This window comes from Acinetobacter sp. WU_MDCI_Abxc222 (genome assembly GCF_025514755.1).
Classification (GTDB): Bacteria; Pseudomonadota; Gammaproteobacteria; order Pseudomonadales; family Moraxellaceae; genus Acinetobacter; species Acinetobacter geminorum.
Window position 1 is genome coordinate 115344 of record NZ_JAHPVG010000002.1, and the last position, 115343, is coordinate 230686.

The 115343-nt window shown below is 38.4% G+C and carries 106 protein-coding genes, 1 tRNA gene and 1 pseudogene (2 of these 108 cut by a window edge); 63 read left to right on the forward strand and 45 right to left on the reverse strand.

Features of this window, described 5'->3' with window-relative positions:
• Positions 1 to 434, forward strand: the 3' portion of a protein-coding gene (gene carO, locus KTJ10_RS04545; RefSeq protein WP_057070314.1) for an ornithine uptake porin CarO type 3. 307 nt of this gene lie to the left of the window's left edge; only the last 434 of its 741 coding nucleotides appear in the window; its start codon lies off the left edge, out of view; its stop codon occupies positions 432 to 434.
• An 88-nt stretch (positions 435 to 522) separates the two neighbouring features.
• Here carO and KTJ10_RS04550 read toward each other — a convergent pair whose 3' ends face one another.
• The 6 genes from KTJ10_RS04550 to KTJ10_RS04575 form a co-directional block, all read right to left on the reverse strand.
• Complete coding sequence (locus KTJ10_RS04550; RefSeq protein ID WP_002118601.1) at positions 523 to 1446, reverse strand: CysB family HTH-type transcriptional regulator; 924 nt, start codon at positions 1444 to 1446, stop codon at positions 523 to 525.
• A gap of 71 nt (positions 1447 to 1517) precedes the next feature.
• Positions 1518 to 2579 (reverse strand): sulfate/molybdate ABC transporter ATP-binding protein, encoded by a 1062-nt coding sequence (locus KTJ10_RS04555; protein ID WP_002118816.1) that lies wholly within the window; start codon positions 2577 to 2579, stop codon positions 1518 to 1520.
• A gap of 11 nt (positions 2580 to 2590) precedes the next feature.
• Entirely contained in the window at positions 2591 to 3475 is an 885-nt protein-coding gene (cysW, locus tag KTJ10_RS04560) for a sulfate ABC transporter permease subunit CysW (RefSeq protein ID WP_032006997.1), read from the reverse strand.
• Positions 3472 to 4305 (reverse strand): sulfate ABC transporter permease subunit CysT, encoded by an 834-nt coding sequence (gene cysT / locus KTJ10_RS04565; protein WP_005073131.1) that lies wholly within the window; start codon positions 4303 to 4305, stop codon positions 3472 to 3474. Before cysT ends, cysW begins: the two co-directional genes overlap by 4 nt.
• Before the next feature lie 80 nt (positions 4306 to 4385).
• The gene (locus KTJ10_RS04570) at positions 4386 to 4994 is read right to left on the reverse strand and encodes an RBBP9/YdeN family alpha/beta hydrolase (protein ID WP_002118423.1); all 609 of its coding nucleotides are present in this window, start codon (positions 4992 to 4994) and stop codon (positions 4386 to 4388) included.
• 30 nt (positions 4995 to 5024) lie between these two features.
• On the reverse strand, positions 5025 to 6032 hold the full coding sequence (locus KTJ10_RS04575; protein ID WP_001212602.1) for a sulfate ABC transporter substrate-binding protein: 1008 nt from the start codon (positions 6030 to 6032) through the stop codon (positions 5025 to 5027).
• A gap of 263 nt (positions 6033 to 6295) precedes the next feature.
• Here KTJ10_RS04575 and pabC point away from each other — a divergent pair, with 263 nt between their 5' ends.
• From pabC to KTJ10_RS04595, 4 genes are all read left to right on the forward strand, one after another.
• A complete protein-coding gene (pabC, locus tag KTJ10_RS04580; RefSeq protein ID WP_262441455.1) occupies positions 6296 to 7108 on the forward strand; it encodes an aminodeoxychorismate lyase in 813 nt (270 codons plus the stop codon).
• Position 7109: 1 nt separating this feature from the next.
• Positions 7110 to 8180, forward strand: a complete 1071-nt coding sequence (gene mltG / locus KTJ10_RS04585) for an endolytic transglycosylase MltG (RefSeq protein WP_262441456.1) — start codon at positions 7110 to 7112, stop codon at positions 8178 to 8180.
• A gap of 9 nt (positions 8181 to 8189) precedes the next feature.
• Complete coding sequence (gene tmk, locus KTJ10_RS04590; RefSeq protein ID WP_262441457.1) at positions 8190 to 8789, forward strand: dTMP kinase; 600 nt, start codon at positions 8190 to 8192, stop codon at positions 8787 to 8789.
• A 139-nt stretch (positions 8790 to 8928) separates the two neighbouring features.
• Entirely contained in the window at positions 8929 to 9345 is a 417-nt protein-coding gene (locus KTJ10_RS04595) for a PaaI family thioesterase (RefSeq protein ID WP_009393656.1), read from the forward strand.
• Between the two features lie 56 nt (positions 9346 to 9401).
• On the opposite strand, the gene nadB is transcribed toward KTJ10_RS04595, so the two are convergent.
• Positions 9402 to 11045 (reverse strand): L-aspartate oxidase, encoded by a 1644-nt coding sequence (gene nadB / locus KTJ10_RS04600; protein WP_013197095.1) that lies wholly within the window; start codon positions 11043 to 11045, stop codon positions 9402 to 9404.
• Positions 11046 to 11276: 231 nt separating this feature from the next.
• Between nadB and KTJ10_RS04605 the strand changes: the two genes are divergently transcribed.
• From KTJ10_RS04605 to KTJ10_RS04660, 12 genes are all read left to right on the forward strand, one after another.
• Positions 11277 to 12653 (forward strand): Do family serine endopeptidase, encoded by a 1377-nt coding sequence (locus KTJ10_RS04605; protein WP_039759589.1) that lies wholly within the window; start codon positions 11277 to 11279, stop codon positions 12651 to 12653.
• A gap of 121 nt (positions 12654 to 12774) precedes the next feature.
• Positions 12775 to 13227 (forward strand): acyl-CoA thioesterase, encoded by a 453-nt coding sequence (locus KTJ10_RS04610; RefSeq protein WP_005067822.1) that lies wholly within the window; start codon positions 12775 to 12777, stop codon positions 13225 to 13227.
• 175 nt (positions 13228 to 13402) lie between these two features.
• Entirely contained in the window at positions 13403 to 15220 is a 1818-nt protein-coding gene (gene lepA, locus KTJ10_RS04615; protein ID WP_002118606.1) for a translation elongation factor 4, read from the forward strand.
• Positions 15221 to 15295: 75 nt separating this feature from the next.
• Positions 15296 to 16123 (forward strand): signal peptidase I, encoded by an 828-nt coding sequence (gene lepB, locus KTJ10_RS04620; protein WP_130173523.1) that lies wholly within the window; start codon positions 15296 to 15298, stop codon positions 16121 to 16123.
• A 24-nt stretch (positions 16124 to 16147) separates the two neighbouring features.
• Complete coding sequence (locus tag KTJ10_RS04625; protein WP_032055219.1) at positions 16148 to 16522, forward strand: DUF4845 domain-containing protein; 375 nt, start codon at positions 16148 to 16150, stop codon at positions 16520 to 16522.
• Positions 16494 to 17186, forward strand: a complete 693-nt coding sequence (gene rnc, locus KTJ10_RS04630; protein ID WP_005067830.1) for a ribonuclease III — start codon at positions 16494 to 16496, stop codon at positions 17184 to 17186. Before KTJ10_RS04625 ends, rnc begins: the two co-directional genes overlap by 29 nt.
• 11 nt (positions 17187 to 17197) lie before the next feature.
• On the forward strand, positions 17198 to 18220 hold the full coding sequence (gene era, locus KTJ10_RS04635) for a GTPase Era (protein WP_079381034.1): 1023 nt from the start codon (positions 17198 to 17200) through the stop codon (positions 18218 to 18220).
• Positions 18221 to 18237: 17 nt separating this feature from the next.
• A complete protein-coding gene (locus tag KTJ10_RS04640) occupies positions 18238 to 18441 on the forward strand; it encodes an NF038104 family lipoprotein (protein WP_005067833.1) in 204 nt (67 codons plus the stop codon).
• A 9-nt stretch (positions 18442 to 18450) separates the two neighbouring features.
• The gene (recO, locus tag KTJ10_RS04645) at positions 18451 to 19164 is read left to right on the forward strand and encodes a DNA repair protein RecO (protein WP_262441458.1); all 714 of its coding nucleotides are present in this window, start codon (positions 18451 to 18453) and stop codon (positions 19162 to 19164) included.
• A 13-nt stretch (positions 19165 to 19177) separates the two neighbouring features.
• Positions 19178 to 19903, forward strand: a complete 726-nt coding sequence (pdxJ, locus tag KTJ10_RS04650; RefSeq protein ID WP_199975786.1) for a pyridoxine 5'-phosphate synthase — start codon at positions 19178 to 19180, stop codon at positions 19901 to 19903.
• Between the two features lie 6 nt (positions 19904 to 19909).
• Complete coding sequence (locus KTJ10_RS04655) at positions 19910 to 20554, forward strand: tRNA-(ms[2]io[6]A)-hydroxylase (RefSeq protein ID WP_262441459.1); 645 nt, start codon at positions 19910 to 19912, stop codon at positions 20552 to 20554.
• A 273-nt stretch (positions 20555 to 20827) separates the two neighbouring features.
• Positions 20828 to 21586 (forward strand): SDR family oxidoreductase, encoded by a 759-nt coding sequence (locus KTJ10_RS04660; protein ID WP_068565495.1) that lies wholly within the window; start codon positions 20828 to 20830, stop codon positions 21584 to 21586.
• A gap of 169 nt (positions 21587 to 21755) precedes the next feature.
• Here KTJ10_RS04660 and KTJ10_RS04665 read toward each other — a convergent pair.
• Positions 21756 to 21831: transfer RNA gene (locus KTJ10_RS04665), tRNA-Asn, on the reverse strand.
• A 46-nt stretch (positions 21832 to 21877) separates the two neighbouring features.
• Between KTJ10_RS04665 and KTJ10_RS04670 the strand changes: the two are divergent.
• Together KTJ10_RS04670 and KTJ10_RS04675 are read left to right on the forward strand one after the other, a co-directional pair.
• Positions 21878 to 22024 (forward strand): annotated as a pseudogene (locus KTJ10_RS04670) (hypothetical protein).
• Positions 22025 to 22065: 41 nt separating this feature from the next.
• On the forward strand, positions 22066 to 22497 hold the full coding sequence (locus KTJ10_RS04675) for a hypothetical protein (protein ID WP_199992081.1): 432 nt from the start codon (positions 22066 to 22068) through the stop codon (positions 22495 to 22497).
• 15 nt (positions 22498 to 22512) lie between these two features.
• Here KTJ10_RS04675 and KTJ10_RS04680 read toward each other — a convergent pair whose 3' ends face one another.
• A complete protein-coding gene (locus tag KTJ10_RS04680) occupies positions 22513 to 22950 on the reverse strand; it encodes a PaaI family thioesterase (protein ID WP_262441460.1) in 438 nt (145 codons plus the stop codon).
• A gap of 187 nt (positions 22951 to 23137) precedes the next feature.
• Here KTJ10_RS04680 and KTJ10_RS04685 point away from each other — a divergent pair, with 187 nt between their 5' ends.
• Entirely contained in the window at positions 23138 to 23548 is a 411-nt protein-coding gene (locus KTJ10_RS04685; protein WP_068565490.1) for a GFA family protein, read from the forward strand.
• 53 nt (positions 23549 to 23601) lie between these two features.
• Here KTJ10_RS04685 and KTJ10_RS04690 read toward each other — a convergent pair whose 3' ends face one another.
• Positions 23602 to 24837, reverse strand: coding sequence for a pyridoxal phosphate-dependent aminotransferase (locus tag KTJ10_RS04690; protein WP_019457670.1), 1236 nt, complete (start codon positions 24835 to 24837; stop codon positions 23602 to 23604).
• A 208-nt stretch (positions 24838 to 25045) separates the two neighbouring features.
• Here KTJ10_RS04690 and KTJ10_RS04695 point away from each other — a divergent pair, with 208 nt between their 5' ends.
• The gene (locus KTJ10_RS04695; RefSeq protein ID WP_002118942.1) at positions 25046 to 25225 is read left to right on the forward strand and encodes a hypothetical protein; all 180 of its coding nucleotides are present in this window, start codon (positions 25046 to 25048) and stop codon (positions 25223 to 25225) included.
• A 30-nt stretch (positions 25226 to 25255) separates the two neighbouring features.
• Here the strand turns inward: KTJ10_RS04695 and KTJ10_RS04700 are convergent, their stop codons facing one another.
• Together KTJ10_RS04700 and KTJ10_RS04705 are read right to left on the reverse strand one after the other, a co-directional pair.
• Complete coding sequence (locus tag KTJ10_RS04700) at positions 25256 to 26695, reverse strand: diguanylate cyclase domain-containing protein (protein WP_410468411.1); 1440 nt, start codon at positions 26693 to 26695, stop codon at positions 25256 to 25258.
• Between the two features lie 174 nt (positions 26696 to 26869).
• Complete coding sequence (locus KTJ10_RS04705) at positions 26870 to 27661, reverse strand: hypothetical protein (RefSeq protein ID WP_068565488.1); 792 nt, start codon at positions 27659 to 27661, stop codon at positions 26870 to 26872.
• Between the two features lie 179 nt (positions 27662 to 27840).
• On the opposite strand from KTJ10_RS04705, the gene uvrB reads away from it, so the two are divergent.
• From uvrB to proB, 8 genes are all read left to right on the forward strand, one after another.
• Entirely contained in the window at positions 27841 to 29862 is a 2022-nt protein-coding gene (uvrB, locus tag KTJ10_RS04710) for an excinuclease ABC subunit UvrB (RefSeq protein WP_262441461.1), read from the forward strand.
• Between the two features lie 93 nt (positions 29863 to 29955).
• On the forward strand, positions 29956 to 30543 hold the full coding sequence (locus KTJ10_RS04715) for a lipocalin family protein (protein WP_199975795.1): 588 nt from the start codon (positions 29956 to 29958) through the stop codon (positions 30541 to 30543).
• Between the two features lie 110 nt (positions 30544 to 30653).
• On the forward strand, positions 30654 to 31601 hold the full coding sequence (gene rarD, locus KTJ10_RS04720) for an EamA family transporter RarD (RefSeq protein WP_262441462.1): 948 nt from the start codon (positions 30654 to 30656) through the stop codon (positions 31599 to 31601).
• 216 nt (positions 31602 to 31817) lie between these two features.
• On the forward strand, positions 31818 to 33275 hold the full coding sequence (locus tag KTJ10_RS04725) for a glyceraldehyde-3-phosphate dehydrogenase (RefSeq protein ID WP_086265434.1): 1458 nt from the start codon (positions 31818 to 31820) through the stop codon (positions 33273 to 33275).
• A gap of 149 nt (positions 33276 to 33424) precedes the next feature.
• The gene (locus KTJ10_RS04730; RefSeq protein WP_199975798.1) at positions 33425 to 34150 is read left to right on the forward strand and encodes an MFS transporter; all 726 of its coding nucleotides are present in this window, start codon (positions 33425 to 33427) and stop codon (positions 34148 to 34150) included.
• 11 nt (positions 34151 to 34161) lie between these two features.
• Positions 34162 to 34836 carry a hypothetical protein gene (locus KTJ10_RS04735; RefSeq protein ID WP_199975801.1) on the forward strand — a complete coding sequence of 225 codons (675 nt, stop codon included), beginning with the start codon at positions 34162 to 34164 and terminating at the stop codon, positions 34834 to 34836.
• A gap of 179 nt (positions 34837 to 35015) precedes the next feature.
• Positions 35016 to 36236, forward strand: coding sequence for an Obg family GTPase CgtA (gene cgtA, locus KTJ10_RS04740; protein ID WP_016140310.1), 1221 nt, complete (start codon positions 35016 to 35018; stop codon positions 36234 to 36236).
• Between the two features lie 15 nt (positions 36237 to 36251).
• Positions 36252 to 37385 (forward strand): glutamate 5-kinase, encoded by a 1134-nt coding sequence (proB, locus tag KTJ10_RS04745; protein ID WP_016140311.1) that lies wholly within the window; start codon positions 36252 to 36254, stop codon positions 37383 to 37385.
• Positions 37386 to 37412: 27 nt separating this feature from the next.
• On the opposite strand, the gene KTJ10_RS04750 is transcribed toward proB, so the two are convergent.
• Both KTJ10_RS04750 and KTJ10_RS04755 read right to left on the reverse strand, forming a co-directional pair.
• Positions 37413 to 38069 carry an HAD-IB family hydrolase gene (locus KTJ10_RS04750; RefSeq protein WP_044100372.1) on the reverse strand — a complete coding sequence of 219 codons (657 nt, stop codon included), beginning with the start codon at positions 38067 to 38069 and terminating at the stop codon, positions 37413 to 37415.
• Positions 38036 to 39244 (reverse strand): DUF1615 domain-containing protein, encoded by a 1209-nt coding sequence (locus KTJ10_RS04755; protein WP_262441463.1) that lies wholly within the window; start codon positions 39242 to 39244, stop codon positions 38036 to 38038. The genes KTJ10_RS04750 and KTJ10_RS04755 overlap by 34 nt, the downstream gene beginning before the upstream one ends.
• A gap of 83 nt (positions 39245 to 39327) precedes the next feature.
• Between KTJ10_RS04755 and dusB the strand changes: the two genes are divergently transcribed.
• A complete protein-coding gene (dusB, locus tag KTJ10_RS04760) occupies positions 39328 to 40353 on the forward strand; it encodes a tRNA dihydrouridine synthase DusB (RefSeq protein ID WP_046811698.1) in 1026 nt (341 codons plus the stop codon).
• A gap of 37 nt (positions 40354 to 40390) precedes the next feature.
• Here dusB and KTJ10_RS04765 read toward each other — a convergent pair whose 3' ends face one another.
• On the reverse strand, positions 40391 to 41437 hold the full coding sequence (locus tag KTJ10_RS04765; protein WP_262441464.1) for an NAD(P)H-dependent flavin oxidoreductase: 1047 nt from the start codon (positions 41435 to 41437) through the stop codon (positions 40391 to 40393).
• Positions 41438 to 41553: 116 nt separating this feature from the next.
• A complete protein-coding gene (locus KTJ10_RS04770; RefSeq protein WP_086265432.1) occupies positions 41554 to 42255 on the reverse strand; it encodes a VIT family protein in 702 nt (233 codons plus the stop codon).
• A 271-nt stretch (positions 42256 to 42526) separates the two neighbouring features.
• On the opposite strand from KTJ10_RS04770, the gene KTJ10_RS04775 reads away from it, so the two are divergent.
• Together KTJ10_RS04775 and wecB are read left to right on the forward strand one after the other, a co-directional pair.
• The gene (locus KTJ10_RS04775) at positions 42527 to 43744 is read left to right on the forward strand and encodes a tetratricopeptide repeat protein (RefSeq protein WP_262441465.1); all 1218 of its coding nucleotides are present in this window, start codon (positions 42527 to 42529) and stop codon (positions 43742 to 43744) included.
• Between the two features lies 1 nt (position 43745).
• On the forward strand, positions 43746 to 44888 hold the full coding sequence (gene wecB / locus KTJ10_RS04780; RefSeq protein WP_262441466.1) for a non-hydrolyzing UDP-N-acetylglucosamine 2-epimerase: 1143 nt from the start codon (positions 43746 to 43748) through the stop codon (positions 44886 to 44888).
• Here the strand turns inward: wecB and KTJ10_RS04785 are convergent.
• The 9 genes from KTJ10_RS04785 to KTJ10_RS04825 form a co-directional block, all read right to left on the reverse strand.
• A complete protein-coding gene (locus KTJ10_RS04785; protein WP_262441467.1) occupies positions 44873 to 45793 on the reverse strand; it encodes a hypothetical protein in 921 nt (306 codons plus the stop codon). The genes wecB and KTJ10_RS04785 overlap by 16 nt on opposite strands.
• Positions 45771 to 47615 carry a hypothetical protein gene (locus KTJ10_RS04790; RefSeq protein ID WP_262441468.1) on the reverse strand — a complete coding sequence of 615 codons (1845 nt, stop codon included), beginning with the start codon at positions 47613 to 47615 and terminating at the stop codon, positions 45771 to 45773. Before KTJ10_RS04790 ends, KTJ10_RS04785 begins: the two co-directional genes overlap by 23 nt.
• Positions 47616 to 48866 carry a glycosyltransferase family 2 protein gene (locus KTJ10_RS04795; protein ID WP_005067892.1) on the reverse strand — a complete coding sequence of 417 codons (1251 nt, stop codon included), beginning with the start codon at positions 48864 to 48866 and terminating at the stop codon, positions 47616 to 47618.
• Positions 48853 to 49749: a hypothetical protein gene (locus KTJ10_RS04800; RefSeq protein ID WP_199992069.1), complete on the reverse strand. Its 897-nt coding sequence runs from the start codon at positions 49747 to 49749 to the stop codon at positions 48853 to 48855. Before KTJ10_RS04800 ends, KTJ10_RS04795 begins: the two co-directional genes overlap by 14 nt.
• Positions 49749 to 50498: a hypothetical protein gene (locus KTJ10_RS04805; RefSeq protein WP_262441469.1), complete on the reverse strand. Its 750-nt coding sequence runs from the start codon at positions 50496 to 50498 to the stop codon at positions 49749 to 49751. Before KTJ10_RS04805 ends, KTJ10_RS04800 begins: the two co-directional genes overlap by 1 nt.
• A 194-nt stretch (positions 50499 to 50692) precedes the next feature.
• Complete coding sequence (locus tag KTJ10_RS04810; RefSeq protein ID WP_262441470.1) at positions 50693 to 52135, reverse strand: cryptochrome/photolyase family protein; 1443 nt, start codon at positions 52133 to 52135, stop codon at positions 50693 to 50695.
• Between the two features lie 118 nt (positions 52136 to 52253).
• Positions 52254 to 52736, reverse strand: a complete 483-nt coding sequence (locus tag KTJ10_RS04815; protein WP_002118581.1) for a peptidylprolyl isomerase — start codon at positions 52734 to 52736, stop codon at positions 52254 to 52256.
• Between the two features lie 135 nt (positions 52737 to 52871).
• Entirely contained in the window at positions 52872 to 54158 is a 1287-nt protein-coding gene (locus KTJ10_RS04820) for an NAD(P)/FAD-dependent oxidoreductase (protein WP_262441471.1), read from the reverse strand.
• 97 nt (positions 54159 to 54255) lie between these two features.
• Positions 54256 to 55575 carry a D-alanyl-D-alanine carboxypeptidase PBP6B gene (locus KTJ10_RS04825; protein WP_262441472.1) on the reverse strand — a complete coding sequence of 440 codons (1320 nt, stop codon included), beginning with the start codon at positions 55573 to 55575 and terminating at the stop codon, positions 54256 to 54258.
• Between the two features lie 170 nt (positions 55576 to 55745).
• Between KTJ10_RS04825 and KTJ10_RS04830 the strand changes: the two genes are divergently transcribed.
• Positions 55746 to 57449, forward strand: a complete 1704-nt coding sequence (locus KTJ10_RS04830) for a M61 family metallopeptidase (RefSeq protein WP_262441473.1) — start codon at positions 55746 to 55748, stop codon at positions 57447 to 57449.
• 400 nt (positions 57450 to 57849) lie between these two features.
• The gene (locus KTJ10_RS04835) at positions 57850 to 60087 is read left to right on the forward strand and encodes an NADP-dependent isocitrate dehydrogenase (RefSeq protein WP_002118624.1); all 2238 of its coding nucleotides are present in this window, start codon (positions 57850 to 57852) and stop codon (positions 60085 to 60087) included.
• 116 nt (positions 60088 to 60203) lie between these two features.
• On the opposite strand, the gene KTJ10_RS04840 is transcribed toward KTJ10_RS04835, so the two are convergent.
• Positions 60204 to 60992: an rRNA large subunit pseudouridine synthase E gene (locus KTJ10_RS04840; RefSeq protein WP_032063312.1), complete on the reverse strand. Its 789-nt coding sequence runs from the start codon at positions 60990 to 60992 to the stop codon at positions 60204 to 60206.
• Positions 60993 to 61188: 196 nt separating this feature from the next.
• Between KTJ10_RS04840 and icd the strand changes: the two genes are divergently transcribed.
• On the forward strand, positions 61189 to 62445 hold the full coding sequence (icd, locus tag KTJ10_RS04845) for an NADP-dependent isocitrate dehydrogenase (RefSeq protein WP_016146080.1): 1257 nt from the start codon (positions 61189 to 61191) through the stop codon (positions 62443 to 62445).
• A 40-nt stretch (positions 62446 to 62485) separates the two neighbouring features.
• Here the strand turns inward: icd and KTJ10_RS04850 are convergent, their stop codons facing one another.
• Both KTJ10_RS04850 and KTJ10_RS04855 read right to left on the reverse strand, forming a co-directional pair.
• Complete coding sequence (locus KTJ10_RS04850; protein WP_170249472.1) at positions 62486 to 62611, reverse strand: hypothetical protein; 126 nt, start codon at positions 62609 to 62611, stop codon at positions 62486 to 62488.
• The gene (locus KTJ10_RS04855; RefSeq protein ID WP_262441474.1) at positions 62608 to 63786 is read right to left on the reverse strand and encodes an MFS transporter; all 1179 of its coding nucleotides are present in this window, start codon (positions 63784 to 63786) and stop codon (positions 62608 to 62610) included. Before KTJ10_RS04855 ends, KTJ10_RS04850 begins: the two co-directional genes overlap by 4 nt.
• A 96-nt stretch (positions 63787 to 63882) precedes the next feature.
• Between KTJ10_RS04855 and KTJ10_RS04860 the strand changes: the two genes are divergently transcribed.
• The 4 genes from KTJ10_RS04860 to KTJ10_RS04875 all read left to right on the forward strand — a co-directional run bounded on the left by KTJ10_RS04860 (position 63883) and on the right by KTJ10_RS04875 (position 70218).
• Positions 63883 to 64764 (forward strand): LysR family transcriptional regulator, encoded by an 882-nt coding sequence (locus KTJ10_RS04860; protein ID WP_262441475.1) that lies wholly within the window; start codon positions 63883 to 63885, stop codon positions 64762 to 64764.
• Between the two features lie 208 nt (positions 64765 to 64972).
• Positions 64973 to 66367, forward strand: a complete 1395-nt coding sequence (locus KTJ10_RS04865; RefSeq protein WP_262441476.1) for an L-cystine transporter — start codon at positions 64973 to 64975, stop codon at positions 66365 to 66367.
• A gap of 150 nt (positions 66368 to 66517) precedes the next feature.
• On the forward strand, positions 66518 to 67333 hold the full coding sequence (locus tag KTJ10_RS04870; protein WP_262441477.1) for a PhzF family phenazine biosynthesis protein: 816 nt from the start codon (positions 66518 to 66520) through the stop codon (positions 67331 to 67333).
• Positions 67334 to 67455: 122 nt separating this feature from the next.
• The gene (locus KTJ10_RS04875) at positions 67456 to 70218 is read left to right on the forward strand and encodes a M16 family metallopeptidase (RefSeq protein WP_182917863.1); all 2763 of its coding nucleotides are present in this window, start codon (positions 67456 to 67458) and stop codon (positions 70216 to 70218) included.
• A 61-nt stretch (positions 70219 to 70279) separates the two neighbouring features.
• On the opposite strand, the gene KTJ10_RS04880 is transcribed toward KTJ10_RS04875, so the two are convergent.
• Positions 70280 to 70663 (reverse strand): DUF3144 domain-containing protein, encoded by a 384-nt coding sequence (locus tag KTJ10_RS04880; protein WP_002118682.1) that lies wholly within the window; start codon positions 70661 to 70663, stop codon positions 70280 to 70282.
• 107 nt (positions 70664 to 70770) lie between these two features.
• Between KTJ10_RS04880 and KTJ10_RS04885 the strand changes: the two genes are divergently transcribed.
• On the forward strand, positions 70771 to 71403 hold the full coding sequence (locus KTJ10_RS04885; protein ID WP_002118705.1) for a hypothetical protein: 633 nt from the start codon (positions 70771 to 70773) through the stop codon (positions 71401 to 71403).
• A 35-nt stretch (positions 71404 to 71438) separates the two neighbouring features.
• Here the strand turns inward: KTJ10_RS04885 and KTJ10_RS04890 are convergent, their stop codons facing one another.
• Positions 71439 to 72902, reverse strand: a complete 1464-nt coding sequence (locus KTJ10_RS04890) for a CHAD domain-containing protein (RefSeq protein ID WP_410468412.1) — start codon at positions 72900 to 72902, stop codon at positions 71439 to 71441.
• 165 nt (positions 72903 to 73067) lie between these two features.
• On the opposite strand from KTJ10_RS04890, the gene KTJ10_RS04905 reads away from it, so the two are divergent.
• The 6 genes from KTJ10_RS04905 to rapA all read left to right on the forward strand — a co-directional run bounded on the left by KTJ10_RS04905 (position 73068) and on the right by rapA (position 80039).
• Positions 73068 to 73451 carry a DUF962 domain-containing protein gene (locus KTJ10_RS04905; protein ID WP_081309192.1) on the forward strand — a complete coding sequence of 128 codons (384 nt, stop codon included), beginning with the start codon at positions 73068 to 73070 and terminating at the stop codon, positions 73449 to 73451.
• 115 nt (positions 73452 to 73566) lie between these two features.
• Positions 73567 to 74178: a thiamine phosphate synthase gene (gene thiE, locus KTJ10_RS04910; protein WP_206216413.1), complete on the forward strand. Its 612-nt coding sequence runs from the start codon at positions 73567 to 73569 to the stop codon at positions 74176 to 74178.
• A 42-nt stretch (positions 74179 to 74220) separates the two neighbouring features.
• Positions 74221 to 75519, forward strand: coding sequence for a glutamate-1-semialdehyde 2,1-aminomutase (gene hemL / locus KTJ10_RS04915; RefSeq protein WP_016146072.1), 1299 nt, complete (start codon positions 74221 to 74223; stop codon positions 75517 to 75519).
• A 62-nt stretch (positions 75520 to 75581) separates the two neighbouring features.
• On the forward strand, positions 75582 to 76286 hold the full coding sequence (locus KTJ10_RS04920) for an acyl carrier protein (protein ID WP_262441478.1): 705 nt from the start codon (positions 75582 to 75584) through the stop codon (positions 76284 to 76286).
• Between the two features lie 132 nt (positions 76287 to 76418).
• Positions 76419 to 77057 carry an RluA family pseudouridine synthase gene (locus KTJ10_RS04925; protein ID WP_005307342.1) on the forward strand — a complete coding sequence of 213 codons (639 nt, stop codon included), beginning with the start codon at positions 76419 to 76421 and terminating at the stop codon, positions 77055 to 77057.
• A 144-nt stretch (positions 77058 to 77201) separates the two neighbouring features.
• On the forward strand, positions 77202 to 80039 hold the full coding sequence (rapA, locus tag KTJ10_RS04930) for an RNA polymerase-associated protein RapA (protein WP_005073250.1): 2838 nt from the start codon (positions 77202 to 77204) through the stop codon (positions 80037 to 80039).
• Between the two features lie 57 nt (positions 80040 to 80096).
• Here the strand turns inward: rapA and KTJ10_RS04935 are convergent, their stop codons facing one another.
• Positions 80097 to 81113, reverse strand: coding sequence for an AI-2E family transporter (locus tag KTJ10_RS04935; protein WP_086265419.1), 1017 nt, complete (start codon positions 81111 to 81113; stop codon positions 80097 to 80099).
• A 166-nt stretch (positions 81114 to 81279) separates the two neighbouring features.
• Positions 81280 to 81975, reverse strand: coding sequence for an HTH-type transcriptional repressor FabR (fabR, locus tag KTJ10_RS04940; RefSeq protein WP_086265418.1), 696 nt, complete (start codon positions 81973 to 81975; stop codon positions 81280 to 81282).
• Positions 81976 to 82115: 140 nt separating this feature from the next.
• On the opposite strand from fabR, the gene KTJ10_RS04945 reads away from it, so the two are divergent.
• Together KTJ10_RS04945 and KTJ10_RS04950 are read left to right on the forward strand one after the other, a co-directional pair.
• On the forward strand, positions 82116 to 83186 hold the full coding sequence (locus KTJ10_RS04945; RefSeq protein WP_199975843.1) for a ferredoxin reductase: 1071 nt from the start codon (positions 82116 to 82118) through the stop codon (positions 83184 to 83186).
• 12 nt (positions 83187 to 83198) lie between these two features.
• Positions 83199 to 84293: a fatty acid desaturase family protein gene (locus KTJ10_RS04950; protein ID WP_002118415.1), complete on the forward strand. Its 1095-nt coding sequence runs from the start codon at positions 83199 to 83201 to the stop codon at positions 84291 to 84293.
• A 33-nt stretch (positions 84294 to 84326) separates the two neighbouring features.
• Here KTJ10_RS04950 and KTJ10_RS04955 read toward each other — a convergent pair whose 3' ends face one another.
• Entirely contained in the window at positions 84327 to 84791 is a 465-nt protein-coding gene (locus KTJ10_RS04955) for a hotdog fold domain-containing protein (RefSeq protein WP_262441479.1), read from the reverse strand.
• Positions 84792 to 84904: 113 nt separating this feature from the next.
• On the opposite strand from KTJ10_RS04955, the gene KTJ10_RS04960 reads away from it, so the two are divergent.
• Positions 84905 to 85528 carry a TetR/AcrR family transcriptional regulator gene (locus KTJ10_RS04960; protein WP_199976152.1) on the forward strand — a complete coding sequence of 208 codons (624 nt, stop codon included), beginning with the start codon at positions 84905 to 84907 and terminating at the stop codon, positions 85526 to 85528.
• A 60-nt stretch (positions 85529 to 85588) separates the two neighbouring features.
• Here the strand turns inward: KTJ10_RS04960 and KTJ10_RS04965 are convergent, their stop codons facing one another.
• On the reverse strand, positions 85589 to 86290 hold the full coding sequence (locus tag KTJ10_RS04965) for an SIMPL domain-containing protein (RefSeq protein WP_086265414.1): 702 nt from the start codon (positions 86288 to 86290) through the stop codon (positions 85589 to 85591).
• A gap of 467 nt (positions 86291 to 86757) precedes the next feature.
• Between KTJ10_RS04965 and KTJ10_RS04970 the strand changes: the two genes are divergently transcribed.
• From KTJ10_RS04970 to KTJ10_RS04980, 3 genes are all read left to right on the forward strand, one after another.
• Positions 86758 to 88131, forward strand: a complete 1374-nt coding sequence (locus KTJ10_RS04970; RefSeq protein WP_002118718.1) for a diaminobutyrate--2-oxoglutarate transaminase — start codon at positions 86758 to 86760, stop codon at positions 88129 to 88131.
• 2 nt (positions 88132 to 88133) lie between these two features.
• Positions 88134 to 89666 carry a pyridoxal phosphate-dependent decarboxylase family protein gene (locus KTJ10_RS04975; protein ID WP_199975845.1) on the forward strand — a complete coding sequence of 511 codons (1533 nt, stop codon included), beginning with the start codon at positions 88134 to 88136 and terminating at the stop codon, positions 89664 to 89666.
• A 285-nt stretch (positions 89667 to 89951) separates the two neighbouring features.
• Positions 89952 to 91382, forward strand: coding sequence for an aldehyde dehydrogenase family protein (locus KTJ10_RS04980; protein WP_199975846.1), 1431 nt, complete (start codon positions 89952 to 89954; stop codon positions 91380 to 91382).
• Between the two features lie 71 nt (positions 91383 to 91453).
• On the opposite strand, the gene KTJ10_RS04985 is transcribed toward KTJ10_RS04980, so the two are convergent.
• Positions 91454 to 91939 (reverse strand): Lrp/AsnC family transcriptional regulator, encoded by a 486-nt coding sequence (locus KTJ10_RS04985; protein ID WP_004700117.1) that lies wholly within the window; start codon positions 91937 to 91939, stop codon positions 91454 to 91456.
• Between the two features lie 134 nt (positions 91940 to 92073).
• Here KTJ10_RS04985 and KTJ10_RS04990 point away from each other — a divergent pair, with 134 nt between their 5' ends.
• The 8 genes from KTJ10_RS04990 to blp2 all read left to right on the forward strand — a co-directional run bounded on the left by KTJ10_RS04990 (position 92074) and on the right by blp2 (position 104165).
• A complete protein-coding gene (locus KTJ10_RS04990) occupies positions 92074 to 93795 on the forward strand; it encodes an alpha-keto acid decarboxylase family protein (protein WP_262441480.1) in 1722 nt (573 codons plus the stop codon).
• A gap of 141 nt (positions 93796 to 93936) precedes the next feature.
• Positions 93937 to 95316, forward strand: coding sequence for an amino acid permease (locus tag KTJ10_RS04995; protein WP_170249454.1), 1380 nt, complete (start codon positions 93937 to 93939; stop codon positions 95314 to 95316).
• A 476-nt stretch (positions 95317 to 95792) separates the two neighbouring features.
• Positions 95793 to 96824, forward strand: a complete 1032-nt coding sequence (locus KTJ10_RS05000) for a substrate-binding domain-containing protein (RefSeq protein WP_005073265.1) — start codon at positions 95793 to 95795, stop codon at positions 96822 to 96824.
• Between the two features lie 99 nt (positions 96825 to 96923).
• The gene (gene pstC / locus KTJ10_RS05005) at positions 96924 to 98303 is read left to right on the forward strand and encodes a phosphate ABC transporter permease subunit PstC (protein WP_086265409.1); all 1380 of its coding nucleotides are present in this window, start codon (positions 96924 to 96926) and stop codon (positions 98301 to 98303) included.
• Positions 98300 to 99697 (forward strand): phosphate ABC transporter permease PstA, encoded by a 1398-nt coding sequence (gene pstA / locus KTJ10_RS05010; RefSeq protein ID WP_262441481.1) that lies wholly within the window; start codon positions 98300 to 98302, stop codon positions 99695 to 99697. Before pstC ends, pstA begins: the two co-directional genes overlap by 4 nt.
• Positions 99698 to 99710: 13 nt before the next feature.
• A complete protein-coding gene (gene pstB, locus KTJ10_RS05015) occupies positions 99711 to 100613 on the forward strand; it encodes a phosphate ABC transporter ATP-binding protein PstB (RefSeq protein WP_005067963.1) in 903 nt (300 codons plus the stop codon).
• A 148-nt stretch (positions 100614 to 100761) separates the two neighbouring features.
• Entirely contained in the window at positions 100762 to 101724 is a 963-nt protein-coding gene (gene sohB, locus KTJ10_RS05020) for a protease SohB (protein WP_005067965.1), read from the forward strand.
• 254 nt (positions 101725 to 101978) lie between these two features.
• Positions 101979 to 104165 carry an Ig-like repeat protein Blp2 gene (blp2, locus tag KTJ10_RS05025; RefSeq protein ID WP_262441483.1) on the forward strand — a complete coding sequence of 729 codons (2187 nt, stop codon included), beginning with the start codon at positions 101979 to 101981 and terminating at the stop codon, positions 104163 to 104165.
• Between the two features lie 39 nt (positions 104166 to 104204).
• Here the strand turns inward: blp2 and KTJ10_RS05030 are convergent, their stop codons facing one another.
• From KTJ10_RS05030 to KTJ10_RS05070, 9 genes are all read right to left on the reverse strand, one after another.
• The gene (locus tag KTJ10_RS05030; RefSeq protein WP_017387269.1) at positions 104205 to 104843 is read right to left on the reverse strand and encodes a DUF2238 domain-containing protein; all 639 of its coding nucleotides are present in this window, start codon (positions 104841 to 104843) and stop codon (positions 104205 to 104207) included.
• Positions 104844 to 104922: 79 nt separating this feature from the next.
• The gene (purB, locus tag KTJ10_RS05035; RefSeq protein WP_032063059.1) at positions 104923 to 106311 is read right to left on the reverse strand and encodes an adenylosuccinate lyase; all 1389 of its coding nucleotides are present in this window, start codon (positions 106309 to 106311) and stop codon (positions 104923 to 104925) included.
• A gap of 55 nt (positions 106312 to 106366) precedes the next feature.
• The gene (gene hflD / locus KTJ10_RS05040) at positions 106367 to 107098 is read right to left on the reverse strand and encodes a high frequency lysogenization protein HflD (RefSeq protein WP_002118587.1); all 732 of its coding nucleotides are present in this window, start codon (positions 107096 to 107098) and stop codon (positions 106367 to 106369) included.
• A 13-nt stretch (positions 107099 to 107111) separates the two neighbouring features.
• A complete protein-coding gene (gene mnmA / locus KTJ10_RS05045; RefSeq protein WP_032004497.1) occupies positions 107112 to 108245 on the reverse strand; it encodes a tRNA 2-thiouridine(34) synthase MnmA in 1134 nt (377 codons plus the stop codon).
• Positions 108246 to 108249: 4 nt separating this feature from the next.
• Positions 108250 to 108738, reverse strand: coding sequence for an NUDIX hydrolase (locus KTJ10_RS05050; RefSeq protein WP_032063058.1), 489 nt, complete (start codon positions 108736 to 108738; stop codon positions 108250 to 108252).
• A 144-nt stretch (positions 108739 to 108882) separates the two neighbouring features.
• A complete protein-coding gene (locus KTJ10_RS05055) occupies positions 108883 to 109434 on the reverse strand; it encodes a gamma carbonic anhydrase family protein (protein ID WP_014207309.1) in 552 nt (183 codons plus the stop codon).
• Positions 109435 to 109524: 90 nt separating this feature from the next.
• Entirely contained in the window at positions 109525 to 110673 is a 1149-nt protein-coding gene (gene dacC / locus KTJ10_RS05060; RefSeq protein WP_130173467.1) for a D-alanyl-D-alanine carboxypeptidase PBP5/6, read from the reverse strand.
• Positions 110674 to 110799: 126 nt separating this feature from the next.
• The gene (locus KTJ10_RS05065) at positions 110800 to 111222 is read right to left on the reverse strand and encodes an MCR_0457 family protein (RefSeq protein ID WP_016806044.1); all 423 of its coding nucleotides are present in this window, start codon (positions 111220 to 111222) and stop codon (positions 110800 to 110802) included.
• A gap of 152 nt (positions 111223 to 111374) precedes the next feature.
• Positions 111375 to 111746 (reverse strand): MCR_0457 family protein, encoded by a 372-nt coding sequence (locus KTJ10_RS05070; protein ID WP_086265400.1) that lies wholly within the window; start codon positions 111744 to 111746, stop codon positions 111375 to 111377.
• A 101-nt stretch (positions 111747 to 111847) separates the two neighbouring features.
• On the opposite strand from KTJ10_RS05070, the gene surE reads away from it, so the two are divergent.
• From surE to KTJ10_RS05085, 3 genes are all read left to right on the forward strand, one after another.
• Positions 111848 to 112618 (forward strand): 5'/3'-nucleotidase SurE, encoded by a 771-nt coding sequence (gene surE, locus KTJ10_RS05075; RefSeq protein ID WP_068563301.1) that lies wholly within the window; start codon positions 111848 to 111850, stop codon positions 112616 to 112618.
• Between the two features lie 111 nt (positions 112619 to 112729).
• Entirely contained in the window at positions 112730 to 113557 is an 828-nt protein-coding gene (locus tag KTJ10_RS05080; RefSeq protein ID WP_068563302.1) for a peptidoglycan DD-metalloendopeptidase family protein, read from the forward strand.
• Between the two features lie 102 nt (positions 113558 to 113659).
• Complete coding sequence (locus KTJ10_RS05085) at positions 113660 to 114589, forward strand: LysR family transcriptional regulator (protein WP_086265397.1); 930 nt, start codon at positions 113660 to 113662, stop codon at positions 114587 to 114589.
• Positions 114590 to 114641: 52 nt separating this feature from the next.
• On the opposite strand, the gene KTJ10_RS05090 is transcribed toward KTJ10_RS05085, so the two are convergent.
• Positions 114642 to 115343, reverse strand: the 3' end of a protein-coding gene (locus tag KTJ10_RS05090) for a Lon protease family protein (protein ID WP_005067989.1). It continues 1917 nt past the right edge of the window; the window shows 702 of its 2619 coding nt (coding positions 1918-2619); its start codon lies beyond the right edge, outside the window — the gene reads right to left on this strand; its stop codon occupies positions 114642 to 114644.

Sequence of the window (115343 nt, forward strand, 5' to 3'; positions counted from 1 at the left end):
GTCCTTGGGGTGCAAGTACTAACCGTTGGGCTCAAGGGTTATATGTAGCAGCAGGTGCAGCTTATCTTGATAACGATTATGATTTGACTCGTAACGTTGATGCAACTCGTTCATTCCGCGTAAATAATCAAGACTTTATTGCGGGTGCCGATGGCGTGAAAATTAATGGTCAAATGTCTTACAAAAATGATATTGCTCCTTACTTAGGTTTTGGTTTTGCACCTAAGATCAATAAAAACTGGGGTGTATTCGGTGAGGTAGGTGCTTACTACACTGGCAACCCAACTGTTAAATTAGCTTCAACAGGTTCGGCAGTTACAACTGGTGATCAATCACTTGAAGAAGCAGTAAATGCAGAAGCACGTAAAATTGCCAACGATGATAAATACCAATGGTTACCAGTTGGTAAAGTTGGTGTGAACTTCTACTGGTAAGATCCAAAAACAAAAAACGAGCTACGGCTCGTTTTTTTTACTTAATAAAATAAAAGCGCTAAAAAGCGCTTTTATTTATTTTTAATCTTTATTCATCTGGATAAGCAATTTTCTTAAGCGCTTTAATATCGGCATCAGGTGAGCATAAAGAAATAAATTCGTAACCATAACCGCGTAATAGATGACCTTTGCGAACTGCAATCCAAGTGGTATTAACACCAAAAATATCAGTTTTGGTTTGCTTTAAACGATAATCACGTTCTGTGTCATAAGCCACATCATTGACAATCCCGACACCCATGCCGAGTTCTACATAGGTTTTAATAACATCGGCATCAAGAGCTGACATTACGATATCTGCATCTAGGTGAGCTTCTTCAAACGCTTTATCAATTTTAGATCGACCTGTAAAACCACCATGATATGTAATGAGTGGATATTCAGCTAAAAGTTCTAGAGTGATCTTGTCCGCCTGCACTAAAGGATGATTTTGCGGGGTAATAATACTGTGTTGCCATTGGTAGTAAGGAATACTAGCCAGATTTTCTTCAGTTGTTAAAGACTCGGTTGCAATTCCAATATCAGCTTCACCTTGTAAAAGCATTTCTGAAATTTCGACAGGGCTAGCTTGTTGTAAAATTAAATGTACTTTTGGGAATAATTTCTTAAATTGATTAACGATTGGAGGCAATACATAACGCGCTTGAGTATGCGTAGTTGCGATCGTTAATGTTCCTTCGTCAACCTTATTAAAATCTTCGGCAAGTCTTTTAATATTTTCAGCATCAACTAACATGCGTTCAACAATGCTAAGAAGTGATTGGCCTGGTTCTGTTAAACCTAAAAGGCGTTTACCTTTACGAACGAAAAGTTGAACACCTAATTCATCTTCTAAATCTTTAATGTGCTTACTTACACCTGATTGAGATGTGTAGAGTGCAGCCGATGCTTCCGTTAAGTTAAAGTTTTGGCGTACTGTTTCTCGGATAATTCTTAATTGTTGAAAGTTCATTTACACTTTTCCTCAAAAGAGGTGAGGAGCGTCTAAAGATCCGCAAGATATTTCCTCACCAAATATATTTCTTAAGCAACTTGGTCTGCAAATAAGTGCAATTGAGATGCGCTCACCCAAACAGTTTGATTAGGTTTAAATGCATGTAATTTTGCAGCTTCACTGCTCAGAGCAATTTCAATTAAACGTCCATTACGGTCTTGTAATTCGGCCACTACTTTTCCAGCAATCCAGATTTCACGTACAAAAGTCGCTTCAATGGTATTTGCTTGCGGTTGCGAGTGAATATGTAACTCATCTGGACGAGCAAAAGCAATCACTTTTCCTTGAGGTGCCTCAACTGCTGTTGGTAATTGAATACGGTCATTACCGATACGGATGATACCTTCCGTATGTTCACCTTCAAATCGATTTGCCTGACCCAAGAAATCAAACACAAATGGCGTTGCAGGTTTTTCATAAACTTCACGAGGTGAACCGATCTGCTCAACATTGCCTTTATTCATGACAATAATCTGGTCTGCAACCTCAAGTGCTTCTTCCTGATCGTGAGTTACGAAAATTGAAGTGATATGCAATTCATCATGTAAGTTGCGTAACCAGCGGCGTAACTCTTTACGGACTTTAGCATCTAGCGCACCAAATGGTTCATCGAGTAGTAAAACACGAGGTTCTACTGCCAAAGCCCGTGCTAAAGCAATACGCTGACGTTGTCCGCCTGAAAGCTGAGCAGGGTAGCGGTCTGCTAAAAAGCCCAGTTGGACTAGATCAAGTAAACGAGTGACACGTTTTTTAATTTCAGCTTCCGAAGGGCGTGTTGCACGAGGTCGAACACGTAAACCAAAGGCAATATTGTCAAATACGGTCATATGGCGGAATAAAGCATAATGCTGGAATACAAAGCCAACCTGACGCTCACGCACATGTACATTGGTTGCATCTTCGCCTTCAAGTAGCACTTGACCACCATCGGCTGATTCTAGACCTGCAATAATACGGAGTAGCGTTGTTTTACCGCATCCAGATGGCCCGAGTAGCGCAACCAGTTCACCTTCTGGAAAATCTAGGGAAATATTTTTAAGCGCATGGAATGCACCAAAGTGTTTTTCAATATTTTTAACTTGAATACTCATGATTTCATTCCTTACGAATCAGTTGAATGTGGTTCTGGTTTATCTTGATGTAGCTCTAACCAAGTTTTTAAAATCAGTGTTAAAAGAGCTAAGAAGGCAAGCAGTGAGGACACGGCAAAGGCTGCGCTAAAGGTGTACTCGTTATATAAAATTTCTACATGAAGTGGCAGGGTATTGGTTTCACCACGGATATGACCAGAAACCACTGATACTGCGCCAAACTCACCCATGGCACGGGCATTACACAAAATCACGCCGTAAATCAGACCCCATTTAATGTTAGGGAGTGTGACCTTCCAAAAGGTTTGCCAACCTGATGCACCGAGTACAATTGCTGCTTCTTCTTCCTCTGTTCCCTGAGCTTCCATGAGTGGAATTAACTCACGTGCCACAAATGGAACTGTAATAAAAATGGTTGCTAAAACAATTGCAGGTACGGCATATAAAATCTTGATGTCATGATCCATTAACCAGCCGCCGAACCAACCTTGAGCACCAAAAATTAGAACAATCATTAAACCTGCAATAACGGGTGAAACCGAAAAAGGCATGTCAATAATGGTGGTTAAAATAGCCTTGCCTCTAAATTGGAATTTAGAAACAGCCCAAGCTGCAGCAACACCAAATATCACGTTAATTGGAACTGCAATTGCTGCGGTGAGTAATGTTAATTTCACTGCTGATAACGTATCTGGATCAATCAAAGCCTGAACATAGACTTCTAGTCCTTGTTTAAATGCTTCTACGAAAACCAGAATGAGTGGCAATATGAGGCAACTTACGAAAAAAATCAGTGCGATTGTAATGAGGGTATAACGTACCCAAGTTGGCTCACGTGTTGCATCACGAGACTGTAACTTCAAGGCAAGTGCATTACTGTCGGTATGTAAATTCATGTGATGTTTCTCCCTGTACGACGGTTTGCCCATGCTTGAAGTAAGTTAATGACAAATAGGATGATAAAAGAGAGAACTAACATGACTGCTGCAATGGTCGTTGCGCCTGCATAATCATATTCTTCAAGACGAGAAATGATCATCAGCGGTGCAATTTCCGTTTTAAAAGGTTGGTTACCTGCAATAAAAATAACAGAACCATACTCACCCACGCCGCGAGCAAACGCTAAAGCAAAGCCTGTAAATAGAGCAGGTAGTAATATTGGTAAAATAATTTTAGTAATCGTCTGCCAGCGATTTGCACCAAGTGCTGAAGCTGCTTCCTCAAGTTCGGTTTCAATATCGCTAAGTACCGGCTGAACGGTTCGAACAATAAATGGAATACCAATAAAGACCAACGCTAGCGTAATCCCGATAGGTGTATAGGCAACCTGAATACCAAGTGGTTCAAGATATTGACCTAACCAACCAGTAGGTGCATAGAGTGAAGTCAGTGCAATACCTGCAACTGCGGTCGGAAGCGCAAAAGGTAAATCGACCAATGCATCAACTAGACGCTTTCCAGGGAAGTTGTAACGAACAAGACACCAAGCCAAAAGCAGACCAAACACAACATTAATAAATGCTGCGATTAAAGCTGAACTAAAGCTGAGTTGAAGCGATTTTAAGATGCGCTCTGAGGTTAAAATTTCCCATAGCCCGTCCCATCCGATTCCAAATGATTTGATAAAGACTGCGGCTAATGGAATAAGCACAATAAAAGAAACGTAGGCGAGGGTGAAGCCCAAAGATAGACCAAACCCAGGCAGCACTCGGGATCGCTGCGACATGATATTTCCTCAAAGAGAAAAGCCTTCTGAAACCAGTAAGCGAATAAATAAAGATAAACAGTGCGGTATAAAGATTGGTATTAAGCAAATTTCAAAGAGAAATGTGTTTTTACCGGGTCGATAGATGAGTGACTACACATCGAATCTTCTGGAATCAAATAATTCAGCAAATCTGGAAATGGCCCAAAACCTGAGGCAACATTAATATGACCCACCTCACCAAGATTAACGGGATTTAATTTCCATGATTTCGCAAGTTGTAACGCATCAAAAAAGCCGAGCCATGGATCATTTTCACTAATGAGTAGCGTTGCAGGTACATCAATTTTTAACTGATGAAAATAATCTTTGTAGTCGGTCAAGCTATGGCGAGCAAACCCTGCTTCCCCAAAGCGTGCTGGATTCGCTGGAGCGACTAAAATTAGTTTCTTAACTTGGCTTTTTAATTCTGGATGCTCAGCTAAAGCAGCTACACTCGTTAAGCATCCGAAACTATGTGCAACAATTTGAACAGGAGCTTGAGCTGCTTGAACTGTTTTAACGAATTGCTCAACCCATTCGCTTAATACAGGTCTATCCCAGTTTTTTTGCTCAACACGAGAACTAGACACGAGTTGACGCTGCAACCAAGATTGCCAATGCTGATGTTCACTGCCACCTACACCCGGAACAATTACAGTGTGAATCATGTCTGTTCTCCTTACTTTTAGTGCAAAGAATTACTTCTCTGCACTATTGATTTTCACGATTTGATCGAAAACACCACCATTATCAAAGTGTTGTTTTTGTACTTTTGTCCAACCACCAAACTCTTTATCGATTGTTACAAGCTTCAATGGCTTAAATACATTGCTGTATTTTTTAAGAACAGCTGCGTTACGAGGACGGTAGAAGTTACGTGCTGCAATTTCTTGACCAGCAGGCGAGTACAAATAGTTGAGATAACCTTTAGCAATGGTTAAGTTGCCTTTTTTAGCTGCATTCTTCTCCACAATTGCAACTGGAGGTTCAGCTAAGATCGAAAGAGACGGAGTAATAATTTCAAATTTGCCCGGCTGTTCACGAATAGCTAAATGAGCTTCATTTTCCCAAGCCAGTAATACATCACCAATGCCACGCTCAGCGAAAGTAGTCGTCGCACCGCGAGCACCAGAGTCTAGAACTTTAGTGTGTTTATAAATTTGGCGAACGTATTCTTGTGCTTTCGCGTCATTGCCACCTGGTTGATGTTTTGCCCAAGCCCAAGCTGCAAGATAGTTCCAACGAGCACCACCAGAGGTTTTTGGGTTTGGTGTAATGATTTCTACACCTGGTTTGATTAAATCAGCCCAGTCTTTAATTTGCTTTGGGTTGCCTTTACGCACCAAAAACACAATCGTTGATGTATATGGCGTTGAGTTCTGTGGCAGTTTTTTCTGCCAGTTAGTTGGAAGTAGTTTTGCTTTTTCAGCAATTTCATCAATATCTGCTGCAAGTGCTAATGTCACCACATCTGCATTTAAGCCATCGATAACCGCACGAGCCTGTTTACCAGAGCCGCCGTGTGATTGCTTAAACTCAATATCTTGACCAGTACGTTGTTTCCAGTAAGTACCGAACTGTTTGTTGAAATCTGTATATAGCTCACGAGTAGGATCGTAAGAAACGTTTAAAAATTCTTGGGCTGCAAATGACGAAACAGAAAGAAGTGCAGCGATAACCCCGACTTTTAATTGAGAAAAACGCATGAGATAAGTCCTCAAAAAATATGAAATGTTCAAAACATGAACGCAGAATAGCGCTAGTCTTTATTCTAAAAAAATAATAAAAAACGAATTTAATATGAAAAAAATAGAAATAATAATAAGAGATAAACTATTCTTAAATCTTGATATATAACAAGTTTCAAAAGTAGATACGAAATGGGTATAATTTTTTAAAATCAATCATTTATTATTTAAATGAAAGGTGTTGTATTGTTGTGCGGCTTTTAGCAAAGGATGGAACAAACATGTGGTGTTTTAAAAATGGGCAACCCGTTGAGACTATTCCTTTATTAGATCGAGCCTTTCATTATGGAGATGGATGCTTTACTACAATTCGTGTTTTTCAAAACCAAATTGAGCTTAAAGAAAGGCACTGGCAACGTCTAAAACTTGCATGTCAAAAACTGTCTTTGACAGTAAATTTTGAATTAATTGAACTGAGTTTACAGCAGCTGCAAAAGCAGAACCTCGTACTCAATGGCACTTTAAAAATTGTGATTAGTCGTGGGGAAGGCGACCGCGGTTATAGTTTACCAAAACATGAGGCCGATATTTATATCTGGTTTTATCCAAAAGCTTTAGAGCTGGTTGTGCCTGACTCTATCCAGTGTGGTGTTTTAAATCAGGCCCTAGGTTTAACCATGCCGAGCTTAGTTGGGCTTAAATCTTTAAACCGCCTTGAACAAGTATTGCTAAAAAAAGAAGCAGATCAACTCGGGTGGGCTGAAGCATTAGTTACTGATGTACAAGGTTATATTGTTGAAGGGGTCAGTAGTAATTGTTTTATTCGTTTAAATGATAGATGGATTACTCCTGAACTTCGTTATAATGGCGTCCACGGTGTAATGCGGGCAGAAATTCTGGCGCGTATGCAGCACCATGGTATTGCCTGTGAAGTACGTGTAATTGAGTTAGATGAAGTATCTGAAATACAAAGTCTATTCTTTTGTAATGCTTTAAACCCTATGCGAGTGGTTACTCATTTAGGCGAGAAAATGCTAGATACACAGGCATGCATAGATTTATTTCATATCCTTAACTTAAATCAGATTCATTAATATGCCGAAGCCACCCGTGAATACGAAAGCAAAAAACGCCAAGAAAAATAACAAAAAACAAGCTCCAAAATTTTCTAAGCGATTGGTTCTAATTGGCCTTTTTATTGTTTTAATCTTTACGTTTGCCATTTTATGGTCAAGCTTGTTTAAGGCTTATCCTGTTGAAGGAAAAAAACAGATGTTATCGATTACATCTGGAGAAACTTATTCTGGTTTTATTGATCGTTTGGCAAAAGAGGACAAAGTTAGCTTTCCTATCGTATTGAAGCTTTATCAGAAGTTTATGATTCATGACAGCATGAAAGTTGGTGTGTATGAAATTGAACAAGGGATGAGCGTAAGACAAGTGTTAGAGATGTTGTCTGATGCTGATAATGCTCAGATGAACCGTGTCTTAGTCATTGAAGGTACAACTTTTAAGCAGCTTATTACTGCACTCAAAAATGATAAAAATGTAAAAAATACAATATTAGATTTGCCTAATGATCAGCTCATGAAAGCGCTTGGGATTCCTTACGATCATCCAGAGGGCTTGTTCGCGCCGAATACTTATTTCTTTGCCAAAGGCGAGACTGACAAGAAAATTCTTACCGATTTATATCATCGTCAAATAAAAGCTCTAGATACAGCTTGGGCAAATCGCGCGCCGAATTTACCGTATAAAGATAAATATGAAGCATTAATTATGGCTTCTATTGTTGAGAAAGAAACGAGTTTAGACAGTGAACTTACACAAGTTTCTGGAGTTTTTGTCCGCCGTTTAAAAATTGGTATGCGTTTACAAACAGATCCAACTGTTATTTATGGAATGGGTAATAACTATAAAGGCAACATTACCCGAGAAGACCTGCGTACTCCAACACCATATAATACTTATACTATTAATGGTTTACCGCCAACTCCAATTGCTTTGCCAAGCCAAAAGGCAATTGAAGCAGCATTACATCCAGATGATTCAAATAACATCTATTTTGTTGCGACTGGTAATGGTGGACATAAATTTACGGCAAGCTTGCAAGCACATAATCAAGCTGTGCAGGATTATTTATCCGTGTTGAGATCGAAGAAATAAGGAAAAGAGATGTTTATCAGCTTTGAAGGCACGGAAGGGGTAGGTAAAACTACACTCATTCGAAAAATTCATCAGCATTTTGAAGAGCAAGGCAAACAAGTTGTTTTAACTCGAGAGCCGGGGGGTACACCGTTAGCTGAACAAATTCGTTCAATGCTTTTGGCTGTGAATCATGATGAAAATATGAGTCATGATACTGAGTTATTACTCATTTATGCAGCACGTGCTCAACACTTACAACAGGTTATTTTGCCTGCTTTAGAAGCTAACAAAATTGTATTAAGTGATCGCTTTACCGATGCGAGTTTTGCTTATCAATGTTCTGGTCGCGGTTTAAGCCAAGATAAATTACAGCTTTTAAATCAGAACTTCGTTTCACGCATGCCGGAGGTGACTTTCTGGTTAGATGCACCGATTGAACTTGGTATGAACCGTGCACGTGAACGCGGAGCTTTAGACCGTTTTGAACAAGAAAAGTTAAGCTTCTTTACTAAGGTTCGTGAAGGTTATGAAACCTTATGGAAGGCTGAACCGGAACGTATTAAGCGAATAGATGCAACCCAAAGTCCTGATCAGGTGTTTGAGCAGGCTTTGCAATATTTACGGTAAGCAAATTGGATGAGCCACTCTTATAAAAATATAGGAGTGGTGAAAAATGATGTTAATTCTGATTTAAATCGTCATAGAAAATATCTGTAATTTTCTTATGCTATCTTAAATATGATTTATAGATTGAAGAATAACAAGGATGAAAAGCTCAAAAGAAGAAATCGTGGCATTTCTTGAAAAGGAATTTCCACCAAGTCTTGAACATTGCACAATTGAATCAGTCACTCCCAAAGCTGCAGTTGTTTACTATCATGTCGATCAAAGGCATCAGCGTCCTGGTGGCACCATATCTGGCCCAACCATGATGACTTTGGCTGATTTTGCTTTATATATTGCGATATTAGGTGAGATCGGTATTGTTGGTTTAGCTGTGACGACCAACTTTAATATTAATTTTTTAAGAAAACCTGCAGGTGATCAAGACTTACGTAGTGAATGTAAACTCATGAAAGTCGGAAAGAGCTTGGTTGTCGGAGAGGTCTGGATTTATTCGGTCGGTCTGGATGAACCTGTGGCGCATGTGACTGCGACTTATTCAATTCCACCTAGACCATAAATATTAAACCAAATAAAAAGCACAGCCCTGGCTGTGCTTTTTTGTAGAAGAACAGCTTAAATGTCAGTATTAACTAATGGCTGTTCTACTGCAAAATTTGGAGGAGTTAAAACCGTTTTACGAATCTCGCTGGAAGTTTCCGGATAATCGAGCGTGTAATGTAGACCACGTGATTCTTTACGTTGCATAGCACAGCGAACAATCATTTCAGATACTAAAACAAGGTTACGCAGCTCGATCAGGTTTTTGCTAACACGGTAGTCTTGATAATATTCAGTGATTTCACGCTTTAACATTTCAATACGGTGTAAAGCACGTTCTAAACGTTTTGTGGTTCTGACAATACCAACGTAGTTCCACATGGTTGAACGTAACTCATCCCAGTTTTGTAAAATCACAACATCTTCATCAGGGTTGGTTACTTGTGAGTCATCCCAAGTTGGTACTTCAGGTAATTTGAAGTTTTCATCAAATTTATTTTCGATGTCTTTTGCCGCACTCATACCGTAAACGAAGCACTCAAGTAATGAGTTACTTGCCATACGGTTTGCACCATGTAAGCCTGTATAAGATGTTTCACCAATTGCATAGAGACCTTCAATATCCGTCTGGCTATTTGAGTCAACCACAACACCACCACATGTATAGTGGGCGGCCGGAACCACCGGAATCATATCTTTGGTAATGTCGATACCTAACTCAAGCAATCGTGCATAAAGTGTAGGGAAGTGCTCTTTAATAAACTCGGGTGATTTGTGGGTAATGTCTAACCACACGTGGCGAATACCGAGACGTTTGATTTCATGGTCAATGGTACGTGCCACAATATCGCGAGGAGCTAGTTCTGCACGATCATCAAAACGCAACATAAAACGTTCGCCATCAGGTAAGCGCAAATAAGCACCTTCACCACGCATAGCTTCGGTAATTAAAAATGAGCGTGCTTGAGGATGATACAGACAAGTTGGGTGGAACTGATTAAATTCCATATTGGCAACGCGGCAACCTGCACGGAAAGCCATTGCAATACCATCACCTGTGGCAATATCTGGATTAGATGTGTATAGATAAGCCTTCATCGCACCGCCGCAAGCCAGCGCGGTGAATGGTGCAAGGAAGGTATGAACCTTTTCAGTATTTTCATCTAATGCATATAAACCAATAGCACGATTCGCTTGGTCGGTATGGCCTAATTTATGCGAGGTGATTAAATCAATCGCAATATAATTTTCAAAAATAGTAATATTTTTACGTTCTTTGGCACGCTCAACTAAAGTGGTTGAAATGGCTTTGCCTGTTGCATCAGCAGAATGGATAATGCGACGCTGCGAGTGACCACCTTCGCGAGTTAAGTGAAGTTGCTCATCCTCATCTAGGGTAAATTGAACGCCTTGTTTTAAAAGAAAATCAACAGAAGGGCGGCCACCTTCTACGGTATGTTGTACTGCGTCCATTTCACATAAATGAGCGCCTGCAATCATAGTGTCATTAATGTGCTGTTGAATAGAGTCAGTCTCATCAAGAACAGCAGCAACGCCACCTTGAGCATAAAAGGTACTTGCTTCGGTTAGAGCAGCTTTGGCTAAAACTGCAATATTAAAATGATTTGGTAACGATAAAGCCAGACTTAAACCAGCGCCGCCGCTGCCCACAATAATCACGTCAAAGTGGTGAATTGTCTGTAAATTAGGCATGTCCATTCGCATCAATTTAAAACGTCCGCTAATGACACCCCTTTTTACCTAAAAAGGCAAGAGCTTAAGCGCTCTAACTCAGAGAAAAATTGCAATTGGCTTAAAAAGTTGCAATGCGTAAAATAATCCTTGTGATGATGTATTACAAATAAACATATTGTTACGCACAACCCCAAAGCGTTGTGATACAACAGTTTTATTCTTATTCTCGTAGACCAAATTGTGGGTGAGCACCGAATGAAATCTCGCTATTTACAACAAGGAATGTATGCAGCGGTATTTACAGTTGCTGCTGTTCAAGCAAATGCTGCTGTTGATTTTTCAAACCTCGTTGAACAAGTTAGTCCAGCAGTTGTGAGTGTGAACGTCGTAAAAAAAATGACTCAGGATGAACTGTTGCAGCAGCAAGTTCCTGAAATTTTAAAACGTTTCTTTGGCAATCAGGTCATCATTCCACAGCAACGAGGTCCACAAGAAAAGACAGCTTACGGAAGTGCATTCTTCATTAGTAAAGATGGCTATTTACTCACAAACCACCATGTGATTGAAAATGCCTCTCGTATCAGCATCACTCTAAATGACCGCCGTGAAATTGATGCAACCGTAGTGGGTAGTGATGAGCGTACAGACGTTGCTTTGTTAAAGGTCAATGGAACTAACTATCCAGCTTTACGAGTAGGAAATGTTGATCGCTTACGTGTCGGAGAACCGGTTCTAGCTATTGGTTCGCCTTTTGGTTTTGATTACTCAGCTTCGGCCGGTATTGTCAGTGCAAAATCAAGAAACATGAGCGGTGAAACCTCGGTGCCGTTTATTCAAACTGACGTGGCTTTAAACCCAGGTAACTCTGGTGGTCCATTATTTAATCAAAATGGTGAAGTGGTCGGGGTAAACTCTCGAATATTTAGTGGTACTGGCGGCTATATGGGCTTGTCTTTCTCTATTCCGATTGATGTAGCAATGGATGTTGCAGACCAGCTGAAAACAAAAGGTAAAGTCACACGCTCTTATCTTGGGGTGATGATGCAAGATATTGATCGAAACCTTGCTGATGCCTACAAATTACCAAAACCTGAAGGTGCTTTAATTACGCAAATTTCTCCGAACTCACCTGCACAAAAAGCAGGGCTAAGAGCTGGAGATGTCATTTTAAAACTAAATGGTGCACCTGTACTCCGTACGAGTGATTTACTCTATGCATTAAACAAAGTACAGCCAAATCAAACCGTTCAGTTTGAAGTGTTACGTGATGATAAAACACGTAATATTTCAGCAACCTTAACGACTGCGCCAGATGAAACACCTGCTACTGGTGTACAAGGTGCTGCATCTAAGGGGCCAGTTTTAGGCATGAGTATTCGTGATCTAGCTGAACCGGAAAAAAATGCGTTGAGCGTAAAAGGTGGTATTTATGTACAAGATGTTCGCCGTGGTGGTTTAGCATCATTGTCGAATATCATCCCGGGCGATGTGATTACTCAAGTCAATAATAACCAAATTTTAAATAGTCAGGATTTTGCAAAAGTTGTTTCTAACTTGCCAAAAAATACCGTAGCACGTGTTGCTATTATTCGTCAGGGACAGCGCGCAATGCTTGGTTTACGTATTCAATAATCCTCAACCCAATCGATAAACCACCCTGAAATGGGTGGTTTTTGTTATTTATCTTGAGCGTTTAGCGATATCTACCTACACTTATTTCAGTTTTAAGGTTAATAAATAAGAGTGTTCATTTGTGAGTAGTATTTTTGATTTACATATTCAGGTGCAGCCACATCACATTGATGCGTTGGGACATGTAAATAATGTGATGTATGTTCAATGGATGCAAGATGTAGCTGCTGCTCATGTTGAAACTTTGGGAGTAGGGGTAACTAAGTATCTTGAGTTAAAACATGCAATGGTCGCGGTTGAGCATCATGTGCAATATCGTAAAGCTGCGTTTGAAGGCGAACAAATTGTATTACGTACATGGTTAGATGACATTAATGCACTTTATTCGTTCCGCCAGTATGTGTTTTTTCGTCCATCAGATCAGGCCGTATTATTTGTTGGAAATACCAAATGGGCGTGTATTGAAATTGCTACAGGACGTCCAAAACGGATGTCGCCAACTTTTACCCATGCATACAAGCCGCTTGATTCAAGTATAAATCCTTATGATTTCACCGTTTCGTATGCTCAATAATTTGAAGTAATACGCTTACTTTGACTGTCCTTTTTTAAAACATAAGTACAAAGCTAATGATTATTTTGGATACTTTAAAATATGCATCTGTTATAATCTCACGCAATTTATTTAACCGCTTTGGCTGTGTATTAAAACAAGCTACATAGCACTCTATATTTTCTCAAGGTAACCCATGGCGCAAGCTAAAAAATCCGTCGATATCAAAAATATACGAAATTTCTCGATTATTGCCCACATTGACCATGGTAAGTCTACATTGGCTGACCGTTTTATTCAGATGTGTGGCGGTCTACAAGATCGTGAAATGCAAGCCCAAGTCTTAGACTCAATGGAGCTTGAGCGTGAACGTGGGATTACCATTAAAGCCGCTTCTGTCACGCTGTATTACACCCATCCAAATGGTCAGGAATACCAACTTAACTTTATTGATACGCCTGGGCACGTTGACTTCTCCTATGAAGTTTCTCGTTCATTAGCTGCATGTGAAGGTGCACTATTGGTTGTAGATGCAGCACAAGGCGTTGAAGCTCAATCAGTTGCAAACTGTTATACAGCAATTGAACAAGGTCTAGAAGTTCTTCCTATTCTAAATAAAATTGATTTACCACAGGCTGAACCTGAACGTGTAATTCATGAAATTGAAGAAATTATCGGGATTGAAGCGACAGATGCACCAACCTGTTCAGCAAAAACTGGTTTAGGTGTTGAAGGTGTACTCGAGCGTTTAGTCGATGTTATTCCGGCGCCAGAAGGTGATCGTGAAGCACCATTACAAGCATTAATTATCGACTCATGGTTTGATAACTACTTAGGCGTAGTTTCTCTTGTTCGTATTAAACAAGGTCGTATCCGCAAGGGCGACAAAATGTTGGTTAAATCGACAGGACAAACTCATCCGGTCACGTCTGTAGGTGTATTTAATCCTAAGCATACTGAAACAGATATTCTTGAAGCTGGTGAAGTAGGTTTTGTTATTGCGGGTATTAAAGATATTTTTGGTGCGCCAGTAGGTGACACAATTACTCTTGCTTCTACACCAGACGTTGCAACTTTACCGGGTTTCAAAAAGGTTAAACCGCAAGTATATGCTGGTCTTTTCCCGATTGATGCCAGTGACTTTGAACCATTCCGTGAAGCATTACAAAAATTACAGATCAATGATTCGGCTTTATTCTTTGAACCAGAAAGTTCAGATGCTTTAGGCTTTGGTTTCCGTTGTGGCTTCTTAGGTATGCTGCACATGGAAATTGTACAAGAGCGTTTAGAGCGTGAGTACGATCTTGATCTCATCAGTTCAGCACCTACCGTAATTTATGAAGCATTAACCAAAAAAGGCGAAACGATTTACATCGATAGTCCATCAAAAATGCCAGATGGATCGACTGTAGAAGATTTACGTGAACCAATTGCGGAGTGTCATATCCTTGTTCCTCAAGAATATTTAGGGAACGTAATGACACTATGTATCGAACGTCGTGGTGTACAAAAAGATATGAAATTCTTGGGTAACCAAGTTTCTATTACATTTGAAATCCCGATGGCTGAAGTCGTTATGGATTTCTTTGACAGATTAAAGTCATGCTCTCGTGGCTTTGCATCTTTAGACTATAACTTTGTACGTTTTGAAAGTTCAGCTTTAGTTAAGGTTGATGTGTTAATTAATAGCGAAAAGGTTGATGCCTTGGCTATGATTTGTCACCGTAATGATGCACGCCATCGTGGTATTGCATTGGTTGAGAAAATGAAAGACTTAATTCCTCGCCAAATGTTCGATGTTGCTATTCAGGCAGCAATCGGTGCGCAAATTATTGCCCGTTCTACCGTAAAAGCGATGCGTAAAAACGTATTGGCAAAATGTTATGGTGGTGACGTTTCACGTAAGAAAAAACTACTTTCTAAACAAAAAGAAGGTAAGAAACGTATGAAACAAGTGGGAAGTGTTGAAATTCCACAAGAAGCGTTCTTGGCTGTATTGAAAGTAGAAAGATAAGAAATAAGGGTGGGGGAAGTGAACAATTTCCTTTCCCCACTGTAATACAAGCAGCGAGGCTGCGAGTGAGGTCATGTGGATTTTGATTTTAATTTAATTCTTGTTCCAGTTACGCTGATTCTATTTGCAGTGTGGTTGTTAGATAAACTTGTATTAAAACAGCGTGCAAATAAAGGACGCGGGAACGAAAATTTTGTCATTACATGGGCCTATGACTTTTGGCCAGTTTTAGCTGTAGTACTTATACTCCGTTCATTTCTTTATGAACCATTTAATATTCCATCGGACTCTATGGTGCCAACTCTAGAAACTGGTGATTTTATTCTGGTGAATAAATTTGATTATGGTGTACGTTTACCTATTGTTAATAAGAAAATTATTGATGTTGGTGAACCAAAGCGTGGTGATGTAATTGTATTCCGTTATCCACCTCAACCGACTATTAGCTATATTAAACGTGTAATCGGTTTACCTGGTGATCATATTGTTTATGACCATGGGCAATTGATTATTAATGGGCAGAAAGTACCGAAAGTATTAACACAGTTCAGTCGTGAAAAAGATGTTATGGATACGCCAACGTCTATTTATCATAAAGAGACGATTGGTGAGCATACCTTTACGATGCGTGAGCTTGAAGGCGTAAATGTGGCGCGCCAAGCACCGTTTATCAACTATGTTGAAAATGGTAAATATGCGAACCAAGACGGTTTATATTGGGAAGTGACTGTACCAAAAGGACATTACTTTGCAATGGGGGATAACCGAGATCAAAGTGCAGACAGTCGTTTCTGGGGGTTCGTTCCTGAAGAAAACTTAACAGGACGAGCATTCTATGTGTGGATGCATAAAGAACCGGGCTTACACCTTCCTAACTTTAGCCGAAATGGAAAAATAGATTAAAAACAACCATTAGGAAAAAAAGAAATGCGTAAGGCACAACAGGGTACTTCGTATTTAGCAATTTTATTTGGGGTGGTTATATTTGCAGTTGCAGTAAAAGCTGTACTTGCAGTTTGGCCAGCATATTGGGATGATCGGCTGATTAATAATCAGATAGAAGAGCTTTTACAAGAAAGCTCTTCTGAGATCACACCACAAAAGTTTGTAACACAAATGGATCAGCGACTCGAAATGAACAATATTCGTGATCTCCACTTTAAAGAGATCGCTCAAGTGTTTAATCAGTCAGGTCTAACGGTCAAAAAGAAATATGAAGTAAGAAAACCTTTCTTATTTAATATTGATTTAGTTTTAACATTTGAGAAGAGTTTTGATAAAACATCAGTTCAAACTAAGTGATCCTCGCTTACTGAGTCGAATCGGATATCAATTTAAGCAGCTTGAATTGTTACAGTTAGCTTTGACTCATCGTTCGGTGAGTCACAAATACAATTACGAGCGCTTAGAGTTTCTCGGCGATTCATTATTAGGCATGATAATCGCTAATTATCTATATCATGCCTATCCAAATGAAAATGAAGGTCGTCTCACGCGTATGCGTGCGACCTTAGTTCGCCAAGAAGCATTAGGTAAGATTGCAACCGATTTGCAACTTAGTCGGTGTTTAATATTAAGTACAGGCGAGTTGAAATCTGGTGGTCATCATCGTGAGTCAATATTAGCAGATACGGTAGAAGCGATTATTGGTGCAATTTATCTTGATAGTGGTGATCTCAACTTACTTAAAGATATTGTGCTAAAATGGTACATACCCTATTTAGACCATATAGAACCTACGGATCAACTCAAAGATCCGAAATCACGTTTACAAGAGTATCTACAAGCACGTAAAAAACCTCTCCCTGTTTACGAGGTTGTAGATATTCAGGGTGATGCACCTCATCAGCACTTTAAAGTGGAATGTGTGGTAGATGGTTTACCGAAGATTTATGGTGAGGGTTCAAGTCGTCGTTTTGCCGAGCAGGCAGCAGCGGCGGAAATTTTAAAGTTATTGGAGCAATAACCTGCATGTCGATGCATTCTGATCAAATCAATCCAGATTCAAATGAAAACCAAGATCCTAATAATCTGATTGATCAATTTTTTAGTTCCAAAGGCGTAACAATCCCTTCGGATTTTAAGAGCGGATTTGTGGCGATTGTGGGACGTCCAAATGTGGGTAAATCTACCCTCATGAACCATTTATTGGGTCAAAAGCTCTCTATTACTTCGCGTAAACCTCAAACAACACGTCATAAAATTATTGGTATTGATTCTCGCGAAAAGATGCAGGCGGTATATGTAGATACCCCAGGTATGCATAAAAAAGAAGTGCGTGCTATTAATAAAATGATGAACCGTGCTGCTCATTCTGCATTACGTGACGTTAACTTAGTTTTATTCGTTATTGATGCTTATAAGTGGACTCAAAACGATGATTTAGTGCTTGAAAAACTCAAGAACGCTGAAATGCCAGTTATTTTGGTCATTAATAAGGCTGACACTTTTGAAGATAAAAGAGAGATTCTTCCTCTCATTCAAGAACGTGCCAAACTTATGAATTTTGCTGAGATTGTTCCTGTTTCTGCTTTGCGTGGTGCAAACTTAGAACACTTGAGTGAAACGATTGAGAAGTACCTTCCTTACCAACCACCATTGTATTCTTTTGATCAGATTACTGACCGCTCTGAACGTTTCTTAGCAAGTGAAATTATTCGCGAAAAAATCATGCGTCAGTTGGGTGAAGAGCTTCCTTATGATTTAACAGTACAAATTGAATCTTTCAAAACGGAAGAAGCAACTGTTAATGAAAAAACTGGTCGTTTGAAACCAGCTTGTACCTATATCGATGCAACGATTTTTGTAGACCGCGCTGGTCAAAAAGCCATTGTGATTGGTGAAAAAGGTGCCAAGCTTAAAACGATTGGTATGGATGCTCGTAAAGACATGGAAAAAATGTTTGAGCAAAAAATTATGCTCACACTTTGGGTAAAAGTGAAGGGTGGTTGGTCTGATGATGAGCGTGCTCTAAAAAGCTTAGGGTATAGTGATATCTAAAGGATAAGGATGCTGGTATGAAAACAATTACATCGTTAATTGCTATAGTTGGATGTACATTGATGTTACAAGGTTGTGTATATAAGCTTGTAACCGTACCAGTAGGTATCGCCTATAAAACTACTAAAGGTGTAGTTAAAGGTACAGCAGCTGTTGTAGGTGCTGTTATTCCTGATGGTGATGATGAGGATGACAAAAAAGAAAAAGAATCTGAGGAATAGATTCTTTTTATGATGCGCAATGAAGTCCTCCATGGATATATGATTCATCACCGTAAGTACCGCGAAAAAAGTCATATTGTGCATCTTTTTACTCAGGAATATGGGCGAGTCGATGGCATCTTAAGGCAGACTCCGCCCCCTCAATATCAGCCTATTCGGCTTCAAGCCACGGGTAAAAGTGAACTCAAAAATTTTACTAAGCTGGAAATATTAAATCAGCCTGTTTTCTTTTTTGGTGATGCTTTTTTTGCTGGTTTTTATCTCAATGAAATTGTTCTTAGACTTTGCCCATTAGAAGAGGCAATGCCGCAATCTTTTGAGCAATATCAATTAACTTTGCTTCAATTACAGCAATTATCTTCCCACGAAAATCCTGATCTATTTCTGAGACAGATTTTGCGTCAGTTCGAACATGTTTTGCTTCCTGAGCTGGGTTACGCGATTGATTTCTCAATTGATACTCAACAACAGCCAATACAGGCCCACCAGTTTTATCAATTTCAGGTGACTGAAGGTTTTGCGCCCATTGTTCAGGCAAGCCGTTCCTCATTGTCAGGTAAAGCAATTTTATCTATGTTGGATTATGAGCAAGGTCAGGATTTTTCTCACGAACAATTGCAATTATTAGGTAAACTATACCGTCAAATGATTACATCGCTTTTAGGAGATCGTCCCCTAAAAAGTCGACAATTGTGGATTCAAAATACTCAAACTCAATCGTAATTAGGATTTATTTATGGCTGCATTGCTTGGTGTAAACATAGACCATGTTGCTACTTTGAGACAGGCGCGCGGTACTACTTATCCAGACCCTGTGGAAGCTGCTCTTATTTGTGAACAAGCTGGTGCAGAGGGGATTACTTTGCATTTGCGTGAAGACCGTCGCCATATTCAAGATGACGATGTACGTCGCATGCGTCCATTATTAAAAACGCGTATGAACCTAGAGTTGGCTGTTACTGATGAAATGGTCGAGTTTGCGAAAGAAATTCAGCCTCAGCACGTATGTTTTGTTCCTGAAAGACGTCAAGAAGTAACAACTGAAGGTGGTTTGGATGTAGTGGGTAACTTTGAAAAAGTTAAAGCTGCAACTCAAACTTTAGCGGCTATTGGTTGCGACGTATCATTATTTATTGATGCTGATTTAGCTCAAATTGATGCAGCAGTTGCGTGTGGTGCACCTACGATTGAGTTACATACGGGTGCATATGCAGATGCGGAAACAGAGCAAGATCAACAAGCTGAGTTGGCGCGTATTATCAAAGGCGTTGAATATGCAGCTTCAAAAGGTTTGGTTGTAAATGCTGGTCATGGCCTTAACCTTAAAAATATTGCACCAATTGCAGCTATTCCACAAATTCATGAATTAAACATTGGTCATTCAATTATTGCTGAAAGTGTTTTTGTAGGTCTGGTTCAAGCTGTTAAAGATATGAAAACAGCGATTCAGGCAGCAGGATAGTTGGTTATGTCGAGTATCAATTACGATGAATTAATGCAACCTGTGGTGGCCTTTTTAGGATGTCAAACACCAAATGCATGGTTGGATGAGGCAATCAATAATTTAGATATCTTGATGCAAGATCATGCTAATTGTGAAAAGAAAGCGGCTAGTACAGCAATGAACTTAATGTTTCGCTATAGCTTCTTTCCTGACTTACAAATAAAACTTGCTCAGCTTGTACGAGAAGAAATGCTTCACTATGAACAAGTGCTTGAGCTTATGGCTAAGCGTGGTCAAGAGTGGACTGGTTTAAGTGCCGGACGTTATGCAGGTGGATTACGTAAAGAGATTCGTACGTATGAACCTGAAGCTTTAATTGATGTGCTGGTGATTGGTGCATTCGTAGAGGCTCGTTCATGTGAGCGTTTTTATGCACTTGCTCCGCGTGTAGATGATGAGTTAGGACGTTATTATCGATACTTACTTAAGTCAGAGTCTCGTCATTTTGAAGACTATCTCGCACTTGCGCTTGATGTGGCAAAAACTGCAAAAATGAAAGATCCTAAAGAGGATATTCAGCAGCGAATTGATCATATCCGTGAAGTTGAAAAGAATCTGATTTTAACGCCAGATAATACTTTCCGTTTTCATAGTGGTATCCCTGCTTAGTCTTGGATGTCTCAAACAAAAAAGTTTACCTTTCACGGTAAACTTTTTTTATTAGGTGAACATTATCTCTTAGACAGTAAGCATGCTCTGCTTTTAGTTTTTTAATGCATATAATTATTTAATAAATATATTTTTTATAGATTTTAATTTCTCTTAAAATTTTTAAAAAACTTTTATTTTTTTAGGCTAATAATAAATATTGTGTAAATATAAAGGCTGATATGTTCATCATGAGTTCAACTGAAATAGTTGATCATTTCTAAGGATATAAGAATGTTAGCATTAGTTACAGGCGCATCGGCAGGTTTTGGTTATAGCATTTCAAAAAAGCTGATTGAGCTAGGATATAAAGTTATTGGCTGTGGAAGACGAGCAGAAAAACTAGAAGAACTAAAACAAGAACTTGGTGAGAAATTCTACCCATTAGTATTTGACATGACGGATACGGCAGAAAATATAAATAAGGCATTGCTTGATTTGCCAGCCGAATTTCAAATCGGTCAAATTGATTTATTGGTGAATAATGCTGGATTGGCATTGGGATTAGAACCAGCAGATAAAGCAGAATTAGATGATTGGTATACGATGATTGATACCAATGTTAAAGGGCTTGTTACGATTACCCGACTAATTTTACCAAGTATGGTAAAGAAAAAATCAGGTCTAATCATTAATATGGGCTCTATTGCAGGTACATACCCATACCCAGGGGGCAATGTGTATGGGGCAACCAAAGCATTTGTGGAGCAATTTAGTCTAAATCTTCGTGCTGATTTGGCTGGTACTGGTGTGCGCGTAACTAATATTGAACCAGGGTTGTGTGGAGGTACTGAATTTTCTCTTGTGCGTTTTAAAGGTGATGAGGATAAAGTAAACAGCCTATATGATAAAAAGAATCCACTCTTGCCTGAAGATATTGCAAATACGGTAGCTTGGATTGCTTCACAACCTCCACACATTAATATTAATCGTATTGAAATGATGCCGACCACTCAATCTTTTAATCCTTTAAAAGTGGTTGAAGTGGAATAATAATTTGAGAATAGAATAGATTCTTTAGAGTTAAATTGGACGCTTAAACCTAACAAAGACTCTAAGAAAAAAAGAAATCCTCTATCTGCTGATAGAGGATTTTTTTATAGTTATTGATAAATTTATGGCAAAAAAAAGCCCGCTTTAATGCTGCGGGCTTTTTAGTATTTGGCTCTCCCACCTGGGCTCGAACCAGGGACCTGCGGATTAACAGTCCGTCGCTCTACCGACTGAGCTATGGGAGAATCTGCATGCGATTATAAGGAGATTTTGAGAAGGGTCAAGTCTAAATTGTCATGTTTATTTCATTTTTGTGTCGTATGCTTTTTATTTGATCAGTTGAGTGGTGAGTAAAGAAATTACTTGCACTTTAAAAAATCAATTGCTAGATTCAAAAAAGAACAAGCGTTTGGAGAAATCCAAACAGTGTGGATTTAAACCAACTTGCCAGCACTAAAATGGCTAAATCGGAGATAAGTATGAAAACGCTTACGATCGCTTCTATTTTTTCTAATTTTGATTTCTATCAACACAATTATCTGAATATCTTAAATCACTCAGAATCTTATTACACACCCGTAGAAAGGGCATGGATTAATACTTATCCTTTCAAAAAGCAGAATTTGTATTTAGGCGATTTATTGCAGCTTTGGTTTAGCTCTAAATGGAATGTGCATAATTCACTTAAGATTTTAAAAAGCTCGAAACTACTAAACTCCTCTGAATCTTTATATATTTTTCAATTAGAAGGTGAGTTATTGTTGGGTAAAAATAAAGTTTTAGCTTGGTCTGTAGAGCATCAAGAAATTATAGAGCTCCAACTTAAAAATATTTGGGCGCCGTATGTGATTGCACAAACTTGTAAACGTCCAGATAATTCCGGTGATTCAATAAAAAAGGCAGCGGTTTAAGGCTACCTTTAACGATTATGGACGAATAATCATGCAGGTTGCTGTTGCATAGGCATACAGTTTACCTTCCTCATCAATAATCTTTCCTTCAGAAATACCTAAATTTTTACTTAAATTAATAACTTTGCCTGTTGCAATTAAAGCCTGATTTTGGGGAATAGGGCGGCACATTTTTACGTTAAGGTCGATTGTGCCGTAACCTACACCCGCAGGTAACATCGTATGTACTGCACAGCCAGTCACTGAATCTAGGACTGTAGCAGCAAAACCGCCATGTACTCCACCGAGTGGATTTAGATGGTTTTGATCTGCTTGGGCTTTAAAAATAACAGATCCTTCTGAAATTTCAGTAGGTTGCATAGGTATAGTTTTACTAATACTTGCAGGTGGAATATGGCCTTCTATCATAGCTTGTAAAAATTCTAGACCAGTCATTTCCATCGGATTTTTCATTTTTTGAGTCCTTAAATTAATAAAGTTCTAAAATGGAACTTGATGTTAAGTTAGGCGTTATAACTTCTATTGTCAAGTTAACAAGTACAAGAAATATGGGCCACTTTATAGTTTATAAACTTGTAAATTTTGGTTGAGCAGAATATTTTATAACTCTAAAAATATAAATTTACTATGGAAAATAATAATGAATGGTCAATGTTTGTGTGGAGAAACAACTTTTGAAGTTGAATTAAAAAATCATGATGTACATGTTTGTCATTGTTCAATGTGTCGTCGACAAACGAGTGGTGTCATTATGACGATTGATGTTGTCAAAGGTAGTCTTAAGTTTAATCAGCAAAAACATCTGAGTATCTTTAACTCTTCTGAATGGGGTGAAAGAGGTTTTTGTAATGCTTGTGGAACAACAATTTTTTGGAGAACAAAAGATCAAAGTTACTGCAATATCAATGCATTTTCTTTAAATGAACCAGTAAAAGACTTGAAGCTAGATATAGAAATTTTTATTGATTCAAAGCCTGATTTTTATAATTTTCAAAATGATACAAAGAAATTGACCGAGGCTGAGGTTGCCGCTTTATTTAACTTAGAATAATTTTAATTATAAAAAAAGGCCTCAACTTTGAGGCCTTTTTTTATATTTTTAATTTATTTGGCAGCTTTTTCAGCTTCGATTGATGCAATCGCAGCATCAACACCTTCGATTGATTCAGCAGCTTTTTTGATACGTGCTAATGCATCAACAAGTACTTCGTCCGCAGTTGCATATGAAATACGCATAAAACCGCCTAAACCAAATGCATCACCAGGAACAACTGCTACGCCAGTTTCTTCAAGTAACCATTCAGAAAATTCTGTGCAAGACTTTAAGCCTTTTGCACGAATAAGAGGACGAATGTTTGCATAAGCGTAGAATGCGCCATCAGCAGGTAAGCAAGAGATCCCTTTGATGTCGTTTAAGCCGTTTACAACTAAGTCATGACGACGTTTAAACGCTTCAATCATTGGTTCTAAAACATCTTGTGGACCATTCAATGCAGCTTCAGCAGCAACTTGTGAAATAGAAGTTGGGTTAGAAGTTGACTGTGATTGGATCTTTTTCATTGCACCAATGATTTTTGCTGGACCGGCTGCATAGCCAATACGCCAACCTGTCATTGCATATGCTTTAGAAACACCGTTTAAAACAATTGTGCGGTCATATAAATCTGGAGCAACAGTTGCGATGTTGTAGAACTCGTCTTCCCAACGAATCGGTTCATACATATCGTCAGATGCAACAAATACTTGTGGATGACGACGTAAAACTTCAGCTAAAGCTTCTAATTCAGCTTTGCTATAAATCATACCTGTTGGGTTTGATGGGCTGTTTAATACCACTAAACGAGTGTTAGGTGTAATAGCAGCTTCTAATTGTTCAGGAGTGATTTTGAAGCGTTGGTCTTCACCACATTTCACAATGACTGGAGTACCTTCAGCAATAATGACCATATCTGGATAGCTTACCCAGAAAGGTGCTGGAATGATAACTTCATCGCCTTTGTTTAATAGAGCAAGTGCCAAGTTAAAGAAACTTTGCTTACCACCACATGAAACCAAAATCTGGTTTGCTTGATAATCAAGATTATTATCACGCTTCAATTTAGCAATAATTGCTTTTTTTAACCCAGGAGTACCATCTACAGCCGTATATTTGGTGAAACCATTATTAATCGCTTCAATTGCAGCATCTTTGATGTGTTGAGGGGTATCAAAATCTGGCTCGCCAGCACCTAAACCAATCACGTTCTTGCCAGCAGCTTTAAGTTCAGCAGCTTTGTTAGTTACAGCAAGTGTAGGGGACGGTTTGATAGCATTGACACGATCAGAAAGACGTACGTCCACGGCAATATTCCTCTTATGGGATTAAAAAATAAAAAGCATACTATCTTATCGCAAAAATTAAGCAATTTGCGGATACGGGTATTTTTAGATGTAAAAAAGTTTAATTTAAGAAGGTTCTTGTTGCTGTTTTACTCAATTGAAGCTTTTTTGAAAAGAAATGATAAAAATCATTTATAATAGACCGCAATCGAAATTTCGAGAATGAATCATGACTGAGCAACAGCCAAAACAGAAAAAGGCTTTGGTGAAATTGCCATTCCCAATGCCGAATGAAAGCAATCAAGCAGATGATGCGGTACACAACCAAGTGCGTCCAAAACCAGAGCAATACGCGGATAGAACATGGATGCCTCCACGTGGTACGCGTCGTTCTATGGGAAAACGCTAATTTTGAAAAACAGGCAATATGCCTGTTTTTTTATTGATTAAATAAAATTTCTTGATAATAACTTTTTTTCTTTTGATACATGTGATGGTCTGCTCGTTTTAGCATGTCCTCAATTTGTTCATTTGTTTGAGTGGTTGCATGTCCAATCGCAATACTAACTGGATGGCTTGAATAATATTGATTGTCGATATTAAAAAGCTCTTGAATCGTTTGAAGCATAATTTGAACGTTCGCTTCATCTGCACCTGGCATTAAGATCACGAACTCATCACCACCGATTCTAGATGCGGTATACGCTGTATTCGAAATAGCCTGACTTAAAATATTTCCAACACGGCGTAATAAACCATCTCCAATATCATGCCCAAACTCGTCATTTGTTTCTTTTAGACCATTCATATCTAAAAAAATTGAAGAAACAGGACGAATAATACTTCGGTTTAAACGATTTAGCTCCTCTGTAAAAAAAGCACGGTTATATAGTTTGGTCAGGACGTCGTGTTGCCCTAAATATTCAAGGTAGTTTTCCGCTTTTTTTCGTGCAGTAATATCTGTCAGTGCAACTTGTACCAGCCCCCAAGTATCTTCATATCCGGGAAAAACGGTAAATTGAAGCAACACATTTCTTATTTGGCCATCTAAAGCGTAGTTAACAGCCTCACGTTTATGATGGATATTCCCTTGCCACAATTCGATGAGTTGCTCCCGAAAGGTCTCAATCATTTCTTCAGCAAAAATCTTATGTGTATTTCTTAAAAGTGTCGATTTATCAGGAGCTTTAAATAAATCTATTGTGGCCTGATTAACATCTAAAATTAAAATATCTTCTATACATTGGCGCACAAATTCAGGATGGACATCTAGAAAAGTTCTGAAATCTTCAATTCCTAATAGCCTAAGTTGATCAATTCTATTTTTTATACGGCTGAAATCCTCAACCCACAACGAAGTAGGCGAGTAGATAAACATAGACTCAGCTAAGCGACGATTTTTTTCTTCCTGACGGAGTGCATTTTGATAAGGGGTAATATCTTCTGTAGTAATTAATACACGTTCAAAGGTAGATTCAGAACCCGGTAAAATGGAACCTCTTAACTGAACATCAATACGTTTGCCTGATAAGGTGTAATTCACAGTAGTGCTTGAAAAATGGGTTTTACCATTCCATAACTCTTCAAGCTCATAAATATGTGATTCGAACATTTCCTTTTTAAAAATAAGATTCAAATTCGAATATAGTTCTTCGTGTGTTCTTGCTTCAAAAAGTTCTAAAGTTTTTTGATTAACGCGAATAATTTTAATTTTATGAGCACATTCGATAACTAAATGTTTATTTTGATTTAAAAATTCGTGGAGGTTTTCAATACCTTGATTTCTCCATAAATTAAACTGTTGTTTAACTTCACTGAAATCCTCAATCCACATTGGTATGGGGCTAAGGTCAAAAATCGAAGAATCTAAAGTTTCCATATGTTTCTTTAAGTATTCAGTTTGCCTTAAAGTATAATGAGAAAAATTAAGATTTGGGAGGATAAAGAGTTAAATATATTAGAATAATTAAAAATAAAAGGATTAAATGTAAGTAAAAATAAAATAGTGAGAAAGCAGAGATTATCTGCTTAGCTCATAAATTTATAAGAAAACTTAACGATTAATAGGGTGATCAATATTTTTTTCACCACGCCATAATTTGATAAAATCTTGCTCATCAAAATCATAAAGCTCCATCAGTGCAACAACAGCACTTACAAAAATCATGGCACCTTCAGAGTTTCCATGAAGATTGAAAATTTTACCGTTCAGCTTCCCTAAAATATCACTAAGCTCATGATCACGGCCTCGTCCATAACGATCTCGTGGATATAACTCTTCATTTAAAACAATAAGTGCTATCGCTTTTTCAGCATCTGATAAATCAGTTTTATCTAAAGCTTCTTCAAAAGATTCACTGCCATGATTAAAGTAAAAAATAACTTCATCATTAATGAAACTTTGTACCATCTTTTGAGTCAAAGTCGGAAATTGAGATACCGCATTATCTTCCACGTAGGGTTTAAATGATTCCGGAAAAATAACGTTGTGATGAATCCCTCTAAAAAGAGGAGCGATTTCGGAAACTTTATAACCTGCAATGCCACAACCTAATGCAGTGACAAAGTATTTCATCTTGGGATGATTTTTTGTATATATCTTAAAGTCTTCAACATAATGCTCAATTTGTGAAAGAGGCATTTGTTGAATATGTTCATTTAAAGTTGGAATTGCAAAGCTTTGGCCTGCCCACCCACGACCTACACCTTCAACTGCTCCGAAGTGCTGACTTGCAACACGTGCTGCACCACTACTGTGTTGTCCAGCAAGATTACTTCCAAATACAAAAACTGTATCTTCGGGAAGTTCGGTTACAATACTTTCATCATGATATTGATAGGTCATGGTTATACTTTTTGTTTAATGGATAGCTTCATGTTGCAACCGATTAGGGTATTGGTCAAGTGTTAAGATGCTTAATCTTTTACATTGAATTTCCAGCTCAATTTAGACTTTAAATTAAGAGAAAAATCCCCATTAAAAGGGGAGACGTTAAATTCAATTTTTCATAAAGAGAGATAACTTTGAACGAAAATCAACCTTTTGATTTGGTCACTCATTATCAGCCAGCAGGTGATCAACCACAGGCCATTGAAAAGCTGGTAAATGGTATCGAGCATGGTTTTCGTAATCAGTTATTACTGGGTGTAACTGGCTCGGGTAAAACCTATACCATGGCAAATGTGATTGCTCAAACACAGCGACCTACAATTGTGATGGCCCATAACAAAACTTTGGCTGCCCAGCTTTATGGCGAATTTAAAGCGTTCTTTCCTAATAATGCGGTTGAGTATTTTGTAAGTTATTATGATTACTATCAACCCGAGGCTTACGTTCCATCCTCAGATACTTTTATCGAGAAAGATGCAGCTATTAACGATCACATTGACCAGATGCGACTATCAGCAACACGTGCTTTATTAGAGCGTCGTGATGCAATTATTGTGGCATCGGTTTCTGCAATTTATGGTTTGGGTGATCCGAATGCTTATATGCAAATGTTACTGCATGTGGTTGAGGGCGATCGCGTAAGTCGTGATGAAATTATCCGCCGTTTGGTTGAAATGCAATACACGCGTAATGAACTTGAGTTCTTACGTGGTACATATCGAATTCGCGGTGAAATTATTGATATTTTTCCTGCCGAATCTGATCAACACGCGATTCGTATTGAACTATTTGATGACGAGGTCGATTCAATCCGTTGGTTTGATCCTTTAACTGGTAAAATGGTTCGTAAAGTTCCACGTGTTACGATTTATCCAAAAAGCCACTATGTAACGCCGAAAGATCATCTGACTCGTGCCATTGATACGATTAAAGATGAACTACAAGATCAACTTAAATTCTTCCGTGAACATGACAAATTGCTGGAAGCCCAGCGTATTGAGCAGCGTACCCGCTATGATTTAGAAATGATGCAACAGTTAGGCTATACCAATGGTATCGAAAACTATTCACGTCATTTATCGGGTCGTCCAGCTGGTGAAGCACCTCCAACTTTATTTGATTATGTACCTGAAGATGCGCTCTTAATTATTGATGAATCACACGTTACTGTTCCTCAAATTGGGGCGATGTATAAAGGTGACCGATCACGTAAAGAAAATTTAGTGAATTACGGGTTCCGTTTACCAAGCGCACTTGATAATCGACCAATGAAATTTGAAGAGTGGGAGCGCATTGTACCGACGACCATTTTTGTCAGTGCGACGCCAGCAAAATATGAGTTAGAGAAGTCTGACCAAGTGGTTGAACAGGTGGTACGCCCAACAGGACTAATTGATCCTGAAATTGAAGTTCGTCCTGTATTAACTCAAGTTGATGATGTTCTTTCTGAAATTAATATTCGTAAGAATCTAAATGAACGTGTGTTGGTGACTACTTTAACAAAGCGTATGGCGGAAGATCTGACCTCTTACTTAAAAGAATACGGGGTTAAAGTCGCTTATTTACACTCGGATATTGATACGGTTGAACGTGTCAAAATTATTCATGAGTTACGTACAGGTGTATTCGACGTTTTAGTCGGTATTAACTTGCTGCGTGAAGGTCTCGATATGCCAGAAGTTTCTTTAGTTGCTATTTTAGATGCAGATAAAGAAGGTTTTTTACGTTCGGAACGTTCACTTATTCAAACGATTGGCCGTGCTGCGCGTAACGTAAAAGGTAAAGCAATTTTATATGCTGACCGAATTACTGATTCTATGCAAAAAGCAATAGATGAGACTGAGCGCCGTAGAGCGAAACAAATCGAGTTCAACGAGTTACATGGTATTACGCCACGTAGTGCTGTTCGTCAGGTCATCAAAGAAATTGATTCAGGTGAAGTGCTTTCAGATGATGAAATTGATGAGAAAGTACTTGAACAAGCACAAGCTTTAAGTGCTGATGAAAGACATATTCTCTCTGATCCAAAATTGTTTAGTAAGCATATTACTAAGCTTGAAAAAGAGATGTTGAAAGCCTCGAAAGATTTACAGTTTGAGCAAGCAGCACAGATACGTGATGAAATCATTCGACTGAAAGCGCAAATGTTGCAATAAACGAATACATAACGCTACATAATGTGTTTAAAAAACAAGCTACTGTAGATATTTGAGTTCTTTTGTATTCACAACTAATCGTTGAGGGCAACAATGGCATTTCGAAATAATGTTCCGCAAGCCAGTTGGCGTTTGGCTAAAATTGCTTTGGGCGGTGTCGTTTTGGCTGGTTTGGCTGTTGGAACCTATGTCTATGCCCAGCCGAAACCTTTACAAACTGTCTATAAAGTTGAACTGGACCGGTATTTAGGTGTTTGGTATGAAGTCGCTCGTAAGCCTACATTTTTTCAAAAAAAGTGTGCTTATAACGTATCTGCAACTTACACCTTAAACGAAAATGGAAATGTAGTGGTAGATAATCGCTGCTATGACAATAGAAAACAATTACAGCAATCTATCGGGGAGGCCTTTGTGGTTAACCCGCCATATAACAGCAAATTGAAGGTAAGTTTTTTACCTGAAGCTGTAAGGTGGATTCCGGTAATTCGTGGGGATTACTGGATTTTAAAGTTAGATGAAGACTATCAGACTGTTTTGGTTGGGGAGCCTTCACGTAAATATCTGTGGGTGCTATCAAGAAATCCTCATCCAGAGCAAGAAGTGGTGGATGAATATTTAAATTATGCAAAAACATTAGGTTTTGATATCCGAGATGTTATCCGTACAGAACATAAAGAATAGTGGTATATACCTGATTAAGAAGAAACCATGTTTTTACATGGTTTTTTCTTTTTTATGGTGGATAAATCAAGTATTGTAGTGAGTTGTTTTTACTAAAGTCTAAGAGGTTGATGATGTTTAAGGGCGTGATCTTGTCTGTCATGGCATCATTCACTTTTGGTGTACTTTATTTTTATACTCAATTATTAAGCCAACTCGATAGTGAGCAAACTTTTGGATGGCGAATTATTGCAACATTACCATTCCTTACTTTATTTATGTGGTGGAGTGGTGATTTAGCCTATATCAAAAATATCTATCAACGTATTTTGGCTAAACCTTCTTTACTATTGCTATTAATCACAACTTCTATTTTAACCTCAGTACAACTTTGGCTTTTTTTGTGGGGGCCGATGCATGGACGTGGGTTGCAAGTCTCTTTGGGATATTTCCTATTACCGCTGGTTCTAGTTTTAGCAGGAAGTGTTTTGTATGGCGAAAAAATATCAAAATTTCAATGGGTAGCAATTATTCTTGCAGTCATTGGCGTTAGCCATGAGATATGGCGTTTAGGAAGTATTGCTTGGGAAACTGCATTGGTAGCAGTTGGATATTCTGCCTACTTTTTATTACGTAAGAAAATTAAAACAGATAATTTAGGGGGCTTTTGGTGGGATCTGGTCATTATTATGCCCGTTGCGATTTATTTAACTCATACAGGTTTGTTGCCATACAGTAAATTTATAGACCAACCGAGTCTTTCTTTGATCATAATTGGGCTTGGAATTTTAAGTGCGATTGGTTTGGGAAGTTATATTCTGGCAAGCCGCTTTCTACCTTTAGTTGTATTTGGACTTTTAGGATATTTGGAGCCTGTATTACTTGCTTTAGCTTCTTTAGTTTTAGGAGAGAGTATTGGTCAAGAAGAGTGGTTCACTTATATTCCGATTTGGTGTGCTGTTTTTGTACTCGTTTTAGAAGGGGCGCTTCATCTTTATCAACAACGGCAAAAAGCCCAAAATCTACAACTTAATATCAAAAAATATCAAAAAAGATTAAAAAATGATGAGTCCGAGTAGGTCGTTAGAATCTAAAAAGTAAGAAAAAGCAAAAATTTAGCTGCTTTAAACAATAAGATAATAAAAAATAATTATAGGTATTTTATGAATTTATGATGAATTTTAGGAAAATCTAGCCACTAACGTCAGCTTTTGATTCATTCTTGCCAATAATTCCATTACAATTACGGGGTTTTAAAAATCACGCCTAGATATAATTAATTAGAGGACGTATCTGTGAGCAAAGACACTATCATCGCCCTGCACGCTGAACACCAAGGCCGTTGGAAAAACCGTGAAGAAATCGCGGAACGTATGATTGCATTAATCGGTCAATTATACCGTGAAAAAAATATTGTCGTATCTGTTTACGGTCGCTCTTTAATTAACCGTTCTGTTATCCAAATTTTGAAAACTCACCGTCGTACACGTGTTGTAGACGTTGAGCTTTCTGTTGTAAATACTTTCCCAATTTTAGAAGCTTTAGCAAAAGTTGAAAATATTGGTTCTGCAGAAGTTGATATCGGTAAACTTGCTGTTGAATATAAAGAAAAAGGTGGGGATGTTGATGCTTTTGTTGCTCAATCAGTTGAGTCAATCAAAGGTAGCGCAACTTCTGAACAACCTAAAGATGTAGTTCTTTACGGTTTTGGTCGTATTGGTCGTATCTTGGCTCGTTTAATCATTAGCCAATCAGGTTTAGGTCGTGGTTTAAGCCTTAAAGCAATCGTTGTACGTAAGTCTTCTGACGGTGACTTAGCAAAACGTGCTTCTTTACTTCGTCGTGACTCTATTCACGGTACTTTCGCTGGTACAATTTCTGTTGATGAAGAAAACGAAGCAATCATTGCTAATGGTAACTTCATTAAAGTGATTTATGCCTCTAGCCCAAGTGAAGTTGACTATACTGAATACGGTATTGAAAATGCACTTTTAATCGACAACACTGGTAAATGGCGTGATGCTGAAGGTCTAAGCCAACACTTGAAATGCCCAGGCGTTGCACGTGTTGTATTGACTGCACCAAGTAAAGGTGAAATGAAAAACGTTGTATTTGGCGTAAACAACTCAGATATCTTAGATGAAGACAAAATCATCTCTGCTGCAAGTTGTACAACAAATGCAATCACTCCAATTCTTAAAGTATTGGATGACAAATATAAAGTTCTTAATGGTCATGTTGAAACTGTACACTCATTTACAAATGACCAGAACTTAATCGATAACTATCATAAAGCAGATCGTCGTGGCCGTGCTGCTACTTTGAATATGGTAATTACAGAGACTGGTGCAGCTAAAGCAGTTGCTAAAGCATTACCTGCGTTGAAAGGTAAATTAACTGGTAACTCTGTACGTGTTCCTACACCAAACGTATCTCTTGCGATCTTGAACTTAACACTTGATAAAGAAGTTGATCGTGAAGAAGTGAACGAATACATTCGTCAAATTTCGATTAACTCTAACCTTCAAGGTCAAATTGGTTATACCAACTCGACTGAAGTTGTATCGAGTGACTTTATCGGTTCTCGTACAGCAGGTGTATACGATGCTCAAGCAACGATTACTTCTGGTAACCGTTTAACTGCTTACGTTTGGTACGATAACGAAGTTGGTTATAGCTGTCAGGTATTACGTATCGCTGAACAAATGTGCGGCGTAAGCTACAAAAAAATTCCAGCAGAATTGAATGCTTAAGATCATTTAACGATCTATAAAATATTTTCACAAAAAGACCCAGTTTAGACTGGGTTTTTTTACAACCGTACAAAATATATGCTGACTATTTTTTGTAAATAAATGAGAATACAAATTAAGGAAAAAAAGAAAATAGTAAGGGATAGGAATTGTCGCAGTTTAAACGTTTGTTGGTCGTTTTTATATTCATCATTATTGCCAATTTATGTGGTGTACTCATTGCAATATGGGTATTTAAGCACTTTAATATTTATATTCCACTGAAAAATCAGGCAGTTGCTATTGATTTGCAAGAGCCTCTACAAGTTAAGGTTAAAGTACAAGATGCTTTAAATGTGGATGTAAAAGGGCGCGTAAATGCCAGTATTCCAATTGATGAAAAACTAAATATTCCATTAACACAAACATTAACTCCGCGTGTTTATTTCGATAATATGGTGCCGATTAGTACAACCATTCCGGTCAAAGAAACATTAAAAGTCGAGCAAAATCTACCAATTGATACCAAGGTTCAGGTGCGAGTTTTAGGACGTGATATTACCTTGCCATTGAAAGGGACAATTCCATTAAAACTTGATGTGCCAATTGATATTAATGTCCCACTTGAACAAAAGGTTCATTTAAAATTTGATGCACCAGTACGTACAGTATTAAAAGAAAATTTACATATTCCTTTAAAAGCAAGATTGGACACGAATATCCCAATCGAGGGTAATTTAAATGTACCTGTTAAAACAGCGTTAAATGCTTCAGTTGATGTGAAAAACACTTTGCCTGTTAAGATTGCAAATGGTGAGTTAAAGATTCCTCTGTCCACTATGCGATTAAATCGAGTATTAGGTTCAGAAACATCACAAAATACAGCTGATCAATAGGGTGGATGCTAATGTTCCGTTCACTCAAGAGTATGTTAATCAGTTTCTTTTTAATGATGATACTTGCCGCTATTATGTTTTGGGTGTATCTCAATATTCAAGCAAATTTAGTCGTTTCGGCTCATAATGCCGATATTAGTTTACCTGACTCTTTAGAAACAAAGATTCAAGTTGGTAATACTTTGCAGGTTCAGTCTATTGGTAAACTTGATACAACATTAGATATAGACCGCCAATTAACTTTACCCTTAAAAGGGAAATATCTGGCAGATTTAAATTTTGCAGTAGAAACACCTATTACGGTAAATGTCGATTATTCAACGACTCTCAAAATTGATCAGGTCATGCCTTTAGAAACCACCACAGACTTGGTTTATCAAAGTAAGTTTTTACCAAAATTTCCACTTAAATTAGATATTCCTATTAAATTGGATGTCCCTTTTAATTTAAAACGTAGTTATACCGTTCCCGTTAAAATTGTTTTTGATGGTCCTGTTTATTTTGAATTCGATGAACCTGTAAATTTATCGGTGAAACATCAGTTTAAACCAAGCCTAAACGTAAATGATCCTATGGAAATGGGGAATGTCTCGTCATTTAATGCCATCATGTACAATTCTGTGCCAAAAACAAGAGCAAATCTTGATATGCAAATGACCTTACCTCTACGCAATGTTCATCCTTGATAATTAAATAAATTGGCTAAATTTTATTTTTTATAAGGATCCTATTTGCAAAACTAAAAGCATCTGCTGGATTAAAGATAAAACAGATCGTTATAAATGGAATTGTTCCATTTTCTATTCGAGAATTTTATGAAAATATGGCAGAATAGGCGGTTTTAGAGTTTTTAGAGGATTGGCAGATGCGCTTTGTTGATGAAGCAGTCATTACCGTAGAGGCTGGCGACGGTGGCAATGGCGTAGCCAGTTTTCGCCGTGAAAAATTTGTACCATTTGGTGGCCCAGATGGTGGTGATGGCGGACGTGGTGGAAGTATCTATATTCAAGCTGATGACGATACAAGTACGCTAGTCGATTACCGTTACACACGTAAATTCCGTGCTGAGCGTGGAAAAAACGGTGCAGGTGCTAACTGTACTGGACGTGGTGGTGAAGATGTGGTTTTAAAAGTACCCGTTGGTACAACAATTGTTGATACAGATTCAGGCGATATTATTGGCGATTTGGTTGAAGACGGCCAAAGAATTCTGGTTGCTGGTGGTGGTGAAGGTGGTTTAGGTAACACTCACTTTAAATCATCAACTAACCGAGCACCACGTAAATGTACGACTGGTACAAAAGGTGAGTTTCGTGAAATTCGTCTTGAATTAAAAGTATTGGCAGATGTTGGTTTGCTTGGTATGCCAAATGCCGGTAAATCTACTTTCATTCGTGCTGTAAGTGCTGCAAAACCAAAAGTGGCAGATTATCCATTTACAACCATGGTTCCAAACTTGGGTGTAGTCGATGCTGACCGCCATCGTTCATTTGTAATGGCCGATATTCCTGGGTTAATCGAGGGTGCAGCAGAAGGTGCAGGTTTAGGAATTCGTTTCCTTAAACATTTGGCACGTACTCGTATTCTTTTACACATTATTGATGTACAACCAATTGATGGTTCAGATCCCGCGCATAATGCAAAAGCGATTATGAATGAGTTGGTTAAGTTTTCACCAACTTTGGCGAAACTACCAGTTGTTTTAGTACTCAATAAACTTGATCAGATCGCAGAAGAAAGCCGTGAAGAGTGGTGTCAGCACATTCTAGATGAATTAGAGTGGACTGGACCTGTCTTTAAGACATCGGGCTTATTAAGCGAAGGTACAAAAGAAGTTGTGTATTACCTGATGGATCAGATTGAACAACAACGTGAACGCGAAGTTGAAGATCCTGAATACGCAGCAGAAGTAAGAGCTTTCCGTGAACAACTAGAAGTTGAAACACGTGAACAAACCATTGCGGCAAAAGAAGCATATCGTGCAATGCGTCGAGCACAACGTCTCGAAAGCATGATGGACGATGATGATGATTTTGACGATGATGAAGACGACAATGATGTAGAAGTCATCTACGTTCGTGACTAGAAAACCGAGGGAAACATGATAGAAGTGGTCGATGGGCAACGTCAGCTCAGTGAGTGTAAACGAATCGTTGTTAAAATCGGATCATCTTTACTTACAGCTAATGGGCAAGGTTTAGATCTAGATGCTATTTCGCATTGGGCGAAACAGATTGCAGATCTACACAATGCCGGACACGAGATTATTTTAGTGTCATCAGGAGCTGTAGCAGAAGGTATGGTTCGTATGAAGCTTGCGAGTCGACCCACCGATCTACCCAGTCTACAAGCCTGTGCTGCAATTGGGCAGATGGGTTTAATTCATACTTGGTCTAGTGTGCTTGAAAACCATGGTATTCGTACTGCTCAGGTTTTATTGACTCATGATGATTTGGCGGATCGCCGTCGTTATCTGAACTCGTGTGATGCTTTGCAAAACTTGATTGATTGGCGTGTGATTCCGGTCATTAATGAAAATGACACGGTGTCTACCGATGAGATCCGTTTTGGTGATAACGATACCTTAGCTGCGATGGTGGCAGGTCAGGTTCATGCAGAATTACTGATCATTTTAACCGATCAGCAAGGTATGTTTGACTCAGATCCGCGTCATAATCCTGAGGCTAAATTACTATCTACCGTTCGTGCTATGGATGATGATTTATTCGACATGGCCGGTGGGGGGGGGGTACTCGGGCGAGGTGGGATGGTCACTAAAGTTCGTGCTGCACGTTTAGCTGCTAAATCGGGCTGCCCAACTCTCATCGCGAGTGGCGAAAGTGATAATGTCCTGTCACGTGCGATGGCAGGTGAGATGCTAGGTACTTTGTTTACTACAGATAAAGACCGCATGACTGCTCATCAACAGTGGCTTGCTGCTCATTTACAAACAGCAGGTCGTCTTGTGATTGATGATGGTGCTGTTGAAGCGATTAAATTGAAGCATCGCAGTTTGCTCCCTGTGGGAGTTAAAAATGTTGAAGGACATTTTGATCGTGGTGATGTAGTTGAATGTGTCGATAAACAAGGTAAACGTATTGCGGTAGGTCGAGTGAACTTTAGCTCACGATCAGCCGAAATTATTAAAGGCTTAGCCTCAGATAAGGTTTATCAAGTGCTTGGCGAAGCTCGTTCACTTGAAATGATTCACCGTGATCATATGGCAATTTATTAAGTTGTGTTCAAATAAAAAAAGCTCGCTTTATGCGAGCTTTTTTTCTGGTGTTAAACGAGGTAAAACACGGTCTTCACCTACCATATATGGATGTGTGGCAAGACTGAGCATATCTAGGTCTTCTGAACTATTACCATAAGCATAAATCTGGTGGTAATGCTGTAGCGTATATTGCTGATGTATTCTCAACTTCTTTTGTTCACTACTACAATCTGGAGTGGAGTAGTAACCAGTCATCATACCGTTTCTAATTTGAGTTTCGGTACAAATCAACTCGATATCTAGTAACTTGCAAAGTGGAGCAAGATAGACATCAATTGAAGCCGAAACCAATACCACTCGATCACCACGTAATTGATGGTGTTGTAACTGAGTAAAGATTTCTGGCGAAAGCGCAGAGACTAATTCTTGTGCGTATTCTTCACCTAATCTTTGCAATTCAATTGCAGGGGTATCTTTAAACATGCTACGGAATAACTTGGCACGCATAGCATGGGCTGGATAAAAGTTAAGATAGTAGGCTTGAATCCATGGCAGAATTTTTAAGCCTTGCTTAACAATGTGGCGCTTAGATAAAGCATAAAAGATGAACCCTGTAAAACTATCTTTACTACACAAGGTTCCATCAAAATCGAACAGGGCGAGACTTTTTATAGTCTTATTCTTTTCGCTCGTTGCATACATGTTTCATATCGTCCGTTTACGCGGGTTGCGTACCAATTAGTATTATAATCACGACTTAATTTAGGCCCAGAAATCACTACTTGAGGCATAATTGCATAAAGTGGTTCTTTGCTAGTTTTGGATTTATAAAGTTTAGTCAGCGCAATATAAGTTTGAGTACTCTCAAACTTTTTCTCTTTTTCTAATTTAAGATCATTACGAATTTGTCTTGGTGTAACTAAGATATTATTTTTTGCAAATACCGTAATCAGCTCTTTTTCTGACTCGCTTTGAGTTGCGCGTGGATCACCATCTTTTGTATAAAGAAGTAGATCGCCATCAAGGCTTATATCATTATCAGTAAGTTCTCGTAGCATTTTTTGAAAAGCTGCATTACGGCTAGAGTACATACCAGAGTTATAATCCGCAAAACGATAAATAGCTTTATCATAGTCTGCCGGATAAACCATTAAACGATGTATGCCGTAATATAAACCACCATATTCAGTATAGAGATCATCGCGAAGCGCAGCAGTACTCATACTCGAACGCTTGTTTGCTTTTGCATAATTAATATGAACTTGCATTGAGCCCAAAGTCGTAATAGGGTTCATTTTCTCGCCAATATCTTGACCAACTAATTTGGCTGCGCCAGTTAAGGCACTCACATGATAATGTTTAGCCATGAAGTCGAAAATTTCTCGGTAAAGTAAGTCGAGTTCTTTCTCGGTTTTAACTTTACGCATTTGACTCATATAGTTGTTATCAGGAGAAGGCTGAGTTCTTAGAACTTCTTCAAAATAACCAGCAATTGTTCCACCAACGGTTTTGCCAAGTTTATCTTCAAATTTTTCATTTAAACGTGTACTCACTTCCTCAACAGCCTTTTGTCCTAATCCAGACACCTGAGGGTTGGCAACAAAGTTAGATTCTTGATCGACAACGGCAATAATACTGCAGACATTTTTTTTATTTTTTTGAATATCTAACTCTCTCATGATGTCATCCATATCATTTGCCCATGACTCACGGTCATGCACACGCGATGGAATTAGACGTTTAATCTGTTGGCTTTCTAGTTCAGGCTCATCATCGTTTGACCACCAAGCTTTATCACCACAAGCAGCTAAACTCATGCATACGGCAGCCATGCCGAATGATTTTAATAAAAAACGGGAAGACAACGGTTTGTTCATGGCGAGGAAAGCACCTGCATAAAAAGATGAGCCGATTAAGCGGATGAAGTATACTATGTTGATCATCAATTGTATGAATATATATGTATATTGGTCCCTATCAACTGTCAAATAATTTAATTGTTGCTCCTATGGCTGGAGTTACTGACCGTCCATTTAGAACACTCTGCAAGTATTTTGGCGCAGGCCATGCAGTCAGTGAAATGATGACTGCTGATAAAACTTTGCGGATGAGCAAAAAGAGCCTCTATCGTGCGAACTTTGATGGTGAACTCGCTCCAATCTCTGCTCAAATTGCAGGTTCTGATCCTGAGCAATTGGCAGAGGCTGCACGCTATCAAGTAGCAAATGGCGCACAAATTGTTGATATCAATATGGGATGTCCTGCCAAGAAAGTATGTAATAAGCTCGCTGGTTCAGCGTTATTACAAGATGAAGACTTAGTGGCTCGAATTCTTGATGCAGTGGTCGCTGCTGTTGATGTTCCCGTGACTTTGAAAACCCGTTTGGGCTTTTTAAATGGTCAGGAAAATATTTTAAGAGTAGCAAAAAGGGCAGAAGAAGCGGGGATTGCCGCGCTAGCTTTACATGGCCGTACTCGCGAAGACATGTATTTAAATACAGCACGTTATGATTTGATCAAACATGTTAAAGAATTAATCAATATTCCACTTATTGCGAACGGTGATATTGATAGTCCTGAAAAAGCAAAATATGTACTCGACTATACAGGGGCAGATGCAATTATGATTGGTCGCGCTGCTCAAGGTCGACCATGGATTTTTCGTGAAATTGCTCATTATTTAAAAACTGGTGAACACTTAGCTGCACCTAATATTGAAGAGGTGAAGCAGGTGTTATTGGGGCATTTATCAGAACTTTATCAATTTTATGGTGAATACTCTGGCTGCCGTATTGCCCGTAAACATATTGCTTGGTACACCAAAGGATTACGTTCGAGTAATGAATTCCGCCAAAAGATGTATAAAGTTGAAAGTACTGCTGAACAGGCAATAGTAGTCGAAAATTATTTTAATCAGCTATTGGCTGAAGGAAATTTGATGAGTGATGTTCAGGTTGAGCAGGTTAACTTATTAGAAACTCATTAAATAAAAAGCCAGTATCTGATTACTGGCTTTTTTAGATTTACTCATCTTCTAGCATTTCTACGACTAACTGGTTAACCAGATCAGCAGCATCTAGCTCTCGTATTTGCGAGACATTACTACCTGCCCAAAAAGCACCGAAGCCATAGTCTTTATTCTTGCTTGCAATGGCATTTAATTGCTTAGCTAAATCATATGCATATGGATATTCGGGTTGAGGAGGGCGATTAGGCAAATCAATTTGTGTGTGCCAATGGTTGAGCAGGCCACGGGCTGGACGTCCAGAAAGACTGGCGCTGATTTGTGTCACAGGCTCATTAAATAAAGCTTTACGATATTCGGCTGATGCATTTGATGTAGGGCATTGAACAAATGCAGTTCCGAGTTGAACAGCAGTAGCTCCTAAGCTCAACATATGTCGTGCTTGTGCGCCATTCATAATACCGCCAGCGGCTACCACAGGTGGTTTGCAATGCTTGACAATAAGGTGTACTAAATCACTCGTTTTAATTGCTGCATCAAAGGTTTTATTAAAGATTCCACGATGTCCACCAGCCTCAATACCTTGAGCAATAATAATATCTATACCAGCCGCTTCAATGGCTTGTGCTTCAACTAAATTAGTAGCAGAAACCATCGTGATAATTCCTGCATCTTTTAATGCCTGAATTTGATGGGGATGGGGAATCCCAAAATGAAAACTGACCGCTTTAGGTTTGGTTTCTAAGACAACATTTAGAAAATCATCGTTATCAAGAAAACTTGGATAAATACAGTTTAAGTTTTGAGGAGGCTGTTCTCCGAACTTTTCAAATTGTGGGCGTAAATATTCAATCCATTGTGCAGAAGTTTGAGGGTTAAGTTGTTCGGGTTGATGGCAGAAAAAATTAACCTGAAATGATTTTTCTGTAAGTGTTTGGGTTTTTAGAATCTGTTCTCTAGCACTTTGCGCCGTATTTGCACCTAGACCTAAGGACCCAAGACCACCCTGATTAGAAACTTCTGCTGCAAGTTCAGGTGTAGACACACCTGCCATGGAGGCAAGAAAAATCGGATGTTTAATTTCAAGTTGTTGCAACAGGCTCATTTTATTCACCTCATTTCTTTCTTTTCACCATAACGTGAAATCAGAAGTAAGAGCAAATAATATTGGGTATTTAGTTTTTAAATATTTAGTTCTTAAATATTTATAAGTTCTACTTTTTAAAGTGGAGTAACATGAAATAAAGATCCGATCCAGCTTGAAAAAGCCATCGCTAAAATTCCCCATAAAGTAATGCGCAAACTTCCTTTAAGTTTAGATGTACCTGCAAAATGACTTGATAGCGCTCCTAAAAAAGCTAATGAAATAATGCCAAATATTAAGACTGTTTTTTCGATCCATATATCTGGACTGAGTAAAATAGCCAGCATGGGAAACAATGCCCCAAATGAGAATGAGCCAGCTGAAGCTAATGCGGCTTGAATAGGATTTGCTGCGGTATTTTCATGAATACCAATTTCATCACGCGCGTGAGCCCCTAATGCATCATGATTTGTAAGTTGAGTAGCAACTTGTCGAGCTAAATCAGGTGTTAAGCCTCTGGTTATATAAATTTGGGTGAGTTCATCTAATTCGCGCTGCGGATACTTTTTGAGTTCTTGTGCTTCAAACTTTAAGTCTGCTTTTTCAATATCTTCTTGCGATTTTACGGAAATATACTCTCCGGCAGCCATAGAAGTTGCACCAGAAATTAAACCAGCAATACAGGCAATAAGTAGAGTATGGGCCGAGGCCCCACTTGCTGCCATTCCCATGATTAGACTAGTAACAGAAATAATCCCATCATTAGCCCCTAAAACGGCCGCTCTTAACCAACCTGAGCGGTGAATAAAATGATGTTCTGGATGTTGAGAAAAGGACATATTTTTCCCTACTTGTAGTTATAAATTTTTATCTTATCCTATAAGATTATTTACAATAATACGATTAAAAAATGTGTCATTATAGGAAAAACAATCAGATAAGAACTTTTCAAGAACATAATATAAAAGGAGATGAAATGAACAAATTAAAGAACTCATATACTTATATAAACAGTGTCATTTATGGGTTTAACTATAATAAATATTTGTTAATTAAACTTTAACTTTATTACTAGACAAGCATTCTATCTATTTTACTGTAGAGGTCTCAATGAATAGCAAAACAATAAAATCTATAACCCGTTCCTTTATCGTTATTGGTTCGATCTGTCCAGCTTTAGGCCTGTTAAGTATTGAGACTACATTTGCCCAAGAAATTGTTAATCAAGAATACAAACCTGGAAACCCAATTTATGATAAATGGGATCAATTCTATAAAATTGAGAAGACTCAACCTGAAAATGCCGAGAAATTATTATTAGAACTTGGAGAGATGACACCACAAGATATTAAAGTCTGGAAAAGTTTAACTTACTTACAGATTCGGTTAGGGAAACAAGATGCTGCTTTACAAAGTCTAAGAAAAGCAGAGGCGTTAGATCCAGCAGATGACACTTTAAAACTCCAAGAAGCCTATCTGCTTAATTCTCAAAAAAATAACAAAGAGGCTTTGGTGGTTTTTAAAGAACTCACCCAGTCTAAAGATGCTGATATTGCCGCTAAAGCGACACAAGCTGTAAAAAATCTAAGCGGAGGAGAGGTCAAAACTTATTTTCGAGATGTGTATTTTGCACCTTCATATGAATCACGTTACGACGATGTAATTTTCCCACTTAAAGCTCGTTATGGTAAGAACCTCGATAATGGTCGAGCACAGGTGTATGGCTTTTTAAATCTAAACCGCGACACCCAATCTCAAGGTGGTGTACGACCTGAAATTATTGATGAAAATGCACTAACTCTAGGTGTGGGCGCTAATTATCAACCTTGGACTTCTATACCTGTGCGCATGTATTTAGAAGTAGGGGGAAGCTATGATCTGATTGATCGAAATAGAGATAAATTTCGTGAAAGTGTTGTCGGTGGGGTGACGGGTTATCAAGAGTGGTATTCTCAAAATAATTGTAATCATTCACTTTGCTTTAATGATTACTTCACTGATTTATATGGTAATGCGGCAACTTATTCTAGAGAGGATTATAACGTTATTGGTGACTTGCGATTACGTACGGGTTTGAATGTCTATAAGGGGGAAACGGGCACTGTACAGGCTTATATGAAATTGCATACCTTAGCTGACAGTAAAGATGAGTATTACAATAATTTATTTGAATATGGCCCAGGTATTTCATGGCAGCCTTTTAATTATCAACCTATAAAATTACGTGTAGAACGACTATATGGCAATTACTTTAAAGATGTGCCAGTAAATACAAAAGATCATTACAACAATACTCGAGTAGAACTCGTTTTTTATAAGGATTTCTAAAATGAAGAAAATTTTTATATCTATTGTATTTGGAACCCGTCCTGAATTAATCAAACTTGCCCCTGTGATTTTATTGGCAAAACAAGACCCTCGCTTTCAAGTTGAAGTGATTTTTACTGGACAGCATGACGAATTGGTCAGAGATGCGATAGATTTCTTTGGGGTTGAAATTGACCATCGTCTTAAAATTATGAATGCTGGTCAAAGTTTAAATCAGCTATTAATTCATGGTTTGAGCCAAATCGAGAATGTATACACTGATGGACAAAAAAGAGATGCGATTGTTATTCAGGGTGATACAACAACTGTTTTAGCAGCTGGCTTAGTTGCGTTTTCAATGAAAGTTCCTGTTGCGCATGTTGAAGCTGGTTTACGTTCTTATGATTTAGATCATCCTTTTCCAGAAGAGGGAAATCGTCAGTTAGTTTCACGTATTACCAGATGGCATTTTGCTCCGACAGAACAATCAAAAAGAAACTTACTCAATGAACAAATTCAGCCAGAGCTCATTACAGTTACAGGCAATACCGTTGTTGATGCGGTATATCTTGGACGTAAATTAATTGCTGAAAAATCTGATTTGAAAAACCAGCTTGAACCTTATGGAATTCAATTAAAGCAGGATGACAAAGTTGTACTTATTACTGCCCATCGCCGTGAGAACTTTGGCGGTGGAATTCAAAATATTTGCAAAGCGGTTGAGCACTTAGCCCAAGCCCATCCTGATTTACATTTTATTTGGCCAGTCCATTTAAACCCAGCAGTACATGATGTGGTGGATGATAAGTTTAAAGATCATTCCCAAATCCATCTTGTTAAACCATTAGACTACCCAAGTCTATTGGCAGTCATAGACCGATCTACTTTTATTTTGACAGATTCGGGTGGCTTACAAGAAGAAAGCCCATCATTTAATAAGCCAGTTTTAATCTTGCGAGACACTACCGAGCGACCAGAAGTTGTTGAGGTGGGAGCAGGCGTTTTGGTGGGTACAAATCAACAAAAAATTATTGAAGAAGCTGAAAAGTTACTCATTGACCAACAGCACTATGAAAAAATGGCGCATGTAGAAAATCCTTTTGGTGACGGGCAAGCAGCTCAACGTATTCTCGATCAAATTGCTAAATCTTATGAATTGGCATAATGGTGAGTTAAGGATTGCTTCTCACTTATGGCTTTATTAACACCCCCATAAGTGAGGCGATACCATAAGCTCACAATATTGACGCACCAGCGGCTCATGTAATGTGGCCCATCAAAAATATAAACAGTTTTGCCTTCATACGCTTTTAGCTGAGAAATAATTTCCCAAGGATACGCGGCTCTAAATTGCCCATTCTTTTTCACTCTAAAAGCTTCTAACACTATAATTACTTTGTCTTTTCCAAGTTTGTGTTCAAGCTGGTCTAAAATATGTTTGGCCTGTTTAGGTGATCGAACTCCTACGCCAACACCATCTTGGAAAAAAACTCCCGTATGGTCAGGCAGCCAGCTTTTAACCCATAAATCATAATTTGCAGGCTCAGTTTCGCCACTATAAATGCTCACCCAGACTGGTGAGGGGAGCTCTGACAATACATGGCCTAAAGCACTGACTCGTAGCCAAGTTGGATCTGCCTCTACTGGAAAATAATAACCTTTAGGTATCGTTTTTTGTTCTTTTATAATTTGAGCAGATTTTTCACCTAACTCAATGACATTTGCCCGAGCTTTAGGTTCATTATATTCACCAGCTAACCCTAATATGAGATTTTTAGCCCATGGCTCTTGTTTAATCTTTTCTAAATTAATGGCTTTTTCCCATTGAGGAAAATTTGATTCTTTCCACCATGATTTAGATTCAACCACAGACCATTGGGGAACAAATGTATTAACCCCTAAATAGTGCCAATTTCCCTCTGGAGGAGTCGTATTATTGTCGGGTTGCCAGAAAATGCCTTCAATATTGGGGGCTTGACCTTGATGTTTGAAAAGCCCCGCATACACGATGACACTACATATAATTAAAATAATAAATGCAACTATTTTAATTGGTATCTGTTTTCTCATTATTTCGTCTTAACCAGTACCACAAGAAGATAATTATTATCATAATTGCAGAGATAATCACAACTAGTAAGAAGAAAGAAGACTGTTGGATTAAAGGGGCCTTTTGATTTCCGACAATGAGTTTTTGTAAAACATAAATATTCCCATTTTCTGAAACCAGCATTTTTGTTACGTTGTTTGGAATCTTATGTTGGATCTTTTCCCAAAGATGCATAAAAGTTTGTGCGCCACCCTCTGAGTCGGTAATTACATCAAAGCGATTATTGTTATAACTGACAATAAATCCATTCTGCGCAGCAGGTGCATAGATAATATCCTGATGCATTAACACCTGTTGTTGATAAATATCTTTATTCACACGGACATTTATGGATTGAGGCGCACTCGGTGAATAACGGACTAGGTTGAGAGGCATGGGTGCCGGTGTTAAAAGCATTTTTTTCGCGGTTTGTCCTAATACAATCGCGATATTTAATGCACCAGATTGATCATCAATCGCAATGGTTGGGGTTGTTGCTAAAGTCATTGAAATTGCAGCTACACCATTTTTAAGTTTGTGGGGTAGCTTTACAGTAGATTTGGCTGTATCAATCCAAAGTGAACCATGGGCATTGGGTAAACATTGAGAATTAGCAATTACTGAGTTTTCAAGCTTTAAACTAAAGTTTGTTGTATTGGAAATGGCTTTTGCAAAAATATTGAACTGACGGTTTACTGGATCGGAAGCCAGATCAGCCGTTTTCATACTTCCTGCAAGTCCACCATCAATCCAAGCTGTAATATTGGAACCTTGTAATAAACCACTTTGAATACGAAGTGCAATTTGCCCTTGCAAGATATCGGTTGGTTGCCATACTGAAGGGAAGTCAAGGAATAAGTTTTTTTCAGCATGATTTAATCTGAAATCTTCAATTCCTAAATCCGCAAGTGTATTTATTTTTTTTAATTGAGCCCAAGCAGGATTAGATATCGTATTTGGAAAAATCGCAGTCCCTGTACTAAGTTGCTGTACATAAGATGGATTAATTAACCCGTTTATTGCGCTCGTTAAATCTTGTTGAGTGTGGTAAGTAATTGATAGAGTCGGCACACCTTCTGTAGGTTTCGCGATTTGTACTAATGCTCCGCCTTTTAATGGCGTAGGTGAGCGAATAATTTCGATGATAAAGTTTGTTTCAGGATTTAAATTAGTCTGTCCTGAATCGACCCATTCAACAGGCGTTATTGAAGTCCATGAACTTGCTAATCTAGCGAGCATAGAAGCTTCTATAATCTCTTTTCGGTTATATTTTAAAATGCCAACAAATGGGGTAGGCCGTCTCGATTGTGGGTTATATAAAGCATCTGGTAGATCTTTTAAGCGATATTCATTACGAATAGGGGTAAAGTTGATTTGTGAATTACTTAAATAGGTTAGGTGATCAATATCTTCTGTACAGAATGTTTCTTTCGTTTGATTAAGCGTAGTGGGTTTCGCATATTGTTGAATAATAAAGTCTAAACGATGAAAACCACTCTGGCTAACTGGAATATTAAATTTTAATTGGCCATCACCGCTCAGCGTAGTGTTATAAATAAGTTTATCATCGTATTTTACAAGTAAAGTTGTATCGCTTTCAGTGGAATAATCACTTGAAAATTGGATGTTTTGCCACTGGGCACCTTTGCCAATATAGAAAAAATGAGGCTCGACTGTGTATTTAGTAGAAGTGCTAATATCATCAAGTTCCCATGTGTATGCATGAGCAGACATGGCGAGCATGAGACTGGTGCTGGCAAGGAGCACTTGAGCTGTGTTGTAGAGATCAAAAGTCTTTTTCATTTATTTTTTCTCCTTGCTACGTTCCGTTTTGTACCATTGAAGGGAATTACCCTGTATTTTATTTTTAAGCATGTCATATGCGGCTTTAAATACAATGAATAGAAAAACTTGTGAGTAACTTACATACGATAGAACCGAATAAAAATAGAGTTCTGGTTTTACTTTTTCGAGTGAAAGGGTAAACCACATTTGTGCAACATATAAGCAAAATGAGAGGCCCCACAACGTGGTAAATGGCCCAGGAACTGAAATGCCTGCTATATCAAGTAACCCAAGGGTTAACGTGATATGACTCCAGAATAAAGCGGGTACAAAAAGTATGTAGCACATAATGTTATTTAGAATTTCAATTCCTATAGGAAAAGGCGTTCTTAATGCTACGGGCAAATATTTACGAGTTACATAAAAATTACCTTGGGTCCAACGTGAGCGCTGTTTCACAAATACACTCAGAGATGGGGGGTCTTGCTGCCAACCAATCGCATAGGGCACCCATTTAATTCGTTTTTGGCCGATAAAAATCCTAAAACTCATTTCAGTGTCATCCACCAATGACTTTTCATCGAAACCACCTAAGGTTTCTAAAGCATCACGCCAGATGACATAGTTAGTACCCATCAAGGTCGATAGTTCAAAACGTTGCCAACGACCGCCTTGGAAAATCCATTGAAAAAAGATGAACTCGATTGCGATAAATCTGGTCAAAATACTATCTTGCCAGTTACGTGTTCTTACTTTCCCATTTACAGCTACTAATTTTTTATCGGCCAATAAAGTTTGCGCCAATAGTCGTACACAATCGGGTTCTGGTGTACTGTCTGCATCATAGACAACGATTAATTCACCTCGAGCATGGGGTAGGCCATTATTAAGCGTTCTAGATTTACCTTTACCACCCATTCCTTTAGGAACATTAACAATCTTTATGCAAGGATAAATTTTTGCCAAATTTTCGGCGATTTCGAGTGTATTATCCTTTGAACCATCATTAATCAGTAGAACTTCATATGCTTCGGCTGGGTAATCTTGTTGAGCAATTGCATGCAAAGTATCTTCAATTACAACGCCTTCATTATAGGCAGGGATCAAGACGCTCAAAACAGGCCATCTCTCTGGTATAGGAAGGTTTTGTAGCTCTTTTTCAGCTGTTTTTGAATATTTCCAAGCTTGATAACTTAACCACGCCCAAAATGCTTGTGGAATCCAAATCCCTAAAAAGCCAAATAAGAAGAGAATATCAATGGGAGCCATTTGATTTAACCCTCCTAATAATAGACGAGATGAGCAATACCAATAAAATCAACCCAACTACTAAGGAGATCCATGAAATATAGCTGCCAAACGTACCAAGGAGGTCTGGGTAGGTACTTGTAAGAATTAAATCGAGAGGAACTACAACTGTGCTTAACCCAATGAAAATATAGCCAATAAGACTTGTCTCTACTTCTTCAGGCGTACTTATGTAATTAATCTTATTAAATTTCCAAGATATACCGAGTTGAGGATATCGAATATTTGTTGTTGGTAGATTAGCAGGAGGATTAATAATAATTTCATAGCCAGAAATATGATTATTAAAAGGTTTAGCCGAATAAAATAAATGCTGTTTTTGCTTAATTTCTCTAGAGGGGAGAGGAAGCTGTGACGGATTAAATTGAATAATATAACTACCAGCGGTCTGTGAAATTAAGTTTTCATCCCAACCTGTTGAGACAAATGCAGCCATGGGCCGTAAACCAATTGCGGTCGAAAATGTGGCTTTTGCAGCAAAATATTGAGGCTGCTCTGATTTATAAAGTGCAATTGGAATTGCACCTTGACTGACCGCTTCTTTTAATAAGAAATAATGAGAAAAACTGAAAACTTCATCTGGCAATATAATGCCGGGTTTTATTCCTTTATGAATCAGCTGTTGAAAACTATCTGAACTGATCTGGTCAATTGTAAAGACAGGCCACCATGTGTCTTGATAAGGGAAAAACATGGAAAGATCGTCTGTGCTTTGAACTTCTGTTTTAGTGTATTCCCTTTTAATTTCACAATGATAATATTGCCGATAAAACTGTTGTAACGTAGCATCGGGATATTGGCTAGAGGCAATAATAATTCCACAAATATTAAGAAGATTAGACATTAAGTCGTCTCCTCTTGAGGTGGAATCTGAATGATTTTATATTCTACTTCAAGCCTCAAGGTCATAATTTCTCTTAGCTTTTTAATAAAATCAGGTTCTTCATCCGTTTTTTGTTTGCGAATTACAATACTGTATATATTTTCAAGGTCATCATCAGCGAACTGGAAAATAATTTCTTGTGGATGATGCTGGCTCAAAATTTTAATCATTTCATTTTGAGTGGTTTTCCACACATCATCACCTAACATTTCTTTAATTAAGCTTCGATTGAGAATCCTAATTTCAAAAACTTCATAGTCTTGTATGTAATGATGATCAAGAAGTTTAAAGAAACTACGTTGAAAATACTTGAGTGCACTAATTGGGAAAATATCACGGCGATAATTACGGTCATAACTTTGAATATCGCGATATTTTTGGACATTAATTTCAATGTTATGGCGAACAGCACTCAGAAAAAGAGGAATAAGAGGAATAATAAAAAGTAAAAGAAGCTGACGTTCGATATGAGTTTGGGCACCTAAATCTAGTAGAAAATATACTGCAACACCGATAAAAGCAAGTAAGCCCACAATTAAAGATGCACCAACTTGTAAAAAGGCTCCAGAAATTAAAAGAATAAGAATGAAGATCCAACTTCCTCTAAAACTGACAGGCAACCACTCATACGCCACTATGCCCATAAATAGATGAGCTGCGATAATCCATAAGACGAGTGTTCTTCCAGGGTTCTTTTGTTGTTGTTGCATGCGGGCTATGGCTACCTTTTTGTAATGTTAATTTTTTTATACTTTTATTACTAAACGTGAGACATTGCGAAGTTATTGTTGTTTATGGCCTTTTTAAGTAACTATTATCTTTATTTGTAGATCAAAGTCACTATTTAGTCAAATATTGTTCTTATTTTTTAATTAAAAATAAACAGATAAGACGTAACTCTTATCTAAATACTCTTGAAAGTTTCAATTGCTTTAAGGCGTGTTTCCTTTAAATCAACTATTGGTTTTGGATAATTTAACTGAGTATTTGTTTTGGTCGAGTAGGGCTCATGAATGGCTTTATTGTCTAGATGAGCTAATTCTTCAACCCATTGACGAATATAATCTCCATTTGGATCAAATTTCTTTGATTGAGCAATAGGATTAAAAATTCTAAAGTAAGGTACAGCATCAGTTCCGGTAGAAGCGCACCATTGCCAGCCACCATTATTTGCTGCTAAATCACCATCGATTAAATGCTCCATAAACCATTGTTCACCTACTCGCCAATCGATGAGCAAGTTTTTACATAAAAACATGGCTGTAATCATGCGTATACGATTATGCATCCAGCCGGTTTTTAAAAGTTGACGCATACCCGCATCAATAATCGGTATACCTGTCTGGCCCGTTTGCCATGCGGCTAGGTGCTCTGGATTGTGATTCCACTTAATTTTTTGAGTATCTTTTTTAAATGGAATATGTTTAGAAACATGTGGGAAATCAAATAAAATATGCTGATAAAATTCTCGCCAAAGTAACTCATCTAGCCAAGTTTGCTGGCCTTCATTTGTCAAATGAAAATTGCCATGTTCAGCCCTAAAAAGAGCTTGCAGGCACTGGCGGATAGACAAAATCCCAAGGTTTAAATAGGGAGAAAGTTGGCTAGTTCCTTTTACATTGGGAAAGTCACGTTCTAATTTATAATCAGATAGATGATCTTTAATAAATACGTCGAGTTGCTCTAGAGCAAAAACTTCTCCGGCTGGCCATAAGTCTTGTTGCTCTTTAGAAACAGAAGGTTCAAAAAAAGCTTCAATATCTTCTAGAGTTAAGCTGTTTATTTTTGAAAAAGACGCTGGATAGCCACTTTGCTTTTCAGGAATCGGATAGCATTGAGGTAACCCACTGATATCCAATTTTGAATAACATGCTTTTTTGAATGCACCGAAAACCTGATAGGGCTGCTGTGACTGGTTGCGAATAGAGCGTAAAGGAAAAATCGTACGGTCATGAAATAAAAAAAGTTCTTTGCCTTGTTGATTTAAAAAATCTTGTACAGTTTTATCTCTTTTTAATTCATTAACGCCGATCTCTATATTTGAATAGACATTTTCAATATTAAGTTGAGTGCTAAGTTCACCAATATAATCAGCGATATCTTTCCAGTAAGGAATGACTTGGATAATAAGGGGAATATTAAGTTGTTCTAGTTCTTTTTTTAGTTGTTGAAGTTGACGTAGATAGAAATTAATTTTTATAGGTGCATCGTGATGCATTTTCCATTGTTCAGGCGATAAAATAATTAACCCAATACAAGGCCCTTGTTGAGAGGCATGCCATAAAGCAGCATGGTCTCGAACTCTCAAATCTTGACGAAACCAAATTAGCTGATTTACGTTTGACATGAAAATTGGCCCTTTTAGAGTGAAGTGAGTTAAAGAATTATTATCAAAATATTATATAAAAATAAATACATAAAAAAAGCAAAGCCGAAGCTTTGCTCTTATCATCTTTAAAGATGAATTAGTGGTGATGACCACCAGCACCGTGTACGTGACCGTGATCTAATTCTTCTTGAGAAGCATCACGAATTTCTACGATTTCAACTTCAAAAGTTAAATCTTGACCAGCAAGTGGGAAGTTAGCATCAACAACAACGTTGTCGCCTTCAACCGCTTTAACAGTAACGATCTGTACGCCGTCATCTGTTTGAGCTTGGAATTGCATACCAGGTTGAATGTTCTCAACACCTTGGAACATTTGAGCTGGAACTTCTTGTACTAGGTCTGGGTTGTATTCGCCATAACCTTCAGCAGCTGGAACGTTAACAGTGAATTTTTCACCAACAGTTTTACCTGTTAATGCATTTTCTAAACCAGGAATGATATTGCCTGCACCGTGCAAATAGGCAAGTGGTTCACCTTGAGATTGATCAAGTGTTTCACCCTCAGCGTTTGTTAATTTGTAGTGGAATGAAACCACGTGGTTATTTGCAATAGCAGTCATGTTTTTGATCCATTCAATCAATTGAAGCGTACATCATAAAGTGAAAAATAAATTTTGTAGACTACAAAATCTTAATCTTTGGCACTTTTTCTGATGCGTTTTTATATAAATAGGGACGAACTTAAAAAATTCAACTTAATACAGCTTAATTTTTGGACGTACACGTCTTGTAAGTAAATCTTTCATTGTGAGTAGTCCAGCCTGAGTATATCCGTGAATCGTTGCTTGATGTAAACGATATAAAGAGACATACATTGTTTTCGCAATATAGCCTTGCACACTGACATCACCAAGTAATTCTCCAACGGCTTTATGACGACTTAAAGACACGAGAGAACCTTTGTCGTTAAATGTAAACATCGGTTGTGATCGGCCATTTAGTCGAGCAGCCATAGCATCGACTAAGAAGCTGGCCTGTTGGCTTGCAACTTGAGCACGCGGGCCAAGTGGAGGATGTCTTGCATCAAGTTGGCAATGAGCACAGTCACCAAATGCAAATACATTTGGATCAGAATAGGTTTGCAAGGTTGCATAGACCATTAGGCGGTTAATATTGTCACGTTTAAAATCGGTAAAACTTTCTAATACCTTTGGTGCTTTTACGCCTGCGGCCCAAACGGTAATATCACTTTTAAGTTGGTTGCCATTACTAAAGTAGATGCAATGTTTATCAATTTTTTCAACACGATGTTGAGTTAAAATTTCAACACCCATTTTTTTAAGTTGTCCTGCACTGTGTTCAGCAGTTTTATCATTTAAAGCAGGTAAGATACGTTCAGAAGCTTCAATCAGTGTGATTTTGACTTGGTTTGGATGAATCTTCTTTAAACCATATCGATAAAAGTTTTTAGTCGTTTCAATTAACTCAGCTGCAAGCTCTACACCTGTTGCTCCCGCACCAACAATTCCAATATTTAAAGTTCGCTGATTGGGTTGATTTTGAGCTTCAATATAAAGATGTAATAAATCTTGCTGGAAAATATCGGCTTGCTTTCTGCTATCAAGGAAATGGCAGTTTTCACGCACACCTGCTGTATTAAAGTCATTTGATACTGAACCAAGCGCTAAAATAAGTGTGTCATAACTTAGCTTTTGCGAATGATTCTGCTGATCCTTAGACACTTGAGGGGGCATTAGTTCAATTAATTTTTTATCTTTATTAACTCCAACTAATGTTCCGAGCACAAATTCGTAATGATGTTTTTCTGAGTGTGCAAAATAGTTAGTTTGTTCTTCGTGGGGATTTAAAGAACCAGCAGCAATTTCATGAAGCAATGGTTTCCAAATATGGGTAAGGTTTTGGTCAACCAATGTAATCTTTGCTTTACGATTTTTCCCAAAAGTTTCACCGAGTTGTGTTGCCAGTTCTAAGCCGCCAGCACCACCACCAACAATTACAATATGATGTAAATTTTGGGTCATTTTTTCACCTAATTATTTTTCTATAAAAAAAGATGGCTAAATTATGCCATCTTTTATTTATAAAAATTATTGTGCGTCTGTGCACAATTTGATGTTTTTAGTGCGAATCTACTGGGTAAAGTTTTGCAGCACTATGTTCACTTGATGAAAAAATAGAGAAGAGGCTAGAAAACCACATTGCGATTTTTTGGAAAATGTTGGCTTCTTCAATATGTACGTTATCTTCGATTTGAAGACTACGGATAAGTTGATTATTTTGATAAATCGATACTGTTGCCAAACTTACGACTTTCATTAATGGCGCAGTTAATTGTTTTTCATTGAGTTCAATGTTTACATGGGTCTGAGTCGTTTCAAGTGGAGCAATCACCTTGAGCTGTTGATTGCTATCAAGTACTTGAACGCGTTGAGTCACATTATCAAAAGTATTTAGATCAATTGGTGCTGGGTCTGCGTATAAAGATGTCGTTACAATTGTCGGTTGCTTTGTTTCTACCTTAAACATTTTTAAAGTCGACTTTACAACAGGTAGTTCAGCAATTAATTTCTGCTCAGGAATAATCACTTCATCACGTGTATAGGCGTAAGCAAGATTCATTAATTTATCTGCAATCTCAGCACGTTTTACAGCACTCGGTGTACCTAAAACAATGACTAATAAACGTCTTTGAGTTAAGTCAGATGAGAATGAAGGACGTGAAGCTGTTAAAGCCAAGTTATAACCCGCTGCCTTGGTATATCCCGTTTTTAAGCCATCTACAGATGGATCATATTTCAAAGCAAGATTAGTCGCGTGGTGGAAACGTTGGTTATAGCTAAAGCTTGGCATTTTTGAATAATGTAAATATTCAGGGGTTTGTTTAATTAATGCCTGACTTAATAAGCTAAGGTCGTGTGCTGTAGTGAAATGATCAGGCATCGTAATTCCGGCAGGATTACTAAAGTGAGTATCTTTCATACCCAATGCTTGAGCTTCCTGATTCATACGTTGCACGAAGCGCGGAACATCGCCAGAGATTTTTTCAGCTAAAGTCACGGCTGCATCATTAGCAGACATCACGATTAGACCTGCCAATAACTGATCAACTGAAATTTGTTCACCAGCTTTAAGATACATTTGTGATTCATCCCACTGCACAACACTAACCACTGGAGTTGCAGTAATGATTTCTTCTTTTTTCAGTTTTCCAGCTTTAATCTCTTTTAGGGCAATGTATGCAACCATCATTTTGGTTAAAGATGCTGGTGCACGTTGCACATGGCTATTATGTTCAGCAATGATTTGACCCGATTGAGTATCTACTATAGTCCATGCAGCAGCTTCAACACTTTCAGGTGCAATATTGAGTAATGCAGCATTGGTTAGGGTAGTACAAAAAATACTAAAGAGGGTAAAAAGAGATAGAAAAAATTTCACGGATGACCTTAACTTCACTGGCAAATACGGGACACAGATGCACAGCATGCTATGCCTTTTTTTCGTGGAAGGCTAGTGTGAATTGTTGCCAAAAAATACATCTACGCAAGACGATACAAAAAAGTGATAATCTAATGTGAAGCCGTTCTTATTTTTAAATTGAAGAATTTATGTTGCATTATCAAATTGAGTTCGATGATTACAAACAACACCTTGTTCACGTGACAATTCGTTTTTTAGCCAACCCGAATCAGGAACTTTGGTTACCAACGTGGATTCCGGGTAGTTATCTAATTCGAGAGTTCTCAAAACATATTGAATCCGTTAAAGCTTATGATGAAGCTGGACGTCTGCTGGACATTAAAAAAACGAGCAAGAATCGCTGGCGTTTATTTAATACAGACCACGAATTAATGACGATTGAATATGATGTGTATGCATATGATTTGTCTGTACGTGGTGCGTATGTAGACCAGACACGCTTATATATTAATCCAGCATGCGTATGTTTAGCTTTAGAAGGACAAGAACAGTCTGCTTGTGAAGTCGAAGTTTTCTTGCCAGATGAATTAAAGCATTTTCAGTTAGCAACAGGCTTAGCTTCAAAAAGCTTAGTTAAAGGTCGATTTACTTTAAAAGCAGATCACTACGATCAACTGATCGATAGTCCATTTGAATTGGCTGATCAAACACGCTTTAGTTTTGAGACGAACGGCATTGAACATGAGTTCGTAATTTCTGGTTCGCACAATACCAATATTGATCGCCTAAAAGCCGATATTGAAAAAATTTGTGCAGCTGAAATAAATATGTTCGGGTCAGCACCATTTAAAAACTATACCTTTATGACCATGGCAACAGGGAATAGTTATGGTGGATTAGAGCATTGTAATAGCACAAGCTTGATTACACCGCGTGAGGATTTGCCAAAATCGAATGAACCCACTGAACCTTCTAAAGATTATCAACGCTTTTTAGGCTTATGTAGTCATGAATATTTTCATTCATGGTTAGTCAAGTTTATCCGCCCAGAAAACTTTACAAACTATAATTTGCATCAAGAAGGCTACACGTCTTTATTGTGGATATTTGAAGGCTTTACTTCATATTACGATGACCTGATTTTATTACGTAGCGGTGTGATTTCTCAGAAGTCTTATCTTGATTTACTCAAAGCACAAATTGACCGTTATTTGCAAAACCCAGGCCGTTTTGTTCAAACAGTTGCAGAGTCAAGTTTTGACGCGTGGATTAAATTTTATCGTCAAGATGAAAACTCGAATAATGCGGGTACCAGTTACTACAATAAAGGTTCGTTAGTTGCGTTATGTCTAGATTTAGGTTTACGTCTACGTGGTTCTAGTCTTGATGCTTTAATGCGTCGGTTATATGAAAACACTCAAAATGGTATGCAAGTAAATGAAAGAACCATTTTTGATTTATGTAAAGAACTGACGGGTGATAGCTGGATTGAACAAATTAATCATTTGATTAATACCACTGATGAATTGCCACTTGATCAACTGTTCCCTGAGTTTGGCTTAAGTTATAGAGTTAAAACTGACAAATCTTTGCCACTTGGTTTGAAACTTGTTGATAAGCCAGAAGGTGTACTCGTGCAAAGCGCTCGCCGTGATAGCGCAGCAGCTAAAGCAGGTATTTCTGCCAATGATGTAATTATTGCAATTGATGGTTTAAAAGCGACCACTAAACTTGTTGAGAAGTATGCAAAACAGGGCGGTACTTATACTGTGTTTGCTTTCCGTCGCGATGAGTTACTATCTTTTGAAGTTGAGTGTGCTACATCTGATTTAACTGAAATTGAACTTATTGTTGAAGATCAGGCTAAAACTGAAAAATGGTTAAAAGCTTAAATAACAGTTAAATAGTTTATAAAAAACCGATGTTTTCTACATCGGTTTTTTATTTTTAAGTGCTACTAAACGATGAGATTCGTTTTATCTTTGAGTTTGTTTTGAATGAAAAGTATAATAATTGTCAGAACTCTGAAAGATATCTCATGTAATTTAATCATATTCAGTCCATAAAAAAGTAATGATGAATGATGTATTACTTAAAGTTGGGTATAGGAATATTATCAATAGATTTAAATTATGTATTATTTCGCTGCGAAATGTCGTTATCACTGGATATTTCGTTGACTGGAAGACAATGAGAGCCGATACTCTCAGGGTTTTATTTAAGCATATCGGTTCGTAGGCGCTGGGCCACAAGCTCGGTCCTCAACACTCAATCAAACGGAAGGGGCTATATATGGCTGGTGAAAAGTCAACTATTATTTACACACTGACTGATGAGGCGCCATTATTGGCGACCTATTCGCTACTGCCGATCATTGAGACCTTTACCAAGCCAGCTGGCATCGAGATTATTAAAAGTGACATCTCTGTAGCTGCACGTGTGCTCGCAGAATTCGCTGATTACCTAAGTGAAGAGCAAAAGGTATCTGACAACCTTGCAGAGCTAGGTCGTCTTACACAAGATCCAGATACAAACATTATCAAACTACCGAACATTAGTGCGTCTGTTGCGCAATTAACTGCATGTATTAAAGAGCTTCAATCAAAAGGTTACGCAATTCCTGATTATCCGGAAAATCCAACGACTGAAGAAGAAAAATCAATCAAAGCTCGTTATGGTAAGTGCCTTGGTTCAGCAGTAAACCCTGTCCTTCGTGAAGGTAACTCTGACCGCCGTGCTCCAGCAGCAGTTAAAAATTATGCGAAAAAACACCCTCATTCAATGAGCGAGTGGAAACAGTGGTCACAAACTCATGTTTCACATATGGAAGAAGGTGACTTCTACCATGGTGAAAAATCAATGACACTTGATCGCGCACGTAATGTGAAAATGGAACTTATCACGAATAGTGGTAAGAGCATTGTTCTTAAGCCAAAAGTTGCGCTTCAAGAAGGTGAAATCATTGATTCAATGTTCATGAGCAAGAAAGCACTTTGTGATTTCTATGAAAAAGAACTTGATGATTGTAAAGAAGCGGGAATTTTATTCTCTTTACACGTAAAAGCGACAATGATGAAAGTTTCACACCCGATCGTTTTTGGTCACTGTGTGAAAATTTACTATAAAGAAGCTTTCGAAAAACACGGTAAGTTATTTGACGAATTAGGTATTAACGTTAATAACGGTATGGCTGGGTTGTACGAGAAAATCGAAACTCTTCCAACTTCATTACGTGAAGAAATCATTGAAGACTTACATGCTTGTCAAGAACACCGTCCTGCACTTGCAATGGTTGACTCGGCAAAAGGCATCACAAACTTCCACTCTCCAAACGACATCATCGTAGATGCTTCTATGCCAGCAATGATTCGTGCCGGTGGTAAAATGTGGGGTGCTGATGGTAAGCAATATGATGCTAAAGCTGTTATGCCAGAATCAACATTTGCCCGTATTTACCAAGAAATGATCAATTTCTGTAAATGGCATGGTAACTTCGATCCGAAGACTATGGGTACAGTACCGAACGTTGGTTTGATGGCTCAAAAAGCTGAAGAATATGGTTCTCACGACAAGACTTTTGAGATTTCAGAAGCTGGTATTGCAAACATTACCGATCTTGACACTGGTGAAGTGTTATTGACTCAAAATGTGGAAGAAGGCGATATCTGGCGTATGTGTCAGGTTAAAGATGCTCCGATTCGTGACTGGGTTAAACTTGCAGTAACTCGTGCACGTAACTCAGGCATGCCTGCAATCTTCTGGCTTGATCCGTACCGTCCACACGAAAATGAATTGATCAAGAAAGTACAAAAGTACTTAAAAGATCATGACACGACTGGTCTTGATATCCAAATTATGTCTCAAGTACGTGCTATGCGTTATACACTTGAGCGCGTAGTACGTGGCCTAGACACGATTTCTGTGACTGGTAACATCTTACGTGACTACTTAACTGACTTGTTCCCAATTATGGAACTTGGTACTTCTGCAAAAATGTTGTCTATCGTTCCGCTTATGGCGGGCGGTGGTATGTACGAAACTGGTGCTGGTGGTTCAGCGCCTAAACACGTACAACAACTTGTTGAAGAAAACCATTTACGTTGGGATTCACTTGGTGAGTTCCTTGCGCTTGCAGTATCTTTAGAAGAAATGGGCATTAAAGAAAATAATGCTCGTGCTAAGTTACTTGCGAAGACACTTGATGAAGCGACTGGTAAATTGCTTGACAATGACAAGTCTCCATCACGTCGTACTGGTGAAATCGACAACCGTGGCAGCCACTTCTACTTGTCTCTTTACTGGGCTGAGGCGCTTGCTGCTCAGAACGAAGATGCTGAATTGAAAGCTAAATTTGCTCCTCTTGCTAAAGCTTTAGCTGAAAATGAAGAGAAGATTGTTGCTGAACTTGCTCAAGTACAAGGTAAACCAGCGGACATCGGCGGTTACTACGCAATTGACCCAACTAAAGTAAATGCTGTAATGCGTCCAAGTGCTACATTTAATGCAGCTCTTGCAACAGTTGAAGCTTAATTACTAACTCGTTAGTAATTAGCTTAAGAGCCGGTGCATATGCACCGGTTTTTTTATTGCCTAAAATAAAAGACATTAAAAAAGCCCACTGATGTGAGCTTTTAAAAGATTAAATCTTATCGACCATTGCGGCCACGACCACGTGGTGCTTTGGTATTGGGACGAGTTGTACCATTAGTCTTACGACGTGGTTTCTCGCTTTCATCCATTTGCCAAATACGTTTTGTACCAGACTTTTTCGCAGAACCATCTTTGTTTTTGCGAACCATTGGTTTGCCACCCGTACCGCCTGGCTTTTTCACATATGAACGTGATCGATAAGGTTGTTCAGCTGGCACATCTTTAAAGTCAGGGTAAAGTAATGGTTCAATTTCTTTTACATCACCCGGTTTTAAGCCAAGTTGAACTAAATCGATTGAGCCAATTTTAGTACGAATTAAACGTAAAGTTGGAAAACCTACCGCAGAAGTCATACGACGAACTTGACGGTTACGGCCTTCACAAATTGAAATCTCAATCCAAGATGTTGGAATATTTGCACGGTAACGTACGGGTGGATTGCGTTCCCATAACCATTCAGGTTCACTGACTTTAATGGCTTTGGCAGGAAGCGTCATACCATCATTCAGTTCTACACCTTTACGAAGTTGCTCAAGCGCTTCTTCGGTTACATCGCCATCAACTTGAACTAAATACGTTTTGTATTTCTTATTTGCAGGGTTGGTAATGAACTGATTCAGACCACCATGATCGGTTAAAAAAACTAAACCCTCAGAGTCCATATCAAGACGGCCTGCCAAGCGCAAAGTCGGGTCATCAACAAAGTCAGAGACGGTCATGTGCGCTTCGTCTTTACGAAACTGGGAGAGAACGTCATAAGGCTTGTTGAGAATCACAATTTTCATAAAAAATGGCTTCTTCTTTCAAATAACTAGAGAAAACATTGAGCTATATTTAAGTGCGAAATTTGCTTATTTCCCACATAAATCTCAAAAAGAATTAAATTCGATTAAGCTATTATGCGTTAATAAAAGTTGAAAGTATTGTTTATCGATAATTATTTTTAGTTAATTAAGTATTATAAAAGGGAGAATCTACATAATGGGTTATCAGAAGATCGTGGTTCCTGCCGACGGCGACAAAATCAAAGTAAATGCAGACCTATCACTGAACGTACCAAATCATCCAATTATTCCTTTCATTGAGGGTGATGGTATTGGTGTGGATATTACACCAACAATGAAAGCAGTCGTAGACGCTGCTATTTTAAAAGCTTACGGTGGCAAACGCTCAATTGAATGGATGGAAGTGTATTGCGGCGAAAAAGCCAATAAAATTTATGGCAACTATATGCCAGAAGAAACTTTTGAAGCACTTCGCGAATTTGTTGTATCAATCAAAGGTCCTTTAACCACACCAGTAGGTGGGGGCATTCGTTCACTCAACGTTGCTTTGCGCCAAGAACTAGATCTATATGTTTGCGTACGCCCTGTACGTTGGTTTGAAGGCGTTCCTTCACCAGTTCAACACCCCGAATTAACTGATATGGTGATTTTCCGTGAGAACTCGGAAGATATCTATGCAGGTATTGAATGGAAAGCTGATTCTGAAGAAGCCAAAAAAGTCATTAAGTTCCTTCAAGAAGAAATGGGTGTTACAAAAATTCGTTTCCCTGAAGGATGTGGTATTGGAATTAAACCTGTTTCAAAAGAAGGAACACAGCGTTTAGTCCGTAAAGCCATTCAGTTTGCAATCGAAAATGATAAGCCTTCTGTGACGCTGGTTCACAAGGGTAATATCATGAAGTATACCGAAGGCGCATTTAAAGAATGGGGCTATGAATTGGCTCTAGATCGTTTCGGTGGAGAGCTAATTGATGGTGGCCCATGGGTTAAAATTAAAAACCCTAGAACTGGTAAAGATATCATTATCAAAGATGTCATTGCAGACGCGTTTTTACAACAGATCCTTATGCGTCCAGCCGATTACTCTGTGATTGCCACGCTAAATTTAAACGGTGATTATATTTCTGATGCTTTGGCAGCAGAAGTAGGCGGCATTGGTATTGCACCTGGTGCAAATATTGGTGGTGCTATTGCAGTATATGAAGCAACTCATGGTACCGCACCTAAATATGCGGGACAGGATAAAGTAAACCCTGGTTCTATTATTCTTTCTGCAGAAATGATGCTACGTGATATGGGGTGGACAGAGGCTGCTGATCTGATCATTAAAGGAATTTCTGGAGCAATTGCAGCCAAAACCGTAACTTACGATTTTGAGCGCCTAATGCCGGGTGCAACCTTGTTACGTTGTTCTGAATTTGGTGATGCAATTATCAAACACATGGAAGATTAAATAAATTTCCCTTAAAAAAGCCCTCAACTGAGGGCTTTTTTTATTGCATAAATTCGGGATGTTTCGGAGTTTTAATAAAGCCGATTTTCTTTTGATAACTCTGGTCTAGGGTCTGAATAACAAGAACAAAGGCAATTAAAAATAGCGGGAAGAACAGAGATTTCATGATTCGGTTTCTCCGAGGGTTGAGATGAAAGAAGGGCGTACAGGAAGTAAAAGGCAAACTGCAAAGAGTAGAACGGTTCCACTCAAAAGAAAGAGGTGGGCATAAGACCAATGCAAATGATGCAAAGTACTAATGACAACTCCCCCTAAAAGCTGAGTGCTAGCAAAGCCAATGGTGGCAAGGCTCCAAAGCTTTTGATAATGTTGCTCATAAATCTGTAGCAGACTATAAGAACTAATAAATACGGTTGCGGGAGTCAGTAAGCCTGTCAAAAGTGAAGATAAGGCTAGTAAAGATGCAGTATGTGAAAGGAATGGCAAAACAACGGCTAAGCAGTAAATGGTATATAACCATTTAATGGCTTGTAGATATTCGATTAGTCTGCTTAAGCAATAAGCGACAAGTGCACCAATGCAGCTTCCCACTCCATAGAGAACCCAGAATAAATTTCTTTGTTGTAATGGAAAATGCAGAGTTCCTGATAAATAATCCATCCAAAACAAAGAATGTGGAATGTAGGCAAAGGCACTACACATGTAGGCAAGAATGATGACCAGACCTAAACGTGATTTTTGTGAGGCTTGTAGAGAGGTCGATTGTGGTTTAATAATCTGGGCAGTATTACGAGTTAATAATCGATAAAGAGTTAAGCTTCCTAATAGCGAAAGACCAGCAAAAATATACCAAACATAATAAATAGGCATATTTTGAAGTAGGGGAATAATAATGGTGGCAGATAAAACGCCCACACCAATCCCACTAAATCCTAAGAAATTAACTTTTAATCTTTGCGTGGTGGGAATGTATTTCATCGCAAAGCTAGGCGCCAAAATCATAAGTAAGCCGCCAGCAATACCTGAAATCGTACGCCAAAAAATGAACCACACCAAAGGCATATCCATGAATGAACAGCTTAGTAGGCTGAGGCTGCCAGCTATAGCCGACAAGACAATCATGGATGGGATGTACTTTTCTTTAATACTCAATAGGGCGAATAAAGCACCAATGAGATATCCCAATAAATTTGCGCTGCCCAAGAAACTGGCAAAATCATGGGTCCAATGGTATTGCTCGATCATGATGGGCATAAGCGCAGTATAGGAAAATCTAAAAACACCAATTCCCAAACAAGTTGCCAAAAAGACAATTAAGCTCATTCGATAAAACGTAGACATGAGAGGACGCTCAATTTTTTTATTATTAAAAACGAGTTTTTAAATCTTTAAAAATGATTTAATATGATAGTTATTATCTTATTTTGAGATAGTGGTATGTTGCTTAAGTCTCTAGAGTTTTTTTTAGCAGTTGCAGAGAGTGGAAGTTTTTCATTGGCTGCACAAAAAATGTATACGGTTCAATCGAATATCACGAGCCATATAAAAAAACTTGAAGAAGAGTTAGAGGTTATTTTATTCAATCGTAATAACCCCGTGACTTTAACGAATGCTGGACAACAGTTACATAGCTATGCTGTTCAAATGATTGCATTGCACGATAAAGCTAAGAAGATCTTTCAAGAAGGTGATATTGATCCGAACGAAACCATTCGTTTGGGTAGTATGGAAACGACAGCAGCAATACGTCTACCTCAATTACTCAATCAATGTATGAGGCAGTATCCGAATTTGCCGATTGAGCTGCAAACTCATCCGACCCGTTATTTATTAAATGCGGTACATCAAGGGGAATTGGACTGTGCTTTTGTGGCATCTAAACATTCGATTCCTGAGTTATATAGTTTTCCTGTGTGGCATGAAGAGCTGGTTTTGGTTTGCCCTAAGCAACAACAGAGTTTTCCAGACAAGGCAACCCTTGCAAAGACCAGATTTATTGCATTTCGGCAAGGTTGTTCATATCGACATGCCATAGAGCTTTTCTTGAATGACTTTAGTATTCCGCCTTCGCAAATTATGGAAATGGGTAGTCTTGACGGAATCGTGAGTTGTGTAGAGTTAGGTGTTGGTTTTGCTTTATTACCGAAATCATATCTCACAAAAGTTGCAGATAAAGTTTCAGTTAATTGTTTTGGACTAAATACAGAATCTGCTTTTTTCACTACATATTTAGTTGCCCAGTTACCAGAAACATGGGGGACCAATTTAAAGCAATTTATTCATTTTATTGAGCAGCAATTTGAATTAAAGGTTGCTTAAGTAGAGGCTGGTTTTTATACATAAATATCTCACTTAATTTATAAATTAAAAGTGATATATATGTATTTAAAAGTCATTTTATATTCTCACGCAAGTTTGTAATCATCTTGATGCTATAAAATTGTTGAAAAGGGTAGTTTATATAGGCCGGCTATGGTCAAATATGCCCCCTTGAAAGATGACACAAGCAATAATTTGGAGTTTGGGAATGAATATACCCTTAATCATCAATATTGTGGTTTTTGTCGGGTTAATATTTTTACTCGCCCAAACACGTAAAACAGACTGGAGCTTATCGAAAAAAGTTCTGGCTGGCTTAGTTCTAGGTGTAGTGTTTGGTTTAGGACTACATTTGATTTATGGCGGTGGCCATCCGATTCTTGCTGAATCTATTAGCTGGTTTAATATCGTTGGAAACGGCTATGTAAAACTTTTACAAATGGTCGTTATGCCTTTGGTATTTGTGTCTATTTTGGGAGCGGTTGCAAAATTACACCAAGCATCTTCTTTAGGCAAAATCAGTTTTTATACGATCGGTACTTTACTCTTTACAACGCTGATTGCTGCACTGGTAGGGGTATTTGTTACCAATCTGTTTGGCTTAACGGCAAAAGGTTTGGTGCAAGGTGCTGCTGAAACTGCACGCTTAACTGCGATTAATACAGATTATGTAGGTAAAGTTACCGATTTAAGTGTACCGCAGTTTATTCTTTCCTTTATTCCAAGTAACCCATTTGCTGAATTAACTGGTGCAAACCCAACTTCAATTATTAGCGTGGTTATTTTCGCCGTCTTTTTAGGTATAGCAGCGCTTAACCTAATGAAGGACGACGCAGAAAAAGGTCAACGTATTCTTACTGCGATTCAGACGTTGCAGTCGTGGGTAATGAAGCTTGTGCGCTTAGTGATGACACTTACACCATATGGTGTTTTTGCGCTTATGACAAAAGTCGTGGCAAGTTCAAATGTCGCAGATATCTTAAATCTAGGCGGTTTCTTGGTGGCGTCTTATTTAGGCTTGGCGATTATGTTTATCGTACATGCCATTATTTTGACGATGACGGGTGTTTCTCCACTTAAATTCTTTAAGAAAGTTGCTCCAGTTTTAACGTTCGCATTTACTAGTCGTTCAAGTGCAGCAAGTATTCCACTGAGCATTGAGACGCAAACTCGTCGTTTGGGTGTGCCTGAATCTATTGCAAGTTTCTCTGCTTCTTTTGGGGCGACTATTGGTCAAAATGGTTGTGCAGGTTTGTATCCTGCAATGCTCGCGGTGATGGTTGCACCAACTATGGGTATCAACACCTTAGACCCAATGTGGATTGCATCGTTAGTTGGTATTGTGACTTTAAGTTCAATTGGGGTTGCCGGAGTAGGTGGTGGTGCGACTTTTGCTGCGCTGATTGTTCTTCCTGCAATGGGTTTACCTGTAACATTGGTTGCGCTTCTTATTTCAATTGAACCCCTCATTGATATGGGACGTACTGCATTAAACGTAAATGGTTCAATGACTGCGGGTGTAGTGACGAGTCAATTCATGGGCCAGACTGATAAAGAAATATTAAACAGTGAAGATGAAATTGAATTAACTCAACATCATTAAAGATCAGTAAAAAAAACGGCTCTCTATTCTAGATGAGCCGTTTTTTTATATGCATAAATTATTACTGTGATGTTAATTTAAAAAAAACTGTATCTGTTTTTCTTTTAAATAATTTTCGAAAATGAGTCTATTACAAAAGAGAGCACTATCATGAAAATGTATCAAGTCGATGCTTTTACAAAAGAGCTATTTCGTGGAAATCCAGCCGCTGTCGTTGTTGAAAAAGAGTGGTTAGATGTAGATTTAATGCAGAAGATAGCACTTGAAAATAACTTATCTGAAACTGCTTTTGTAAAAATTATAGACTCTGAAAACTATGAAATCCGTTGGTTCACTCCAACGATCGAAGTTGATTTCTGTGGGCATGCCACACTTGCCAGTGCTTTCGTATTATTTAAAGATTTTACCGAGAAAAAGACCATTAATTTCCATGTTCGAACCTTGGGTCTTTTTGTGGTTCACCAAAATGAAGACGGTAAAATCAGAATGGATTTTCCAATTCGCAAAGCTCATCAAGTTGAAGATTATCCAGCTCTTTTACGTCAAGCATTAACAAAACCCTTTAAAGCGGTTTATCAAAATGTTCAAGCCTACATTGTTGAGTATGAATCAGTGCAAGACGTGTTAGATGAGCAGCCTGACATGAACTTACTTAAAGCCTTAGGTAAACGGACTGCGATTACCACTGCAGGGATGGATGTTGCAATCACCTCAAAAGCCGATCAACAATATGATTGTGTATCGCGTTATTTTGCACCTGTCGCGGGCATTGAGGAAGATCCTGTTACAGGTTCAGTTCATACGGCAATAGCACCATTATGGGCAGAGAAACTCGATAAAAATAATATTATGGCTTATCAGGCTTCTAGCCGTGGAGGCGTTTTATATTGCAATATCCTCAATCAGGAACGTATTGAAGTTTCAGGGTATGGGAAGCTTTATATGCAAGCTGAAATTTTTCCTTAAAATATAAGGCCGTTTAAATAAACGGCTTTTTTTTCAAAACTTTACTATGAAAGTCAGCTTAAATTTCCTACTATAGTCCCACAACTATTGATTTTTTATTATTCAAATTAATTGGTATTTATATGTTTATGCAGTTTAAACAACTGACACTCTCCCTATGTATTCTTGGTTTAAGTGCTGCGTCTTGGGCACAAACTACACTAGTAAAAAGTAAGCAAAATATTGAGGAATATAAATTAGATAATGGTTTTCGGATTGTACTTGCGCCGAATGACAAAGAAAATAAAATCTTTATTAATACCATTTATTTAACAGGCTCATTAAATGACCCGCAAGGTAAAAGTGGCTTAGCTCATTTGCTTGAGCACTTGGCTTTTAAGGGGACACAAAATGTTAAAGGGGAAGAATTCCAGCGTCGTTTAGATCAATATACATTGATGACAAACGCCAGTACCGATTATTACTCGACCAAATATACCAATATCGTTCGTCCAGAAAAAACTGCGCTTGATCAGGTGCTGTATCTTGAATCTGAACGTATGGATAAATTAGTTCTTCAAGAAAAATTTGTTCCTTCTGAAATTGAAATCGTAAAACGCGAACGTGAAGTCCGTATGGATCAACCTTTTGCTGTGCTGATGGATCAAATGTGGAAGTCAGCTTATGGTAACCAATATTTAGGTCGTTTACCGATTGGCGATTTACCTGAGCTTAAATCGATTAAAATGCCTGAATTAAACCAGTTCTATCGTAGTTGGTATGCACCTAATAATGCAGTCATGGTGATTTCAGGTAAGTTCGATAAGACAGATGTCTTAAAAACAATAGATCAATATTTTAGCCCAATCGCGGCAAGAGCTGTTCCTAAGCCTGTACAGATTCCTGTGCTCGACTCTACAAAAATAAAAAATCGTCAGTTTATGGTGAAAAAGGGGAGCGATCTCGCTAAATTCCATATCTATATGAATGGTAAAAATACCAAAATTCAGCCCACGCTCGCTTTAGCGCCTTTGTTATATACAATGCAGCCAAGTGGTCACTTATACCAGAACATGGTTGAAACAGGTATTACCACAAATGTTGATGCGAGTACTTGGCTAGATCAAGATTTTAATGTGGTCTTTCTTGGTGCCATTTATTCACCTAGTAATGACCCAAAAAAAGTTGAAAGCTCTTTGTTAGCGGGCATTGAAAAAGGGAAGCCTTTTACTGAGGTTGAATTAAATCGTGTTAAAAGTTTAATGAAAACTCAAGGTGACTTAATCACTAAAGATGCGGTAGCACTTGGGTCACGGTTAAGTGATTACACCGTCGCTGGCGGGCAATGGGATCAATATTTTAAAGATTTGGATTCAGTAGAAAAAGTTAAGCTAGATGAAGTGAATCAAACTTTAAAGCAGTTCCTTGTGGCTGAGCATCGTATTGATGGCGATATTTTGCCAACCCCCGAAGACCAGAAAAAAGCTCAACAGCAAAATTCAAAAGAGACACCTAAAACTCTAGATCAGGTCGAAGCAAAGGCTGAGCCTTTAAAAGATCCGAAGGTATATCAACAAGAAGTCGCTGAGTTTTTAAAAACTTCTAAGCAATATGTTGAAAGCAATGAGAAGAAGATTATCCGTGGAAAACTAAAAAATGGAATGAAGTATGCTTTATTCCCAGTTGAAACGCGTGATGATCGTACTTACGCAACGATTACGATGGACTTCGGAACAGAAAAATCTTTATTTAATAAAGGTACGGTAGTTGATTTAACGTCATACTTATTGCTTCGTGGTTCTGATAAATACAGTTTGCAAGATATTGCTGATAAATCAATTGATGCAGGCGGTGCGGCTTATGCAAGTGCTGATGGCAATGGCATGACCATTAATATTCAGTCTAAATCAGAAAAATTTGATGAGTTTTTCAAGTTTGTTCTTGATGTGATGAAAAATCCGAAATTTGAACAATCTCAATTTGATTTAATTAAATCGCAAAGCTTATCAAGCCTTGATCGTCCTTATACAGAACCAGATGTAGTAGCGGGCTTAACACTTTCACGTTTACTTGAAGAATATCAACCGGGTGATTTGCGTTATCACTTCGAACCTGAATTGGCAAAACAACAGTTGAAAAACGCAACTCAAGAGCAAGTGAAAGAGTTATATGAGCGTTTCTTTGCAATGAACCATGCTCAAATTGCTATTACAGGCGAATTTGATGCGAAAAAGATGCAGAAATTACTGAATCAGGAATTTGGTCGTTGGAACGGTAAGCAGCCATATCAAAAAATCTTGATTGATCACGTTGATTTTCCAGCACAGCAAGTTCATGTTTTATCTGAGCAACGTGAATTTGGTAGCTACCAAAGTGTGCTTTCAATTCCAGTTGGGAAAAACCATCCAGATGCATCTGCTCTCATTTTAATGAATTATATTTTAGGGGAATCTCAAATTTCATCACGTTTAGCTCAAGAGCTTCGTGAGAAAAATGCGCTAGTCTACGGTTTTGGAAGTGGGCTGCAACTTGATCGTGATACGAATGTAGGGGCTTTGAGTATTAGTGCAAATTATACTTCGGGTCGCTCAGCACAAGTGTCTGCATCAATACACAAAGTGTTAAATGACTTGGTTAAAAATGGGGTAACTGAGCAAGAGCTTGAAGCTGCTAAAGCAGATATCATGAAGAAACGAGTTACGGCACTAGAAGATGAACGTAATATTCATGGCATGTTAAATCTACAGCTTGAAACAAACAAAACATTGCAAGACCGAATTCGTCATGATCAAGAGTTAACTAAATTGACTGTTGCTGACGTTAACAGAGTAATTAAGAAGTATATTAAACCTGAACATTTGGTCGAAGTGATGGCTGATCAATATGGTCAGGCCGCAAAGAAATAAAGTCTTCTCGCAAATAAAAAGCCACTCAAATGTGGCTTTTTATTTAGGTCTTTAAATCATGTTAATGATCATGTTTGTGCGCGTGAAAATCTTCATTTTTACGGAAACGTAAATAATTTTCGAATTGTTCACAATACTCATCAAAGTTATCTTCAAGCATCATTTGAAACTGCTGAAGAAGGTAAGACATGACCTGATCTTTTGCATCACGCATTTCATTACCATCTTTAAAGTTATTTGCTGCTACCCATGTATTGAAACGGGCAGTAGCAAATAACATTGCAGCACTCACTTGACCACGTAGCTCAGCCGGATCAACTTTTTTATCTTTTGGCGGGCGACAAAAATCATTAGCTTGTTTAATAAATTCATCCGCACGCTCAAAGAAAACAGCATTTAATGCTTCTTCTTCAGTAATATCTGTTGCATTAATCTTTTGAGACATGACTTATTCCCGCAAAAATAGAGCTGCTTATTATAGGCAAACGCTTGCGGAAACAAAACCTTTGACTTAGTCTGTAAATAGCCTAAGTATTGGTAGGAGAAACTAATATGCAAGATGCAATTGCTATTCAAAGTTTAAAGACAGATATTGCTTTATTACGCCAGCATGTTTTCCCACCTCAATATTTAGAGCATGTCGAAGGATTGCCCATTTATTATGGCTTGCAAGAAGAAGTCGAAAACTACTACCGTCAATGGCAGGGGCTAATTGAAAGGGCGCAAGAGCTTTTTCAGCCATTTATGGAAGATGAATTACCAGATGCGATTCATTTGCCAAGTCATTTAAATTTACCGCTATTCTTTTTTCACGTAGACCGAATTCGGATTAATAAAACACGCGCAAAAGAATCTAAAACTTTTCGCGGTGTTGCGAGTCTTATTGAAAAATGCGGGCAGTTCGAAACTGATCAGATTTTTACGATGCAAGAATGGTTGCAAAGTGATGATACCGCGGCTCTGGTTGCTCACCGTGAATTTATCGATTTAAGAACCTATGTATTCCAGCATGGACAAAGCGAATATACACGTTCACGGTTTTACACCAATGGGATTGTGCTAGGGGTTGAACCGCATTTTAAACTGGTCGATGCTCGTGATAAGCCAAGAAAGCAACGCAGCGATAGCTATAGTGATCCGTTGGCAGATAACGGTGTATGGAAAGTATTTGGTAAATACCGATAAAAAGTCGCTGCACGTTTACAGCGACTTTTTATAAATTACCAGAAAGTTTCAGCCTGACTAAAAGTCTGTAAAGCTTTTGCTGAGCGCTTTTGTAATTGTGGCTGTTTGGCTTTGACCCAACCTAAGGCAAACCAGAAAGACGGATCTTGTTCAACCACATTGTTAAAAATACCTTCTGCAATAAACAAATCGTTATATTGACCTAGGGTATTTTGCACAGGTTGTAGCTGTTTTAAATATTGCTGTACTTTTTTATTTGGATAAAGACTAGAAATAAACTCAACACAATAACGTAACTGCTTAGCTTGCTTTCTTATTTTGTGTTGTTCAGTCACTTCAAGCTCAGAGAAGTGTTCAGCATTACTAATCACTTTATGATGTAACTTATCTAAGCTCTTTTTAATATGTTTTTTTAAGCTGCCTTTTTGGGACTTAGAATCTTCTTCTGAATAAGCAAATGCTAATAAATTGAGTAATAGCTTAATCGTGTCTGCAGAGGTAAAGATTGTTGAGAGTTCTTTTGAGGGCTGGGCTGAAACTGGTAGTAATAGTTCAGGTGATCCATGTTGTTGAATAATAGGTAACACTTCGGTACGAATCGCATCTTCATCACGAGTGTCTCCAAGTTTACGGAAAAGCTCAGCAATTTGTTCTTCCCAAAGAGGATTTAGCTCGCCTGACCAACCTGCAAAATGCTTAAGGGCACTACGTAAACGACGTAGACTCACACGTGCTTGGTGAATATGCTCAGCTTCAGCAACCCCATCGGCAATGACAGCCATATTTGGTAAGAATTGTTCTAAACAGTTTTCGACAATCTTTTTGAGAGCCTGTTGAGCAGTAATATCTTTATTTAATGTTAGAGCTTTGGCATGAATAGCAGGTGAGGCAGCTTGTCCTAATGCTAATAAATTGCCACGTTCGGCTTTACTTCTTACATCAAGCCAAAGTGCGTAACGATTAATCCATTGCTGCGCAAACTGAATTAGCGTTTTCACAGCCCCTTGTTTGAGTTCAAATTCGACTTCGCAAATTACACTTTGTGCATCTGCTGTTTTTACGACACCATCATCTAAGCAAACTTCAATCGCTGTATTATCTGCTTCAAACACATGGTAGGTACGATGTACATCAGTCTCAAACTGCAAACTTAATTTTTCGGCTTCTGTTCCTAAAGCCGTATTAATTAAATCAGTTACCACTTTATTATCTTGATATAACTCAAGGTTTAAGTCAGGTTCTTGGTCACACACACCTAAATGAATTTCTTCTTCAACACGGTGGAGATGGCTTTGACCTGCGGCTTTAAATGTTTGTACCCATTGATCATCTTCTTTACGTAAACGTAAGGCCATACCGTTTTTTGCAAGCAGTCGATCAGGAGTATCGTAATACTTTGCCTGTAAGTGAATATTCTTTGCTTTGTGTTTTTTTAAGTATTGCTGGACAGTTTTTTTCTTCGATTCAGGTAACTGAAACTTTAGTTCGACTTCGACCATAATATATCTCCCTGAATCAGGTATTTAGACTATCTTGAATAAGTATAATAGCTTAGCTCTAAAAATAATGGTTTTGATAGAGAAAGTTACAATCAAACATATGACGCTACACTTTTATTTAGGTGTACAATCAGGTGACGTTTTGATCAAATAAAAATCAGGAAGATGATCGTGAATGCACCAGTAAACTTTAGCCATGAAGCTCAGCCAGAGTTTGAATTGCCGATTAAAAATTATCAGGAATTTTATCGTTTTTATTTAACTGAACACCGTAACATTATGAGCAGACGTTTGCATGTGGTGGGTAGCAGTATTGGCATATACTTTTTTTCAAAAGCAATTCGTAAGAAACAACCCAAATATGTACTTTATGGTTTGGTAGCGGGTTATGCAAATGCTTGGGTTGGACATTTTGTGTTTGAAAAAAATAAGCCTGCAAGTTTTAAACAGCCTTTCTATAGTTTTATTTCTGATTGGCGAATGTTGTCTGATGTTGCACGTGGCCGTTTGAGTTTGGTTGATCGTAAGCACGACAAAATTCCGAGTTAATTTTTACTTTCTCTTTTAAATATCCGATTGGTACTGGTAAGCCTATATCAATCGGTACTTATGATGATCTATAAATCCGTTATACTAGCGAAGTTTTTTAAAGCGAGAGTAGAGTATGCGCGGTTTATACCTCATTACCAACGATGACCCAATCCAACTATTATTAGAAAAACTAGATGCCGCGCTCGCAACTCGTCAGGTCGCAATTTTACAGTACCGCCGTAAGAAAATAGACAAAGCAGACCAACCCGCAGAAGTCGAACAAATCAAATTATTGTGTGAAAAATATCAGGTTCCTTTTGTCATTAATGATGACTTAAAACTCGCCGCTCAGTTTGGTTTAGGTGTGCATTTAGGTCAAAGTGACGGTGAAATTACTGATGCAAAATCGCAATTACCAGAAGGCGTGATTATTGGCCGTACTTGTCTGAACTCATTAGAACTTGCGCAAAAAGCAATTGCAGATGGCGCGACCTATATTGCATTTGGTGCGGTCTATGCGACCTCTACAAAACCAGAAGCAGGTAATGTAGGTATCGAAGTAATTAAGCAAGCAGCAGCCCAATATGATTTACCAATTTGTGCGATTGGTGGTTTAACGGTTGAAAACTCACAACCTGTGATTGAGGCTGGGGCTGACCTGTGTGCAGTCATTAGTGATATATTAGGCCGATCAACTGCTGAAATTCCTGCCCGTGTACAGGCGTGGGCACAATTATTTTCTTAAGCTTTCAAAATTATTTTTTAGATATTTAAGACGAGCATTTCCATGAGTTTATCTCCAAAGCAAGAACAGTTATTTAAACAAGCCAGCAAACACATTCCAGGTGGTGTGAACTCTCCGGTACGTGCCTTTAATGGCGTTGGAGGAACACCAGTTTTCATCGAGAAAGCAAAAGGTGCTTATTTATGGGATGTGGATGGTAAGCGTTATGTTGACTATGTTGGTTCTTGGGGACCAATGATTTTAGGTCATGCTCATCCAGAGATTATTAAGGCTGTACAAACAGCAGCAGAAGATGGCTTAAGTTTTGGTGCACCAACCGTACACGAAACAACACTGGCAGATATTATCTGTGAAATCATGCCATCAATTGAATTGGTGCGTATGACTAACTCGGGTACAGAAGCGACCATGACCGCTATTCGTTTAGCACGTGGTTATACTGGCCGTGACAAAATCGTGAAGTTTGAAGGTTGTTACCACGGCCACTCTGACTCACTTTTAGTAAAAGCGGGTTCAGGTTTACTCACGTTAGGTGAAGGTGAACCAACTTCGAAAGGTGTTCCTGTTGATTTTGCTAAACATACTTTAACGCTGCCGTATAATGATATTGCTGCATTAAAAGAATGCTTTGCTAAATTTGGCCATGAAATTGCGGGTGTTATTATTGAACCAGTCGCGGGTAACATGAATATGGTGAAACCAATTGACGGTTTCTTACAAGCCATTCGTGATATTTGTGATGAATATAAATCTGTATTCATTATTGATGAAGTGATGACAGGCTTCCGTGTTGCTTTAGGCGGTGCGCAATCAGTTTATAACGTTAAACCTGATTTAACGACTTTAGGTAAAATTATTGGTGCAGGTCTGCCTGTTGGTGCATTTGGTGGTAAGCGTGAAATCATGGAATGCATCGCACCTTTAGGCGGTGTATACCAAGCAGGTACATTATCTGGTAATCCACTTGCTATGCGTGCTGGTATTGAAATGTTTAAACATTTACGCCAACCTGACTTTTACAGCAAATTATCTGCTCAACTTGAAAAGTTACTTGCAGGCTTACAAGCTGCAGCTGATGAAGCGGGTATTCCATTTAAGACTCAGCAAGCTGGCGCAATGTTCGGTCTTTACTTTACCGACCAAGAAGACATTACAAGCTTTGACTCTATGTTGGCATGTGATATTGAAGCTTTCAAAAAGTTCTTCCATGGTATGTTAAAACGTGGCGTAAACTTGGCACCTTCAGCATTTGAAGCAGGCTTTATTTCATCTGCACACTCTGATGAAGATATAGAATTTACGATTCAGGCTGCAAAAGAAACATTCGCTGAAATGAAGTAAGCAAAAAAGCCCGTATTAAACGGGCTTTTTAATTTGAGCTATTTTTATATTTATAGAGAACAATGTTTTATCCCTTACCTCGAAAAATCCAGTTAGCCGCAAGTACTTCAAATTGGTCAATTGAGTCAGCGCAAAGTATTTTGCTCATGGTTGGGCTCAATGAGCTTAAACTACGACCAGATTGGTCTGAGCAACCATTGGCGAACCATTTAGAACTGTTGATTAAGCGCGCTCAATCACTCGAAATTCCAATTATTTTTATTGAGACATCTCAGCTTCAACAAACGATGTTGGAGCTTGGTCAGCGTTTGTCATCAAATACTAAAGCTCAAGTTATGATGGCAGGTGATTTATCTCCTCTGTTTAAACAAGTCATGCAGCTTGTTTTATCGATTACAGATCAGGTCAGTGTTGTAAATGATGCGATCTTGGCGGCTAATCTAGAGCAGCATATCCAATGGATTGAAAAGATCAGTTTTGACCATATAAAACATTTAAATACGTACAGCTTAATACGCTTATGGTCTTTAAGTGCATCTTCCTCCTATATCTTGTCAGATAAAGGAATTTTATTGGCAATTGCTGAACAGGTGGGGCGACACCCCATGGAGATCCATCCTGAAATTGATTTAAGAAACTACGGATTAGATCAGTCTGCTGTGAATTATCTAGTCGATCTATGGCGTGCAAATGGTGCGAGCTTAAGCGCTGAAGAGATAATGCAAACACCGACATTGCAACATATTATGCAGTTATTGAAGCCTTGACTGACTATAGACCTCAAGTGATCCATAATATTTGCAAATTCTGCTGTTAATTTACCCGAACGGCATTGTAATTCGGACGTAAGCTTTTTATTATTGCCCGCTTGTTTTTCATCTTACCTTGGGAATACAACTTTGAGTGATTTTCTAAGTGAACATCTGATCTATCGTGATGATGATTTTATGGTGATTCATAAACCTTCGGACATCTTGAGTGTTCCTGGTAAAGGTGATTTACATGATAGCGTTTTGACAAGGTTGGTTGCGATTGAACCTAAAACTTTGCTCATTCATCGACTAGACCGAGATACTTCAGGTATTTTAGTATTTGGTTTATCGAAGCGCGGTCAAAGTGCGATTGCACGTCAATTTCAAGATCGTCAGACTTCAAAAATATATGAAGCGCTTGTCGCAGGGCATTTAGAGGGTGAGGGGACTGTAGATATTCCTGTCATCTATGACCCAAGCCGACCACCTTTACATATTGTCGACGCTTCTCACAACAAGCCTGCTTTAACACATTGGCAGGCCATAGAACATTTTCAGATTCAGGGACAGCCTGTAACTCGTGTGAAATTAACACCAATTACGGGCCGATCTCATCAACTCCGTGTACATATGCAATATCTTGGGCATCCAATTGTAGGTGACACGCTGTATGCAACACCGGAGCAACAACTTGTTCCGCGTTTATGTTTGCATGCCAAACAGTTAAGTTTTAATCATCCTGTCACAGCAGAAACATTAACTTTTGACTGTCCTGTACCGTTTTAATGTAAAAAATTTAATGCGTGATTTTTTGTAGCAAAGCGATTTAATTGGTTTTTGCTTCAAAATTTTGCTTTAAAGACTACATAAAAAGATGCAAAAATAAGCTAATTTGCATCGTACAATATGTAGTGCGAACTTGAGAGAAAGGTGGAAAAATTGCAGCAGTATGCTATTGGTCAACGTTGGCTATCAGACACAGAAACTGAGCTCGGTTTAGGTGTTCTTATTGATGTAGATGAAAGATCTGTCAGCATTTTATTCCCCAAAAGTGATGAGACACGTGTATATGCACGTAATAATGCGCCACTATCTCGTATCATCTTCAATACGAATGATGAAGTTCAAGATCAAGAAGGCCAGAAGTGGATCGTTGAGTCTGTTGAAGATCGTCATGGCGTTTTGCGTTACAACGTTGTTCGTACTTTAGAAAATGGCGAGCAAGAGCGTAAAGCACTCAATGAAACGCGTATTGGTGCGCAAATTCAATTATCTAAACCTTTAGATCGTTTGCTTGCAAGTCAAGTTGATTATAAAGAGTGGTATGACCTGCGTATTGAAGCGATGTTGATGCAAGCGCAAATGCAGACCAGCCCTCTACGTGGTATGGTCGGTGCCCGTGTTGGTTTGATTCCTCATCAGCTTTATATCGCACATGAAGTTGGTAAACGTTTTGCACCTCGTGTTTTACTTGCCGATGAAGTTGGTTTAGGTAAAACAATTGAAGCTGGTTTAATTATCCACCAACAGCTTAAAACTGGTCGTTCAGAACGAATTCTGATTTTAGTCCCTGATTCTCTACAGTATCAGTGGATGATTGAAATGCGCCGTCGTTTTAACTTGCAATTCTCTCTGTTTGATTTAACACGTACCGCATCTATTAAAGAACATGATCCGGAACTTAATCCGTTCTTGACTGAGCAATGCATTATTGCCAGCGTTGACTTAATGGTTGACCATGATGATTTGCGTGAGCAAGCCATAGAAGCTGGTTTTGATTTGCTCGTAGTCGATGAAGCACATCATTTGATGTGGAGCGAAGAAGAAGGCGGTAATGATCGCTACGATTTAATTGAAGAACTCGCTGAAAATACAGCAGGAGTATTATTACTCACTGCAACACCTGAACAATTAGGTGTAGAAAGTCATTTTGCTCGCTTACGTTTACTTGATCCACAGCGTTTTAGTAGTTTAGAGCGCTTCTTAGATGAAGAGACTCAGTACCAGCAGACTGCAAAAATTGCTGAAGTGCTCATGTCGGATCAAGCTCTAACACCAGAGCATTTATCTGCTTTAGAAGGTTTGTTAGGTCACAGCATTGAAGACCAGCCAGATCAACGCTTTAGAGCAATTCACGAATTATTAGACCGTCACGGTACTGGACGTATTTTATTCCGTAATACACGTGAAGCCATTCAGGGCTTCCCAGGTCGTGATTGTCAGCCAGCACCATTACCAGCACCAGAAGATTGGTCAAAAGATGGCAAACTGCGTGAGCAAATGTGGCCTGAAGAAGCACAAATTGATGGTTCATGGATGCAAAATGATCCGCGTGTGCCGTGGTTAATGGAAATTTTACGCAAAGATCTTAAGCATAAAAAAGTGCTTTTAATTGCGCGTAGCGGACCAGTAGTTGAATCTTTAGAAAATGTGTTGCGTTTGCATGCAGGTATTCGTACTGCAATGTTCCATGAAGGTATGAGCTTACTTGAACGTGACCAAGCGGCTGCTTATTTTGCTGAAGAAAGCTATGGTGCGCAGATTTTACTGTGTTCAGAAATTGGTTCGGAAGGCCGTAATTTCCAATTCGCCAGTGATCTAATTTTATTTGATCTACCAGCTAACCCAGATGTTTTAGAGCAACGTATCGGCCGTCTAGACCGTATTGGGCAAGAAAACCGTATTCAAATTCATGTGCCATACCTTGTGGGAACAGCTCAAGAGCGTATGTTCCGTTGGTATAATGAAGCTCTGAATATTTTCAGCAATATTTCTCCAACAGCACAAACGCTGCAAGAGAACTTTATTGTTGAGTTAAAAGACTGTTTACTTGCAGACCAAGGTCAAACATTTGAAGATTTGCTTGAAGAGGTGAATGTTCAACGTCAAGCCTTGGAAGCTGAACTTCAAGCCGGCCGAGATCGTTTACTTGAATATAATTCATGTCGTCCTATTGTGGCACAAGAAATTGTTCAAGCTCTTGAAGACTATGACGACAATACAACGCTGCCAATGTTTGTGAAGCGTTTCATGTCATCAACCAATATCGATTTTGATGAACAAAGTAATGGTACGGTGATTATTAAACCGACCGACCAAATGCAAGTGCAAGGTTTGGCATTAGACGAAGAAGGTATGACAGCAACTTTCTATCGCGATCAAGCTCAACTTCGTGAAGATGCTCAATATTTAACTTTAGAGCATCCATTCATTGAAAGTGTTATGGAAATGATCCGTACGCAATCATTTGGTAGTACCAATGTTGCTGTACTTAAATCTAATGCATTAAAGCAGGGTTCAGTATTAATTGAAGTCTGGTTTAAAGTGGATGTTGTTGCACCGAAGTCACTGAATTTACCATCAAGCTTACCTAAGCAGCTTATTCGTGTATTGTTAAGTGAAAATGGTCAGGATTTATCTGAAAAAATTGATCCGACAATTTTAAAACCATATTTACATCACTTAGATGGCAATAGCTGCCGCCAAGTAGTTAAGGCTCGTCGTGATATCATTGAGCAGCGCTATAAACAAGCGTTAGAAATTGCGAAAGTTGATTTACCGCAGCTTCAGCAGCAAGCAAAAGAACATTATGGTAATAAATGGCAATATGAAATTGACCGTTTAACTTATTTAAAACAGTTCAACCCAAGTATTCGTCAAGACGAAATTGAACGTTTACAAAAACTGCAAAAAGAAGGCTTGAGCTTACTTGATGGTTTAACTGTTACACCAGAAGCAATTCAGGTGTTAGTGGTGGTTAAGCCGTAACTCACTCAAAATGAAAAAAGCGCCGAGAGGGCGCTTTTTTTATATATTGATTTTGAGTTAGATGAGACCGGCATCTTTTAACTCTAATTTTAAATAAGCATAAAAAATTGGAGCAGCGATTAAACCACCTAAACCAAAAATTGACTCAAATACTAGCATTGCTAATAAAATTTCCCATGCATTGGCATTGATCTTATGCCCAATAATTTTAGCATTAATAAAATATTCAAGTTTGTGAACAAGAACGAGATAAAGTAATGCTGCTCCTGCTAGTCCAAGAGAAATGGTAAGAGCGGCAATAAATGTCAAAGTATTTGAAATCAGATTACCTAAAATTGGAATCAGTCCAAACATAAAGGTCAAAATGGTTAAAGTTTTTGCAAAAGGAAGATGGACTCCCCACAGCGGTAATAAAATAAATGCAAACAAAATAAAGAGCAGCGTGTTAATAGCTGAAATTTTTATTTGGGCAAAAACAACATTTTTAAATGAAATTGATAATTTTTGAATACGTTGGATAAGCAGTGACTTAAAAACAGGCTGAGGCGTACGGCGATGAAAACCATGTATTGCCACCAAAATACCAATAATTAATCCCATGACCATAGTCACGAAGTTATGCAAAATATCGGAACTGGTATTTTTTAGGGTGGTGACGTTATCTTTCATAAATGCAAAGATTTCGTCTTTTAGATCTGTCACGCTATCAGGAATATAACCTGGAAGATATTTTGTGATTTCTGCTTGTAAATGAAGTAAGGTTTGATCAACTTTACTATTAATACTATGTAATCCGACGCCTTTTAGATCGTATACAACAAAACTAATCAGACTGGTAATGAAAAAACCAATAAGTGAGATGGTGACGATACTTAATAAAATACTAATAAAAATACGGGCTCTTTGGCCATCAATATAACGTTCTACAACCGAACTTAAACTAATAATAATTTCATAAATGAGAAAGCCTGCAAAAAAACTTGCTAATAGATGTAATGGGATAACCGAAAGCAAAAAGATGCCCATAAGAATGTAGCTTGCAATCAGACTTTGACGATTATTCAAATTTTGCATGTGAATCCCTGAGATCGTTGGGAATATAGGAGAAAGAGCAAATGGGGTAATTATTTATACTCTGGCAAGCTATTCGCTTCAATCAGTGAATTATATTTTTATTAGAAAATAGAAGGGTTAGATGTAAAAATGGCCTGTTAATCAACAGGCCATTCATTAGGGGATTTTAGCGAATTTTTGCTTCATCCAAATGACGAGCACCTTCTAAAATCATTCGAATCATAATCATGGTTTGTTCAGCAACTTCTGTCCGTTGATTGATCGGTAAATCAATCACTTTGGCACCCATGTGAAACACAAGTTGAGTAATTGCTTTGGCAACGAGGTCTGGGTGATAAAGGTGATTGTTATTTAAGCGCTCAAGACGGATTAAATCTTCTTGTAGCTCTTGCTGAAAAAAGTTGAGCTGGCGATCTACAGCAGCCTTATAAGAAGCAGAACCTGTAAAACTTTCACGTAGTAATAAACTTAAATTGCCTTCATCGGCATCGAGTTGTTGAAGGAAAATATCTACAGAACTACGAATAATACTTTCTTGTAAGGAAGCGCGTAGGCGAGCCTGACGGATGATTTTACGTAAAACAATACCTGCACGGTCAATTAGAGAAATTGCTAATTCATCAATATCTTTAAAATGTCGATAGAAACTATTTGGCGCAATTCCTGCTTCTCGAGCTACTTCTCGTAAACTCAATGACGCAATACTTTTTTGCGGACCAATAAGATTTAGAGCGGCCTGAAAAAGTTCTTCTTTAGTAATTGTCGCTTTTCTTCCAACAGAACGCGTAGCTGTTTTAATTTCAATGACATCTTGTTGTTGGGGTGTGTCATTCAGGTTCTGAGAAAGTGAAGATTGGGTCATGCTGTTCAATATATTTGTAAACTCTCAGGATTATAGCCTTAGAAGCTGAACTTGTGAAATTGTAATTAAAAGTACGGGTGTATATACAAATATATATACATGTGTATAATAATTAAAAAAGAGCGACAGAGCCTTCAGTTATGCAAGCAATCGAAAAGAGAAATTCTCTATTCAATTCATTGACACAAGCCATCTTTGATAAAGAAATGGCTAATTTCTGGCTACAAAAAGTTAATCCTTTATGGTCTGTAAAGCACGGACTTGTTCAAATTGTAAAAAAAGAATTTGTCGCTCATGACATGGTGAGCCTGACGCTAAAATGTAACCGCCTAGTAAAAATGGGCGTTGCAGGCCAGCATCATCCTGTGATTGTAGAAATTGCTGGTCGTCGCTATGAACGTACTTATAGTTTGACGCAAATTGATGCGCAGCACCTACGTTTAACAGTTAAAAAAGTTGCTGATGGTATTGTGAGTAACTGGTTTATTTCTGAAAGCAAAATCGGTGATGTTTTTGAGCTTGGACAACCGTATGGTGACATGCAACAAAACATCAAAACATCGAATTTAACTATGTTGGCTGCAGGTAGTGGCATTACCCCAATGTTGAGTCTAATTACTGCGATTAAACAAAGCCAGCAGTTAGATAAAGTTCAGGTACAACTTTTATATTGGGTAAAACAGCGTTCAGATGCGGCTTTTGTTGAATACTTTGAAAAAGTTGCACAGCAATATCCGAACTTTAATTATCAGGTTTTCTATACACAAGAAACTCCAAATGATGAACGTTTAAATGCAGAGCATTTAGCTTTAGTTGATGATGTCGAAAACAGCACAATTTATGCGTGTGGACCTTCTGGTTTTGTGGCGACTGTTGAGCAACTTTTTGAAAAAGCTCCAGCCGTTTTAACAGAAGCCTTTAGCTTAACAAATGAAAGCTCTGCTGATGATATTGGTTATGTGAATGTCACATTAACCCAGTCTAATAAGGTTATTGCAATTCCTAAAGGCCAGTCAATTCTGGTTAGCCTTGAACATGAAGGTCTTAAACCAACTCATGGTTGCCGTATGGGAATTTGTAATAAATGTGTTTGTAATAAATCACAAGGTTCAACACGTAATTTACTCAACGGTAGTGAGAACACTGAACCAAGCCAATTACTCAAAATTTGTGTGAACTCAGCACAATCCGATCTAGTTATTGATCTTTAAGAGAGAACTCTTATGAATATGCCAGTGAAAGTCGAATATTTTAAAAATCCTAAAAATCGAGATTTGACTCCAGCAGAACTTGATGCATTTGCAAAAGAGCTCGATCAGATCAAGCAAGAAGTATTGGATGATTTGGGCGAAAAAGACGCTAAATATATCCGCCGTGTTTATGCTGCAATTCGTTATAGTAGCTTTCTAGGCCGAGCATGTTTGTTTGCAGGTTGGTTCCCACCAGCGTGGATTTTAGGAACAGGCCTATTAGGCTTCTCTAAAATTATGGAAAACATGGAACTCGGTCATAACGTGATGCACGGTCAATATGACTGGATGAACGATCCTAAATTTAATGGTCAAACTTACGAGTGGGATACAGTTGGTACTTCTGATAACTGGCGCCAAACTCATAACTATAAACATCACACCTATACCAATATTAAAGGTATTGATGATGACATTGGTTACGGTTTACTTCGTTTATTCCCAGAGCAACGCTGGAAGCCAGGTTTCTTACTTCAACCTGTTTATAGCATCCCATTTTGTTTATTGTTCCAATGGGGCGTAGCTATTCAGAATCTTGAAATTGGACGTGTTCTTTATAAACGTAAGAGCATGGCAAAATTCTTGGAAGAATTAAAACCTGTGAATAAAAAGATTGGAAAACAACTTTTTAAAGACTATGTTTTCTTCCCTTTAATTGCAGGTCCAGCAGCTTTACCTGTATTCACTGGTAATTTGGTTGCAAATGGTCTTCGTAATATCTGGACATTTACGATTATTTTCTGTGGTCACTTCACAAAAGATGCAGAAGTATTTCCAAAGTCTGTTTTACAAGAAGAAAGCCGTGGTCACTGGTATATGCGCCAGATTCGTGGTTCTTCTAACTTGAAGGGTTCAGAAGCATTACATATTTTAAGCGGACATTTGAGCCATCAGATTGAGCACCATTTATTCCCTGATATTCCAGCGCGTCGTTATCGCCAAATGGCTCCAAAAGTTGAAGCTGTATGTAAAAAATATGGTCTAAATTATAACAATGCAAGTTTGGCTAAACAGTTTGGACAAGTGGTAGGCCGTATATTTAAATACGCTTTACCTTTTAAAAAATAAGTCAAAAAGCCCTGATTATTTCAGGGCTTTTTATTATTTCTTTTTAGAAATCCACATAGTAATCGTAGCCTGAAAAACTTTGTCTTTTTGAGCATCATAGACTTCTACATTCACTAAATATTCGCCAGCTTTTTCCCAGTCATAATTTTTTTCTACAGGCGTTGCAACTGCAATGAGGTCTGTTTCTGCCTTTTTTAAATATTCGACTGTCATACCTTTGGGGATCCAGCGGTGTGTAGAAGGCACAGTAACTTCTGTCATTGTTCCACCTGCCAGCTCTGTCATATTACACATCGCAATAGCATGTACTGTTCCAATATGATTTAGAACGGAACGTTTTTTCTTAATGGCTATTTCGCAATATTTGGGTTTTAACTCGATAAAGAGCGGGGAAATACTTCCGAAATAAGGTGCTTTTAAACATAGCATGCGTGAGAAAGTCCATTTTCCTTTCGGAAAACTAGACACCTTGTTCCAAAGTTCTAAAGTGGTTGCCATGATTTAAGGCTCCATAAAAAACAGAATAAAGTTCTGTTAAAGAATATAATTCTGTTTACAAAATTGAGTCAAGTCATTCAGAATATCTCCGATAACTGGTTAGGGACTAAATGATGCAATCTGCACAAGAGTTATTAGAGCGGTTATATCCGGGCAGAAGGGCTACTTTAAAGAGACAGATTTTGTTAGATGCCTTGTCTTGTTTTTTAGAAAATGGAATTGAAACTACAAGCATTGAAATGATTCGTTCCAAATCTGACAGCAGTGTAGGGGCTATTTATCATCACTTTAAAAATAAAGAAGGTATTGTTGCGACTTTATTTTTTGCAGCTTTAGATGACCAAGCGGCCTTAAGAGATAACTATCTCGAGACTACAAAATCGCTTCAAGATGTTTTATATGCTTTTATTCATAGCTATGTTGATTGGGTAAGTGGACAGCCAGAGTTTGCTAAATTTTTAATCTCTGCTCGTTTTAGTGTGATGCAGGGTGAAGACCAAGAACGTCTCATTCAGAAAAATAAATTAAGAAATCAAAAGATCTTTAATGCAATTTCAAATTATGCTGAGGCCGGGTTTTTAACATCGATACCGCATGAGCTATTACTTTCACTAGTGATCGGATCTACAGAAAATTATTGCCGTGCATGGTTATCACAACGAGTTACCTCAAACCCTAAAGTTTATAAGGATATTTTGGCGAAAGCTGCGTGGGATTCTTTGCAAAATTTGAGTTAAAGATTTTGTTCTACCCATAAAAAAAGCCGCATCTTTCATACGGCTTTTTAGACAAACAAATTATTTAAACTGAATTGAACCGTTTGCATTCACAGTAATTTTAGACTCACCAGCTGCCATGTCTTGAGCTGGTGCAGCTTCGGCAACGGCAAACTTAGCCATACTGGCACGCATTACAGGCTGTGGGAAATAGTTATTTGTGTTCAGGTTTAGAGTGACTAAAGTATATTGGTTTTTATTCCAAGCTTGGGTCAACATTTGAGCACGTTGTTGGAAGTTTTTAGAGGCTTCAACCATCAACTCATTTTCAACTTTTTTACGTTGTTCATCAGAAACCGTAAAGTTAATTGATTGAGTTTGGAAGTTTTGCTGTAATTCGTTTACTAACTGGCTAGCAGCTTTAAAGTCTTTACTTTCAAGACGGATTTCAGCACGGCCACGCCATTCTTTTAACTTATTGCTATCGTTATCGTAAATTGGGTAAGTGCTTTGAGCACCAGTTTCCACTTTTACTTGAGGATATTTACGAGAAACGCTAAGCGCTTGATTCATTAATTGATTAATTTGATTTGAAAGTTCAGCTGGTTGTTTGTTACTTTTTTCAATATATAAAGTCGCATGCATTTCATCATTAGAAACTTGGCGAGAAGCTTCGGCTTGTACATTTACAATATTGTAGTTCAAAGCATTATCATCCTGAGCAAAAACTAAAGGGCTAAGGAGGGAACCTAAAAGAAGGGTTGATACGGCTAAAGTACGCATAAATTTTTCCTTTAAAAATTAATATAAATTTAATTTTTTTCATTAAGAAATGTTAAACATAACTTATGCATAACTTTTGCAGATTTTGTGGCGTATTTGTAATATTGAGATCAGTTTTTTTAAATGATGGCTAAGGTGAAATCTTTTAAAAAATAGTAACTTAAAAATAAAATATTTCAATGTAAACTAAAAAATCAAAGTAATATAAAAAAAGAATATTTTCTTTAGGTTGTCACATAGTATGATGATAATTCATCATAACTATTGGGATGATACATTTTTTCAATAAGATTAGATGAGTAAAGTACATAAAAGACGTTTTTTTTCTTGTAAAATTAGGTATCATCGCGCTCCTAGTTACAAGATATAAAATAAGTGTCTTTGCTAGTTCTATAAAGCACCGAGTCAAAGGACCAATCGTCACCAGACTTATTTCTTTCTACCCCTATCAGAGATGGTAATCCGATATGAGCGTTACTTCCGTTAACCCTGCCACTAATGCTACTAACGAATATTATTTGACTCGCCAAAGTCAAATGGAATCAAATGTTCGTAGCTATCCACGTAAATTACCGTTAGCGATAGCGAAAGCACAAGGATGCTGGGTTACTGATGTTGAAGGTACACAGTACCTTGATTGTTTAGCTGGGGCAGGTACATTGGCTTTAGGTCATAATCATCCTGCGGTGATTCAAAGTATTCAAGATACATTGGCAAGTGGTTTGCCATTGCATACTTTAGACTTAACCACACCTTTAAAAGATGCATTCACTGAAGCATTGTTAGCATATTTACCTGGTGGTAAAGAAGAATATTGCTTGCAGTTCTGTGGTCCTGCTGGTGCAGACGCAACTGAAGCAGCAATTAAACTTGCTAAGACTTACACTGGCCGTAGTTCAGTGATCAGTTTCTCTGGCGGTTATCATGGTATGACCCATGGTGCACTTGCTATGACTGGTAACTTAAGTGCAAAGAATGCAGTTAACGGTTTAATGCCAGGCGTACAATTCATGCCATATCCGCATGAATACCGCTGCCCACTTGGTTTAGGTGGGGAAGCTGGTGTTGACGCTTTAACTTACTACTTTGAAAACTTTATTGAAGATGTAGAAAGCGGTGTAACAAAACCGGCTGCTGTTATTCTTGAAGCGATTCAAGGTGAAGGCGGCGTAGTTACAGCACCAGTAAAATGGTTGCAAAAAATCCGTGAAGTGACTGAAAAGCACAACATCGTTTTAATTTTAGACGAAGTTCAAGCTGGCTTTGCACGTTCAGGCAAAATGTTTGCATTTGAACATGCAGGTATTGAACCTGATGTTGTTGTAATGTCTAAAGCAGTAGGTGGTGGTTTACCACTTGCAGTATTAGGTATTAAACGTAAATTTGATGCTTGGCAACCTGCTGGTCACACGGGTACTTTCCGTGGTAACCAACTTGCTATGGGTACTGGTCTTGTCGTATTAAAAACGATTAGCGAACAAAATCTTGCTCAAAATGCGCAAGAGCGTGGTGACTTCTTACAAGCTGAATTTAAAAAATTAGCTCAAGAATTCCCATGTATCGGTAACGTACGTGGTCGCGGTTTAATGATCGGTGTTGAGATCGTTGACGAGCGTAAACCAGCTGATCGTATTGGTTCGCATCCTGCTGATTCACAATTAGCTGCTGCGATTCAAACTGCTTGTTTCAACAATAAATTATTGCTTGAAAAAGGTGGCCGTAACGGTACAGTAATTCGTTTACTTTGTCCGCTAATCATCACTCAAGACGAGTGTGTTGAAGTAGTTGCTCGCTTTAAGAAAGCAATTGCAGAAGCATTGGTTGCAGTACGAGGCGCATAAGTATGGTGGATTTTGCAGAACATCGTAAAGCGTTACTCTGCAATGATGCACAATCCATTGCTGACTATGAGTCAGCAATGGGCGAAGCGGTAAAAGCCGTTTCAGCATGGTTGCAAAATGAAAAGATGTACACTGGCGGTAGCATTAAAGAATTGCGTTCAGCAATTTCTTTCCAACCTTCAAAAGAGGGTATGGGTGTACAAGAATCTCTTCAACGTATGATTGAGCTTTTCTTGAATAAAAGCTTGAAAGTACACCATCCACATTCATTAGCACACTTACACTGCCCAACCATGGTGATGAGCCAGATTGCGGAAGTGTTAATCAATGCAACTAACCAATCTATGGACTCATGGGATCAAAGCCCGGCTGGTTCATTAATGGAAGTTCAGCTCATTGATTGGTTGCGTCAAAAAGTAGGTTATGGTTCTGGGCAGGCTGGTGTTTTCACTTCTGGCGGTACTCAATCTAACTTGATGGGTGTATTGCTTGCTCGTGACTGGTGCATCTCGAAAAACTGGAAAGACGAAAATGGTAATCCATGGTCTGTACAGCGTGATGGTATTCCTGCCGATGCAATGAAAAACGTCAAAGTCATTTGTTCTGAAAATGCACATTTCTCTGTGCAAAAGAACATGGCAATGATGGGCATGGGCTTCCAGTCAGTTGTGACTGTGCCTGTGAATGAAAATGCACAAATGGATGTAGATGCTCTCGAAAAAACGATGGCGCATCTTCAGTCTGAAGGTAAAGTCGTTGCTTGTGTCGTTGCGACAGCAGGTACTACAGATGCCGGTGCAATTGACCCATTGAAGAAAATCCGTGAAATTACCAATAAGTATGGTTCATGGATGCATATCGATGCGGCATGGGGCGGTGCATTAATTCTGTCAAATGACTATCGTGCAATGCTTGATGGTATTGAGTTGTCTGACTCGATCACCCTTGACTTCCATAAGCATTATTTCCAAAGCATTAGCTGTGGCGCGTTCTTGTTAAAAGACGAAGCGAACTATCGTTTCATGCACTACGAAGCTGAATACTTGAACTCTGCTTATGACGAAGAACATGGTGTACCAAACCTTGTGTCTAAGTCATTACAAACGACTCGTCGTTTTGATGCATTGAAATTGTGGATGACAATCGAATCACTAGGTGAAGACCTTTACGGTTCAATGATTGACCATGGTGTAAAACTGACTCGTGAAGTTGCAGATTACATCAAGGCAACTGACGGTTTAGAACTTTTAGTTGAGCCTCAGTTTGCTTCGGTATTGTTCCGTGTTGTGCCACAAGGCTATCCAGTTGAGTTTATCGATAGCTTAAACCAAAACGTAGCGGACGAATTGTTTGCACGTGGTGAAGCAAATATTGGTGTAACAAAAGTTGGTAATGTACAGTCATTGAAGATGACAACATTAAGCCCTGTTGTGACATTCGAAAACGTTAAAAACCTTTTAAGTCAAGTATTGGCTGAAGCTGACCGCATTAAAGATGCAATTGCTTCTGGTAACTATGTACCACCAATTGACTAATTGAGTTGATAATAAAAAAGCCTGGTTCATTACCGGGCTTTTTTTATTACAGATTATTTTTATTTAAAATGTGTATTACGAGAAGAGTGCATGCACAAATCATGCATATTTTCAAAAAACAAAAATAATTATGCATGATTTATGGGAAGCAAATTTCTTATTGTATTGGTATGTCCCCAATATTTTGGTCACATTGTTATATCAATATCGTACTTACTTTAAATAATCCCGCTTTAACTGAAAAAAGTAAGTGGCTGTAATTACAATTAAGACAAGGAAGAAGAAATGCAACAAGCGAATATGCTCAATGAGTTTAAACTTATTATTGGCGGTCAACTTTGTTCAGGTGAACAAGGTGAGCTAGAAATTCTTAACCCTGCTACTGGCTTAACTGCTGCACGTTGTGCAAAAGCATCGGTTGCACAGGTAAATCAAGCAGTGAGTGCAGCTAAACAGGCATCTAAAGCTTGGCAACAAGTCTCGCACGATGAACGTAAATCAATTTTAAATAAAATTGCTGACGGTATTGAAAAGCATGCTGAAATGCTTGCAGAGTTGGTTGTGCTTGAACAAGGTAAGCCACTGGCACTTGCACAAATGGAAGTACAGGGTGCAATTGGCTGGACTCGCTATGCGGCTGCTATGGATTTACCTGTAGAAGTAATTGAAGATAGTGAAACCAAGCGTATTGAGCGCCATCGCCAACCATTAGGTGTAGTGGCTTCAATTACACCATGGAACTGGCCACTGATGATTGCGGTTTGGCATATCATGCCTGCATTGCGTGCGGGTAACGTTGTGATTAGCAAACCTTCTGAATACACACCACTCTCAACTTTACGTTTATGTGAAATCATTCAGCAAGAGGTCCCTGTTGGTGTTATTTCAATTGTGGTTGGTGCTGGTGAGATTGGTGAAGCATTATCTTCCCATCCTGATGTACAAAAAGTTGTATTTACGGGTTCAACTCGAACAGGCCAGCACATTATGGCTGGTGCAGCTCAGCAGCTAAAACACTTAACTTTAGAACTTGGTGGTAATGACGCTGGTATTGTATTACCAGATGCAAATATTGATGAAATTGCAGCTAAGATTTTTAATATGGCATTCTTAAACGCTGGTCAAACATGTGCTGCATTAAAGCGCTTATACGTGCATGAAAGCCAATATGAAGCTTTATCTCAAAAGTTAGCTGATATTGCCAACGCTCAAGTTGTGGGTGACGGAATGGCATCTTCTACAACATTTGGTCCAGTACAAAACCAAATGCAATATAACAAAGTGAAAGCACTTATTGCCGAAGCCATTGAACAGGGTGCAAAAGCGCTGTCTGGGCAACAACAATTACCAGAGCAGGGCTACTTTATTGCACCAACTATTTTGACTGAAGTTTCTGATTCTTGCCGCGTGGTACAAGAAGAGCAATTTGGTCCTGTATTACCTGTCTTAAAATATACCGATATCAACGATGCTATTGCTCGTGCCAATGATAGTGAATTTGGTTTAGGTGGCTCAATTTGGTCTTCTGATCTTAAAGCAGCGCAGATTTATGCTAGTCAGCTTCAATGCGGAACTGTTTGGATTAATACCCATGCAGAAGTTCTTCCTCATGCGCCTTTTGGCGGCTGGAAAATGTCTGGTTTAGGTGCTGAATTTGGCTTAGAAGGTTTGCTGGAAAATACGATTGGGCAAACGGTTCATATCAGTAAAGTCTAAATATTCATTTTAAGGCGGATCTAGTATCCGCCTTTTTATTTTTATCTATATGGGAGAAAAGCTTCGCTTACTTATTGGGAGTGATGATAGCTCATGCTTTTAGGTTTGATTAAAAAATGATTCTGTTCTTTAATTTTTTTAAGAACAATGTAAGACTTTATGTGACCTATAAAATTATAAGAAAGCAATCTTTCAGTCACAAATTGAGAAAGCTGTTCTAAGTTTTCTGCAACGACTTTTAAAATAAAATCTGCATCACCACTAATTGAAAATGCATCCTGAATGTTGTCTTCAGCTTCAATGAGCTCTTGAAAAGCCTGCTGTGATTTTGCCTCGTGTGTTCTTAGATTAATATGTATCATCGCTGTAACTTCCAGTCCTAGCGCCTGCTGCTGGATGCGCGCAGTGTAGCCTAGAATTATCCCTTTTTGCTCGAGTAGCTGCCTTCTTCTTGAACATTGTGAAGCAGATAAACCAATTAAATCGCCTATTTCCTGATTGGTGAGCCGTCCATTCTTTTGTAGTGCCTGAATGATTTGCCAGTCGAACTTATCCATTGCATAAAATCCTTTTATGATACACAAATCATGTATTTTTATTAAAATGCGTTTTCATTATGCACGAAATCTAAAAGATAGATGAAATATTATTTTTCTATGGAATAAAAATTGGTCTCAAAGGATATAGAGCAATGTTCATAGAAATCGGTGAATTTTTAAATCTTCGTTTAAAACAAATGGGTATCCAACATCTCTTTGGTGTACCTGGTGATTTTAACCTCTCATATCTAGAACAAGTTGAAGCAGACCCACAACTCGAATTTATTGGAAATTGTAATGAATTAAATGCTGCTTATGCAGCAGACGGTTATGCACGAATTAACGGTTTTTCTGCCTTGGCAACCACTTATGGTGTAGGTGACTTAAGTGCGATTAATGGTATTGCAGGTGCCTATGCAGAAAATGTACCTCTTATTCATATCTCAGGTATTCCGCCTTTACATGCGGTTCAAAAGGGCACACTAATACATCACACGCTTGTCGATGGTAACTACGACAATATTATGAACTGTATGAAAGAGTTCACAGTTGCCCAAACACGTTTAACTCCAGCAAATGCAGCCTTTGAAATTGACCGTGTATTACGTCAGTGTTTCCTTGAACGCCGTCCTGTGCACATTCAACTACCAGGCGATATTACTCACGTTAAGATTGAAGTATCTGAGCGTCCGCTTGACTTAAGCTACCCAGCTGTTGAACCTGAATTATTACAAACTGTGGTGAGCAAACTTTGTGACATTATTGAGAATGCTCAAAGCCCAGCTCTTCTTATTGATAATGAAGCTTCAGTTTTTGGTGTAACGTCACTTTTAAATGATTTGTCTCAAAAATGCTCAATTCCATTTGCAGGCATGAATACTGCAAAAAATATTATGGATGAAGGCTCACCTCGTTACATTGGAACTTATGTGGGTGGGGCAAGCCAACCGCATGTAAAAAATATCATTGAACAATCTGATTGTTTAATTGGTGTTGGCGCACGCTTTACCGATGTAGGCTCAGCTGTATTTACTCATCAAATTGAGACTAAGAACTACATTGAAATTAAATCTTATGGCTTAAATATTTTTGGTCAGGATTTTCCGGGTATTGAAATTGGGCAATTACTTGTCGAGCTAAATAAAAAAGTTGCGCCACGTAAATCGACAACACCTCTTCTTGAAAAACAACCACAGAAAGTAATTGAAGCGCCAGCTCAGCAAAAGCTAAGTCAAGATGTGCTTTGGAATTACATTTCAGGGTTCTTAAAAGAAGATGATGTGATTATTGGTGAGGTAGGAACATCAAACTCTGCATTGTCAGGTATCAAACTTCCTGCCACAGCCAAATATATTGCACAGCCGCTTTGGGGTTCTATTGGTTACACCTTACCGGCTTTGCTTGGTAGTTTGTTGGCTGCTCCTGAACGTCGTCAAATTCTGTTTATTGGTGATGGTTCATTCCAGCTTACGGTACAAGAGCTTTCTACAATTATCCGTCACGGTTTAAAACCAATCATTTTCTTGCTGAACAATGGCGGCTACACCATTGAACGTTTAATTATGGGCGAAAACGCGGCCTATAACGATGTGCAAAACTGGAAATACACTGAAATTCCTGCGGTATTTAACGGTAAAAAAGGCCATACAACTTATGTGGTTGAAACCGTTGGCCAGCTGAAGAGCGTTTTAGACAACGTTCAGCAAAATGATCAATTAACCTTTATTGAATTAAAACTACCAGCAATGGATGCACCGGTGAGTTTGAAAAAATTTGCTTCTGTGATTGCACGTTTTGACTACGGTGATCGCGGCTACGAAATTTTAAAGGAGCGTTCCCAACCAGTTAAATGTAAGGATGCAATCTCTTTTTAAATAGAAGACAGGACACGTCTTCTCAAAAATTAAATGGACTCACATTACAGTAAATTTATGTCCGAAGATCGGTTCTTGATCTTCGGATGTGGTGCTGAATAAAGGTGTACAGGAAGTGACACCAACATTGGAGATAATGTTATGGATGCAAACAATAAGCACGAGTTAAAACAAGGCTTATCCAATCGGCATATTCAACTCATCGCACTCGGAGGGGCGATTGGTACAGGATTATTCTTAGGACTATCACAAACAATTAAACTGGCAGGTCCTTCAATTTTATTAGGATATGCAATTGCTGGAATTATTGCCTTTTTAATTATGCGCCATTTAGGTGAAATGGTTGTTGAAGAGCCGGTCAGTGGTTCTTTTAGTTATTTTGCGAACAAGTATTGGGGCAAAATGGCTGGTTTTATGTCTGGCTGGAACTATTGGGTATTATATGTACTCGTCAGTATGGCTGAATTGAGTGCAATTGGGACATTTATACAGTTTTGGTGGCCTGAAATTCCGACATGGCTGACTGCTTTATTTTTCTTTATTTTAATTAACGGCATTAACTTGGTAAATGTCCGCTTTTTTGGGGAGTCCGAGTTTTTATTTTCCTGCATTAAAATTGTTGCCATTTTAAGCATGATTGGTTTCGGTGCTTATCTTTTACTTTCAGGCTCAGCAGGTCCGCAAGCAGGTATTGCAAATTTATGGCAACACGGTGGTTTCTTCCCACATGGGATTCACGGTTTTGTCATGGCTTTAGCTGTCATTATGTTTGCATTTGGCGGCTTAGAATTAATTGGTATTGCTGCGGCTGAAACGAAGAAACCTGAAACGACTATTCCTAAAGCAGTAAATCAGATTGTGTACCGTATTCTGATTTTTTATATCGGTGCAATCGGTATTCTTTTATGTCTTTATCCATGGAATATGGTGGCAGAAGGCGGCAGTCCATTTGTCATGATCTTCCAGTCACTCAATAGTAACGGTGTTGCGAACGTCTTAAACTTTGTGGTCTTGATTGCTGCTATTTCAGTTTATAACAGCTGTATCTATTGTAATAGTCGTATGTTGCATGGTTTGGCAGAGCAGGGTAATGCTCCTGCAATTTTGAAAAAAGTAAACAGTCGTGGTATTCCGGTTCCAGCAGCAGTTGTTTCTGCATCTATCACTGCAATATGTGTAGTTGTGAACTATCTGATTCCTGGTCAAGCTTTTCAACTCTTTATGATGCTTGTGGTGGCTGCGCTTGTTATTAACTGGCTTATGATTTCAGTGACTCATTTGAAATTTTCTAAAGCAATGAAATTGCAAAAGCGTCAAACCAAATTTCAAAGCATCCTTAGCCCATGGAGTAACTATTTAACCATTAGCTTTGTATGTTTTATTCTTATTATTATGGCAATGACGCCAGATATGAGACTTGCCGTGATTTTAGGTCCAATTTGGCTGGCTGTTTTAGCGCTTACGTATTTATTAAAATATCGTAAAAAAATGGTTGCGATGCCAGAAGTACAATCGAGTTGATCGCTTAAATTGACAATCATATTGCGGTTACCTGACATAAGGCAGGTAACCCTTTATCTTTTGTCATATTATTTTCATGTTACAAAGAAATTATTATTTTTAGAAATATTTTAATAACCATTTCCTTAAACAAAAATTATTTTAATCATCAAACTAAAAATAACTAAATTATCGTTTTTTAATACATTTATAACATCTTTATTTTTTATATTTTATAAATACAAAAAACTTATATTTTTAATGAGTGTAATAATACAGACTAATATACACGGTAAAATACCTACTACGATTGAATTAAATAGTTGATAGTAGTCAAAAAATAATAATGTGACAATTAACAATATTGAAATCATTAAAGCGTCATCATACTGTAACTTAATTGTCATATTTTCTATTCACAATGCAGCTATCAAAGAGCGTACAAGCACTCAACAAAAAGTGACGTACAACCTATTGCATTAATGAGAGAGAACAGAATGCGCTTAAATCCACGTCAAATCGCAATTGCGTTAGCAGTAACTGGGGCAGCTGTAACAACGACTGCAAATGCAGCTCGTGATACGATTCAAATTGCTGGTTCTTCAACTGTATTACCGTTTGCCAGTGTTGTAGCTGAAGAGTTTGGTAATACTTTCCCTCAATTTAAAACTCCTGTAGTGGGCTCTGGCGGTTCTTCTGCTGGTTTGAAACAATTCTGTCAAGGTGTTGGCGATAACACAATCGACGTTGCAAACTCTTCTCGTAAAATTAAAAGCACTGAGATTGAAGCTTGTAACAAAGCTGGTGTAAAACAAATTCAAGAAATCAAAATTGGTTACGATGGTATTGTATTCGCATCTAACTCAAACAAAGCGGCTTATAAATTAAAACCTTACCACGTGTTTGCTGCTTTAGCTGCACAGTTACCTTCAAAAGGTAAATTGGTTCCAAACCCATATACAAACTGGAATCAAATCGATAAAACACTTCCAAATGAACCGATTACTCTTGTAATTCCTGCATCTAACCATGGTACTCGTGAAGTTTTCCAAGAGAAAATGGTTGAAGCTGGTTGTGAAGCATATGAATACTTCAAGAGCTTAGATAAAGATGCTCAGAAGAAAGCATGTTCTACTTTCCGTAAAGATGGTCGTGTAATTGAAATCGCTGGCGACTATACAGAAACATTGGCGCGCTTAAAAACTTCTCCAAGTGCAGTAGGCGTGTTTGGTTTAAGTTTCTATGACATGAACCGTGACAAGTTACGTGTAGCAACAGTAAACAACGTTGTTCCATCTGAGAAGACAGTATTGAATGGTACATACCCTGTATCTCGTCCATTGTACTTCTACGTGAAAGGTGAACACTTAAAATCAGTTAAAGGCTTACCGCAATATGTAGAATATTTCGTAAGCAAGAAAGCAACTGGTAAAGGTTCTAAAGCTGAGCGTGATGGTTTAATCGCGATGTCTGATGCTGAACGTGCAAAAGTTTTGGCTGACTTTAAAGCAGGTAAAACTGTTAAATAAGTTAGTTTGAATGAAGGCTGGTGATCTTAAGGGTTCATCAGCCTTTTTGTCTAACTTGTTTTTCCAAATTATGACAATTGAGAAAACAGTGGAGAGTACATGAATCTGCTACTTATCGGTGTGTTGTTAGCCCTCGTGGCAATTGCATATCAACTTGGGCTGAGAAAGAGCCGTAACATAGCAGGTAAGGGAAGCAACTCGGCGACGTTACATTCTCGTCCTGGTTATTATGGCGCACTGGTTGGTCTTTGGTGCGGTATCCCTGCTTTTTTAATTTTGATCATTTGGAACTTGGTTGAACCAAGTATTTTAAATCATATTATTTTTAATAATATTCCGGCGTCTGTAAGTGCTTCTCTGGATGAAGCAGGTAGAAGCGTATTAGTTGATCGTGTTCAATCAATTGCTTCAGGCTTTGGGGTTAGTGATAAACCAGCAGCTTACGAATTAGCAGCTGCTCAACAGTTTTCCAAATTTCAAACGATTGGCTCTTTTGCCAAATTTGCTGTTGTAATTTGTGCTGCTTTATTAGGTTTGGTTTGGGCAAAGAAAAAAATCAGCCAACAATATCGTGCTCGTAACCAAGTTGAACGTGCCATTAACGTTGCTTTGATTTTATGTTCTGGTGTTGCGATTTTAACAACCATCGGTATCGTAATGTCGATGTTTGGCGAAGCAATGCACTTCTTCCGTTTTGTCAGCCCAATGGACTTTTTCTTTGGTACAGAATGGAACCCGGGTTTTAGCACTTCTGGCAATGCTGAAGGTAGTTATGGTTTATTACCATTGCTATGGGGCACGCTCATGGTCAGTGGTATCGCTCTACTCGTTGCTGTACCAGTTGGATTAATGATTGCAATTTATTTAGCTGAATATGCTTCACCATGGTTCCGCTCATGGGCAAAACCAACAATTGAAGTCTTAGCTGGTATTCCAACAATTGTTTATGGTGTATTTGCCATGATGATTATTGGACCATTCTTTAAAGCTGCGGGTGCGTATATTGGCTTAGAAATTAACGCGACAAGTGCTTTAACTGCTGGCTTTGTAATGGGAATTATGATTATTCCATTTGTTTCATCTTTATCTGATGACATTATCACTCAAGTCCCACGTGCACTACGTGATGGTTCTTTAGGACTGGGTGCGACTAAGTCTGAAACAATTCGTCAAGTCGTATTGCCAGCAGCTTTACCGGGTATTACAGGTGCTTTCTTATTGGCAGTCTCTCGTGCGGTTGGGGAAACCATGATTGTGGTTTTAGCAGCAGGGAACAGTCCACTTTTACACGCAAATCCATTTGAAGCTGTTTCGACAGTGACAGTCACTATTGTAAAACAGTTGACTGGAGATACCGACTTCTCAAGTCCGCAAGCATTGGTTGCATTCGCACTAGGTTTAACACTATTTGTTATTACCTTGGGATTAAATATTGTAGCACTGTACATTGTGCGTAAATACCGTGAGCAATACGAATGAGTACATCAAATACATCATCTCCTATGGATCAGAACGTATTTGATCCGAAAGCTGCTGCTGAAACACGTGAACGACGTAAACAGGTTATTGAAAAATCTTTGGCTAAACGCCATCGTAAAGAAAAAGCTTTCCGTTTTGCGGGTTTCTCGGCAGTCATTATTGGTCTTGCATTCGTTGCTCTCTTGTTCGGTAGTATTTTGGCAAAAGGTTTACCTGCTTTTTGGCAAACCAGTATGAATGTTCCAATTTACTTTGACCCTAAAGTAATTGATGCAGGTCCAGTGCCTGTACGTACTCAAGGTGAAACACCTGCGCATTACCAAGAACGTTATGTTGATTGGCAAACAAAAATGGGTATGGTCGATTGGGATGGCATCATTGTAAATGGAATGATTGCTAAAGATCCTGCACTTGCATCACAACGTGACTACTTGAGCAGCTTATATGCAAGCTCGGAAGCTTATCGCCTGCGTGATATGGTCTTTGCAGATCCATCATTAATCGGTAAAAAAGAAAATATTACCTTCTTAGGTGATGCGAATGTCGATGTTTGGTTAAAAGGTAATATTGATCGTTCATTACCAGATGATCAGCAACAACTAGATCCAGAAGTTCGTAAGCTTGCCGACGAGTTAAAAGCAAAAGGCGTTCTTGAAAGTACATTTAACATGAACTTATTTAAGAATCCTGACTCTCGTAGTTCTCCGGCAATTAGTGGTCTTGCAGGTGCATTCATGGGTTCATTGTTCATGATGCTCATCGTGATCATCATTGCGATCCCAATTGGGGTTGCCAGCGCAATCTATCTCGAAGAGTTTGCTCCAAAAAATGTTCTTACAGACATTATTGAAGTTAACATCAATAACCTTGCTGCTGTGCCTTCTATCGTATTTGGTTTACTCGGTGCAGCAATTTTCATTGGTTGGATGCATTTACCTTTATCAGCTCCGCTAGTGGGTGGTTTGGTTTTAAGCTTAATGACACTACCAACAGTCATCATTACCACGCGTGCTTCATTAAAAGCTGTGCCGCCTTCTATTCGACAAGCTGCACTTGGTTTGGGAGCTTCTAAGTTCCAAACCATTTTCCACCATGTTTTACCGTTGGCATTACCAGGCATTATGACAGGTGCAATTATTGGTGTTGCACATGCGCTTGGTGAAACCGCACCTTTACTTTTAATTGGAATGAGTGCATTCGTTGCAAGTATTCCAGCAACTCCATTTGATCAAGCAACTGCTTTACCTGTACAGGTTTATTTATGGCAGGGTAATGAGTTGCGTAACTTCTTCGAAGGCCGTACTGCTGCTGCGATTATCGTACTACTTGCATTAATGATTGGTTTAAACAGTCTTGCAATTTGGTTACGTAAAAAGTTCGAAGTGCGTTGGTAATAGAGGATAAATCATGAATACTATTGATATTACGAATTCCTTAGAAAAGGATAAGTTAGTGAATACTGAACAATCTCAATTTACAGATAAATCGCTGAATCATGGCACTTCGTATGTTTCGCATTTTGAACCACATACTTCAAAAAAGCAGAACTCAAACGAAATCAAAATTAGTGCACAAGATGCCCATGTTTATTATGGTGATTTTGAAGCTATCAAGGGTATTGACCTAGATATTTACCAAAATGAAGTGATTGCATTTATTGGTCCTTCAGGTTGTGGTAAATCAACCTTTCTTCGTACGTTAAACCGTATGAACGATACGATTGATGGTTGCCGCGTAACAGGTAAAATTACCCTCGATAACCACAATATTTATGATCCAAATCTAGACGTTGTATTATTGCGTGCTCAGGTTGGTATGGTGTTCCAAAAGCCAAACCCATTCCCTAAATCTATTTTTGACAACGTGGCTTATGGGCCTAAACTTCACGGTTTAGCGCGTGATAAATATGACCTTGAAGAAATTGTTGAAAATAGCTTACGTAAAGCTGGTTTGTGGGATGAGGTTAAAGACCGTTTGAACCAGCCAGGTACAGGTTTATCAGGTGGTCAGCAACAACGTTTATGTATTGCACGTACCATTGCTGTTAGTCCTGAAGTGATTTTAATGGATGAGCCGTGTTCTGCACTCGATCCAATTGCAACAGCAAAAGTAGAAGAACTTATTTCTGAATTGTCGAATCAATACACAATTGTGATTGTGACTCACTCAATGCAACAAGCGGCACGTGTTTCTGATCGTACTGCTTATTTCCATTTAGGTGATTTAATTGAAGTCAATTCAACTGAAAAAGTCTTTACTCAACCTGACCATCAGTTGACGGAAGCGTATATTACTGGTCGCTTCGGTTAATTAATAAACAATAAAAGAAAAAGAGCCACGTGCTCTTTTTTTTATTTTATAAATGAAAATGACTCTATTTTGCAAAATCGCTATTGAATTTTAGTCAAAAGGACCACATCTTAAGGCTATAAAGATAAACTTATGAGCTTAGAATTTTATGTTATTCCATTTGCCTAAACTCCCTGCGGAAATACGTGTCAGCCATTTAAATGCACGTGTCAATGAACAGAGAAAAAAAATTGCGCAAACTACGGCAAGCCGTTTAGAACTTTTACAATTAGCTCAACAACTTGCTAAAGAAGCTAAAATTCGCCGTAAAAATAATCAGAAAATTTTTGTTTTAGATTTCAAAGGCGATATTCAAGCTTCGGCAGTTGAAAACTTGCGTGAAGAAATTACCCTGATTTTAGCAACTGCTAAAGCAGGACGTGATCGTATTGTAGTTCGTCTTGAAAGCCCAGGTGGTATGGTGCATGGTTATGGTCTAGCAGCAGCTCAGTTGGTGCGTTTACGCGATGCAGGTTTTCATTTAACAATTTGTGTTGATAAAGTCGCTGCAAGTGGTGGCTATATGATGGCATGTATTGCAAATGAAATTATTGCAGCACCGTTTGCTATTGTGGGTTCAATTGGCGTGGTTGCTCAAGTTCCAAACTTTAATCGTCTTTTAAAAGAACACAATGTGGATTTTGAGCTTTACACAGCAGGGCAGTATAAGCGTACAGTCACCATGTTTGGTGAAAATACGCCTGAAGGTAAAGCGAAGTTCGAAGAAGAACTGCAACAAACTCATGTCTTATTTAAGCACTTTGTAGAAAAGTATCGCCCACAGCTTAATGTTGATAAGGTGGCGACAGGTGAGCATTGGTATGGTGAAGATGCCCTAGATCTGAACCTTGTTGATAAATTACAAACATCTGATGAGTATTTATTAGCTTTATTACCGCAACATGATGTGTATGTGATTAATACACGTAAGAAAGCAACCTTAGGTGAAAAGCTGGGTTTACAAGCAGCGCAAATGGCAGATAGTTTGATTCCTACTGTAATCGGCAAAGTAATGGAAAGCCTAGCAAAAGCGAACACGACGCTTGTACAAGTGCGTGATCCAAAACTATAAGTTTATATAATTCAAATGTTATAAAAAGACCAGCTTAAATGCTGGTTTTTTTATAAAATTAATATTCAAAATTGTCTGATTAAATGTGCTTAGATTTTTAATGGAAAGTAAAAAATAAATGTTGATAAATATAATTTTTGAATTGTGATAACCACATGGTTTTGATATTTTAAACAGCAATAAAATAGCTTTTAAATGAAATATTTAAAAAGTTAGACATTTAAAAATATAACTGAAATTTAGGACAGGAAATAATGACAAGAATAATTGTAGCATCCAAAGAGGGTTTGGACGTTCTGCAAGATGGTCAGCTCAATAAGGTCGTGTTAAGTAAACCTTCTATTATTCAAATTGGCGTAAGTCAAAAAGATATAGCATCGGTGGAAAAACAAGGTGGAAGTCTAGTCGTCCATTTAAAAAATGGAGAGACTATTGTCTTAGAAAATTTCTTTAATGAAGTAACGAATACGACAGAACATTCACTTGTTCTTCCGACTGAGCATGGAAAATTTGTTGAGGCACAATTTGATGCTCAAGGTAAGGTGATCGACTATACAGGTTTAAACCATGTCACAGATTTAGCCTATACCAGCACGAGCCAACCAGCCTCAACAATGGCAGTTGATGATTCCCCAACTTTTTCGATGGGTAACGTGCTAAAAGCAGGTTTGGCTATTTTAGCTGCTGAAGGTTTATATCTTTGGGCTTTTGATAATGATGACAAAGATGACTCGCCTGTTAATGTTCCAACCACTGCGAAACCAACAGAAGTAAAACTTGCAGATGATGCTGTTACGGTCACTGGTAAAGCCGAAGCTAATGCAAAAATTTATATTAAAGATTTAAGTGGAAATGTAATTGCTTCAGGTAACGCAGATGCAAGTGGTAATTTTACGATTAAGCTCGATAAACCTTTGACAGATGGAAATAAATTAAATGTTTCAGCTCAAAGTGAAGGTGGCAGTGAGTCCACTGCTGCTTCGATTACAGGTACCAAAGATACAATTGCTCCAGATGCTCCCCAAACTCAGCTGAGTGATGATGGCTCATTGGTAACTGGTAAAACTGAAGCAAATGCAAAAATCACGGTTTATGATGCTAGTGGTAATGTATTAGGCACTGTAACTGCAAATAAAGATGGTATTTTTTCTTTAAAGCTTACTCCTCCATTGACGAGTGACGCGGGTGGAAAAGTTATAGCTGAAGATGCTGCAGGCAATAAATCTGAACCAACTAAAATTATTGCCGGAAAGGATACTTTCGCTCCGGATGTACCTTTAGTTGAAGTCAATAAAGAAGGTACCACGGTTGAAGGACAAACTGAGCCTAATGCAAAAGTTCATATAAAAGATGCTGATGGTAAAGTAATTGGTACGGGTACCGCAAACGCTCAAGGCGAATTTCAAATTACGCTTTCTCCAGCATTAAAAGAGTCACAAAAGGCAACAGTTGTTGTTGAAGATGCAGCAGGTAATACCTCTAAACCTTTAGAAGTTTCTCCAAGTTATGACTCTATTGCACCTGATAAACCTGTTGCTCAAATTAATGCTGATGGCACAACCGTAACAGGTACAACCGAAGCAAATGCAAAAGTTGAAATTAAAGATACGGCAGGTAAGGTCATTGGTACGGGAACAGCAGATGCAAATGGAAAATTTACAATTACGATTTCGCCTGCTTTAACTGATAACAAACATGCTTCAGTTGCGGCTATTGATAGTGCAGGAAATAAATCTGAGGTTCTTGATATTATTGGTACTAAGGACACAACACCACCTGCAAAACCTGTTTTAAACAGTGTGGATGATGATGTTGGTGCTCTAAAAGGTGCGATTACTGCTGGTTCAGAAACTGACGATGCAAGACCAAAGCTGACAGGCTCAGGTGAGGCAAATGCAACTTTAACCATTTATGATAATGGTGTTGCTATTGGGATTGTAAATGTAAGTAGTAGTCGATCATGGAGCTTTACACTCGATAAAGACTTAGCAATTGGTAAACATACGATTACTTTAACTCAAACAGATGCAGCAGGCCTTACAAGTGAAGTGAGTTCACCATTTACGTTTTATGTGGTCGCTCCAAAGGTTACAAGTTTAAGTGAGGTAGCTGTTGATACTGCTCATACAGAAACTGTATCTGTTGCTGATAGTGTTGGGTTAAATACATTAAAGTTAGTACAAAGCACAACAAATGAAACGGATAGCCAGCAGCAGAAATCTGTGCCAATAGATGATTTGTTAAAAAGCTCTACGTCTAGTGAACCAGACCCAATTGAAACTCTTTTGTCTTCAGCGGCATTAAAGCCTACTCAGGTAAATGATCAGAGTGATATAACTACGAACGCTAGTAATATCACTGCCAATCTTGAGCATGTTTTACCTGATACAACTTCTTCAGTTTTACAAAGCCTTTTAGAACAAACCTATCCTGTTGTCTAAAGTGATCTTAAAAAAAGCGCTCATTGAGCGCTTTTTTATTTATGAGTTATTTGTTTTAGATGGAAGCATCAGTGCAAGAAGTCCATAGAAAATTGCACCAATGGTCGCTAACAGCATATCTTTATGGGCATCCCACATATCGCCTTGTTGCCCATTATAATTTTCGGCTTCTTCGGGAGATAATCCAATAGCAATTGCCCATTCAATAAGTTCATATAAAACACTTGATGCCATTACAAATTGAACTACTAATAAAAAAAGACTGAATGGCTTTACTGATGGTAACCACACTTGAAACACGCGATAAGTAAGAGGGTAGAGAAAAATACCATAGGCAAGATGAACCAAACGATCATACATATTACGGGACCAACCCATGTATTGATCTAAATTAAAATTGAATACCTGTTGTATCCAATCATTGTATGGAACGTATGAATAAAGGTAATGTGCGCCAACAATATGGATGAGCAAAAACAGCAGATAGAAAGTAAAACTTAAAAAATCGAGTCCAATCTTCTTAAAAATAACAAAGAGCAAAATCAACATAAACACTGTGCCCGCTTGATGAAGTAAATAGGCTTCAAATTCAAGAGGCTGAATAGCTGAAATGACAATCGCAATCAAAAGCAAGCCAAGAGCAATATAGTGTTTAAGTTTGAATTGTTTTTCGATCATTTTATGAAGTCTTTATTGTGATTTATATGAGTGTAATAAAAAAGCGAAGCCTAAGCTCCGCTTTTTGTAAACTTTTTAATTAGATTTTGCTAATTAAATCGTTAATTTGTTTCGCTTGTTCAGCTGCATTACCTGTGTAAGTTGCAGGCGTAAGTTCAGCTAAGCGCGCACGTTCTTCGCTTGGTACTTGAGAAAGCTCTTCACCATTTACGAAATTAACCATCATGTCACGCGTCATTGCTTGACCACGAGTTAATGCTTTTAATTTTTCGTATGGTTTTTCAATGTTGTAGCGACGCATTACAGTTTGAATTGGTTCAGCTAAAACTTCTTGAGCTTGGTCTAAATCTTCATTTAAACGGTTTGCATTTAACTCAAGTTTACCAACACCTTTTAAGCACGCATCGAAAGCAATTAAGCTTTGTGCAAAACCAACACCCATATTACGTAATACAGTTGAGTCAGTTAAATCACGCTGCCAGCGTGAAATTGGTAATTTTTCACCTAAGTGAGCCAATACTGCATTTGCAATACCTAAGTTACCTTCAGAGTTTTCAAAGTCAATTGGGTTAACTTTGTGTGGCATGGTTGATGAACCAACTTCGCCTTCTTTCAATTTTTGTTTGAAATAACCTAAAGAGATGTAACCCCATACGTCACGGTTAAAGTCGATTAAAATCGTATTGAAACGACGTAACGCATCAAACAACTCTGCCATGTAATCATGTGGTTCGATTTGAGTTGTATAAGGGTTGAATGCTAAACCTAAAGATTCAACAAAAGCTTGTGCGTGAGCAGCCCAATCAACATCTGGATAAGCAGAAAGGTGAGCATTGTAGTTACCTACAGCACCATTGATTTTGCCAAGTAACTCAACGTTTTCAAATTGTTTGATTTGACGAGCTAAACGGTATGCCACGTTCGCCATTTCTTTACCCAAAGTTGTTGGGCTAGCAGTTTGACCGTGTGTACGAGACAACATTGGTTGTTCAGCGTGAGTCGTTGCCAAAGCAGAGATTGCATTAAGGATTTGCTTCATGCTTGATACTAAAACTTCACGACCGTTTTTAAGCATAAGCGCGTGAGACAAGTTGTTGATGTCTTCAGAAGTACATGCAAAGTGAATGAATTCACCCGCATTTTGTAATTCAGCGATACCAGCAATTTTCTCTTTTAAGAAATACTCAACTGCTTTAACGTCATGGTTAGTCGTACGTTCAATCTCTTTAATACGATTTGCATCTTCTTCAGAGAAGTTGCTAACAATTGCATCTAAAGCTGCATTTGTTTCGTTTGAAAAAGGTGCAACTTCAACAATTTCCGGACGGTTAGAAAGTGCTTGTAACCAACGCACTTCTACAGTGACACGAGCATGGATTAAACCAAACTCAGAAAGAAAAGGGCGTAGCGCATCACATTTGCTGGCATAACGCCCATCTAATGGTGATAGTGCGGTTAAAGCGTTCATAACGATTCCTTAATGTTGGAATAAACATAAAACTAAAAAAATCTCGTTCATAGTCTTAAACGACTTGGTACTGTAAACGAGCAAGTGCTTGAATATCCTGTAGCAATTTACGTTTGCTAAAAATCATGTTCCACGAACTACCGCCGAGTTGTCGCCATAAATGGGCCATTTGTAAGCCAGTAAACAGACAAGCACGGATGCGGTTAGTATGGTTGGTATCTTTAAATGCTTCTGCATTACCACGAACTAAAATGCGTGGGTTAATCTGGCCAGCCGTATCAACGTAAGTTTGCGCTAAATTGGCTAAAATGCTCGGGTGTAAGTAGTTATTATCAAAAAAAGACAGCTGTTTTAAAATTTTCTGCTGAGCTTTTTCAATGATTGCGACATATTCAGGATTGCTATAAACCTTTTTTTCTAGCTGTAAGAGCGACATCGCATAGGACATTGGCAATTTGGCCGTGCCCATTTTTGGAAGGCGAGACTTAGGCATGTTTGAAAAAGGTTGAGTAATACAATTTTCGAGTGTTTTAAGCCCTAAAGAAATATCTGCTAACTGATTAAAAAAATCTAAGGTTTGAACACCATTGTTGGCTGTAGGGCGAATATTTAAACTTGCTTTGATTAATAGTTCAAAATAGAAGTTACCACTTTCACCAATACTTTGCTGACCCGTCATGGCTGTCATATGGGTGAGCTGGGTGGCCTGAAATACCCCAGCCAAGGCAAGGGCACGGTTTTGGCGAACATTCAAGGCTTGTGATTGTTGAAATGGTAACTCCACCATGCCATTCATTCCCTTAAATAAAATTTGGTGTAGGGGCATTTGTATGGTGAATGACACCCCCGCCTAAGCAAACTTCATCTGAATAAAATACAACGCTTTGACCCGGTGTAACAGCACGCTGCGGTTCATCGAACTCAACGCGAACACCGTGTTCAGTGTTTTCATCAATAAAAATTGTACATGCCTGATCAGGTTGGCGATAACGCGTTTTAGCTGTACAGCGTAATCCTCCAACTGGAATATTTTGTTCACCAGCTACCCAGTCAATTGACTCACTCCACAGTTGAGTACTTTGCATGAGTGGATGTTCATGTCCCTGACCAACAACGAGGCGATTATTGGCCAGATCTTTATGTAGTACGAACCATGCACCTTCAGCTGCACCTTTCAAACCACCTAGACCAATTCCGCCACGTTGACCGAGCGTATAGTACATCAGACCGTGATGTTCACCAACTTCTTTACCTGTATCAAGTACAATTTTCCCAGGCTGAGCGGGTAAATATTGTTTAAGGAAGTCATTAAAACGACGTTCCCCAATAAAACAGATTCCTGTTGAGTCCTTTTTCTTGGCTGTAGCAAGATCAAGTTCTTCAGCAATTCTGCGAACTTCAGGTTTTTCGATTTCGCCTACTGGAAATAATGTTTTATTAATTTCTCTACCATGAACAGCGTGCAAGAAATAGGTTTGGTCTTTATTGTTATCTACACCACGTAATAATGGTGCGTATGCTTCGCCTTTAGAGTTATATGCAGTTTCACCACGGCGTGCGTAATGACCCGTTGCGATGAAGTCTGCACCTAAAGTCATAGCATGATCTAAAAATGCGCGGAATTTAATTTCTTTATTACATAAAATATCTGGATTTGGCGTACGACCAGCAGCATATTCAGCTAGGAAAAGTTCAAACACTCGATCCCAATATTCCATCGCAAAGTTTGCTGTATGCAGCTTAATACCGATTTTATCAGCTACTGCTTGGGCATCAGCTAAGTCTTCCATTGCCGTACAGTATTCCGTGCCGTCGTCTTCCTCCCAGTTCTTCATGAAAAGACCTTCAACTTGATAACCCTGTTGAAGTAAAAGTGCTGCAGAAACAGAAGAGTCTACACCACCAGACATACCGACGATGACACGTTGTTGCATAGGACTAGGCATCCAAATGAGAAGTTAATGAGGGAGAGAAGGGGTGCTCATAAATAAGCGATAAAGGATAATGGTGGCCTTTCATAGCATCTTCAACTGCTTTTAGCACAAGAGGGCTGCGGGCACGGGCAGATTCTTTAAGTTCATCGGGTGTCATCCACACAGCAGCGATAATACCTGTGTCGAGTTGAGGATCACTTTCAACCTGAGTTACATGTGCTAGAAAACAGAAACGGTAATAAGTGCGATCGGGAAACATTGGCGGGGTATAAGTATAAATACCAAGCAAGGCATCAATTTCAACATGATGGCCTGTTTCTTCAAGTGTTTCTCGAATGGCAGCTTCTGTTAATGACTCACCACATTCCACATGACCGGCAGGTTGGTTAAATACTGTGTGTACAAAGCCCTCGCTATGTTCTTCTACAAAGAGATAGCGTCCGTCTTTTTCTACGACTGTAGCAACAGTGACATGAGGAGTCCACGCGGCCATAAAAAAGCACCATGATTTAAAAGACGTATAATACGAAATTTAGGGGTTTTTGGCTACGGTGATCTGCTAAACGATATGAGCAATACGACAAAACCATATCGTTTAAAAAGCAGAATTTTTATTACTCATAATCAAGATAGATAATTAATCCTGATTTGCTTGTGCAGCTTTATGATTATTTTGCACTTTTACATAATGTCTTGCTGAATAAGGAAGAAACGCCAGTTCTTTTTCAGTCAATGGTCGCACTTGTTGTACAGGGCTTCCTACATAGAGATAACCGCTTTTTAAGACTTTGCGAGGCGGAACTAAACTTCCTGCACCAATCATCACATCATCTTCAATAATCACGTCATCTAGAATAACGGTGTTGATTCCGACTAAAACACGGTTGCCAATGGTACAGCCATGTAAAGTCACATGGTGTCCAACCGTTACATCTTCACCAATAATCAGAGGTGAGCCATTCGGTTTGGCATCATTTTTATGGCTTACATGCAACATACAATGGTCTTGTACGTTACTGTTTTTGCCAATTTGAATACTATTTACGTCACCACGGATGACTGCAAAAGGCCAGACAGAAACATTTTCAGCTAAGCTAACGTCACCAACCACAACAGCCATTTCATCGATATAACATGTTGTATCTACTTGAGGGTGGTGTTCAAGATAAGGACGAATGTTCTTTGCCATAAGTAGTATCAAAATAAAATTTAGTCGAATTATAAAATAAAAAAGCACTCAGGCTAAATAGCATGAGTGCTTAATTCAACTATTCTAAAATTAGAATAAGTTGCTGAAGAATTGCTTGATATGGTCGATTAAACGAGCAAAGAAACCTGCTTCTTCAACTGGCTTTAATGCAACTAACGGCTTTTCAGCAATTACTTTGCCATCTAGGCTAGCAACAAGTTTACCCACAACTTGACCCTTTTGAAGTGGTGCATTTAAGTTAGGTTGAACTACTAACTGAGTTTTAATGCCATCAGCTTTACCTTTAGGCATAGTCACACTAAAGTTTTCAGCCAAACCGACTTGAACTTCATCTTCTTTACCAAACCAAACTTTTGCTTTTGCAAGAACTTGATTGGCTGGTTGAACATTTGCAGTTTCAAAGTTTGCAAAGCCCCAAGCCAATAATGCACGTGTTTGATCAGCACGTTCAGACATGCTTGGAGTACCAAAAATCACTGAAATTAAACGCATTGGACCGCGTTTACTTGACGTTGTTAAGCAGTAACCTGCTTCATCTGTATGGCCTGTTTTTAAACCATCTACACTTGGATCTGTATAAAGCAAGGCATTACGATTACCTTGTTTAATACCATTAAAAGTAAATTCTTTTTCAGAGTAAATTGGATAGTATTTTGAACTGTCTTTAATAATATGTTGCGCTAAGACAGCCATATCTTTTGCAGTTGAATAGTGACCTTCAGCTGGCATACCAGTTGAGTTAATAAACTGGGTATTTACCATGCCGATACGTTTTGCTTCCTGATTCATCATGTGAGCAAACGTGCCTTCATTTCCGGCAATATGTTCAGCCATTGCTTTTGATGCATCATTACCTGACTGAATAATAATACCGCGGAGCATTTCTAGAACGGTCGCTGTACCGTTTAAAGGAACATACATACATGATTCTGAACTACTTCCTTTACACCATGCAGACTCGTTCATACGAACCTGCTCATTTTCAGTGAGTTCACCTTTTAATAATTTTTGTTCAATGATGTAACTAGTCATCATTTTTGTCATAGACGCAGGTGCAAGCTTTTCGTTTTCATTTTTAGAAGCGAGAATCTGTCCTGTCTCATAATCCATTAATACATAAGACTTATTATTTAATTCTGGCGGAGCTGATAAGACAGTTGCTGCATAAGAAAAACTTGGTAAGAGGAGTAGTGCAGCAATAGCGCTTTTTCGAGTCATTCTAGGTAATTCCAATATCTTGTATGAAGCAGAAGAGCCTAGCATTTTAGGATAAAGCAAAGCCGACTTCTACGGGAGAAGTCGGCTTTTTCAAACAGTATTGTAACTCAAGAGTTTTTTACTAATTTAGTTTTGCGATTGATATGCTTTCACGTCTTGGCAAACTAATGTGTTTTGTTCATCACCGGCAGCTTTCGCATCGCTACGTGCTTCTTTTAAGTATTTCTTGAAAGCTTTGTCTTTACTACGTTTTTCTAATGCAGAAACAGCATCAGTTTCATTTGGTAGGTAGTCTTTCACTAAACGTTCATAGCCTTGAGCAAAATCAGCGTCTTTTTTACCAATCAAACTTGGACAAATTTCAGAAAGTACTTGAATTGCAGCTAATTCTTCAGGAGTTGTACCTTGTTGTGGAGTGACTTCAACAACATTTTCATTTTCGGTTTTCTTTTCAGTTGTTTTCTTCTTATCAGCAGCAAAACCAACTGTTGCCATGCTCATAAGTAAAACCAAAGAGAGCGATTGAACTAAGCTTTTCTTCATAAACATCGATAACCCGAAATAAAATTTTTAAATATGTCGTTAGCTTAACCAATTTAGAGTTTAAAAAAATGAAAAAAATGTATTGTTATGTTGGTTTTCTGCTTAATACCAAGCAGGAAACCAACAGTGAATAAAGCTCTAGCCTAAAAGAGTAATATCTATTCCTTATAATTGACGATCTCTTCGCAGAGCTCATGTTGCTCATGATGGTCCATTTGTTTTGCGGCAAGACGTGCTTCATTTAACAGATTTTTAAATTCATCATCGTTTTGTAGCGTCGCTAAGGTCATTGATTTATTTGAATAACCGCTTAAATACATCGCAATAATTTTTTGAGCATTTGACTCAAGTTTTTTATTTGTTCCGACGAAAGCTGGGCAGATTTCCTGCAAAACTTGTGTTGCGGCAATGTCATCTTTAATTAAGCTATCAGCCTCTTGTGTTGAGATGTCCTCATCTGCAAAAACCGCTTGCGTACACAATGTGATACTGATCCCCAATACCTGAAAAAAAGGAGCAAAAGTTTTCATTTTTTCACAATTTTATAATGCTATGGAGGCATAAATATATATAATTCAACAAATAATTCAATTGTGAAAACCATTAGGTTTATTTGTAGAGAAAGATTTTTGTGAATATTTTAATTGCGAACGATGACGGTGTTTTTGCGCCAGGTATACAAGCTTTAGCTGAAGCATTAAGACCACTTGGACGAGTAGTTGTAGTTGCGCCAGAAAGTGAAAGAAGTGGTTTTTCAAGTGCATTAACATTGGATCGTCCATTACGCCCAATTCAAATCGCCGAAGATGTCTGGGCGGTGAATGGTACGCCAGCAGATTGCGTTTATTTATCCATGAACGGTTTGTTTGATTTTGAGTTTGACTTGGTCGTGAGTGGAATCAATAGTGGTGCAAACTTGGGAGATGACGTTTTATATTCGGGAACGGTAGGGGCCGCTTTTGAAGGCCGCTTAATGAAACAGCCTGCAATTGCCGTATCTTTAGCTGGCCCTGATGTGCGCGCTTATAACAATAAAGAAGATTATGCTCAGGCTGCTCAGTGGGTACATGATTTTATTGCAAGCGGATTACCATCTTTGCCTCCACGACATATCTTTAATATCAATATTCCTGATGTGCCGCAGTTAAAAGGAGCACAGATTACTTATCAAGGGCGCCGTGCTCAATCTAAGCCTATTACTAGTCATGTCGATCCACGAGGCCGTCAAGTTTATTGGATTGGCTTAGCCGGTGAGGCGGTTACAGATCCGCAACGTGTTTCTAGCCAGATTCAATCTGATTTCTTTGCCGTTGCAAACGGTTATGTAAGTGTTACGCCTATTCAAATGGATGCAACAAATTACGCCGTTTTAGAAGATTTGCAGCTCAGTTTGAGCCAATAATTTGCCTCGAATGTTATAACTTTGTGAATAAAGAAAAAGAGGAACGTGTTTCCTCTTACTTTTTTGGTACTCTTAGCCGAAATGATTTGTAGCATTTAGTGAGGGAGATCAATGCATTTAATTGGGCAACAAAGCAGAGTGCATATCCAAAAAGACAAAATAATGAAAATTATGTTGTTGTCTGTGGCTGTAGGTTTTACCGTTGCTATGGCAGGGTGTGCTTCTAAACCACAAATTAATAATAGTTCTCGCTATGCAATGGCTCCTAACTATTACACAGTTCGTTCAGGTGATACTTTAAGTGGTATCGCAATGCGTTATGGCCTCGACTATATTAGTATTGCCGAAATGAATGATATTGCTCCGCCATATCGTATTTATGTTAATCAGTCTTTGCGTTTGAAGAAAGGTTCTTCACCAAGAACTGTATCTACGCAAGTCATGACTCAACCTGAGCAAATCAAACGTCAAACCATTGCTCTACCAACCACACAACCTGTTACCCCAGTAACTCAGCCTACAACGACCGCACCGTCAACGAATACGACAGTGACTTCAGTTGCACCAAATTCTAGTTTACGCTGGATAAAACCGAACAATGGGCCAGTGATTCAAGGGTTTAATTTGGCAAATAATGTCAAAGGAATCCGTTATGGTGGAAATCAGGGTGACCCTATTTATGCTGCAGCAGATGGTCAAGTTGTTTACGCGGCAGATGGCTTAAAAGAATACGGCAATTTGGTTTTAATTAAGCATATTGACGGTTATATCAGTGCCTATGCCCACAATAGCAAGATGTTGGTGAAAAGTGGTGACAATGTAACTGCTGGACAAAAAATTGCCGAAATGGGCTCTACAGGGGCTTCTCAGGTTATGCTTGAGTTCCAGATCCGTTTGGATGGCAAACCAATTAATCCTGTAAATCTTTTACCAAAATAGCTAATGCATAAAACTTAGGTTTCCTCGTATAATATAATTGGTTGCTTTCATTACAACAATAAGCATTTTTTTATAAATTTAGAATTAGATTTGAGGAAACCTATGTTAGATCAGCTTCGTGCGATGGGTGTTTTTGCTTGTGTGGTTGAAAAAAGTTCATTCAGTGGTGCGGCACGTGAATTAGGAATTACAACAAGTGCTGTGAGCCAGCAGATTCGCTCCCTCGAGCATGAAATGGATGTAATTCTATTACATCGCTCCACTCGTAAACTTAGTTTGACAGAAGCCGGACAGGCTTTTTTTTCAAGCTGTCAAGAGATGTTGGCGGCGGCTGAAAGGGGAAAAATCAGAATTAATGAGTTGAGGGATGACTTAATTGGGGATTTGCGTATAGCAACAACTCCTGATTTAGCAGTTCAGCACATTATTCCTGCATTATCTCACTGGATGTCAGCTCATCGCGGTTTATCTGTGCATTTTGAGGTTGGACATCGTTATATCGATTTGATTGAAGAGCGAATAGATATTGCAGTACGTATGAGCTCTACTCCAGTAGAAGAGAGTAGCTCTGTCATTCCAATGGCTTTTGTAGATCAAATTTTAGTAGCTTCTCCAAGTTATCTAAATCAGTCTAGTCCAATTGTGCATCCTAATGATTTAAGAGATCATGAGTTATTGTCGATCAATGTCATGAATGACGCACATCATTTCCATTTTCACCATGTAAAAACAGGTGAAACACTTAATGTTGAAATGCAGAGCCGTTTGCAGAGCAATAATTTACAAGTTGCAAAGGCGTTATGTCAGCAAGGGCATGGTATTGCACGAATTCTATATTTAGATGCTCAAAAAGAGTTAAAAAATGGTTCTTTGATTGAACTCATGCCAGATTGGAAATTACCAACATTTACTTTGTATGCAGAAGTTGCCAAACATGATCAACAACCAATGAAAATTCAGCGCTGTGTTGAAGCACTTAAACAATATTTTAGTCAATTAGCAGGAGGACGAGCGATCCAAATCGTTCGCTAATTTTGCCACTCTAAAAGTAAAAAGGGCCTGTATTTGACAGGCCCTTTTTTTATTATTTCTGTTTTAAGGTTGCAACTTCTTCTACACTTTCTTGCGGCAGATCTTCCGCCGTAAGCTCTTCATGCTTCTTAATTTTTTTCTTATTTTTCTTTTTCTTCTTTGGCTCCTCTTCAATTTCTGCGCCATCTTCAATGGCTTGCCAATATTCGAGTTGCTCCATTACAGCAGCATAAATAGAGTGTTTACTGTACTTACCTTTTTTGTCGAGTGTACCGACAGGGCGGGCCATTAAAATCTCAAGCGCTTGATCAATGGTATCAATCGCATGGATATGGAATTGACCACTTTGTACTGCATCAATTACATCTTGGCGTAACATCAAATGCTGCATGTTTTGACGAGGAATAATGACACCTTGTTTACCAGTTAAACCTTGTAATTTACAAGCATCATAGAAGCCTTCAATTTTTGCATTTACACCACCAATTGGTTGAACTTGGCCTAACTGATTCATAGAACCTGTAATTGCCCATGATTGATCAATTGGTATCTGGCTAATTGCAGAAATTAATGCAGAAAGCTCGGCAACTGTTGCACTGTCGCCATCTACTTGCCCATAACTTTGTTCAAATGCAAGCGCAGCAGAGAAATGTAAAATCTGTTCACGACCAAAGTGAGCTTTTAAGAAGCTCGACATAAGTAATACGCCTTTGGCATGTAGTGAACCACCAAGCTCTACACTACGTTCAATATC

What these genes read in the sequence shown, in the direction of transcription:
- KTJ10_RS04550 (WP_002118601.1), bottom strand. Translation starts at nt 1,446, where the DNA reads ATGAACTTTCAACAATTAAGAATTATCCGAGAAACAGTACGCCAAAAC.
- KTJ10_RS04555 (WP_002118816.1), bottom strand. Translation starts at nt 2,579, where the DNA reads ATGAGTATTCAAGTTAAAAATATTGAAAAACACTTTGGTGCATTCCAT.
- cysW (WP_032006997.1), bottom strand. Translation starts at nt 3,475, where the DNA reads ATGAATTTACATACCGACAGTAATGCACTTGCCTTGAAGTTACAGTCT.
- cysT (WP_005073131.1), bottom strand. Translation starts at nt 4,305, where the DNA reads ATGTCGCAGCGATCCCGAGTGCTGCCTGGGTTTGGTCTATCTTTGGGC.
- KTJ10_RS04570 (WP_002118423.1), bottom strand. Translation starts at nt 4,994, where the DNA reads ATGATTCACACTGTAATTGTTCCGGGTGTAGGTGGCAGTGAACATCAG.
- KTJ10_RS04575 (WP_001212602.1), bottom strand. Translation starts at nt 6,032, where the DNA reads ATGCGTTTTTCTCAATTAAAAGTCGGGGTTATCGCTGCACTTCTTTCT.
- pabC (WP_262441455.1), top strand. Translation starts at nt 6,296, where the DNA reads ATGTGGTGTTTTAAAAATGGGCAACCCGTTGAGACTATTCCTTTATTA.
- mltG (WP_262441456.1), top strand. Translation starts at nt 7,110, where the DNA reads ATGCCGAAGCCACCCGTGAATACGAAAGCAAAAAACGCCAAGAAAAAT.
- tmk (WP_262441457.1), top strand. Translation starts at nt 8,190, where the DNA reads ATGTTTATCAGCTTTGAAGGCACGGAAGGGGTAGGTAAAACTACACTC.
- KTJ10_RS04595 (WP_009393656.1), top strand. Translation starts at nt 8,929, where the DNA reads ATGAAAAGCTCAAAAGAAGAAATCGTGGCATTTCTTGAAAAGGAATTT.
- nadB (WP_013197095.1), bottom strand. Translation starts at nt 11,045, where the DNA reads ATGGACATGCCTAATTTACAGACAATTCACCACTTTGACGTGATTATT.
- KTJ10_RS04605 (WP_039759589.1), top strand. Translation starts at nt 11,277, where the DNA reads ATGAAATCTCGCTATTTACAACAAGGAATGTATGCAGCGGTATTTACA.
- lepA (WP_002118606.1), top strand. Translation starts at nt 13,403, where the DNA reads ATGGCGCAAGCTAAAAAATCCGTCGATATCAAAAATATACGAAATTTC.
- KTJ10_RS04625 (WP_032055219.1), top strand. Translation starts at nt 16,148, where the DNA reads ATGCGTAAGGCACAACAGGGTACTTCGTATTTAGCAATTTTATTTGGG.
- era (WP_079381034.1), top strand. Translation starts at nt 17,198, where the DNA reads ATGCATTCTGATCAAATCAATCCAGATTCAAATGAAAACCAAGATCCT.
- KTJ10_RS04640 (WP_005067833.1), top strand. Translation starts at nt 18,238, where the DNA reads ATGAAAACAATTACATCGTTAATTGCTATAGTTGGATGTACATTGATG.
- recO (WP_262441458.1), top strand. Translation starts at nt 18,451, where the DNA reads ATGATGCGCAATGAAGTCCTCCATGGATATATGATTCATCACCGTAAG.
- pdxJ (WP_199975786.1), top strand. Translation starts at nt 19,178, where the DNA reads ATGGCTGCATTGCTTGGTGTAAACATAGACCATGTTGCTACTTTGAGA.
- KTJ10_RS04655 (WP_262441459.1), top strand. Translation starts at nt 19,910, where the DNA reads ATGTCGAGTATCAATTACGATGAATTAATGCAACCTGTGGTGGCCTTT.
- KTJ10_RS04660 (WP_068565495.1), top strand. Translation starts at nt 20,828, where the DNA reads ATGTTAGCATTAGTTACAGGCGCATCGGCAGGTTTTGGTTATAGCATT.
- KTJ10_RS04675 (WP_199992081.1), top strand. Translation starts at nt 22,066, where the DNA reads ATGAAAACGCTTACGATCGCTTCTATTTTTTCTAATTTTGATTTCTAT.
- KTJ10_RS04680 (WP_262441460.1), bottom strand. Translation starts at nt 22,950, where the DNA reads ATGAAAAATCCGATGGAAATGACTGGTCTAGAATTTTTACAAGCTATG.
- KTJ10_RS04685 (WP_068565490.1), top strand. Translation starts at nt 23,138, where the DNA reads ATGAATGGTCAATGTTTGTGTGGAGAAACAACTTTTGAAGTTGAATTA.
- KTJ10_RS04695 (WP_002118942.1), top strand. Translation starts at nt 25,046, where the DNA reads ATGACTGAGCAACAGCCAAAACAGAAAAAGGCTTTGGTGAAATTGCCA.
- KTJ10_RS04700 (WP_410468411.1), bottom strand. Translation starts at nt 26,695, where the DNA reads ATGGAAACTTTAGATTCTTCGATTTTTGACCTTAGCCCCATACCAATG.
- KTJ10_RS04705 (WP_068565488.1), bottom strand. Translation starts at nt 27,661, where the DNA reads ATGACCTATCAATATCATGATGAAAGTATTGTAACCGAACTTCCCGAA.
- KTJ10_RS04715 (WP_199975795.1), top strand. Translation starts at nt 29,956, where the DNA reads ATGGCATTTCGAAATAATGTTCCGCAAGCCAGTTGGCGTTTGGCTAAA.
- rarD (WP_262441462.1), top strand. Translation starts at nt 30,654, where the DNA reads ATGATGTTTAAGGGCGTGATCTTGTCTGTCATGGCATCATTCACTTTT.
- KTJ10_RS04735 (WP_199975801.1), top strand. Translation starts at nt 34,162, where the DNA reads ATGTTCCGTTCACTCAAGAGTATGTTAATCAGTTTCTTTTTAATGATG.
- cgtA (WP_016140310.1), top strand. Translation starts at nt 35,016, where the DNA reads ATGCGCTTTGTTGATGAAGCAGTCATTACCGTAGAGGCTGGCGACGGT.
- proB (WP_016140311.1), top strand. Translation starts at nt 36,252, where the DNA reads ATGATAGAAGTGGTCGATGGGCAACGTCAGCTCAGTGAGTGTAAACGA.
- KTJ10_RS04750 (WP_044100372.1), bottom strand. Translation starts at nt 38,069, where the DNA reads ATGTATGCAACGAGCGAAAAGAATAAGACTATAAAAAGTCTCGCCCTG.
- KTJ10_RS04755 (WP_262441463.1), bottom strand. Translation starts at nt 39,244, where the DNA reads ATGAACAAACCGTTGTCTTCCCGTTTTTTATTAAAATCATTCGGCATG.
- dusB (WP_046811698.1), top strand. Translation starts at nt 39,328, where the DNA reads ATGTATATTGGTCCCTATCAACTGTCAAATAATTTAATTGTTGCTCCT.
- KTJ10_RS04765 (WP_262441464.1), bottom strand. Translation starts at nt 41,437, where the DNA reads ATGAGCCTGTTGCAACAACTTGAAATTAAACATCCGATTTTTCTTGCC.
- KTJ10_RS04770 (WP_086265432.1), bottom strand. Translation starts at nt 42,255, where the DNA reads ATGTCCTTTTCTCAACATCCAGAACATCATTTTATTCACCGCTCAGGT.
- KTJ10_RS04775 (WP_262441465.1), top strand. Translation starts at nt 42,527, where the DNA reads ATGAATAGCAAAACAATAAAATCTATAACCCGTTCCTTTATCGTTATT.
- wecB (WP_262441466.1), top strand. Translation starts at nt 43,746, where the DNA reads ATGAAGAAAATTTTTATATCTATTGTATTTGGAACCCGTCCTGAATTA.
- KTJ10_RS04785 (WP_262441467.1), bottom strand. Translation starts at nt 45,793, where the DNA reads ATGAGAAAACAGATACCAATTAAAATAGTTGCATTTATTATTTTAATT.
- KTJ10_RS04790 (WP_262441468.1), bottom strand. Translation starts at nt 47,615, where the DNA reads ATGAAAAAGACTTTTGATCTCTACAACACAGCTCAAGTGCTCCTTGCC.
- KTJ10_RS04795 (WP_005067892.1), bottom strand. Translation starts at nt 48,866, where the DNA reads ATGGCTCCCATTGATATTCTCTTCTTATTTGGCTTTTTAGGGATTTGG.
- KTJ10_RS04800 (WP_199992069.1), bottom strand. Translation starts at nt 49,749, where the DNA reads ATGTCTAATCTTCTTAATATTTGTGGAATTATTATTGCCTCTAGCCAA.
- KTJ10_RS04805 (WP_262441469.1), bottom strand. Translation starts at nt 50,498, where the DNA reads ATGCAACAACAACAAAAGAACCCTGGAAGAACACTCGTCTTATGGATT.
- KTJ10_RS04810 (WP_262441470.1), bottom strand. Translation starts at nt 52,135, where the DNA reads ATGTCAAACGTAAATCAGCTAATTTGGTTTCGTCAAGATTTGAGAGTT.
- KTJ10_RS04815 (WP_002118581.1), bottom strand. Translation starts at nt 52,736, where the DNA reads ATGACTGCTATTGCAAATAACCACGTGGTTTCATTCCACTACAAATTA.
- KTJ10_RS04820 (WP_262441471.1), bottom strand. Translation starts at nt 54,158, where the DNA reads ATGACCCAAAATTTACATCATATTGTAATTGTTGGTGGTGGTGCTGGC.
- KTJ10_RS04830 (WP_262441473.1), top strand. Translation starts at nt 55,746, where the DNA reads ATGTTGCATTATCAAATTGAGTTCGATGATTACAAACAACACCTTGTT.
- KTJ10_RS04835 (WP_002118624.1), top strand. Translation starts at nt 57,850, where the DNA reads ATGGCTGGTGAAAAGTCAACTATTATTTACACACTGACTGATGAGGCG.
- KTJ10_RS04840 (WP_032063312.1), bottom strand. Translation starts at nt 60,992, where the DNA reads ATGAAAATTGTGATTCTCAACAAGCCTTATGACGTTCTCTCCCAGTTT.
- icd (WP_016146080.1), top strand. Translation starts at nt 61,189, where the DNA reads ATGGGTTATCAGAAGATCGTGGTTCCTGCCGACGGCGACAAAATCAAA.
- KTJ10_RS04850 (WP_170249472.1), bottom strand. Translation starts at nt 62,611, where the DNA reads ATGAAATCTCTGTTCTTCCCGCTATTTTTAATTGCCTTTGTTCTTGTT.
- KTJ10_RS04855 (WP_262441474.1), bottom strand. Translation starts at nt 63,786, where the DNA reads ATGTCTACGTTTTATCGAATGAGCTTAATTGTCTTTTTGGCAACTTGT.
- KTJ10_RS04860 (WP_262441475.1), top strand. Translation starts at nt 63,883, where the DNA reads ATGTTGCTTAAGTCTCTAGAGTTTTTTTTAGCAGTTGCAGAGAGTGGA.
- KTJ10_RS04865 (WP_262441476.1), top strand. Translation starts at nt 64,973, where the DNA reads ATGAATATACCCTTAATCATCAATATTGTGGTTTTTGTCGGGTTAATA.
- KTJ10_RS04870 (WP_262441477.1), top strand. Translation starts at nt 66,518, where the DNA reads ATGAAAATGTATCAAGTCGATGCTTTTACAAAAGAGCTATTTCGTGGA.
- KTJ10_RS04875 (WP_182917863.1), top strand. Translation starts at nt 67,456, where the DNA reads ATGTTTATGCAGTTTAAACAACTGACACTCTCCCTATGTATTCTTGGT.
- KTJ10_RS04880 (WP_002118682.1), bottom strand. Translation starts at nt 70,663, where the DNA reads ATGTCTCAAAAGATTAATGCAACAGATATTACTGAAGAAGAAGCATTA.
- KTJ10_RS04885 (WP_002118705.1), top strand. Translation starts at nt 70,771, where the DNA reads ATGCAAGATGCAATTGCTATTCAAAGTTTAAAGACAGATATTGCTTTA.
- KTJ10_RS04890 (WP_410468412.1), bottom strand. Translation starts at nt 72,902, where the DNA reads ATGGTCGAAGTCGAACTAAAGTTTCAGTTACCTGAATCGAAGAAAAAA.
- KTJ10_RS04905 (WP_081309192.1), top strand. Translation starts at nt 73,068, where the DNA reads ATGATCGTGAATGCACCAGTAAACTTTAGCCATGAAGCTCAGCCAGAG.
- thiE (WP_206216413.1), top strand. Translation starts at nt 73,567, where the DNA reads ATGCGCGGTTTATACCTCATTACCAACGATGACCCAATCCAACTATTA.
- hemL (WP_016146072.1), top strand. Translation starts at nt 74,221, where the DNA reads ATGAGTTTATCTCCAAAGCAAGAACAGTTATTTAAACAAGCCAGCAAA.
- KTJ10_RS04920 (WP_262441478.1), top strand. Translation starts at nt 75,582, where the DNA reads ATGTTTTATCCCTTACCTCGAAAAATCCAGTTAGCCGCAAGTACTTCA.
- KTJ10_RS04935 (WP_086265419.1), bottom strand. Translation starts at nt 81,113, where the DNA reads ATGCAAAATTTGAATAATCGTCAAAGTCTGATTGCAAGCTACATTCTT.
- fabR (WP_086265418.1), bottom strand. Translation starts at nt 81,975, where the DNA reads ATGACCCAATCTTCACTTTCTCAGAACCTGAATGACACACCCCAACAA.
- KTJ10_RS04945 (WP_199975843.1), top strand. Translation starts at nt 82,116, where the DNA reads ATGCAAGCAATCGAAAAGAGAAATTCTCTATTCAATTCATTGACACAA.
- KTJ10_RS04950 (WP_002118415.1), top strand. Translation starts at nt 83,199, where the DNA reads ATGAATATGCCAGTGAAAGTCGAATATTTTAAAAATCCTAAAAATCGA.
- KTJ10_RS04955 (WP_262441479.1), bottom strand. Translation starts at nt 84,791, where the DNA reads ATGGCAACCACTTTAGAACTTTGGAACAAGGTGTCTAGTTTTCCGAAA.
- KTJ10_RS04960 (WP_199976152.1), top strand. Translation starts at nt 84,905, where the DNA reads ATGCAATCTGCACAAGAGTTATTAGAGCGGTTATATCCGGGCAGAAGG.
- KTJ10_RS04965 (WP_086265414.1), bottom strand. Translation starts at nt 86,290, where the DNA reads ATGCGTACTTTAGCCGTATCAACCCTTCTTTTAGGTTCCCTCCTTAGC.
- KTJ10_RS04970 (WP_002118718.1), top strand. Translation starts at nt 86,758, where the DNA reads ATGAGCGTTACTTCCGTTAACCCTGCCACTAATGCTACTAACGAATAT.
- KTJ10_RS04975 (WP_199975845.1), top strand. Translation starts at nt 88,134, where the DNA reads ATGGTGGATTTTGCAGAACATCGTAAAGCGTTACTCTGCAATGATGCA.
- KTJ10_RS04980 (WP_199975846.1), top strand. Translation starts at nt 89,952, where the DNA reads ATGCAACAAGCGAATATGCTCAATGAGTTTAAACTTATTATTGGCGGT.
- KTJ10_RS04985 (WP_004700117.1), bottom strand. Translation starts at nt 91,939, where the DNA reads ATGGATAAGTTCGACTGGCAAATCATTCAGGCACTACAAAAGAATGGA.
- KTJ10_RS04990 (WP_262441480.1), top strand. Translation starts at nt 92,074, where the DNA reads ATGTTCATAGAAATCGGTGAATTTTTAAATCTTCGTTTAAAACAAATG.
- KTJ10_RS04995 (WP_170249454.1), top strand. Translation starts at nt 93,937, where the DNA reads ATGGATGCAAACAATAAGCACGAGTTAAAACAAGGCTTATCCAATCGG.
- KTJ10_RS05000 (WP_005073265.1), top strand. Translation starts at nt 95,793, where the DNA reads ATGCGCTTAAATCCACGTCAAATCGCAATTGCGTTAGCAGTAACTGGG.
- pstC (WP_086265409.1), top strand. Translation starts at nt 96,924, where the DNA reads ATGAATCTGCTACTTATCGGTGTGTTGTTAGCCCTCGTGGCAATTGCA.
- pstA (WP_262441481.1), top strand. Translation starts at nt 98,300, where the DNA reads ATGAGTACATCAAATACATCATCTCCTATGGATCAGAACGTATTTGAT.
- pstB (WP_005067963.1), top strand. Translation starts at nt 99,711, where the DNA reads ATGAATACTATTGATATTACGAATTCCTTAGAAAAGGATAAGTTAGTG.
- sohB (WP_005067965.1), top strand. Translation starts at nt 100,762, where the DNA reads ATGTTATTCCATTTGCCTAAACTCCCTGCGGAAATACGTGTCAGCCAT.
- blp2 (WP_262441483.1), top strand. Translation starts at nt 101,979, where the DNA reads ATGACAAGAATAATTGTAGCATCCAAAGAGGGTTTGGACGTTCTGCAA.
- KTJ10_RS05030 (WP_017387269.1), bottom strand. Translation starts at nt 104,843, where the DNA reads ATGATCGAAAAACAATTCAAACTTAAACACTATATTGCTCTTGGCTTG.
- purB (WP_032063059.1), bottom strand. Translation starts at nt 106,311, where the DNA reads ATGAACGCTTTAACCGCACTATCACCATTAGATGGGCGTTATGCCAGC.
- hflD (WP_002118587.1), bottom strand. Translation starts at nt 107,098, where the DNA reads ATGGTGGAGTTACCATTTCAACAATCACAAGCCTTGAATGTTCGCCAA.
- mnmA (WP_032004497.1), bottom strand. Translation starts at nt 108,245, where the DNA reads ATGCAACAACGTGTCATCGTCGGTATGTCTGGTGGTGTAGACTCTTCT.
- KTJ10_RS05050 (WP_032063058.1), bottom strand. Translation starts at nt 108,738, where the DNA reads ATGGCCGCGTGGACTCCTCATGTCACTGTTGCTACAGTCGTAGAAAAA.
- KTJ10_RS05055 (WP_014207309.1), bottom strand. Translation starts at nt 109,434, where the DNA reads ATGGCAAAGAACATTCGTCCTTATCTTGAACACCACCCTCAAGTAGAT.
- dacC (WP_130173467.1), bottom strand. Translation starts at nt 110,673, where the DNA reads ATGACTCGAAAAAGCGCTATTGCTGCACTACTCCTCTTACCAAGTTTT.
- KTJ10_RS05065 (WP_016806044.1), bottom strand. Translation starts at nt 111,222, where the DNA reads ATGTTTATGAAGAAAAGCTTAGTTCAATCGCTCTCTTTGGTTTTACTT.
- KTJ10_RS05070 (WP_086265400.1), bottom strand. Translation starts at nt 111,746, where the DNA reads ATGAAAACTTTTGCTCCTTTTTTTCAGGTATTGGGGATCAGTATCACA.
- KTJ10_RS05080 (WP_068563302.1), top strand. Translation starts at nt 112,730, where the DNA reads ATGCATTTAATTGGGCAACAAAGCAGAGTGCATATCCAAAAAGACAAA.
- KTJ10_RS05085 (WP_086265397.1), top strand. Translation starts at nt 113,660, where the DNA reads ATGTTAGATCAGCTTCGTGCGATGGGTGTTTTTGCTTGTGTGGTTGAA.